The following is a 111,834-nucleotide window of genomic DNA, read 5'->3' on the forward strand; positions in this document are numbered from 1 at the left end:
ACGGGCCGTGGGAGCTGTACAACCTGGAGGAGGATTTCAGCCAGTCCAGGAACGTGGCTGCGGAACATCCGGAAAGGCTGCAGGCGATGAAGCAGCGCTTTGATCTTGAAGCCCGTCGCAACAATGTCTACCCGTTGGCCAACTACGTGGAAGGGCGCGACTACGGCATGCCGACGGTGGCCGGGGACAGAAAGGTGTTCGAGTTCACGCCTGCCGTCGGACGCCTGCCTTCCAAGACCCTGCCGCGGCTTGCGCGCTCCAGCTTCTCGGTGGAGGCACGGGTGCAGGTGCCTGACGGCGGTGGCGAAGGCATGTTGATGGCCTATGGAAGCCGTCTCGGTGGATTCGCCTGGTACCTGCGTAATGGCCGCATGGTGTTCAGCAGCAACGTCAATGGCCGTACCCGTGTTGAACTCGTTTCGCCTGCGGCTGTCCCGGCCCGGGCGGCCTCGCTGCGCATGTCCTTCAAGCGTGATGCCGAAGGGCAGGCCGGCACCGTGGCGCTATATATGGATGAGCGGAAGGTGGCGGAGCGTCGCCTCGACCGGCTTGGTTCGCCCGTCCTTGGTTCGTTGGGCATCGGCCAGGCCTTTACCTCGCCGATAGATTCCAGTTATCAGCTGCCCAATGCGTTCAATGGCACGTTGGAACGGTTGCGTGTCGTGATGGAGTAAGTGTTGTTTGCGGTGATGCGGCCCGGTGGAGTTGTGCCGGGCCTGCGCTGCTCATGTGCAGGCGGTGCGACAGGTTCGCTCGCGAAGCGGGAGCTGGTCGCCGCATTACGACCGCACCCCGGCAGTCACAATCATCAGCACCAACGCCACCAGCATCAGCGCGCCGAACAGCAGGGGTTTTACGCGGAGCCCTGCCGCGGCTTCTTCATGTGCGGGTGGCATGCGCTGGATCAGGCCTTCGGGGAAGTGGTGGCTGGCCATGCTTTCGTCGCAGGCGTCCTCGCAGGCGCCGCATTCGATGCAGCTGCTGGAGTGTCCATTGCGGATATCCAGGCCTATTGGGCAGACGCTGAGGCAGGCGCCGCAGTCGGTGCAGTCGCCCAGGTGGGCGGGGTTGAACTTGGGCAGGGCGCCGGCGATGGCCGGGTGCGCCGCGCGGAAGACGTAATCACTTGCAGTAACCGGGTCCAGCAATCCGCGCGTGCGATGCAGCACGCTGATGCTGCCGCCGGGTTCGCGCGGGCCACGCGGTTCGCCGCGCCGGGCGTTGTACTGCACCGTCGGCGTGCGTGCGTCGGCAATGAGATGTTGCACGCGGCTGTACGGGCACAGGTGCGTGCAGACCTGCTCGTGCAGGTAGACCACGTTGGCCCAGGTGGCCAAGGCGTAGAAGGCGATCCAGAAGCATTCCCACGGGCCGAGCGACAGTTGCAGCAGGTCGCGGAGGATGTCGCCGATGGGGCTGAAATAGCCAATGAAGCTGATGCCGGTCCATAGCGCGATGGCGGCCCACAGCGCGTGTCGCAGCGGTGGGCCGCAGCGTACGGCAGGGCCGTCGAAGGTGGTCAGCCGATCAAGCCCGCGAAAGACGCGGGTCAACACGGTCTGCGGACAGACATGACTGCACCACAGTCGCCCGAACAGCACCGTCACCAGGCACAGCGCGGCGACACCTGCCGCGACCAGCCACAACAGCGGCAATACGTTCTCCGGTTGCAGGGTGAGGCCGAGCAGGTGGAACTGGCGGGCGGAAAGGTCCAGCAGCAATGCCGGTTGCCCGTTCACCCGCAGCCACGGCAGCAGATAGAACGCGCACAGCAGTGCCAGCGCCATAGCGGTCCGCAGCGCGGTGCGCGCCCGTTTGCCTTGGGAGGCGCTCATTCGAAGTCGCTTCCAGCGCGGTCATCCTTGCGTGGACGCAGCAGCAGGGCGGTGAAGGCGCTGGCCGACGCGGTGGCCAGCCACAGCAGCAGGAAGCCGAGCGTGTAGCCGAATTCGCGGCTGATGGCGTGGCCGGGCAGGCTGATGGCGGCCAGCTTCAGTGGGTCGACCAGCGAGAAGAACAGCGCGGCAGCGACGGCGGCGGCAAAGAAACTGGGCCAAAGCACGGTGCCCAATTGCTGAATGGTGGAGCGGGGCGGTGACGTAACCGGGTCGAGTTCGTTCATGGGTCCGGGTGTGCGCAAGCGGGCCGGGGGACGGAAAGCGCTGGCCGAAGCAGCAGCAAGGTCCACGGGCGGAATGGTGAGAACCTCAGCCTAGGGAGCTGTGTGCTGAATGGCTTTGATCTGAATCAAGCTAGCCGGTCTTCCGATTGATCTTGCTCAAGGCATGGCAAGCCCGGCTGTCAGATGCTGTGCGCCATGGACACGAAACCCACACTGCTGAACCCCTTGGGCTGGACCTTCGACCCGGAGCTGCTGCGTCGGCACGACCGGCCGGGCCCCCGCTACACCTCCTATCCCACCGCGCCTCACTTCCATGACGGTTACGGAGAGGCGCAGTTCAAGGCGGCCATCGCTCGCAGCAATGACGCGGGCCGGCCGGTGTCGCTGTATGTGCATGTGCCGTACTGCACCAGCCCGTGCTTCTACTGCGGCTGCAACCGCATCATCAGCCGCGACCGCAGCAAGGGTGAGCATTATGTGGATCAGGTGCTGTTGGAGGCCGACCGCGCGGCGCCGTTGTTTGGCGCTGACCGCGAGGTGATCCAGCTGCACTTTGGTGGCGGTACGCCAAACTTTCTGGAGCCGGAGCAGCTGCGGCGCTTGGTGGAAGGGCTGGGGCAGCGCTTCAACTTCAGTGAAAGCGGCGCACGCGATTTCTCCATCGAGCTGGATCCACGCTTCGTGAGCGTGGACGACATCGCGGTGCTGGCCGAACTGGGCTTCAACCGCGCCAGCCTCGGCGTGCAGGATTTCGACCCGGTGGTGCAGCAGGCGATCAACCGCATCCAGGGCGTTGATGAAACGATGGCCATCATCCAGGCCTGTCGCGACAACGGCATGCGCTCGGTCAACGTTGACTTGATCTACGGCCTGCCGCTGCAGACGCTGGAAGGCTTCGGCCGGACCTTGGACACGGTGATGGCTGCGCGCCCGGATCGCTTGGCGATCTACGGTTACGCGCACCTGCCGCATATGTTCAAGGCGCAGCGGCAGATTGCCGATGCCGATCTGCCCAGCCCGGAACAGAAACTGGCGCTGCTGGGTCTGGCGGTGGAGCGTTTGTCGGCGGCCGGTTACCAGTACATCGGCATGGACCACTTCGCGCTGCCGGAAGAAGACCTGTCGTGCGCGCAGCGCGCCGGCAGCCTGCACCGCAACTTCATGGGCTACACCACCCACGCCGATACCGATCTGCTGGGCTTGGGCGTCAGCGCCATCAGCCGTATCGACAACAGCTACAGCCAGAATCCGCGTGAGCTCAACGATTGGGCGGCGCGGCTGGACGAAGGCGGTCTGCCGGTGTGGCGCGGGTTGGAGTTGGACAAGGACGACGAGCTGCGCGCTGAACTGATCCAGGAGTTGATGTGCCACGGCAAGGTGGACGGCTACGCGCTCGGCAAGCGTCACGGGGTCGATTTCGACAGCTATTTTGCCGACGAACTGGATGCTTTCCAGCAGTTGCAGCAGGACGGCCTGGCCACCTGCAGCGACGGACGTATTGCCGCAACCCGCCAAGGGCGCCCGCTGTTGCGGCTGATCGCGATGTGTTTTGACCGCTATTTGAAGGCCCCGCAGCAACCTGCGCGCTACTCCCGGGCCATCTGACGCCGGTTTCCGATAAAGAAATGCAGTCCGCGATTCACAATCGCGGCCCGATCAGGCACGCTATCGCGGTGCCCGGATGGCGAAATTGGTAGACGCATCGGACTTAAAATCCGCCGGCCGCGAGGCCATGCCGGTTCGATTCCGGCTCCGGGCACCAGACTGCAAACTTGAGGAACGGCATGAGCGCCCAGATCACTGCCGCGGCCACGCCGCGGATCGCCATCATTGGTCTGGGCTATGTCGGCCTGCCGCTGGCCGTCGAATTCGGCAAAACGCTGGACACGCTGGGCTACGACATCAATGCCGCCCGCGTCGCCGAGCTGCAGCGCGGCCACGATCACACGCTGGAACTGGACGACGCCGAGCTGGCCAGTGGTGTCCACGTGCGCTACACCGACAATCCGGACGCACTTGCCGCGTGCAACGTCTTCATCGTCACCGTGCCCACGCCCATCGATGCTTACGAGCAGCCGGATCTGGAGCCGCTGCGACAGGCGAGCCTGTTGATCGCCGGCGTGCTCAAGCGCGGCGACTTGGTGATCTACGAATCCACCGTGTATCCCGGCACCACCGAAGAAGTCTGCGTGCCGTTGCTGGAGCAGGGATCAGGGCTGCGCTTCAACGCGGATTTCCATTGCGGTTACAGCCCGGAGCGGATCAATCCGGGCGATCGGCAGCGGCGTCTACCCGACATCCGAAAAATCACTTCCGGCTCCACACCGGAAGCGGCGAGGGTGGTGGACGCGCTGTACGCGCGCATCATCACTGCCGGCACCTGGCCGGCTTCGTCCATTCGTGTGGCGGAAGCGGCCAAAGTGGTGGAAAACATCCAACGCGACGTCAACATCGCCTTGGTCAACGAGCTGGCCTTGATCTTCGACCGGCTCGATATCGACACGCTGGATGTGCTTGAAGCGGCCGGCACCAAATGGAATTTCCTGCCGTTCCGGCCGGGCATGGTTGGCGGTCATTGCATCGGCGTTGATCCGTATTACCTGCTGCACAAATCCGAGAGCGTGGGCTACCACCCGGACTTGATTCACACCGCACGTCAGGTCAACAACCGCATGGTCGCGCATGTGGTGTCGCGCGTGCGGGTGTTGCTGGAAGGAAAGCACAAGCCATTGCAGGGCGCGCGCGTGCTGGTGCTGGGCGTCACCTTCAAGGAAGACTGCCCGGATTTGCGCAATAGTCGCGCGCTGGACCTGGTACAGATGCTTTCCGCGGCTGGCGCGAAAGTGGACGCATTCGACCCCTGGGCCGACCCAAACGGCGCCCATGACATGGGTGGTGTAGAACTGGTGAAAGCCCCGGCACAGGGTGCTTACGACGCCGTGGTGCTGGCCGTGGCGCATCAGCAATTCCGTGATTTCGATGCGGCCCAGATCCGCGCGCTGGGTGTGCCGAACATGGTGGTCTACGACGTCAAATCGGCATGGCCCCGGCAGGTAGTGGACGACCGGTTGTAGAATCCGCCAACCCTGAAGTCGAGGAAGGCAATGCACCGCTACCTGGTTTATGTGTTGGCACTGATTCTGTTGCCGGTATCGCTCGCGTTGGCGAGCCAATGGCCCGCCTGGTATTGGGGCGTTGCCCTGTTCGGCATCATGTCGTTGGTGGGCACCTGGGATGTGTTGCAGCGGCGCAGCGTGCTGCGTCGCAACTACCCGGTGCTGGCGCACTTCCGCTATGGCTTTGAATCCATTGGCCCGGAAATCCGCCAGTACTTCGTGCAGAGCGATCTGGACGACGTGCCGTTCTCGCGCCAGCAGCGGCAGCTGATCTACCAGCGTTCGCGCAATGAAATGGATGTGGTGCCGTTCGGCACGCTGCGCAGCGCCTATGCAGTGGATTACGAATGGCTCAACCATTCCATGGCGCCGACCAGCATTCCGCACCATGATTTCCGCGTGGTGATTGGCAGCGAGTGCGCCAAGCCGTACTCGGCCAGCGTGTTCAACATCTCGGCGATGAGTTTTGGTTCGTTGTCGGCCAATGCCATTCGCGCGTTGAACAAGGGCGCCAAGCTCGGCAATTTCTGTCACGACACCGGCGAAGGTTCGATCTCGCCGTACCACCGCGAAAACGGCGGTGATCTGGTCTGGGAGATCGGCTCGGGCTACTTCGGTTGCCGCGATGACAACGGCCGTTTCAACGACGAACGTTTCGCCGAGAACGCCAGTAGCGATCAGGTCAAGATGATCGAGATCAAGCTGTCGCAGGGTGCCAAGCCCGGCCACGGCGGCGTGCTGCCAGCGGCCAAGGTCAGCGCGGAAATCTCCATTACCCGTGGTGTGCCGATGGGCGTGGATTGCGTGTCGCCGTCCAAGCATTCGGCGTTCTCCACACCGGTGGAACTGCTGCGGTTTGTCGCGCGCCTGCGTGAGTTGTCTGGCGGCAAGCCGGTTGGTTTCAAGCTGGCCATCGGCCATCCGTGGGAATGGTTCGGCATTGCCAAGGCGATGCAGGAAACCGGATTGTTGCCGGATTACATCGTGGTTGACGGCGCCGAAGGCGGCACCGGCGCGTCACCGTCGGAATTCATCGACCACGTTGGCGTGCCGATGAATGAAGCGCTGATTCTGGTGCACAACACCCTGGTCGGCTTGAACCTGCGCGATCGCATTCGCCTGGGTGCGGCGGGCAAGATCACCAGTGCGTTCGACATCGCGCGCACCATCGCGCTCGGCGCGGACTGGTGCAACGCCGGCCGCGGTTTCATGTTCGCGTTGGGCTGCATCCAGGCGCTGAGCTGCCACAACGACAAGTGCCCGACCGGCATTGCCACGCAGGACCCGAGCCGCTGGCGGCACCTGGAGCCGGTGGACAAGGCGCAGCGCGTGTTCAATTACCACGAAAACACGATGCGCGCGCTGCGCGACCTGTTGGGTGCTGCAGGTTTGAATGATCCTTCCGAGCTGGGCCCGGAGCACATTCTGCGCCGCGTCTCGCCGGTGGAAATCCGCTCGCTGGCGGCGCTGTATCGCTATCTCGCACCGGGCGAATTGCTCGACAAGGTGCCCGAACATGTAGTGTTCCGCGAATATTGGGCCGATGCGCGCAGTGATTCGTTCACCCCGCCGGCGCGGATAGCCGCATTGCGTTCGAGCAAGGTGCGCTGATCGAAGCGTCGTAGGCTGGGATTTGCATCCCAGCCTGCGATTCGCGCGAGGTAACGGCGACGTCGTGTAGCGCGGAACTATGTTCCGCTGAGACTTTACCGGCAATGCGTCTGCCGAGCATGGCTCGGCATTACGCTCAGGCGTTGCTTTCCAGCCAGCCAATCACGCCGTCTGCTGCACGCAGCCCACTGGCGTAGCACGCGGTCAATAGATAACCGCCGGTTGGTGCTTCCCAATCCAGCATCTCGCCGGCGCAGAACACGCCGGGCAGGGCGCTCAACATCAGTGCGTCATTCATCGCTTCCAGTCGCACGCCACCGGCGGTGCTGATGGTTTCAGCCATCGGGCGCGGCCGCAGCAACTGCAGTGGCAGGCGCTTGAGTGTGCGCACGACGGCGGCGATATCGTTGCCTGCCTCCTTGCCCAACACTTCAAACAGCAAGCCGGCTTTGACTGCATCCAGCCCCGCTGCACGACGAAGGTGCTCGCCAAAACTGCGGCCCTTGCGTGGGCGGCCCAGATCGGCGAGCAGGCGTTCGTCATCGCGACCGGGAACAAGGTCCAGTTCAAGGCGCACCTGGCCGTCACGATTGAGCGTCTCACGCAGGTCGGCTGAAAGTGCATAAATCAGGCTGCCTTCGATGCCGTACTCGCTGACCACGCATTCGCCCTGTAACTGCTGCGGTTGCCCGTGTAGATCGAACCAGTGAGCGACGACCGGCTTCAGTGGTGCGCCAGCGTTGCGTTGGCTGAAGTGCGGCGTCCAATCAATGTCGAAACCACAGTTGGCCGATTGCAGTGGCGCGGTATCTACGCCGCGTTGCTGCAGCACGGGCATCCAGCTGCCGTCCGAACCCAGCTGCGGCCAGCTGCCGCCGCCGAGTGCGAGCACGGTGGCGTCGGACTGCACGGCGATCTCGCCGTTTTCGGTGGCCAAGCGCAGGCTGCCATCCGCATTCCAGCCCAACCAGCGATGCTGGACGTGGAAGCGCACGCCGCGTTCTTTCAGCCGGCGTACCCAGCCGCGCAGCAGCGGTGCTGCTTTGCGGTCCACCGGGAACACGCGACCTGAACTTCCGACATAGGTTTCCACGCCAAAGCTGGCCGCCCAGTCGCGCAATGCCTGCGCGTCAAAGCCGTCCAGCCAGCGGCCGACATCGGCCTGTCGTTCGCGGTAGCGCGAATCAAACAAGGGGCGCGGATCGGAATGGGTGAGGTTGAGTCCGCCTTTGCCGGCGATCAAAAACTTGCGCCCGGGCGAACCCTTGGCCTCGTACAGATCCACCTGCAAACCGGCCGCGCACAGGCGTTCGGCGGCGAACAGCCCGGCCGGGCCGCCGCCGATCACGGCAACGCGCTTGCCGGCGAGGGCGGTATCAGCGGGGCTGGACATCGAGCAGTTCAACGTCGAAAACAAGCGAGGAGCCCGCCGGAATCGGACCGGTGCGGCGATTGCCGTAGCCGTACTCGGGCGGAATCATCAGCGTGCGCTTGCCGCCGACCTTCATGCCGGCAAAGCCTTCGTCCCAGCCGCGGATGACCTGCTTCCCGCCCAGGTTGAAGGTGAACGGTTCGCCGCGATCCACCGAGCTGTCGAACTTCTCGCCGTGCTTGTCGGCGGTGCGTTCGTCGTACAGCCAGCCGGTGTAATGCACGGTGATCTTGCTGCCCGCGACGGCTTCGGCGCCGGTGCCCGGCTGGGTGTCGATCTGCTCGAACGCGGCGATGCTGCCACCCGGCGGCGGGCCTGGCGGCGTGCAGCCAACGGCAAGCAGGGACAGCAGAAGTGGGATGAACAGACGGCGCATGAACGGCTCCGGCGGGAAGGGCGTGCAAGGGTAGCGCATCGCTGCCGGGTATCATTGCGCGATGGCCAAACTGCTCCTCAATCTGCGCAATGTCGGTGACGACGAAAGTCACGAAGTCGGTGAACTGCTCGACCTCAACGACATCCCTTGGTATCGCACCGAGCCGAGTCCGTGGGGTATTTCCAACGGCGGCATCTGGCTGCGTGACAACGAGGACCAGCCACGCGCCAAAGCGCTGATGGCGACCTACCAGGCCGAGCGCTCGCAGCGGGTGCGCGCCGAGCGTGAAGCCGGCTTGCGTGACGGCACGGCGGAGACGTTCAGCGGTTTGTTCAGGCAGCGGCCGCTGTATGTGGTCGCGGTGCTGCTGGGCATGGTCGCAGCGGCGGCGCTGGTGCTGCTGCCGTTCGTGCTGCTGCGCGGCTGAGCCGGCCAATAATGCGGCTGGCCGGTACAATACGGCCCATGATCGTCAATACCGCCGCCTACCATTTCGTCCCCCTTTCCGACGCCGACGCGCTCAATGCAGTGCTGCTGGAGCGTGCCAAGACGCAGGAACTGCGCGGCACAATCCTGGTGGCGGGCGAGGGCATCAACCTGTTCCTGGCCGGTAGCCGTGAAGGCATCGATGCCTTTTACGCGGCGCTGAAAGCCGACCCGCGCTTTGCCGACATGCGCGTGAAATACAGCTACAGCCAAATGCAGCCGTTCGCGCGGCTCAAGGCCAAGCTCAAGACGGAGATCATCAGCTTCCGCCGCGATGACGGCCAGCCGTTGGACTTCCCGCGTGCACCCAGCGTCGCCCCGGCCACCGTGCAGCGTTGGTTGCAGCAGGGCCATGACGACGAAGGCAAGCGCGTGGTGATGCTCGACACGCGCAACGAGCAGGAGTTCGCACACGGCACGTTTGAAGGTGCGCTTACCTTGCCGATCGGCAAATTCACCGATCTGCCGGCCGCGCTGGAGCCGCATCGTGAAGGCCTGGCCGACGCCACCGTGGTCAGCTTCTGCACCGGCGGTATCCGCTGCGAAAAGGCCGCGCTGTGGATGCAGAACGACGGCATGCACAACGTGCTGCAGCTGGAAGGCGGCATCCTGGGTTACTTCGAGGAAGTGGGCGGGCAGGGCTACGACGGCCGCTGTTTCGTGTTCGACGAGCGCGTGGCGCTGGACGCCGAGCTGAAGCCGCTGGTGGATCGGGACGAGAGTCAGGTGGCCTGAAGCCTCGGCCCGGTCAGGGGGCTGATTGCAGTCACCTGTAGCTCGGATAGTTGAGTTGGCCCGATTTACCGATCAAAGCCCCCCTCCCCAACCCTCTCCTTTGCGTTGCAAAAGGGAGGGGCCAAAGCGGGGCCTTTGCTGCGATCTGACAGACGATGCATCACCACCCCGCCCTTTGCGCAGCGAAGGGGAGGGCTGGGGAGGGGGAGCTTTTCGGTGGACACCTTCAGCCCCCAAGGCACCCAATAGCCGCTTTACGGAAAACAGCGTTCAGGCAGCGGTGGTTCCTTTACGCTCCTGCAGCCCCATGTCGTTTCCATCGTCTCTGGAAGCCGCCACATGATTCCTCTTTCCGTCCTTGATCTCGCGCCCGTCTGCGAAGGCTCCACGCCGCAGCAGGCATTCGGCAACATGCTTGATCTGGCCCAGCACGCTGAGCGCTGGGGCTACCGCCGCTATTGGCTGGCCGAGCACCACAACATGCCCGGCATCGCCAGCGCCGCCACGTCGGTGCTGATCGGCCATGTCGCCGGCGGTACGTCGACCATCCGCGTCGGCGCCGGCGGCATCATGTTGCCCAACCATTCGCCGCTGCAGGTGGCCGAGCAGTTCGGCACGCTGGCGTCGCTGTATCCGGGCCGCATCGACTTGGGGCTTGGCCGCGCGCCGGGCACCGATCACGCGACCGCGCGTGCATTGCGCCGCTATTTCGACAGCGCTGACCAGTTCCCGCAGGACGTGACCGAGCTGCTGCATTACTTCGCGCCGGCACAGCCGGGGCAGAGCGTGCAGGCCGTGCCGGGCGCGGGCGTGGATGTGCCGGTGTGGTTGCTGGGCTCCAGCTTGTTCAGTGCGCGGCTATCGGCGGCGATGGGCTTGCCGTTCGCATTCGCTTCGCACTTCGCGCCGGATTCGATGGATGAAGCGCTGGCCTTGTATCGCCGCGATTTCAGACCGTCCGAGCATCTGCGCGCGCCGTACGCGATCCTGGCGTTGAACGTGGTGGCCAGCGAATCGGAAGTCGAATCGCGGCGCTTGTTCACCACCCAGCAGCAGAGTTTCGTGAACCTGCGGCGCGGTCGCCCTGGGCAGATTCCGCCGCCGGTGGAAGACATCGAGTCGTTCTGGGAACCGCATGAAAAGAGCGGCGTGGAGCGCGCGTTGGCCTGCACGGTGCTGGGCGATCCTGCACAGGTTGCCGAAGGGCTGCACGACTTTGCGCAGCGTCATCGTCCGGATGAAATGCTGCTGACGGCCAACATCTTTGACCACGCCGCGCGGCTGCGTTCGTTCGAGTTGGCGATGCAGGCGTGGCGGGCATCACACGCATAAGCACTCAACGTCAGCCGCCAGGCTGCCGATGTTCGCGATGTAAGAAGGCCTGCAATCAACTGATTGCAGGCCTTCTTGTCTAAAGCGTAATGGTCGGCTTCGAGGCATGTGCCGCGCTCGCCGCAGTGGCAATGTCAGCCACCCGTCCAGCGCTGTACCAGCTCGATCACACCGGTCACCAACTGCCCGGAACTCAGGCCGAAAAACAGCACTGCGGCAATCGCCGCGATCCAATTGGCCAACATCAGCGCGCCATCGCGTTCGATCAACGCCAGTGCGAACAACAGCAGTTGGAAGCCGAAAAGGTAATTGGTGAACGGGATCGGCAATGACAGCAGCACGCCGACCAGCAACAACAGCACGCCGGTGAACATCCGTGCCGGCAGCGGGCTGATAAGCAGCGGCATGCGCGGCTTGAGCATGCGGTCCAGTCGTCGCAGGGGGCGGCTGATCTTGCCCAGAAACGTGTGCATGGTGCCGCGCTTGGGCCCGCGTTTGGCGATGAAGCCCGGTAGCCACGGCCGAGACAAACCACACAGCAATTGCAGGCCGATCAGCAGCACCAGCGGCCCGCTGACCGCACCGCCAATGCCCGGGATCGGAATGAAGGCTGGCAGGATCGCAATGAACAGGAACATGCCAAACGCGCTCTGTTCCAGTCCCTGCAGAATCTGCCCCAGGCTCAGCTGCTCAGCCGGGTCGCCATGCTCGAACATCCCCAGCAGCGTGCGAATGCCTTCGTTCTGATAGGCATCGCGCTGCGTGGCATCGTCAGGCCGATCAGCCGGTGGTGTCATCAGCGTCCTCTTCCGGCAGCTTGCACAGCAGCAGCTTGTCGATGCGCGCACCGTCCAGATCGACGATCTCGATACGCCAGCCGGCCCAGTCGAAATACTCACCCGCGTGCGGAATGCGTCCGAACTGGTGCATACACATGCCAGCCAGCGTGTAGTAGTCGCCTTCTTCTGCGTCCGGCAGCTCAGCGCCTTCCATCAGTTCGCGCAGGTCGTCCACCGGCAGCGAGCCGTCGACCAGCAGCGAGCCATCGGCGCGGGTCACCACCAGTGCGTCATCATCGGAATTCTCGGTGGCCTGCAGGCGGCCAACCACCGCTCCCATCAGGTCGGAGATGGTGACCAGTCCCTGGATCTCACCGTACTCGTCCACCACCAAGGCCATCGACTGGTGTTCTTCGCGGAAGATCTCCAGCAGCTTCATCGCGTGGGTGGATTCGGAGACGTACAGGGTTTCGCGCAGGTTCTCGAACAGCGAACCGTGGGCGCCTTCCAGGCGTGTCACCAGCGTTTTCACTTCGAGGATGCCGGCGATGTCCTGATCGTTGCCGCGATAGACCGGATAGCGCGAGAACGCATGCTCGCGCATGGTGTGCAGGTTCTTGGCCGGGTCGGCGTTGGTGTCCAGCCAGGCAATGCGGTTGCGCGGCGTCATCAGGCTGTCGGCAGTGCGGTCGCCCAGGCGCATGACACGATTCATCATGTCGCGCTCGTGCGAGTCGATGACGCCGGCCTCGTGGCTCTCGGCCACCAGCATGCGGATTTCTTCTTCCGTGACCGAGGCGGATTCTGTTTTGCCCAGGCCGACAATGCGCAGTACCAGCTGGGTCGAGCGCGATAGCAGCCACACGCCGGGCGCAGCAATGCGGGCCAGCCAGCTCATCGGCACCGAGACGATACCGGCGATATCTTCAGAACGGGTCAGTGCAAGGCGTTTCGGCACCAATTCGCCGAAGATCAGCGTCAGATAGGTGATCAGTGCAACGGCCAGTACCTTGCCGATAAAGCTTGAGTACGGCTGCGGCTCGCCGATCAGGGAGAAGGTGGCTGACAGCGACGGGAAGGCCGCCTGCAGGTGCTCGGCAATCGCGCCGCCGATGGCGTCACCGCCGTACACACCGGTCAGGATGCCGATCAAGGTGATGCCGATCTGCACCGTGGACAGGAAATTCTCTGGTTTTTCAGAGAGTTCCAGTGCGCGTGCGGCGCGTTTGCTGGAACCTGCCATCTGCTTGAGGCGGCTTTTGCGCGAGGTCATGACCGACATTTCGGACATGGCAAAAAAGCCGTTCAGCAGAATCAGCGCGAGTACGATAAAAAATTCAAACACGGGTCTCTCCCCGGGTTGGTGGCGGGGAGGGCGGGTGTTTGCAATGGCCACGGGTACTCAGGAACAAAGTCCGGGGCGGTGGCGGAGGGTAAGGGTCGTCTTCCATAGGGTGCGCCACGAGGGCGCTGGCGGATATTAGCAAACCCGGGGCGTTCGGCGTCAGTTGCGCGTTCAGATTGGCGTTCAGTGAAGAGCGGGGGAATACCCTCAATGCCATCTAACCGTCATAATCCGCCCCCGGTGCCGTCCTTCCCGCGACGGCTGATAGGTTCCCCATGTTTTCGTTGCAGACCATCTTTGGCTCCGGCAAGCAGTTCTATACCTACCTTGATGAGGCCGCGCAGGCTGCCTCCGATGCCTCGAAGGCGTTGCACGAGATGATGCGCGAGGCTGATCGTGAGCCGGCGCTGGATGCTTTCAAGCTCGCCCGTCTGCGCGAACGCGCGGCGTCGGACAAGATCAGCCAGGCGCTGGTGGACAGCTTCATGACCCCCATCGAGCGCGAAGACATCGAAGCGCTGGGTTCGGCGCTGTACAAGATTCCCAAGCAGATCGAGAAGTTCGCCGACCGCTATTCGCTGGCTGTGCAGCACCTGGAGCAGATCGACTTTGCCCCGCGCGCCGCCATGCTTGAGCAGGCCGCCGGCGTTGTGGTGGAAATGGTCAACGACTTGCGCCACATGAACCTGGATCGCATGACCGCGCTCAACGAGAAGCTGCGTTCGTTGGAGAACGAAGCTGACCGCCTGATGTTGGAGCTGTACCGCGACATCTATTCCGGTCGCCTGGACAACCTGCAGATGTTCCTGCTGAAGGAATTCTTCGAGATCCTGGAAAAAGCCATCGACCGTTGCCGCGAGGCCGGTGTGGTGGTTTACCAGATCGTCCTGAAAAACAGCTGACGGGGGCGTTCGATGCTCACCCTCGTATTGGTGGTGATTCTGGCTGCGCTCGTCTTCGAGTTCATCAACGGATTCCACGACACCGCCAACTCCATCGCCACCGTGGTGGCGACCAAAGTGTTGTCGCCCGGCTGGGCGGTGATGATGGCGGCCTTCATGAATCTGATCGGCGCGCTGACCGGCACCGCGGTGGCGCTGACCATCGCCAACGGTCTGCTCAACACCGATGTGATCGACGTGACGCCACAGGTCATCCTGTGCGCCTTGCTCGGCGGCATCGTGTGGAACCTGATCACCTGGTGGAAAGGCCTGCCGTCTTCCTCATCGCACGCATTGATTGGCGGCCTGTGCGGCGCCGGTCTGGCTGCGGCGCACGGCAACTGGGATGCGTTGATCTGGTCGCAGAACGTCGGCAACTGGGCGCAGAACAAGGGCCTGTTGTGGAAGGTGTTCGTGCCAATGATCACCTCGCCGATTGCCGGTTTCCTGCTTGGCATCGTGATGATGTGCCTGTTGTGGGCAATCATCGGGCTGATGGCGCGTGCCGGTGGCGTGCTGCAGCGGATGGCGCGCCCGCGTTGGGTCAACGCGTTCTTCGGCAAGGCGCAGATCGTGTCGGCGGCGTACATGGGCTTTGCCCACGGCCACAACGACGCGCAGAAGACCATGGGCATCATCGCCATGACCTTGATCGGTGCCGAGGCGAGCGGTGCGCTGGACAACCTGCCTTCGTGGCTGGCGTTCATGCATCCGAACGCACAGGCCGGTGACGGTATCGCGATGTGGATCGTGCTGACCTGTGCCGTGGTGATGGCTGCCGGCACCGCGTCGGGCGGCTGGAAGATCATCAAGACCCTGGGCCACAAGATGGTCAAGCTGCATCCGATTCACGGCTTTGCGGCGGAAACCAGCTCGGCAACGGTCCTGACCCTGGCCGCGCACTTCGGTATGCCGGTGTCGACCACGCACAGCATTTCTACCGCGATCATGGGAGTTGGCTTTGCCAAGAACCCCAAGTCGCTGCGTCTGGGTGTGATCGAACGCATCATCTGGGCATGGATTCTGACCATCCCGGCTGCAGGTGGTTGTGCGTACCTGATCCTGAAGTTCTTCCAGATGATCGGCTGGAGCTGATCAGTTCTCGATTGTCTGGATAACAAAAAGCCCGCCAGTGATGGCGGGTTTTTTGTTGGCTGGAATGCGGCGTGGCGGGCGCGGGAGTGAAGTGCGCGGCCGCATCGAAAGCCCGGTGCTGCGTAGGCTGGGATTAAATCCCGGCATCTGCCACTAATTGCTGGGATTGCGCATCCGCTCCATCCCAGCCTGCGGCTGCTTAAGTGAGCCTCAATCAAAAAGCCCGCCGGTAAGGGCGGGCTCGTAGACCGGGATGAAATCCCAGCGTCGCAATGGTTGGCTGCAGGTAAATGAAGCGCCGGTGTCAGGCTTCCAGCGAAGCCAGATCGCCCTTGCTCTCCAACCATCCCTTGCGATCCGCCGCCCGCTTTTTGGCCAGCAGCATGTCCATCAGCGAATGGGTCATTTCGCCATCGTCAACGGTCAGCTGCACCAAGCGGCGCGTATCCGGGTGAATGGTGGATTCGCGCAGCTGCGGCGGGTTCATCTCGCCCAAGCCCTTGAAGCGGGTCACGCTGACCTGGCCGCGGATCTTCTCGCGCTCGATCTTGTCCAGCATCGTGCGCTTCTCTTCTTCGTCCAGTGCGTAGAACACTTGCTTGCCCACGTCGATACGGAACAGCGGCGGCATTGCCACGAACACGTGGCCAGCATCCACCAGGGAGGGGAAGTGGCGCAGGAACAGGGCGGCCAGCAGCGTGGCGATATGCAGGCCGTCGGAGTCGGCGTCGGCCAGAATCACCACCTTGCCGTAGCGCAGGCCGGACAGATCGTCCTTGCCCGGGTCGCAGCCGATGGCGATGGCCAGGTTGTGCACTTCCTCGGAGGCCAGCACGCTGCCCGAAGCCACTTCCCAGGTGTTCAGGATCTTGCCGCGCAGCGGCAGGATGGCCTGGAAATCCTTGTCGCGGGCCTGTTTGGCACTGCCGCCTGCCGAGTCACCTTCCACCAGGAACAGCTCGGTGCGCGAGAGGTCCTGGCTGATGCAGTCGGCCAGCTTGCCGGGCAGGGCCGGGCCTTGCGTGACCTTCTTGCGGGTGACCAGCTTTTCGGTCTTCAGGCGGGCGCTGGCGCGCTCGATGGCGATCTGCGCGATCTTCTCGCCCAGTTCCACGTTCTGGTTCAGCAGCAGGCTGAAGGCGTCGTGCGCGGCGCCTTCAACGAAGCCAGCCGCCTGACGCGAAGACAGGCGTTCCTTGGTCTGGCCGCTGAACTGTGGGTCGGTCATCTTCAGCGACAACACGAACGACACGCGGTCCCACACGTCTTCCGGCGCCAGCTTGACGCCGCGCGGCAGCAGATTGCGGAAGTCGCAGAACTCGCGCAGCGCCTCGGTCAGGCCGGTACGCAGGCCGTTGGCGTGGGTGCCGTGCTGCGCGGTCGGGATCAGGTTGACGTAGCTTTCCTGCACCAGCTCGCCTTCCGGCAGCCAGGCCACGGCCCAGTCAACAATCTCGGTTTCCTTCTTCAGGCTGCCGGCGAACAGATCGGCCGGGAGCATTTCGCGCTCGCCCAGCTCGGCTTTCAAGTAGTCGCGCAGGCCGTCTTCGTAATACCAGGTGTCGACTTCGCCAGTGGCTTCTTCAGTCAGCTTGACGGTCAGGCCCGGGCACAGCACGGCCTTGGCGCGCAGCAGGTGGCGCAGCGCACGGACGTTGAATTTGTTGGTGTCGAAGTACTTCGGGTCGGGCCAGAAGCGCAGGCGGGTGCCGGTGTTCTTCTTGCCGACGCTGCCCACCACTTCCAGCGGACTGGCGCGGTCGCCGTCGCGGAAGGTGATGCGGTGCTCGCTGCCATCGCGGCGGATGTGGATTTCCACCAGATTGGAGAGCGCGTTGACCACCGACACGCCCACGCCGTGCAGGCCGCCGGAGAAGGTGTAGTTGCGGTTGTTGAACTTGCCGCCCGCATGCAGGCGGGTAAGGATCAGCTCAACGCCGGGGATTTTCTCTTCCGGGTGGATGTCCACGGGCATGCCGCGGCCGTCATCGCTGACTTCGCAGCTGCCATCCTTGAACAGGACAACTTCCACGGTGCGGGCATGGCCGGCCAGCGCTTCATCGACCGAGTTGTCGATGACTTCCTGCGCCAGATGGTTCGGGCGCGCGGTGTCGGTATACATGCCGGGGCGGCGTTTAACCGGGTCCAGGCCGGAGAGGACTTCGATGTCGGCGGCGTTGTAACGGGCGTTCATGTATCTCTGATAAGGCGCAAAGCGACGGGGGAGTTTGCGGTCTGTCGACGTTTTTTGCACGCGGGGCATTCAGGGCGCGGCGAGGCGCGGCAAGGTATCCTGTACGCGGTTTGAAATGAGCCGCGCCGTTCCTGGCGGGCATAGTGAGGAGCAAACGGATGAAATCGTCGAAATTGCTGGCTCTGGCTGCTGTTGCCGCCGCGGTAGTGGCGGTTCCCTTCGTGATGGCGCAGACCGCCGACAAGGCCAGGACGGGCGAAACCGCCCAGGCCGCTCCGGTGGACAAGGCCCAGAGCGAGGCTGAGCAGAAGGCCAAGCGCCGTGCCGCAGCCGCCGCGCAGGACAAGGCGCAGGCCGGCCAGCAGGCTGAGCCGCGCGAAGAAGAGGAAGAGGAAGCCCGTCGCCGTCGCTGACGCGGTTTCTCATGCATGACAGACGCCCCGGCTCAGGCTGGGGCGTCTTTTTTTTGAGGTCGCCTCATCCTTTGCTTGGGTGTTTGGGCGACTACCTTTAAACTAGGGCTTTCCGGGAGGCAGTGAGCCATGACCCCCCTTATTTTTGTAACCGGCGGTGTGGTGTCCTCGCTTGGCAAGGGCATTGCGGCCGCGTCTCTGGCCTCCATTCTCGAGGCGCGTGGCCTGAAGGTCACGATGATGAAGCTGGATCCGTACATCAACGTTGATCCAGGCACGATGAGTCCTTTCCAGCATGGCGAGGTCTATGTCACCGACGACGGTGCCGAGACCGATCTGGACCTGGGCCATTACGAGCGTTTCGTAAATACCCGGTTGAGCCGCAAGAATTCGGTGACCACTGGGCGTATCTACGAAAACGTGATCCGCAAGGAGCGCCGGGGTGATTACCTGGGCGCGACCGTGCAGGTCATCCCGCATATCACCGACGAAATCCGCCGTTGCATCGACGAGGCCACTGAAGGCTTCGACGTTGCGCTGGTGGAAATTGGCGGCACCGTGGGCGACATCGAGTCGCTGCCGTTCCTGGAGGCGATCCGCCAGGTGCGCACCGAGCGCGGCCCGGAGAAGGCGCTGTTCATGCACCTCACGCTGGTGCCGTTCATTGCGGCGGCGGGTGAGTTGAAGACCAAGCCGACCCAGCATTCGGTCAAGGAACTGCGTTCGATCGGCATCCAGCCGGATGTGTTGCTGTGCCGTTCCGAGCAGGCGATTCCGGATTCGGAGCGTCGTAAGATTTCGCTGTTCACCAACGTTTCCGAGCGCGCCGTGATCAGCGTGCCGGACGTGGAAGTGCTGTACCGCGTACCGATGGGCCTGCATGCGCAGGGCCTGGACGAGATCGTGGTCAACCAGCTCAAGCTCGCCGACAAGGCCGGCCCGGCTGACCTGTCCGAGTGGGAGGCGGTGCTGGATGCCGCGTTGCATCCGCTGGATGAAGTGACCATTGCGGTCGTCGGCAAGTACGTCGATCACCAGGATGCGTACAAGTCGGTGGGCGAGGCGCTCAAGCACGGCGGCCTGCGTCAGCGCACCAGGGTCAATCTGAAGTGGCTGGAGGCGCAGGAGCTGGAAGAATCCGGCTTGGCGGGGCTGGAAGGCGTGGACGGCATTCTGGTGCCGGGCGGCTTCGGCGACCGTGGCTTTGAAGGCAAGGTGCTGACCTCGCAATACGCCCGTGAGCACGCTGTGCCGTACTTCGGCATCTGCTATGGCATGCAGGCGGCGGTGGTTGATTTCGCCCGCCATGTGGCTGGCCTGGAAGACGCCAACAGCACCGAAAACGACCGCCAGACGCCGAACCCGGTGATTGGCTTGATCACCGAGTGGCGCACCGCCAGTGGTGAGGTCGAGAAGCGTGACGAGAAGTCCGACCTGGGCGGCACCATGCGTCTGGGCCTGCAGGAGCAGCGTCTGAAGCCGGGTACGTTGGCGCATGAGCTGTACGGCAAGGACGTGGTGGCCGAGCGTCATCGTCACCGTTACGAGTTCAACAACCGCTACCGCACCCAGCTGAAAGAAGCGGGTCTGGTAATCGCCGGCAAGTCGATGGATGACACGCTGGTGGAAGTGGTTGAGCTGCCGCGTGACAAGCACCCGTGGTTCCTGGCTTGCCAGGCGCACCCGGAGTTCCTGTCCACGCCGCGTGGCGGGCATCCGCTGTTCATCGGCTTCATTCGCGCTGCGCGCGAGAAGAAGGCCGGTGGCAAGTTGCTGAAGGAAGCGCGCGCCTAAGCGTGCTGTTGCAAGGCAGTGCCGGGTCATGCTCGGTGCTGGCTTTGCCGGAAAGAGGTGAACAGGGGGCTTTGGCTTTCCTGGCCCTTGTCGGCGTTTGGTGGTTTCCCCCGAGCGGGGAAGGGTGCCGGTAAATCCGATCCAAACAAGGCCCGCCATGTGCGGGCCTTGTTCATTTCAGGGCCGAGCGCGGACTCTGGCCGCTTTCAGGCGAAAGCAACGCGCCGCGTCGGCCTGCGCTTCGTTTAAACTTCCCGACGGTTTTTGTGTTTCCCGTCGATTGCAGACTCACCCAAACGAGCCTATTCCCCAGACCATGACCAACATCGCCAAGATCCACGCCCGCGAAATCCTCGACAGCCGTGGCAACCCCACGCTGGAAGCCGAAGTCACCCTGGCCGACGGCTCCTTCGGCCGCGCCGCAGTGCCCTCGGGTGCCTCCACCGGCACCAAGGAAGCGGTGGAACTGCGCGATGGCGACAAGACCCGCTACCTGGGCAAGGGCGTTCGCAATGCAGTGGCCAGCATCAACGGCACCATTGCCACTGCGCTGGCCGGCTTTGACGCGCTGGATCAGGCTGGGCTGGACCGCCGACTGATTGATCTGGACGGCACCGAGAACAAGGGCCGCCTGGGCGCCAATGCGCTGTTGGGTGTTTCGATGGCCGCCGCGCATGCCGCTGCCGCTTCCAAGAAGCAGGCGCTGTGGCAGTACCTGGCCAGCAAGACCGGCGCCACGCCGTCGCTGCCGGTGCCGATGATGAACATCATCAACGGCGGCGCCCACGCCGATAACAACGTGGACTTCCAGGAGTTCATGGTGCTGCCGGTCGGCTTCACCTCGTTCAGCGAATCGCTGCGCGCCGGTACCGAAATCTTCCACGCGCTGAAGTCGGTGTTGAAGGGCCACGGCCTGAGCACGGCCGTAGGTGACGAGGGCGGCTTCGCGCCGGACTTCCGCAGCAACGTGGAAGCCTTGGACACCATTCTGGAAGCCATCGGCAAGGCCGGTTACACCGCCGGCGAAGACATCCTGCTGGGCCTGGACGTCGCTTCCAGCGAGTTTTACGAAAACGGCAAGTACAACCTGGTCGGCGAGAACAAGCGCCTGACCTCGGAACAGTTTGTCGAGTTCCTGGCCGACTGGTCCACCCAGTACCCGATCATCACCATCGAAGACGGGCTGGCCGAAAACGACTGGGCCGGCTGGAAGCTGCTCACCGACCGCATCGGCAAGAAGGTGCAGCTGGTGGGCGACGACCTGTTCGTCACCAACCCGAAGATCTTCGCCGAGGGCATCGAGTCGGGCACGGCCAACGCCATCCTGATCAAGGTCAACCAGATCGGCACCCTGACCGAGACCCTGGAAGCCATCGCGATGGCCGACAAGGCCGGCTACGCAGCGGTTGTCTCGCACCGTTCGGGCGAAACCGAAGACACCACCATCGCCGATATCGCCGTGGCCACCACTGCCACCCAGATCAAGACCGGCTCGCTGTGCCGCAGCGATCGTGTGGCCAAGTACAACCAGTTGCTGCGCATCGAGGAAGCCCTCGGCAGCGGCGCGCGTTACGCCGGCCGTGACGCCTTCGTGTCGCTGAAGCGCTGAAGCTGATGCGCAACTGGCGCTGGCTGCTGCTGGTGCTCGCGGTACTGCTGGCTTGGCTGCAGTACCGCTTTTGGTTTGGCCCGGGCAATTCGGGAGAAGTGATGATGCTCGAAGCCCAGGTCGCCAACCAGAAGCGGGACAACGACGGCCTGCAGCAGCGTAACGACGCGCTGGCTGCTGAAGTCAAAGACCTGAAAGAGGGCGAGGCCGCCATTGAAGAGCGCGCGCGTAGCGAGCTGGGCATGATCAAGCCCGGCGAAAAGTTCTACCGCGTGGTCGAAGATGCACCGGTGTCCGCACCGCGTGCGCCGGCGGCTGCACCTGCCGAGCACAGCGATCAAGCCCAATTGGAGACCGTGCCGTGATGACCCAGGTGTGGGCGGTGGTTCCCGCCGCCGGCCGAGGTGCCCGTTTTGGCAGCCCGGTGCCCAAGCAATATCTGCTCGCCGATGGTGAGCCGCTGCTGGCGCATGCACTGCAGTCCTTGCTGTCGCATCCCGGCGTGGCCGGGGTGATGGTCGCCATTGCCGAGAACGACACCGATTGGCCGGGTTGGAGTTCATTCGCCGACAAGCCGGTGCTGACCTGTGTGGGTGGCGACACCCGCGCTGCGTCGGTGCTGGCCGGTTTGCAGGCGTTGCCGGACAGCGTGCGCGCCGATGACTTCGTGCTGGTGCATGACGCGGCACGTCCCAATCTGGCTGCGGCCGATCTGGGGCGGTTGCTTGAAGTGGGGCGTGCCGATCCGGTGGGTGCCATTCTGGCTGCGCCGGTGCGCGACACGCTCAAGCGTGCGGGCGACGATGGCGGCATTGACCGCACCGAGCCGCGCGACCGCCTGTGGCGCGCATTGACTCCGCAATTGTTCCGCCGTCACCAGTTGACCCGCGCCTTGCTCGACGCCAACGGCGCCGGCGTGGACGTGACCGACGAGTCGATGGCGATGGAACGCCTGGGTGTACGACCGCTGCTGGTGGAAGGTGCCGAGAGCAACTTCAAGGTCACCACGCCGGCCGATCTGGCCCGCTTCGAATTCGAGCTGTCGCGACGCGGCAGCTGACCCCTGTCGGCGCTTGTCGCCGACGCAGCCAAGAAACTGTATTGCCATGAATTCTCCTGCTTCTTTTCCGCCCATCCGCATTGGCCAGGGCTACGACGTGCATGCCTTCGGCGAAGGCGACCACATCATGCTCGGTGGGGTGCGTGTGCCGCACCGTTGCGGCGTGCTGGCGCACAGCGATGGTGACGTGGTGCTGCATGCGTTGTGCGACGCCATGCTCGGCGCGCTGGCGCTGGGAGATATCGGCGTGCATTTCCCGCCGTCGGATGACCGCTGGAAAGGTGCGGATAGCAGTCGCTTTGTCAGTCATTGCAATGAACTGCTGCGTGAGCGCGGTTGGCAGGTCGGCAATGCCGACATCACCGTGATCTGCGAGCGGCCGAAGGTCGGTCCGCATGCCTTGGCCATGCGCGAAACGGTGGCGCAGCTGCTGGGCATCGCGTTGGATCGGGTGAGCATCAAGGCCACCACCAGCGAAAAACTGGGCTTCACCGGTCGCGAAGAAGGCATTGCCGCGCAGGCCGTCGTGCTGCTGGTGGCCGCATGAACGCACTGCCGTTGGCGTTCGGCGCGCCGCTGCTGACCGCTGCTATCCGCAGCGTGCCCGAGGATTTCCAGGTGGATGAGTTGCCCGCCTTCGAGGCAACCGGCGAAGGCGAACACCTGCTGCTGGACATCCGCAAGCGTGGCGCCAACACCGTGGCCATCGCCAAGCGGTTGGCGCAGTGGGCCGGTGTGCCGGAAATGGGCGTGAGCTACGCCGGGCAGAAAGACCGTCACGCTGTCACCACGCAGCGCTTCAGCGTGCACCTGCCCAAGCGCGTTGCGCCGGATCTGGCGACGCTGGAGTCGGACGAAATGCAGGTAATCGCATCGACCTGGCACAACCGCAAACTGCAGCGCGGCGCCTTGGCCGGCAATCGCTTCAAGCTGGTGTTGCGCGACGTGCAGGGTGATCACGACGCCATCGCCGAGCGCCTGCAAACCATCGCCACGCGTGGCTTGCCCAACTGGTTTGGTGAGCAGCGCTTTGGTCGCGATGGTGGCAATGTGCCGGCCGCGTTGCAGATGTTTGCCGGCCGTCGCGTGCGCAAGGATCAGCGCTCGATGCTGTTGTCGGCGGCCCGTTCGGCATTGTTCAACCGGGTGCTGGCTGCGCGCGTGGAGCAGGGCAATTGGGATACGCCGCTGGATGGCGAAGTGTGGATGCTGGACGGCAGCCGTTCGGTGTTCGGCCCGGAGCCGATGAGCGAGGTGCTGGCCGAGCGTCTGGCGCGCTTCGACATTCATCCCAGTGCGCCGCTGTGGGGCGTGGGCGAACTGCGTTCAACCGGCGACGCGCGCGCGTTGGAAGATCAGGCCCTGTCCGACGAACAAGCCATCGCCCTGCGCACCGGCTTGGAACAGGCCGAACTCAAGCAGGAACGCCGCTCGCTGCGCCTGCGCCCGGCGCTGATGCAGCACGCCTGGCTGGACGCGCAGACGCTGGAAATCTCATTCGCGCTACCGCCGGGCTGCTACGCCACCGCGGTGCTGCATGAATTGGGCGACGTGGTGGACGCCAGCCGCAGTGAGTTCGATACCAACCGCAGCGAGCCGGCAGCGTCGGAGTAAATCGTCGCATCAGCGATTGGCCAGCAGCACCAGCAGCGCGCCGGTGCCGCCTTGGCTCAGCGGTGCGGAGTGGAACGCCAGCACATCGTTGCGCTGGCGCAACATCCGGTCCACCAGGTTCTTCAATACCGGCGCGCCGCCATCGGACTGCAGGCCCTTGCCGTGAATGATGCGCACGCAACCATGCTCATGCGCGCGGGCTTCCAGCAGGAACTCGCGCAGCATCAGTTCGGCGCGGGCGGCGGTGGCGCCGTGCAAGTCCAATTCATCCTGTACGGAATACTGGCCGCGCTTGAGCCGCTGGAACATTCGCGCGGGCAGGTTCTCGCGCCGGTAGCTGGCGACGTCTCCGGCTTCCAAGGGCGTGCTGGAGTGCAGCAGCCGGGCGAACTCGCCCAAAGCCTCGGATTCATCACGTTCGGCCATGCGTGCGCGCGGCTTGGGGCGGGGCTTGCCCGTGGCCGCAGCCTCCACTTGGCGCATCGGCGTCACTTCGCCAATGGCTGAGCGGAACAGGGCGGCGTCATCTTCATCTTCGGGGTACGACATGCGCACAGCGTAACGTGCACCCGGTCGCAGGCAAGTCCCGTTTGAGGGGGAAGTGGCTCGACGCATTCCGGTATCATGCCCCTTCATGTCGGCTCGACCGGTGGTCACCCAACCGGAAGGGCTGATGCTTGCGGCGGCGGTACAGGGGCGCCGCGTGTTGATCCAGTGATTCAGGCCTTAAATGCGCGTACTTGTATCAAACGACGATGGTGTGGACGCTCCGGGCATCAAGGTGCTCGCCGAGGAGCTCCGCAATGCCGGACATGAAGTCACCGTGGTGGCACCGGATCGCGACCGCTCTGGCGCGTCCAACTCGCTCACGCTCGATCAGCCGGTGCGTTTGCGCCGCATCGACCACTACACCTTCGCGGTGTCCGGCACACCGACCGACTGCGTGCACCTGGCGCTGACCGGCATGCTGGATTACGAGCCGGACATCGTGGTGTCGGGCATCAACAACGCCGCCAATCTTGGCGATGACGTGATCTATTCGGGCACGGTGTCCGCTGCGATGGAAGGCCGTTTCCTCGGCTTGCCCTCGGTGGCGGTGTCGCTGGTGACGCACAAGCACGAGGCCAAGCATTTCCGCACTGCGGCCAAGGCGGCGGTGGAAATCGTGGCGCGGCTGATTGCCGATCCATTGCCCGCCGACACCATTCTCAACGTCAACGTGCCGGATCTGGCGTGGGAAGACGTCCGCGGTTTTGAAGTCACCCGGCTCGGTAACCGGCATCGCGCCGAAGCCTGCATTCCGGCGGCCGACCCGCGCGGCAACACCGTTTATTGGATCGGCCCGGCCGGCAGTGAGCAGGACGCCGGCCCGGGCACCGATTTCCACGCCGTACGCACCGGCCATATCTCCATCACTCCGATCCAGGTGGACCTGACCCGCTACGAGGCGCTTGAGAAAGTCGCCGGTTGGGTAGGCGGTCTGACCGACTCGCTGGGGAAGACCGAATGACGCCGCGCCTGCGCCTGCAACCCGAAGCGGTAGGCATTGGCATGACCTCGCAGCGCGTGCGTGACCGCTTGGTCGACCGCCTGCGCGAAGCCGGCATTGCCAACGAAGCCACGCTCAATGCGGTGCGCGTCGTGCCCCGGCACCTTTTCATCGACGAAGCGCTCGCCTCGCGCGCTTACGAAGACACCGCGCTGCCGATTGGCCACGGCCAGACCATCTCGCAGCCGTGGGTCGTGGCGCGCATGACCGAAGCCGTGTTGTCGGTCGAGCCGAAGACCGTGCTGGAAGTGGGTACAGGCTCCGGCTATCAAGCCGCGATCCTCGCCGCGCTCGGCCTGGAAGTGTTCACCGTTGAACGCATCGGCGACCTGCTGCGGCAGGCGCGCAAGCGTTTTCGGCACCTGGGCATGAACATCCGCAGCAAGCATGACGATGGCCGTATCGGCTGGCCCGAACATGGCCCGTATGACGCGATCGTGGTGACCGCCGCTGCACCTGCGTTGGTGGATGCATTGATCGAGCAGCTCGCCATCGGCGGGCGTTTGGTGGCGCCGGTTGGCGGGCCGGGCGGACAGGTGCTGTTGCAGCTGACGCGGCAAGCCGATGGCAGCATTGCCAAGGAAGAACTGGCGCCGGTGAGCTTCGTGCCCCTGCTGTCGGGCATGTTGGACTGAGACAGGGACACCAATCGCGATGAAGATTTTCGGGCCGTTGTACGACAGCGCCATGCGCTGGGCCAGCCACGAACGTGCACCTACATATTTGACGGTGCTGAGCTTCATCGAAGCCATCATCTTCCCGGTCATGCCGGAAGTGATGTTGATGCCGATGTGCGTTGCGCAACCGCGCAAGGGCTGGCGCTTTGCCACCCTGAGCCTGGCTGGCTCGATGGTCGGTGCACTGGTCGGCTACGCGCTTGGCCACTACGCCTTCGAGATGCTGAAGCCGGTGTTCGCGGCGATGGGCATGTTGCCCGCCATCGAGGCAGGCATCGCCACCTTGCAGCAGAAGATGGCCGAATCGCCATGGGCAGTGGTCACGTTCCTGGTCTTGGGCGGTTTCATGCCGATCCCGATGAAGGTTTTCACCTGGGCCTCGGGTATCGTCGGCGTACCGCTGCCGCAGTACATGCTGAGCATGCTGGTCGGGCGCGGTAAGCGAGTGTATGTATTGGCGGCGGTGATCCGCTTCGGTGGCGCACGCGCGGCCGAAGCGCTACGCCGCTGGATTGAACCGCTGGGCTGGATTGCCACGGTAATCGTGGTCGGCTTGGTTGGTTGGTTGGTCTGGAGGGCGAAATTCGCATGAATGCAAAATTGTTGGGCAAAAGAATCCGCACCGCGGTGGCACTGTTGGCGATCGCTGCGTTGGCGGGTTGCGGCACGGCCACGGTGGTGAAACCGTCTGGTAGTGGCGCATCGTCGACCACGCCGCGCACGTCCGTGGCCAAGCCGGGGCAGAGCGTGGTGGTGCGTCGGGGGGACACGCTGTACGGGCTGGCCCGCATCCACAACATCACCCCGCGTGATCTCGGTACCTGGAACGGGCTGGCCGAGCCGTACACGATTTATCCGGGGCAAACGTTGAAGCTTTATCCGGGTGGCAGCACGACAGCGGCAACGCGTCCTGCAACGGGCGGCGGTGCGACGGCGGCGACACGTCCGGCGACGCCCCCAGCAGCTGCGACTCCGGCACCGGTCGCCAGTGGTATCGGCTGGCGCTGGCCGGCCGAGGGCGCGTTGGTCGGTCGCTTTGTCGCCGGTGAAGCCACCAAGCAGGGCGTGGATATCGCTGGCAGCAGCGGTCAGGCCGTGCGTGCGGCAGGTCCGGGCGTGGTGGTCTACTCGGGCGCCGGCTTGGTGGGTTACGGCGAGCTGATCATCATCAAGCACAACGACCAGTGGCTGTCGGCCTACGGCCATAACCGCAAGCGTCTGGTCAACGAAGGTCAGAGCGTCAAGGCCGGCGACCAGATTGCCGAAATGGGCCGCACCGGCACTTCGCGCGACATGCTGCACTTCGAGATCCGCTACAACGGCAAGCCGGTCGATCCGCTGATCTATCTGCCGAAGAAGTAAGTTGCTGCGCCCCGAGTGGGCGCGGTTTGAGTCCCGCGAGGCCTGCCGGCTTTGTGGGGCTGGAGAAGCGGAGGGCGCGACGTCACGCGTGCGCTGCCGATCACCGCCGCTGATTTAGTTGGGGAGCGACAGGGGGTTCTTCATGCAGAAGTCGGCTTATTGGTTTCCGGCCAAGGAACAGGGATGGGGCTGGGGATTGCCGATCACCTGGCAGGGCTGGCTGGTCTATGCGATGGCCGCTGTGTTGCTTGTTGCTGGCTTCTTCATCTTCCCGCTGGCCACCAGCTACGTGGGCTTCCTGATCTACAACTGGAGCGTTGTGTTGCTGGTGCTGGTGGTTTGCTGGCTCAAGGGAGAACCGTTGCGCCTGCGCTAGTACGTTGTTGATGCGGACAAACAAAAAGCCCGGCTTCAGACCGGGCTTTTGCTGTCTGGCAGTACGGGCTGCGGATCAGTCCGCGCTTTCGACGATGAAAGCCGCCACGACGTGTCGATCTTCGCCGGCCAACACATTGAAGGTGCGGGCGGCCGAGGCGTTGTTCATCACTTCAATGCCGATGCCCCGAGTCAGGCAGGCGGCCATGACCGCTGCTGACGGAAACACCTGCTTCTCACCGGTGCCAAGAATCACCACCGCCGGGTTCTGTTCCAGCGCCGGAGCCAAGTGCTCGATAGTGAGATCGGCCACTGCATGCACTGGCCAATCTTCCAGCAACGTGTTCGGCGCCAGCACGAAGCTGCGGGTCAGGATGCGGTCATTGACCTTGGCCTGATGGCCGTCGGCCGAGCGCAGAGAATAGCTGTAATCAGGAAGTTCGCGGCTCAGCAGCATGGCGGTTCCTCGGCGCTTAGCCGCGGGGCAGCACGATCTGGCGCTGTTCCTTGGCCGGGCGGTAAAACACAGCGACGTGGCCGATACGCTGAACCAGTGCGCTGCCGCTGGCCTTGGCCAGTTCGGCGATGATGGCGTCACGGGCTTCGCGGTCTTCCGCGCCGACCTTTACCTTGATCAGTTCGTGGCGTTCCAGCACTTCGTCCATTTCAGCCAGGAAGGCAGGTGTGACCCCCTTGCCGCCGATCTGCAGCAGTGCTTTCAGATCGTGCGCGATACCGCGCAGGAATCGATTCTGGGAGGAGGTCAAGACGATGGACATGCAGGAATACGGGTTATCAAGGGGGTTCAGGGTATCATGACCACCCCTGTGAGCCCTATTCCCAATGCCTTCCCGTAGCAAGAGCAGCCAGCGCTGGTTGAAAGAACACTTCTCCGATCCTTTTGTGAAAAAGGCCCAGAAGGAGGGCATGCGCTCGCGCGCGGCCTACAAGCTGGAGGAGCTGCTGGAGCGTGACCGGTTGCTGAAGCCGCACATGGTGGTGGTCGACCTGGGCGCCGCGCCCGGTGGCTGGTCGCAGCAGGTACGCCGGCAGATGGGCGACACCGGCCGCGTGCTGGCGTTGGACATCCTGGAAATGCCGCCGCTGGCTGGTGTGGAGTTCCTTCACGGAGACTTCAGGGAGCAGGACGTTCTATCGCAGTTTGAAGCGATGGTCGGCGATCAACCGGTGGACCTTGTGCTGTCGGATATGGCCCCCAATAAGAGTGGTATGGATGCGGTCGACCAGCCGCGGATGATGCACCTGGCGGAGTTGGCGTTGGATTTTGCCGACAACCATCTCAAGCCAGGCGGCGCGTTCCTGATCAAGTTGTTCCAGGGCGTGGGCTTTGATGATTACGTGCGTGAGATGCGCCGTCGTTATGAAAAGGTCGCCATTCGCAAGCCGGACGCTTCACGCAAGCGTTCATCTGAGGTTTATGCCTTGGGTCAAGGCAAGCGCGCGCAGATCAAGTAATCTCAACCATACGAATTGCGTAAAAAAATAGAGGAACGCCGGAGCCGATGAGGATGAACGACTTGACCAAGAACCTCCTGCTATGGGTGGTTGTCGCCGTCGTGCTGATGGTGGTGTTCCAGAGCTTCGCCCCGCGTGGCGCGGCTGTGACTGCCGGTGATGCACGCAACTACACCCAGTTCCTGCAGGAAGTGGACTCGGGCCGGATCAAATCGGTCGAGTACACCGACAAGACCACGCTGACCACCAACCACCTGCGCTTCAAGCGTTCGGACGGTTCGGATGGCGCGTTGTTTGCTCCGGCTGACCCCAAGTTGCTGGATCAGCTGTATTCCAAGAATGTTGAAGTCGCGCGTCAGGAGCCGGCAACGGGCCCGGGTTTCTGGGGCCTTGTGCTGCAGTTCCTGCCGGTACTGCTGCTGATCGGCTTCTGGATTTTCATGATGCGCCAGATGCAGGGCGGTGGCGGCGGTGCCAAGGGCGCGATGTCCTTCGGCAAGTCACGCGCCAAGCTGCAGGGCGAAGATCAGATCAAGGTTACCTTCGCTGACGTCGCCGGTTGCGACGAGGCCAAGGAAGAAGTGGGCGAGCTGGTTGAGTTCCTGCGGGATCCGACCAAGTTCACCAAGCTCGGCGGCAAGATTCCGCGCGGCGTGTTGATGGTGGGCCCGCCGGGTACTGGTAAGACGTTGCTGGCTCGCGCCATTGCAGGCGAGGCCAAGGTGCCGTTCTTCGCGATCTCCGGTTCGGACTTCGTCGAAATGTTTGTCGGCGTCGGTGCAAGCCGTGTGCGTGACATGTTCGAGCAGGCCAAGAAGCACGCGCCGTGCATCATCTTCATCGACGAAATCGATGCCGTGGGCCGTCATCGCGGCTCGGGCATGGGCGGTGGTCATGACGAGCGCGAGCAGACGCTGAACCAGATGCTGGTTGAGATGGACGGTTTTGAAGGCGGCGAAGGCGTGATCGTGATCGCGGCCACCAATCGCCCCGACGTGCTCGACAAGGCGTTGCTGCGTCCGGGTCGTTTTGACCGCCAGGTCATGGTCGGCCTGCCGGACATCAAGGGCCGCGAGCAGATCTTGCGCGTGCACCTGCGCAAGGTGCCGGCCGCCGATGACGTGCGTCCGGAAGTGCTGGCGCGCGGTACACCGGGTTTCTCCGGTGCCGACCTGGCCAACCTGATCAATGAAGGTGCCTTGTTCGCGGCGCGTCGCAACAAGCAGGAAGTCGACATGAAGGACTTCGAGGACGCCAAGGACAAGATTTACATGGGTCCGGAGCGTCGCTCGATGGTCATGCGCGAGGACGAGCGTCGCAACACCGCGTACCACGAGTCTGGTCATGCGGTGGTGGCGATGTCGCTGCCCAAGGCTGACCCGGTGCATAAGGTGACGATCATGCCGCGCGGCTGGGCGCTGGGCGTGACCTGGCAGCTGCCGGAGCATGACCACATCAGCAAGTACAAGGACCGCATGTTGGAAGAGTTGGCGATCCTGTTCGGTGGCCGCATCGCCGAAGAGATTTTCGTCGGCCAGATGTCTACCGGCGCGTCCAACGACTTCGAGCGCGCGACCAAGCTGGCACGCGGCATGGTGACCAAGTACGGCATGTCCGATGTGATGGGCACGATGGTGTATGCCGACGAGGAAGCCAGCTATGGCATGCATAGCAAGACCATTTCCGAGGCCACGCAGCAGAAAGTGGACGCGGAGATCCGTCGCATCCTGGACGAGCAGTACGACGTCGCCTACAAAATCCTGGAAGAGAAGCGTGCCGTGGTGGAAGCCATGACGGCCGCCTTGCTGGAGTGGGAAACCATCGACGCTGACCAGGTCAAGGCAATCATGGAAGGCCGCGAGCCGTCGCCGCCAGCAGGTTGGGTGGCGAAGGTCGTCAACAACGACCGAGCCGATGACGGCAAGGGTGGCGATGACCAGCGCCCGGTGACGCCGATCACCGATCCGGCTGGCCAGCACTGATCCTGCTGCGACAGGTGTAAAAGAACGGGCCGGTTTACCGGCCCGTTTTCGTATGCGCTTACCGCAGCGGTGGGCGAGAATAGTCCCGTCTTTCGTTTTCCAGGTATCGCCATGAACGACCCCAAGCCGCCGCAGCCACCGCCGCTCTACATGCCGGAAATGATCATCGCCACGGTCGTTGGCGTGGCCTTTGGAATAAAGACAAACAACTTCCTGGCCGGCATCTTCGTCGGTGTGGTGCTGGGCGTGGTGTTGAGCCTGATTGGTCACCGTGTTCGTTCAAGGAATAGACGCTGATGTTCGATATCGCGCCGACGTTGGATTGCGCCGGTCGCCTGTTGCGCCTGGATCGGCCGCAGGTGATGGGCATCGTCAACGTCACTCCGGATTCGTTCTCTGACGGCGGCCAGCATTTCAGTATCGAAGCGGCCATCGCGCATGCGTTGCTGCTGGTGGAGCAGGGTGCTGACTTGCTGGACGTGGGTGGCGAATCCACGCGGCCCGGCGCGACGCCGGTGTCGGTGCAGGAGGAAATTGATCGCGTGGTGCCGGTGATCGAGGCGCTCGTCGCACAGACGGCCGTGCCGGTGAGCGTGGATACGTTCAAGCCCGAAGTGATGCGCGCGGCGTTGGCGGCTGGTGCCGGCATGGTCAACGACGTGCAGGCGCTGCGGCAGCCGGGTGCGCTGGAAGTCGTCGCCGGTTCGGACGCAGCGGTGGTGCTGATGCACGCGGTGGGCGGCCCCTACGATGCTGGCGTTGCGCAGACGTACGGCGATGTTGCCGATGAAGTGCAGCGTTTTCTGATTGACCGGGTGTTCGCTGCCGAGATGGCGGGCATTGGTCGCAAGCGCTTGGTGATCGATCCCGGTTACGGCTTCAACAAGGATGTCGCGCAGAATTTCGCGCTGCTTGCCGGGCAGGAGCGACTGTTGACGCTCGGTGTGCCGGTCTTGGCTGGGCTGTCGCGCAAGCGCTGCATCGGCGATGTTACTGGCCGTGCGGACGCCGCTGATCGTGTCGCCGGTTCGGTGGCGGCGCATCTGTTGGCCGTACAACGCGGCGCGATGATCGTGCGCGTGCACGATGTCGCTGCGACGGTTGATGCACTCAAGGTTTGGGCCGCGTTGGATGCCGTGCCGGTTCCGCGCAACGACAAGCCGGCGATGCCGCGTTGGCCGGACGAGGAGTGATGTCTGCCGATCAACGGCCGCTGGCCATCGCGTTGATGGGCCCGACGGCGTCGGGCAAAACCGCCGCCGCCATCGCTCTGGCAAAGGCCTATGACGGTGAGATTGTCAGCGTCGATTCGGCGCTGGTGTATCGCGGCCTGAACATCGGCGCGGCCAAACCCGATGCTGAAGAACAAGCGGGCATCCGGCATCACCTGCTGGACCTGCGTGATCCGTGGCAGACCTATTCGGCTGCTGAATTTGCCAACGCCGCGGCGGCGGCCGTGCGCGATATCGTGGCGCGCGGCAAGTTGCCAATTCTTGCGGGCGGCACCGGGCTGTATTTTCGCGCTTTGCTGCAGGGGCTATCGCCGATGCCGGAGGCGGATCCCGTATTGCGTGCGCAGATCACCGCCGAGGCTGAAGTGCTGGGTTGGCCAGCGTTACACGCGCAGTTGGCAGAGGTGGATTCCGTCGCTGCCAAGCGTATCCACACCACCGACCCGCAGCGCATCCAGCGGGCGCTGGAGGTCCACCGCCTCACTGGCAAGCCGATCAGCTATTGGCAGGCGCAGCCCGGCATTGCTCGTTTGCCGGCACGGGTGCTCAAGCTGGTGCTGGCGCCGGCGGACCGTGCGGTGCTGCATCAGCGCATCGAAAAGCGCTTCGACCTGATGCTGGTCAATGGCTTTCTGGACGAGGTGCGACAGCTGCGGGCGATGCCGCAGATGGCCGCGGTGGAGAACCCGTTGGACCTGCCAGCGGTGCGGGCGGTGGGCTACCGCCAGGCGTGGCAATTCCTGGACGGGCAGGGCGACGCGGCTGAATTCCGTGACAAGGGAATATTCGCGACCCGCCAGCTGGCCAAACGTCAGCTGACCTGGCTGAGGGGCGAGCTGGATGCGCGCTGGTTGGATCCAGCCACCGACATGCCGCGCCTGCAGAACGCCGTTTCGCTGTTTTTGGGAAGGTGAGAGGCCGCCCGGCGGTGTAACATCGCCGTTCCGGATCGGCGCATGGGGAGTCGCTGAATCCGGCCCATAAGAACAATAACGAGGAGTAGGCGATGTCCAAGGGACAGTCTTTGCAGGATCCGTTTCTGAATGCGCTGCGTCGCGAGCGCGTGCCGGTGTCGGTGTACCTGGTCAATGGCATCAAATTGCAGGGCACGATTGAGTCGTTTGACCAGTTCGTGGTGCTCCTGCGCAATACCGTCAGCCAGATGGTTTACAAGCACGCCATTTCCACCGTGGTGCCTGCGCGTAACGTCAAGGTTGGCCCGGGCGGCGGCTACGTGCAGTCGTCCGATTCCGATAGCAATCAGGCAGGCGATGAAGACAACGACAACGAATAAGCAGGTAGCGGCGCATGTTTGACCGCTCAAAAAAGGGCGAACACGCGCTGTTGATCCAGCCGCATTCGGGGCGGCTGGAAGAGGATGTGCTGGAAGAGTTCACCGATCTGGCCCGCTCTGCCGGCGCCAGCATCGCAGCGACGCTTACCGCGCGCATGGAACGCCCGAATCCATCCACGCTGATCGGCAGCGGCAAGCTGGAAGAAGTGAAGGCGGCCGCTGACGCCACCGGTGCCGATCTGGTGCTGGTCAATCACCAACTCTCGCCGGTGCAGGAGCGCAACCTGGAGCGCTACCTGGAGCGCCGCGTAATCGATCGCACCGGTCTGATCCTCGACATCTTCGCCCAACGTGCGCATAGCCACGAAGGCAAGTTGCAGGTTGAGCTGGCGCAGCTGCGGCATATGTCCACGCGATTGGTGCGAGGCTGGACTCACCTTGAGCGGCAACGTGGTGGTTCCATCGGCCTGCGCGGCCCGGGTGAAACCCAGCTCGAAACCGATCGCCGCTTGCTGCAGAAGCGAGTGGAACAGCTGCAGAAGCGGCTCGAAAAAGTGGAAGTGCAGCGCAACCAGATGCGCCGCGCACGCGTACGCAGTGAAATGCCGCGTGTCGCCTTGGTGGGCTATACCAACGCTGGCAAATCCACCTTGTTCAACGCCTTGACGGGTGCGGAGGCTTACGCCGCCGACCAGTTGTTTGCCACGCTGGATCCGACCGTGCGGCGCATCGCGCTTCCCGGTGGCAGTGCGATGTTGGCCGACACGGTGGGCTTCGTTCGCGACCTTCCGCACGACTTGGTGGCGGCATTCCGTTCAACGCTTTCCGAAGCGCGCGAGGCGGATTTCCTGCTGCATCTGGTGGATGCGGCCGATCCGCTGCGTGAAGAGCGCATCGCCCAGGTTGATGAAGTGTTGGAAGCAGTCGGCGCGGGCGGTTTGCCGCAACTGCTGGTGTTCAACAAGATCGACCGCATCGAAGGCGCCGAGGTTCGGCATGACGCGCAGGATGGCGTCCCGGATGAGTCGCGGCGTGAGCGCGTTTGGATTTCCGCGCGCGATGGCCGTGGCCTGGAGTTGCTGCAATCGGTGCTTGGCAAACGGCTGGGGCTGCAGCACGTCACCGGCACGGTGCGTTTGCCGCCGAGCGCCGGTCGCCTGCGTTCGCGCCTGCATGAACTGGAAGTCATTCGCAGCGAGCAGGCTGATGAAGAAGGTTGGTTGATCGAAGTGGACCTTCCCATCGCCGAGGCCGAAAAATTGGCCGCCAGCGCGGATGGTGCGGTCATTCGTGCCTTGCTGCCGGTGCCCGAGCCGGAATGGTGAGGCGTCGCCTTCGTTGAAGAAACACCACAAGGGGCCGCAATGCGGCCCTTTGTGCGATTGCAGCTCGGCGTAAGGTGCGAAGCCGGTAATAGATGGTTGGCGCGCCAAACTCCGTCGCCCCGCGTCGCATAGTGAAAGCGCGGCGCTACAGAGGCGTCGTCTTGAGAACCCGTTTGCCAGTGAGGCCCTGCGCTATCGGCAGCCCGTTCACGGTTTGGTCGTCGCCTGCAGGTCGGCTGCGTCACGCAGCGGGCTACGCATGCGTAGGCGAAGTGCGATACAACGCTGGCGATTCCCATGGAAACCGTCATGACTTCCCCCACTGACACTGAACTAGACCAATTGGCTTCCCGCCTCGGCGAACGACTGCGTGCGGCGCGCGACAGCGTGGTCACGGCCGAGAGCTGCACCGGCGGTTGGATCGCCAAGGCAATGACCGGTGTCGCCGGTTCGTCCGATTGGTTCGACAGCGGCATGGTCGCTTACAGCTACGAGGCCAAGCAGGCGCTGCTCGGTGTTCGTCCACAGACGCTGGAAAGCCAGGGCGCGGTCAGTCGCGAAACCGTGATTGAAATGGTGTCTGGCGCGCTGGTGCATTCCGGCGCGAGCGTTTCGGTGGCGGTCACCGGCATCGCCGGGCCCGGTGGCGGCAGCGAAGACAAGCCGGTCGGCACCGTCTGGATCGGCTGGAAACGTCGCGGTGGCTACACCCGCGCGGAGCTGTTCCATTTCGACGGCGACCGCGATGCGGTGCGTAGGCAGACTGTCGCAGCCGCCTTGCAGGGTCTGGAAACGGTGTAGCTCGAATGAGTTGACGAAGGGTTTGTTAGTAGTAATACTACTAACCATGAATCTGACCGACACTCAGCAGGCCATCCTCGATCTGATCGCCGAGCGCATCGATGCCGAGGGAGTGCCGCCATCGCAGACCGAGATCGCACGCGCCTTCGGATTCAAAGGCGTGCGTTCGGCCCAATATCACCTGGACGCATTGGAGGCGGCCGGCGCCATTGAGCGCGTGCCCGGACGAGCGCGCGGCATTCGGCTGGTGCGTCCGCCGGTGGACGTGGACGTTACTGCGGCGGAGGTGGCTGCGGTCAACGATCAGGTGCTGCGCCTGCCGATCCTTGGGCGGGTCGCTGCCGGCCTGCCAATCGGGGCCGACATTGGCTCGGACGATTACGTGGTGCTGGACAAGGTGTTCTTCTCGCCCGCACCGGATTACCTGCTGAAAGTGCAGGGTGATTCGATGATCGACGAGGGCATCTTCAACGGCGACCTGATTGGCGTGCACCGCACCCGTGACGCGCATTCGGGGCAGATTGTGGTGGCGCGCATTGACGACGAAATCACCGTCAAGTTGCTCAAGATCGCAAAGGACCGCATCCGGCTGCTGCCACGTAATCCGGACTACGCCCCTATCGAAGTGCTGCCCGATCAGGATTTCTCCATCGAAGGGCTGTACTGCGGCCTGCTTCGACCAAACCGGTGAAATCCGCGCAATCCGTAGCTGCAACACCTTGTTTTTCCTATGTCGGGCAGGTGGGTGTGCTGCTGCCGGTATCCTTGCAGCCCCAATTATTTTGTCGTCTCGCCGCCAGTCTCAGTCTTTGCGATACGACACCCCTACAGTGGACCCCATGACGAAATCAACGAAATCAACCCCGAGGACCAACCCGATGGACGAGAACAAGAAGCGCGCGCTTGCTGCCGCACTGGGTCAGATCGAAAAGCAGTTCGGCAAGGGCTCGGTGATGCGCATGGGCGACCGTGTTGTTGAGCCCGTCGAGGTCATTCCGACCGGGTCGTTGATGCTGGATATCGCGCTGGGCATCGGTGGCCTGCCGAAGGGCCGCGTGGTTGAAATTTACGGCCCGGAATCGTCGGGCAAGACCACGCTGACGCTGCAGGCGATTGCTGAATGCCAGAAGCTCGGCGGCACCGCTGCCTTTATCGACGCCGAGCACGCGCTGGATCCGATCTACGCCGCCAAGCTGGGCGTGAATGTGGACGATCTGCTGCTGTCGCAGCCGGATACCGGTGAACAGGCGCTGGAAATTGCCGACATGCTGGTGCGTTCGGGTTCGGTGGATATCGTGGTGGTCGACTCGGTCGCCGCGCTGACTCCCAGGGCCGAAATCGAAGGCGAAATGGGCGACCAGTTGCCAGGTCTGCAGGCCCGCCTGATGAGCCAGGCGCTGCGCAAGCTGACCGGCAACATCAAGCGCTCCAATACGCTTGTGGTGTTCATCAACCAGCTGCGTATGAAGATCGGCGTGATGATGCCGGGCCAGAGCCCGGAAGTGACCACTGGCGGCAACGCGCTGAAGTTCTACGCTTCGGTGCGCCTGGATATCCGCCGTATCGGTGCGATCAAGAAGGGCGACGAGATCATCGGCAACCAGACCAAGATCAAAGTGGTCAAGAACAAGCTGGCGCCGCCCTTCAAGCAGGTCATCACTGAGATCCTCTACGGCGAAGGCATTTCCCGCGAGGGCGAGCTGATCGACATGGGCGTTGAGGCCAAGCTCGTTGAGAAGGCAGGCGCTTGGTACAGCTACGGCGAAGAGCGCATCGGCCAGGGCAAGGACAATTCCCGCGGCTACCTGCGTGATAACCCGCAAGTGGCGGCTCGGCTTGAGGCTGAGCTGCGCGAGCGCTTCCAGCCGGCCGAGGCGCCGCGCGAGGCTGGCGACGAAGAGTCGGGCGAAGAGTGAGTTTTCCGTGGGGGCGGGCGGCGCATCGTCAGTGACGCTGTCCCGCCCCCGCGGCATTGAATCCAGGAGGGCAGGTGCCAGGGATGGCGCAATCCTGATTGGGCGATAGATGCAATGAATGAGTTTGACGAAACATCGCCCGGCAAGGGCAAGCGCCGCCGTGAGCAGACGCCATTGCAGCGTGCGCTGGGTTTGCTGGTCCGGCGTGAGCATTCGCGCAAAGAGTTGGGACGCAAGTTGAAAGCGCGCGGTGTTGAGGCTGAGGCCGTGGATGCCGCAGTGGCGCGACTGGCAGACGAGGGCTGGCAGAACGACACCCGGTTTGCAGAAATGCTGGTGCGCAATCGCGCAAATGGTGGCTACGGACCGCTGCACATACGCGCCGAGTTGGGCACCCACGGCTTGGACAATGGGCAGATCGAAGCGGCGATGGCTAGCTTTGAGGGCGATTGGGTTGAGAATGCGCGCGATCTGGTGCGTCGTCGCTTTGGTGAAAGTGGCCCCCAGGAGCTGGCGCAGCAGCGCAAGGCAGCGGACCTGTTGGCGCGGCGTGGGTTTGACGGCAGCTGTATCCGCCGCGCGACCCGATACGATCCTGAGGACTGAGTGGGCTGGGCCTGATACCCTTTCAGGGTTTCGGTTGTCCCGAATTCCCGCGCCCTCCGGGCGGTCGGGACCCGTTTGCCAGCTTATAGCCAGTCCCCATGAATACACCTGCCAAATTCACTACCTCCCAGATCCGCAGCGATTTCCTCGAGTTCTTCAAGAGCAAGGGCCACACCATCGTGCCGTCGGCGCCGTTGGTGCCGGGCAACGACCCGACCTTGTTGTTCACCAATTCCGGCATGGTGCAGTTCAAGGACGTGTTCCTGGGCGCGGAAAAGCGCAGCTATGTGCGCGCAGTCGACGTCCAGCGCTGCCTGCGCGCCGGTGGCAAGCACAACGATCTTGACCAGGTTGGTTACACCGCCCGCCACCACACCTTCTTCGAAATGCTGGGCAACTGGTCGTTCGGCGATTACTTCAAGAAAGACGCCATTGCCTGGGCCTGGGAACTGCTGACCCAAGTGTGGAAGCTGCCGGCCGAGCGCCTGCTGGTCACCGTGTACCACAACGATGACGAAGCCTTCGCGCTGTGGCGCGACATGGTCGGCATTCCGGAAAGCCGCATCGTGCGCATCGGCGACAACAAGGGTGCGCCGTACGCCTCGGACAACTTCTGGCAGATGGCCGATACCGGCCCGTGCGGCCCGTGCACCGAGATCTTCTTCGACCACGGCGATCACATTGCCGGTGGTCCCCCGGGTTCGCCGGATGAAGATGGCGACCGCTTCATCGAAATCTGGAACCTGGTGTTCATGCAGTTCGACCGCCAGCCGGATGGCACGCTGGTGCCGCTGCCGGCGCCGTGCGTGGATACCGGCATGGGCTTGGAGCGCTTGGCCGCGATCCTGCAGCACGTGCATACCAATTACGAAATCGACCTGTTCCAGGCGCTTATCCGCAAGGCCTCCGAGCTGACCGGCACCGCTGACCTGGAGAACAAGTCGCTGCGCGTGATCGCCGATCACATCCGCGCCTGCTCGTTCCTGATCGTCGATGGCGTGCTGCCGTCGAACGAAGGCCGCGGTTATGTGCTGCGCCGGATCATCCGTCGCGCCCTGCGCCACGGCTGGATGCTGGGCGTGCGCCAGCCGTTCTTCAACAAGCTGGTGCCGATTCTGGTCGAGCAGATGGGCGAGGCCTATCCGGAGCTGCCGGCGCAGGCTGACACCGTGGTGCGCGCATTGCAGGCCGAAGAAGAGCGTTTTGCTGAGACGCTGGATGCCGGCATGAAGATTTTCGACGACGTCGCGAGCAAGGTCAGCGATGGCGTGATTCCGGGCGCAGATGCGTTCCGTCTGTATGACACCTACGGCTTCCCGGTCGATCTGACTGCCGACATCGCGCGCGAACGCGGCATGACGGTGGACATGGCCGCCTTTGAAGCATCGATGGAGCAGCAGCGCGAAATGGCGCGTGCGGCCGGCAAGTTCGGCGGCGGCGTGCAGTTGCCGGCGGATCTGGTGGCAACGCTGTCGCCGACCGTGTTCCAGGGCTACGACAAGCTGCAGGGCGATGGCCTGAAAGTGGTCGCGCTGATCAAGGACGGTCGTCCGGTCGATGCAGTGCAGGCCGGCGACGAGGTCATTGTGTTCACGGCGCAGACGCCGTTCTACGCCGAGTCCGGTGGCCAGGTGGGCGATACCGGCGTGCTGTCGGGCGCAGGTGTGAATGTTGAAGTGACCGATACCCAGAAGTTCGCGGGTCAGTTCCACGGTCATGTTGGTCGCGTGGGCCAAGGCAACCTCAAGATTGGCGACGTGCTGTCCGGCAGCGTCGATGCGGCACGCCGCAGCGCCACCATTCTCAATCACTCGGCCACGCACCTGCTGCATGCCGCGCTGCGCGAAGTGCTGGGCACGCATGTGCAGCAGAAGGGCTCGCTGGTGGCGCCGGATCGCCTGCGCTTCGACTTCGCCCACTTCCAGCCGATCAGTGTCGAAGAGTTGGCGCTGGTCGAACGCAAGGTCAACGAACAGGTGCGTGCCAACAACGCGGCCGAAGTGCACAACATGGGCATGCAGGAGGCGCTGGACTTCGGCGCCATGGCGCTGTTCGGTGAGAAGTACGGCGAAAACGTTCGCGTGCTGAAGATGGGTGAGTACTCCACGGAATTGTGTGGTGGCACCCACGTTTCACGCACCGGTGATATCGGTTTGTTCAAGATCACCTCCGAAGGTGGCGTTTCCTCCGGTGTCCGTCGTATCGAGGCGGTGACGGGGCAGGGCGCGCTGGACTACGTTGCCGATGAAGAGCATCGCCTGCATGAGGCTGCGCAGTTGCTGGGCGGCAGCGCGGGCGATGTGGTGGACAAGATCCGCCAGCTGGGCGACCGACAGAAGAAGCTGGAGCGCGAGCTGGAGGCCCTCAAGGCCAAGGTGGCGTCCGGTGCAACGGCTGACTTGGCAGGTTCGGCAGTGGATGTGGCTGGCGTGAAGGTGCTCGCAGTGCGTCTGGAGGGCTTCGACGCCAAGGCGCTGCGTGAGGCGGTGGACCGCCTGCGTCAGCAGCTGGGCGACGCGGTGATCCTGCTGGCGGGCGTGCAGGACGGCAAGGCGGCGCTGGTGGCGGGCGTGAATGGCTCGGCAATGGGTAAGGTCAAGGCCGGGGAACTGCTCGCACATGTCGCCGGTCAAATTGGCGGTAAGGGCGGTGGTCGTCCAGATATGGCGCAGGGCGGCGGCGAGGATGGTCCGAAGCTGGTGGCCGCGCTTGAAGGCGTGGTCACGTGGGTTCAGCCACATCTCGCCTGAATATGAAAATTCTGGTGCCTTGAAGGTGCTTGCGCCCTACCGGTAACATTGGGAGTCTTTTCCCTTTGTCGTGGGGCGCAGTCCTAAGGGCGCGCGTCAATGCCGGTGGGGAATCCAACCGGTTCCATGGAGATTTGCAAAAATGTTGATCCTGACTCGCCGAGTAGGCGAAACCTTGATGATCGGAGACTCGGTCAGCGTGACCGTGCTCGGCGTCAAGGGCAACCAGGTGCGTATTGGTATCACCGCTCCGAAGGATGTGGCGGTGCATCGCGAGGAGATTTTCCAGCGTATCCAGCGCGGTGATGAGCCTGTTGCACCCGGAAGTGAAGAAACTTCCGAATAAGGGTTTACCTTTCACCCCGTTAAACGTTATTCTTCGCGCCCCGCTACGGAATACGCAGCGGGCAAGAGAAACGGAGTGATGCCCGAGTGGCTGAAGGGGCTCCCCTGCTAAGGGAGTATAGGGTTTATAGCTCTATCGAGGGTTCGAATCCCTCTCACTCCGCCAGTTCAAAAAAGCCCCTTTCAGGGGCTTTTTTGTTGCCTGTAGTTTTTGTCGCGCGAGTGCGCTCTTTGTGTTTTGCGTGGGTGGCGATAGTGGGTGTTTTGTCGTGCAGTCGTGCGTCGCGGTGCATCGGCTGGACGACGGATGCGGCGGAGTTGCACCTCTGCCGGCTTGCGGTGCAGTGCTGGATGGCCATTGCTGCTCGATGCGGCATGTTTGTCGCGGGCACCGTCGCCTGTATCTCTGTCCAGCTCGTCGTGTGCGGTGATTGCGGCTTGCTGGGTTCTGTGCGGCTGCCGGAGTGCTTGTGCGCGCGTGAAGCGCCGCAGTGGCTGGGCGGGTGCCGTAAGTGCGGGTGCGGAGATGTTGCTGCAAAGGTCCGGGTGTGGAGCCGTGGGGATGTAGAGGTGCGGGGGTGCTGTTGCGCTTCCCTGAATAACGCACATAAAAAAACAGCAGGCGATGGCCTGCTGTTTCTTTGAAATGTGGTGCGCCCGGAGAGATTCGAACTCCCGACCGCCTGGTTCGTAGCCAGGTACTCTATCCAACTGAGCTACGGGCGCGCATTTCATTCTTTTTTTTTGAAGCTTCGCAGAATTGAATTCTGCTTTCTGACGTGGTGCGCCCGGAGAGATTCGAACTCCCGACCGCCTGGTTCGTAGCCAGGTACTCTATCCAACTGAGCTACGGGCGCGTCGTCAGGAGCGAGATTATGCGGATATGCTGCGTTTGCGTCAACGTTTTTGTGAAATTTTCTTAATCTTCGTGACGAAGCAATGCGCTGACTATCACTTGCGGTGTTTTCATCCAGTGGAAATGGTCTGCGACCGTGCCCAGGTCGCTGGAATTCATCACGCGCAGCGTATGCGGGGCGTTGGGTAGCTTCTGCAGCAAGGATTGCATTGAGCTGGCCGGGGCCAGCCAGTCCTCGTCGAACACCAATGCTGAAACCGGTGCGTGGACGCTGCGCATGCCAGCTTCCAGATCTGCGGGCAGCCCGTGGGCGGCGTAGTGATTGCTCAGGCCCACGCGCGCCCAGTCGCGGATCAGGCCGCGCGCTTCGGTGCCGCCAAAACCGACACGTCGGCCGGGCAGGGCACCGCGCTTGCGGGCCAGCCAAGGCAGGAAGCGGTACGCCAGCGGCAGCAGGTAGCGACGTGGTGCAGGAAAGCTGCGCCACCATGGCGTACCACTGGCCACCAGCCACAGCGTTTGCAGATCACCATTGCGTTGGCCGGCATAGCAGCAACTCAGTTGGCCGCCCAGGCTGTGACCGCCGAGCCGCAGCGGCAAGCCGGGCAGCGTGCGTTGCACGACGGCTTCGGCGGCAGGCAGATCGTAGTCCAGCACTTCGCGGTAACCCCAATCGTGTTGGCGATCCGGACGCAGGCTGCTGCTGCCATTGCCGCGCCATTCGTGCAGGAACACGGCGATGCCCTTGGCGGCCAGTGCTTCAGCGAACGCTTGGTAATTGCGCGCCGATACGCCCAACGCCGGTAGCCAAAGCAGGCTGGCGATCGGTTGCTCGGGAATGCAGGCGAGCAGCTCGAAATGATGATCGTCAGCGCTGACGACGGGCAGCCGGGTCAGCGTCTTCATGCGGACGGCGCGGCGCCGAAGTGATCTAGCACCATCACCTCGCTGTGGCCGGGTTGATAGCCGCCCTGCAAGCCGCGCGCGATGTAGTCGATGGCTGCTTCGCAGGCGTTGGCTAGCGACAATCCGCGGCATAGTTGTGCGGCGATGGCCGAGGCGAGCGTGCAGCCGGTGCCGTGTGCATCGACGGGCAGGCGGGCGTGGCGGAATTCCTCGCGAGTGACGCCGTCGAAATAACGGTCAACCACCCGATTGCCTTCGTGTAGGTGGCCGCCTTTGAGCAGCACCGCGCCTGCGCCCATGTCGATCAACGCAGCGGCCGCACTTTCGGCTTCGGCGGCGTTGGTGATGCGGCGACCGAGCAGCAGCTCGGCTTCTGGCGTGTTGGGGGTGAGCAGGGTGGCCAATGGCAGCAGGCGCTCGCGCATGGCGCGCAGCGCACTGTCTTCCAGTAATTTGGCGCCGCTGGTGGCGACCATTACCGGGTCAAGTACGACATGCGTCGGTTGGCGCCGCTCAAGTGCGTCGGCGACGAGATGGATCACCTCGGCGTTGGCCAGCATGCCCAGCTTCACCGCGTGGATGTCGAAATCGTCGAAGCACGCATCAATCTGCGCTTGTAGAAAGGACATTGGCGGCACGTGCACGGCGGAGACGCCGCGCGTGTTCTGTGCGGTGAGCGCGGCGATGGCAGATAGGCCATGCACGCGATGTGCGGCGAATGCTTTGAGGTCCGCCTGGATGCCAGCGCCGCCGCCGGAGTCGGAGCCGGCGATGGTGAGTGCGGAAACGGGGGTAGAAGGCGTCATGCGGCGATTGTGCAATGTTTGCCTGCAACCTGCCTTACCGAGCCCGCAGCAGTGCCCACTGTCGATAGATCACATAGCCCAGCCCGGTCAGACCGGTGAGTAGCGCTGGCGCCAACAGCGCGTCGTACTGCCAGTGCATGAACAACCATGCTCCCAGCATGCTGCCGGCAAGAAAGCCGCCGATGATCAGCCCGCTCAGTGTCAGCCTGCGCATCGGCAGGGGAAGGCCCCGCAGCAGGTGACCGAGGCCGATGCCAAGGTCGGTGAACATGCCGCTGAGATGCGTGGTGCGCACCACGGCACCGCTGAACGTGGTGGCCATGGCGTTCTGTAGTCCGCAGGCCATCGCCGCAAGCATCGCCCCCCATATCTGTTGCTGCTTGAACAACGGGATGGCCAGGAGCAGTAGCGCCGATTCCAGCGCCAGTGCGATGCCGTAGCGACGGCCGAGCTGCAGTACGCCGTCCTGGATGATCAAGCCGCTGAGCATCGCACCGAGCGAAAATGCAATCAGCAGCCCCCACAGATGTCCGATGGAGCGTAGGTCACCTTGAATCAGGGCCATGCCAAGCTGGCTGGTGCTGCCGGTGAGGTGGCTGACCGCCTGGTGCTCGAAACCAAGAAAGCCGACCACGTTGACCATGCCGGCCACGCAGGACAACGCAATCGCTCCGATCCAAACCCAGGTGGGCAGCCGTATCCCCATGTCGACGCTCCCGTCAGAGCGCCGACGGTGGGCCGTTGAACTGCACGTCGGTAAAAGTGCTTGTCTGCGGGTCGTACACCGCGCCCCAGAACTGCTTGCCGCCATCGCAGACGCGAATGGCCTCGCGCGCCGGGTTGATGTCGCTGTGGTCCGGCAGCGGGAAGGCGTTGATGTAGATCAGGCGCTTGCCACTGGACTCAAAGCCGACGTACTGGCGGTTGCTCAGGCTGGCCTCGGCAACGTGGGGAGCCAGCTGCGAGAGTTGGCTTTCCAGTGCGTCAATGTCGGCGCGGCTGGGCGCCCAGTAGCCGGTCACGGTGCCGGCGTGGCGGGCGGGGCTGTCGCGTGAGCAGGTGTCGAGCACCTGCGCAGCGACTACCGGCCGGGTGACCACCCACGACTGACCGGCCTTGATGGCGGTCGGCACGGTGGCGCCGGGTTTGACGTTGGAAGGGGTGCAGGCGGCCAGCGCGAGCGACGCGCTGGCCAACAGCAGGACGTGCAGGTGTTTCACAGAACCTCCGAGGCGTAATCGGCCAGGCGCGAACGCTCGCCCCGGCGCAACGTGATGTGCGCACTGTGCGGCCAATTCTTGAAGCGGTCCACCGCGTAGGTGAGGCCGGAGGTGGTTTCGGTCAGATACGGCGTGTCGATCTGCTCGACGTTGCCCAGGCAGACGATCTTGGTGCCGGGGCCGGCGCGGGTGATCAGGGTCTTCATCTGCTTCGGGGTGAGGTTCTGTGCCTCGTCCAGAATCAGGTAGCGCGACAGGAAGGTGCGGCCGCGCATGAAGTTGAGCGAGCGGATCTTGATGCGGCTGGCGAGCAGGTCATTGGTGGCCGCGCGGCCCCAGGTGCCGCCGTCCTGGTTGTGGGTGAGCACTTCCAGGTTGTCGGTGAGTGCCCCCATCCACGGCGTCATCTTTTCTTCCTCGGTGCCGGGCAGGAAGCCGATGTCTTCGCCGACGCTGACCGTGGCGCGGGTCATGATGATTTCGCGATAGCGCTGGGTGTCCATCGTCTGCGCCAGGCCAGCCGCAAGGGCCAGCAGCGTCTTGCCGGTGCCGGCAGTGCCGAGCAGGGTGACGAAATCGATCTCCGGGTCCATCAACGCGTTGAGTGCGAAGTTCTGCTCGCGGTTGCGCGCGGCGATGCCCCACACCGCATGCGAGCTGTGGCGGAAGTCGTTGACCAGCGCCAAGGTGACGCGGCCATCGCCCTCGACCTTGGAGACCTTCAGTTCGACTTCGTCCTCGCCGGGCAGATAGGCGTACTGGTTCGGGTGCCACTCTTCGTCGTCGGCCGCGAGAATTTCATAGCTGGTGCGGCCCTTGTCACTCCAGCTGCGCAGGTTGTCGGTGTGCTTCTTCCAGAAGTCCTCCGGCAACTGCGTGGCGCCGGTGTAGAGCAGGCTGAAATCGTCCAGCGCGCGGTCGTTTTCGTAGTCCTCCGAATCAATGCCGGCGATCGCCGCCTTGATGCGCAGGTTGATGTCCTTGGAGATGAACACCACCGGTATGTCAGGCTGTTGTTCCTTCAGCACCAGAATGGCGCCGAGGATGGCGTTGTCGGGGATGACCTTGCCGAAGCTCTTGCCAGCGTCGAAATGGCTGGTCTGGAAGTACAGCCGGCCCGCGCTCTGTGCGCCGCGCAGCTGCAGGCCATGCGGACGCGCCAAAGGGGCGCCCTGCTGCACGCTGCTGATGCCTGCCGCTTCGATCAACTCATCCAGAAAGCGGCTTACCTGACGGGCGTTGCGGCTTGCTTCCGTGGTGCCCTTCTTGCTGTTGTCCAGTTCCTCGATCACCTGCATCGGCAGGTAGACATCGTGCTCCTCGAACTTGAACAGCGCGGTCGGATCGTGCATCAGCACGTTGGTATCCAGTACGTAGATGCGCTTGCCTCGGGTCATCGTCGATTCCTGGTGGCGGGACAGGGTCACGCCATCGCGCCTGCGGAGCAGGGCAATGGCGAGGGTGGGGACGGGAGTTGGGTCACTTGGTTTGAGCGGCCTTCAAGGCGTCGAGTACGGCGTCGGCATGGCCGGCGACTTTTACTTTGCGCCATTCCTGCACGAGCGTGCCATCGGGCGAAATCAAAAAGGTGCTGCGTTCGATGCCACGCACCTGTTTGCCGTACATGTTCTTCATCTTGATCACGTCGAAGGCGTTGCACAGTGCCTCGTCGGTGTCGCTGATCAGGGGGAATTTGAACCCCTGTTTGCCGCAGAAATTGTCATGCGACTTCACCGAATCTCGCGAGACGCCAAACACCTGCGCACCGGCGCGCTTGAACTTGGGGAGCAGGGCGTTGAAGTCCAGCCCCTCTGTGGTACAGCCGGGCGTGCTGTCCTTCGGGTAGAAGTAGAGCACCAACCAGTGACCGGCCTGTTCGGCGAGGGTGGTGGTGGCGCCGCCGGACAGGGCCAGCGGGAGGTCGAGAGTGGTGCGGTCCAGGGTATCGCCGATGTTCATCAGATCCTTTCCGGAGCCTGGGGTAGTTCGATTGCAATTACATGAAACGCCGCGCGCCTGTGACGGGCGCGCGAATGTTCAGAACTTCATCGGGTCCATGATCGCGTCCAGGTTGAGGTGGTCGCAGAATTCGAGGAAGTCGTCGCGCAATGCGGCGATATGCATGTTGGAGGGTACGCCGATGGTGATCTGCGCCGAAAACATTTCCGCACCGGTCTGCATGGCCTGGTAACGCGTGCTCTGCAGGTTCTCGATGGTGATGCCCTGGCGGTCGAAGAAATCGGCCAGCTGGAACAGGATGCCCGGCTTGTCGGCGGCAACCACTTCCACGATGTAGGGCAGCAGGTTGGACTGCACCTGCTTGGCGGCAGTGCGGTACCACACCAGCTTCAGGTTCTCCTCGCGTTCCAGGCGGGTGAGCATGGCTTCGAGCTTGGCCACAGCGTCCCACGAGCCCGTGGCCAGGGTGGTGACCGAGACATCGCGGCCCACCGTGGAAAGGCGGGCGTCAACCAGATTGCAGCCGCTGTCAGCGATACGACGGGTGACGGACAGCAGGGGGGACTCCGGATGCGTCGTATAGGCGTTGATCAGGAGGTGGTTTTCTGTCGGCAGCTGCCGCGGCGTGGTGTCGGTCAAGATGGTTCCGGAAATGCTTGAGAGTCTGAACGGCGCCGGGGACGGGCCGAACACTGGTGCCCAGCATACTTGCCCGTGCTTTCGACCGGCAAGTAACATGCCTTCGGTTACGAACCTGCCCGCTGGTAGGCTTCTTCACCCCCACGAAGAGCGACGATCCCATTGTCCATTTCCGGCCTTATCACCGCGTTGGCGACCCCGTTCCACGCTGACGGCGCACTCGATTCCGCTGCCTGGCAGCATTTGCTGGCCCTGCAGCTCAAAGCCGGCGTCCAAGGCGTTGTCGTGGCGGGCTCGACCGGCGAAGCGTCCACCCTGTCCGATGATGAATATGACGGTCTGCTGCGCAGCGCCGTGACGGCACTCGGCGGGAAGATGCCGATACTTGCGGGTACCGGTCTGTCGGGCACCGCCCGGACCATCGCACTGACCCAGCGCGCAGCGGCCAATGGCGCTACCCATGCGCTGGTCGTGGCACCGCCCTACGTGCGTCCCACCCAGGAAGGCCTACGCCTGCATTATCTGGCGGTGGCCGAGCAGGGTGGTTTGCCGGTGGTGCTGTACAACGTGCCCGGCCGTACCGGTTGCGACTTGTTGCCGGAGACCGTGGCCGAGCTGGCCTCGCACCCGAACATCGTCGGCATCAAGGAAGCGGTGGGCGATGCCTCCCGGGTCAAAGCGCTGTTGGCCCTGCGCAGCGGCAGCTTCACCCTGCTCAGCGGCGACGACGGCACCGCCGCGCGTTCCATGCTGGCCGGGGCCGATGGCCTGATCTCAGTCGGTTCCAACGTGTTGCCGGGCGCATACCGCACCATGTGCGATCTGGCCCGTGCCGGCGAGCACGAGGCGGCCGAAGCCTGGGATGCCCGTCTGCAGCCGTACCACGATTTCTGTGGCGTCGAGTCCAACCCCATTCCGGTCAAGGCGCTGTTGCAGCGTCTGGGTATCGGCCACGGGTTGCGCCTGCCGCTGCTCCCGCTTTCTGCGCAGCACCATGCTGCCGCCGACCACCTGGCGGCGGACGTGGGCGCGTTGGAAGAACTATCCAGCCACTGATCACAGTGGCCTGAACCCTGGAGATTCACCCATGCGTCAAACCTCTACCGTTCGCGTGCTGTCGCTGGCGCTGCTGGCCGTTGCAACCGTTGCCGCCACCGGCTGCCACCGGGGTGCGCGTGGCGATTACGCGCTCGCGCCGGAAGTGCGTCCGCTGGAAGTGCCGCCGGATCTGAATGTGCCCAACACCGCGGGTGCCACGGCGATTCCCGCGCTGGCCTCGGCTGCCAAGCCGGCCGCTGGCGCGCAGGCCGCGCCTGCGGCTTCGCAGAGTGGCTTCACCATTGCCGGCAGCCGTGAAGACGTGTTCGCCAAGGTCGGCGACGCGCTGGCCACCATTGAAGGTGTGAACATCGCCAGCCGCGCGCAGCTGCTGGGCTCCTACGATGTGGGCTACGAAGGCAGCAACTTCCTGGTGCGCGTGGTGGCGGTGGATTCCGGCGTGTATGTGTCGGCGGTAGATCCGCGTGGCCTGCCGGCAACCGATGCGGCTGCCGTGAAGCTGGTGTCGGCGCTGAAGGCCAAGTTGGCCGGCTGAGGCGGGTTGCTTCAACCGGGTAAAACAAAACGGGCGCCATCGGCGCCCGTTTTTCGTTTCAGCGTATGTGCGCTGCTCAGCGCTCAAGCAGCTTGAGCTTGTCCGGCTTGCCATCCCATTCGGCGGCATCGGCCGGGGGATCTTTGCGCACGGTGAGCACCGGCCACTCTTTTGCCAGCTCGGCATTGAGGCCGACGAACTTCTCCTGGCCGGCAGGTACATCGTCCTCCGGGAAAATGGCGTTGACCGGGCATTCCGGCTCGCACAGCGTGCAATCAATGCATTCGTCCGGGTCGATCACCAGGAAGTTGGGGCCTTCGTGGAAGCAATCCACGGGGCAGACTTCAACGCAATCGGTGTGTTTGCACTTGATGCAGTTTTCGGTAACGACGAAGGGCATGACAGGGTCCGGCTTTGATCCCGGCAATTCTAGTGCACGATGCCGGGGGTGTGCGGTTGGGGTCTCAATCCGGTGGCTGGCGGCCTATGCGGGCGGGGCGGCTGAGGTGTAAAGCAAAAAACCCCGCAGGGCGGGGCTTTTTGGTTTCGCAGACTTGAGTTGGTGCTCCCTAGGGGACTCGAACCCCTGTTTTAGCCTTGAGAGGGCCACGTCCTAACCTCTAGACGAAGGGAGCGTTTGGTCGCGTCTGGCGAGCGCGCTAGTATATGCATCTGGTTGCCACTCGGCAATCCCGCAACCCCAATTGGAATCGCCACCATCAATTCCACAGTTACAACACCGTTCACCCTGCACGTCATCCCGCGTGACCAGCACACCATTTCGCGCAAGGACATCAGTCCCAATGCGCTTCGCGTGCTGTATCGCCTGCGTGAGTCCGGATTTGGTGCCTACCTGGTAGGGGGCGCCGTGCGCGACCTTCTCGTCGGTGGTCGCCCCAAAGATTTCGATGTGGCCACTGATGCCACGCCCGAACAGGTCAAGCAGTTGTTCCGCAATTGCCGCCTCATCGGCAGGCGCTTCCGCCTGGCACATGTGGTGTTCGGCCGCGAGATCATCGAGGTGGCCACGTTCCGCGCCAACGTCGATGACGGCAGCGGCGACCGAGAGGTCGAGAACGGCATGCTGGTGCGTGACAACGTCTACGGCAGCATCGAGGACGACGCGGTCCGTCGCGACTTCACCTGCAATGCCTTGTATTACGCCATCGAGGATTTCTCGGTGCGTGACTACACCGGCGGCTTCGAGGACGTACTGGCGCGGCGCATGCGTTTGATCGGCGACCCCGAGCAGCGTTACCGCGAAGACCCGGTGCGCATGCTGCGTGCGGTGCGGCTGGCAGCCAAGCTCAATTTCCAGATCGACGCCCCCACTGCAGAGCCGCTGCCGCGTCTTGCCAACCTGTTGAGCGAGGCCGCCCCGGCGCGTCTGTTTGAAGAAGTGCTCAAGCTGTTCCTGTCCGGGCACGCCGTTGCCAGCTTTGAAGGCTTGGAACGTTTCGGCCTGCTGGCGGTGATGTTCCCGGAAAGCGCGGCCGCATTGAAGAGCAACCGTTCCGGTGCCCTGCGTCGCATCCTGATTGAAGGGCTGCGCAACACCGACGAGCGCGTGGCCAATGAAGAACCGGTGTCGCCTGCATTCCTGTTCGCGCTGCTGCTGTGGCCGGCATTCTGTCGGGCCCTGATCGGCCTGCAGAAGCAGGGCATGGCGCCGGAAGAAGCGCAGCGCCGCGCCGCCGACCGGGTGACACTGCACCAGCTGACCACGATTGCACTGCCGCGCCGCTTCTCGCTGCCGATGCAGGAAATCTGGTTGATGCAGTCGCGCTTCAGCTCGCGTCAGCGCAAGCGTGTGTTCCGCACGCTGAGCCATCCGCGTTTCCGCGCGGCATTCGATTTCCTGCTGCTGCGTCAGGCCGCTTCGTCGGAGCATCAGGACGACATCGCGTTCTGGCGCGAGGCGCAGCTGCAGAACGGGCACGAAATCGAGTCCGCGCCGGATTCGGTGCTGGCCGAGGACGGGCAGGAAGGTGATGTGCCACGTCGTCGGCGTCGCCGCCGTCGTAGCGGTGGCGGTAGTTCCAGCCCCAGCCCCGCGACGGGCGAGTAATCGCCTGATGGTGGTTGCCTGCATCGGGTTGGGAGCCAACCTGGGAGACGCACAGGCCACGGTACGCGCAGCGATCCAGGCATTGGATCGCTTGCCGCAGACGCGCCTGCTGTCGGCCTCGCGGCTGTACCGGACCCCCGCCTGGGGCAACGAGGCCCAGCCGGATTTCGTCAACGCGGCTGCGGCAGTGGCGACGGAATTGTCCGCGCCGGCCTTGCTGGAACACCTGCTCGCCACCGAGCAGGCGTTCGGCCGAGTGCGTGAACCCGGCCAGCAGTGGGGGCCGCGCACGCTGGACCTGGACCTTCTTCTTTACGGCGAGCAGACCATCGCGTTGCCGCAGTTGGTGGTGCCGCACCCGTTCCTGCACGAGCGCGCGTTCGCCCTGTTGCCCTTGGCTGACGTGGCGCCGAGCGCCTTGATTCCCGGCCATGGAACAGTGCATGACGTGTTGGCTGACATGAAAATCGCCGATATCGAGCCGATAGGCGGATAATGGTCGGCTCATCGCCAATCGTTATTCCCACATGAGCACCCACGCAGACAGCAAGCCCTGGACGGTTCCGGCCCTGGCCGAAGCCAAGCGCAATGGTCAGAAGCTGGTGATGTTGACCGCTTACGACGCAGGTTTCGCACGTGCATTCGACGCCAATGGCGTCGACCTGATCCTCATCGGCGATTCGCTGGGCATGGTGGTGCAGGGGCACGATTCCACGCTGCCGGTCAGCGTGGCCGACATCGTTTATCACACCACTGCAGTGGCCCGCGTGCTGGAACGCGCGCTGCTGGTGGCCGACCTGCCGTTCGGCGCCGACGCCACGCCCGAGCGCGCGCTTGATGCGTCGCTGAAGCTGCTGCAGGCCGGCGCGGAGATGGTCAAGCTCGAAGGCGCCGGCTTCAAGCTGGACATCATCCGTCACTTGGTCGAACGCGAGATTCCGGTGTGTTCGCACTTGGGCCTGACACCGCAATCGGTGTTGCGTCTGGGTGGTTACCGGGTGCAGGGCCGTGGCGACGCCGCCCAGCAATTGGTGGACGACGCCAAGGCCGTGGCCGACGCCGGCGCCAGCCTGCTGGTGCTGGAATGCGTGCCGACCCCGTTGGCTGGGCGCGTCACCGCTGCGATCTCCATTCCCACCATTGGTATCGGTGCTGGCCCGGAGTGCGATGGGCAGGTGCTGGTGCTGCATGACTTCCTCGGCTTGGACAGCGGTCACCGCAGGCCCAAGTTCGTCAAGGATTTCCTTGCCGAAGGCGGTTCCGTGGCTGGCGCCGTCCGTGCTTACGCCGACGCCGTGCGCGATGGCACCTTCCCCGACGCGGAGCATGCGTACGCATCATGATCGAGACTGTCACCGAACTCAGCCGACTGCGTGCCATCGTCGCCGGCTGGAAGCGCGACGGGCTGCGCGTGGGTTTCGTACCCACCATGGGCAACCTGCATGCGGGCCACTATTCGCTGGTGAAGCTGGTGCGCGAGCATACCGATCGCGTGGTTTCCAGCGTGTTCGTCAACCCGACCCAGTTCGGCCCGAACGAGGATTTCACCCGCTACCCGCGCACGCCTGAAGAAGACACCAGCGGCTTGGAAAAGGCCGGTTGTGACGTGCTTTGGCTGCCGACGGTGGAATCCATGTACCCGTTTGGCGTGGAGTTGGCTGCCAAGGTGCATGTGCCGGGGGTGAGCAGCCTGTTGGAAGGCGCACACCGTCCGGGTCACTTTGATGGCGTGTGTACGGTGGTCAGCCGGTTGTTCAATCAAGTGACACCCGATGTGGCCGCCTTTGGCCGCAAGGATTACCAGCAGTTGGCGGTGATCCGGCAGATGGTGACCGACCTGGCGATGCCGGTCGAAGTCATTGGCGGTGAGATCGTCCGCGAAGACGACGGCCTGGCAATGAGTTCCCGCAATCAGTACCTGACTGATGAGGTGCGCCCGCATGCAACGGTCATCCGCAGCGTGTTGCTGGCGATGCGCGATGCAAGCCTGGCCGGTGTCGCGCGCGACAAGGTGGAAGCTGACGGCGTTGCGCAGTTGCAGGCCGCTGGCTTCCAGGTGGATTACGCGGTAGTGCGTCTGCCGAGCCTGAGTGAGCCAGTTGAAGATCAGCCGGGCGAGCGCGTTGCGCTGGTCGCAGCCAAGCTGGGCAATACCCGGTTGATCGACAATATCGAGTTCTGAATAGGGCTTGGACGGGACTTTCCCTGTCCATTGCAGGCCCGAAGTTTGACCGACGATGGCGCCCTTGTGGCGCCATCGTCGTGTCTGCGACACCGCCAGCGCAAAGGTATGTTGCAGTGCGAGCGGGCGGTCGTGCCGGTGCTAGACTGCGCTCTTTCTCACGCAGTTTCGGCATTGCCATGCAACTCTCCCTGCTCAAGACCAAGATCCATCGCGCCACCGTCACCCATTCGGAGCTGAACTACGAAGGCTCCATCGCGATCGACGACAACCTGCTCCAGGCCACCGGCATCCGCGAATTTGAACAGGTACACATCTGGGATGTGACCAACGGTGCGCGCTTCTCCACCTACGCACTTCGCGCCGAAGCCGGCAGCGGCATCATCTCGCTCAACGGCGGCGCGGCGCGCCATGTGCAGGTGGGCGACATCATCATCATTGCTGCGTTCGCCGGCATGAGCGAAGCGGAAGCCGACGCATTCCAGCCCACGCTGGTTTACGTGGACGGCGACAACCGCATCACCCACACCAACACTTCAATTCCCACACAGGCCGCATGACCAAGTACAACGGATTCGACGTATTGCACGCTCACGCCCAGCGACTGCAGGGCACGAGTATCCCCACGCTGATGGCCGCTGAGCCGGACCGGGTAAAAGACCTGGCACTCACCGTCGGTCCGTTGTATGTCAATTTCGCGCGGCAGAAGTACGACCGCGCGGCATTGCAGTCATTGCTGGAGCTGGCCACCGCGCACGATGTCGCCGGTGGTTTTCAGCGCCTGTTCGGTGGCGACAAAATCAACATCACCGAAGACCGTGCGGTGCTGCACAGCGCGCTGCGCGGCAATGCCAGCAGCACGCCCGAAGCGGTCGCCGCGCATGCGGAAGCTGCCGCCGTGCAGCAGCGCATGGGCGCGCTGATCCAGCAGTTGGAAGCCAGCAATGTCACTGACATCGTCAGTGTCGGTATTGGTGGTTCGGACCTCGGTCCGCGGCTGGTGGCCGATGCGTTGCGCCCGGCGAGCGGCGCGCGTTTTCGCGTGCACTTTGTCTCCAATGTTGACGGCGCTGCAATGCAGCGCACCTTGGCGACGCTCGATCCGGCCACGACCGCCGGCATCCTGATTTCCAAAACCTTTGGCACCCAGGAAACGCTGCTCAATGGCGGCATCCTGCGCGATTGGCTGGGTGGCAGTGAGCGCCTGTATGCAGTCAGCGCCAATCCGGAACGTGCGGCCAAGGCATTCGACATCGCAGGCGAGCGCGTGCTGCCGATGTGGGATTGGGTGGGCGGTCGCTATTCGCTGTGGTCGGCGGTGGGCTTCCCGATTGCGTTGGCGATTGGCTTTGAGGGTTTCGGCCAATTGCTGGCCGGTGCTGCGCAGATGGATGCGCATGCCGCGAGTGCGCCGTTCGAGCGCAACCTGCCGGTGCTGCACGCACTGACCGATATCTGGAACCGCAACGTGCTGGGTCATGCCACGCACGCGGTGATGACCTACGACCAGCGTTTGGCATTGCTGCCGGCCTACCTGCAGCAGCTGGTGATGGAAAGCCTGGGCAAGCGCGTGAAGCTTGACGGTAGCCCGGTCGATGCCGATACCGTGCCGGTGTGGTGGGGCGGGGCGGGCACTGATGTGCAGCACAGCTTCTTCCAGGCGCTGCATCAGGGCACCAGCATCGTGCCGGCCGATTTCATCGGCTGTGTGCAGGCCGACAACCCGTACACGGTCAATCACCAGGCGCTGTTGGCCAACCTGCTGGCACAGACCGAGGCATTGGCAAACGGTCAGGACAGTGAAGACCCGCATCGCCAGTATCCGGGCGGTCGTCCAAGCACCTTGATCCTGTTCGACGCGTTGACGCCGCAGGCCTTGGGTGCGTTGATCGCCATGTACGAACACGCGGTGTATGTGCAGTCGCTGGTGTGGGGCATCAACGCGTTTGACCAGTTCGGCGTTGAACTGGGCAAGCAATTGGCTAGCCAGTTGCTGCCGGCGCTGCAGGGTGAAGCAGTCGAAATCGCCGATCCGATGACACGGGAAATCCTGGCGCGCTTGCGCTGAATCGAGCGGGTTATCGATAGATGAAGCAACAACGCCGCGCAGAAATGCGCGGCGTTGTTGTTTGTGGAAACAGGTTGGCTTGAGATATCCCTTCTCCCGCTTGCGGGGTGAAGGCATGCGGCTTACGAGCCACCGGCTCGTGCATGACTGAACGCCTCGCACGCTGTGCGAGGCCGGGGCGCGGAGCGAGGTGCCCCGAAGGGGCGGATGAGGGGGCTCTTAAGCCGCTGGCTTTGGTCAGGACTGCAGGGTATTCACCGGGACTCTGTGATCTGCCCTCACCCCAACCCCCGCTCCGCGCCCCGGCCCTTGCACTGGCGCAAGGGCGTTCGATGGGCAACGAACCAATGGTTCGTAAGCTGCCCCTCTCACCCCGTATGCGGGAGAGGGGCTCAATCAGCTCACAGCTCGCGCGTCACCGATTCGGATCCCGCTCCGGGCTGGGTCGTTTGGTCAGCTTCCGCTGCAACGAACGCCGATGCATGCCCAGCAAGCGCGCCGCCGCCGAGACATTGCCGCCGGTTTCGTGCATCGCTTGTTGAATGTGTTCCCACTGCAACCGGCTGATCGGCGTCATCGAATCCGGTGGTTCGATTTCTTCCGGCTCATCGCCCGCTTCATCCTCTTCGCCCAACGCACGCAGAATCATCTGCACCGTCGCCGGCTTGGGCAGGTAGTCGTCCGCGCCCAGCTTGATGGCTTCCACCGCCGTGGCGATGGAGGCATAACCGGTGACCAGCAGGATGCGCATGTCCTGGCGCAACTCGCGCAACGGCTGGATCAGATTGAGGCCGGACTCGCTGCCCAGCTTCAGGTCGATCAACGCAAATGCCGGCGGCGATTGCATGGCCAGCTGCAGTGCGCCGGCGATATCGGCAGCAGTGAGCGCTTCAATGCCGCGCCGCGCGAGCGTGCGTTGCAGTGTGCGCAGGTACAAAGGGTCGTCGTCGACCAGCAGCCCGTGTGTGGCGGGAGCATTCATGCGTTTACCTCGGTGTTGTCCAACGGCAGGCGAAAGCCGACGCGGGCACCCAGGCCTTCGGCCGGGCGCATCCACAACTCGCCGTGCAAGCGTTCAATGGTGGCATGGGACAGGGCCAGGCCAACACCCATGCCATCGGTTTTGCCGCTGTTGAACAGCGTGCCGGGCAGGGCGGCATCGTGGGCGTTGAAGCCCGGCCCGTAGTCGCGCACCTCGCCGTACAACTGTCCGTCGCGCACGCGGATGTCCAGGTCGATTTGTGGTCGTCCGCTGAACTCGCCGGCATCGGCGGCATTGTTGAGCAGCACCTGCAGCAGATGACCAACGCCCGGGTCCAACTTCAGCTGCAGTGGCGCATTGGCGTTGCGGCGCAGTTGGATGGTCGGGCGGACCAGGCGCCATTGTTCCAGCACGCTGCCGATGGAAACCGGCGTGCGGCTCGCGCCTTCGGCCGGGGCGGCCAAGGCCAGTACGCGCTCACGGCATTGCACCAGCAGCTCGCGCAGGGTTTCCAGGTCGTCGCGCATTTCCGGGTTGTCGGCGCATTGCTCGGCAATGTCGTCGGTGAGCAGGGTCATCGTTGCCAATGGCGTGTTGAGTTCGTGCGCCACCGAGGCGGCATGTGTGGCCAGGGCGACGATGCCTTCATTGCGTACAAAGCGTTCGCGCAACAACGCCAGCTGATTCTCTCGCTCGCGCAATGCCGCCGCCAGCCGCGTGGAGAACACCAATACCACCACGCTGGACAGCAGGAAGTTGGCCGCCGCGCCCCACAGGTGCAGATTCAGTGAATCGAAGTAGCCGCCCTGCAGCGGCAGCCCGAACACGGCGCTCAAGGCATAACCGGCAACGCAGGCTGCCGCCACCGCATGCGTCCAGCGCAGCGGCAGCGCTAGCGCCGCCAGTGCGATCAGGATCAGGAACAGCGAACCAAACGGATTGGAGATGCCGCCGCTCCAGCCCACCATCCAGGTCAGGACCGTGACATCCACCAAGATGTGGCCAAACGCGGTCACCGGTGCCGGGTTGCTGTCGTGCACCCGCAGCTGGGCGTACAGGTTGAACAGCGCCAGCACCAGGACGCCGCTCCATAGCGGAATCTGCGGCAATTCCAGTCCCAGCAGCCAGGTGGCGACAAGAATGGTGGCGGCCTGGCCGGCAGTGGCCAGCCAGCGCAGGCTGCACAGGGTGCGGAGAAACGAGGTGTCAGGGGAATCCATGGGCGCAATCGTATTCTGTCAGGCCCGCTGACACACAACGGAAGGTTCATCCCGATGTGGCGACGGTCGCGGTAAAATGCGCCCCATGCACGACGCCGTTACCCGCCCAACACCGCCCACCGACGCCACCTCCTGGCCTCGCCGTATCACCCAAGCCGTGAACATCGGTGGCATAAAGGTGGGCGGAGGCCATCCTGTGGTCGTCCAGTCGATGACCAATACCGACACCGCCGACATCGCCGGCAGCGTGAAGCAGGTGGCACAACTGTGGCGCGCGGGTTCGGAAATGGTGCGGCTGACCGTCAACAATCCTGAGTCGGCAGCGGCCATTCCGCGCATTGTCGAGAAGCTGCAGATGATGGGCATCGACGTGCCCCTGATCGGCGACTTCCATTACAACGGCCACCAGTTGTTGACCCAAGAGCCGGCCTGCGCCGAAGCATTGGCCAAGTACCGGATCAACCCGGGCAACGTCGGCTTCGGCAAGAAGAAAGACACGCAGTTCGCGCAGCTGATCGAATTCGCCATCAAGTACGACAAGCCCGTGCGCATCGGCGCCAACTGGGGCTCGTTGGATCAGGCGCTTGCCGCCAAGCTGATGGACGAGAACAGCCAGCGTGCGCAGCCATGGGATGCTGGTCGCGTGCTGCGCGAAGCCCTGATCCGCTCGGCGCTCGATTCGGCGCAGACCGCTGTTGAGCTGGGTCTGCCGCACGACCGTATCGTGTTGTCGGCCAAGGTCAGCGGCGTGCAGGAGCTGATTGCGGTGTACCGCGATCTCGCCACGCGTTCTGATTTCGCACTGCACCTGGGCCTGACTGAGGCGGGTATCGGCAGCAAGGGCATCGTCGCCTCGTCGGCGGCGCTGGCTGTGCTGTTGCAGGAAGGCATCGGCGACACCATTCGCATTTCGCTGACGCCCGAGCCGGGCCAGTCGCGCACGCAGGAAGTCATCGTGGCGCAGGAGTTGCTGCAGACCACCGGCCAGCGCGCTTTCACGCCAATGGTCACCGCGTGCCCCGGTTGCGGCCGCACCACCTCCGAGTTCTTCCAGGAGCTGGCCAAAGTGGTGCAGAACCATGTGCGCGAGAAAATGCCGGTCTGGCGTATCAGCCATCCCGGCGCGGAAAACATGACGCTCGCGGTGATGGGCTGCATCGTCAACGGCCCCGGCGAATCGCGTCACGCCAACATCGGCATCTCACTGCCGGGCACGGGTGAAACGCCGGCCGCGCCGGTGTTTGTCGATGGCGAAAAGAAGATCACGCTGCGCGGTGAAAACATCGCCCAGGAATTCGTGGCCCTGATCGACGACTACGTTGAGAACCGTTATGCCCGAAGCTCCGGTTGATTCCCGGAGCGAGGCCGCGGGCCTACGGCGCTGGCTGGCCCACAATGCGTGGCGGCTGGTGCTGTTGTTCGTCGGTGTGCTGCTGCCGCTGGCAGGCTTTGTTTCGCTGGCCGATGAGATCCACGAAGCCGAAGCCTTCCATTTCGACGATGCGCTGCTCTGGAAAATGCATGGTTTGGCATCGCCGGCTCTGAACAGCTTCTTCGTGCTGATGTCCAAGCTGGGGTACCAATGGGGTGTAATCCCCGCCGACATACTTATCGTTGGCGCGTTGCTGCTGATGCGGCGTTGGCGCAAAGCGGCATTTGCCGCTGCGGCGTTCATCGGCTCGGCGCTGCTGAATCTTGGCAGCAAGCAGATTTTCCAGCGCGAACGCCCAAGTCTTTGGGAGTCGGTTGCGCCGGAAAGCACGTTTAGTTTCCCCAGCGGCCACGCAATGGGCTCAATGACCTTGGCGCTGACCGTGGTGTTGTTGCTTTGGAATACCCGTTGGCGTTGGCCCGCACTGTGCGCGGCGGCGGTCTTTGTCGCGCTGGTGGGTTCGGCCCGGGTGTACCTGGGCGTGCATTACCCGTCGGACATTCTCGGTGGCTGGTGTGCTGCCTTGGTATGGGTACTGGGCGTATACATGGTGATGTTCCGGCGCCGTTGGTCGCTACCCGCACCCTGATTTTCGTCTGCGGATTGTCAGCAATTTTGGCTCAGAAATATCTTATTTGTATCGAAGAAATGACCTGATAGCCGCGTCTTTGCTCCTGCCACATAGTGGCTACGGCAACGACGGAACAAGTTTCGCCGTTGCCCTGACGCCACGGGGATGACCAATCTGATGTTTTTCAGCCGATAGGAATGCAGGGGTTGGTCACTTCTGGTCGATAATACGCGTGCTCTGTGCCAAAGGATGACGAGGGAGGCCGTCATTCTGGATTTCCGGCTTCTGGGGAATGGCCAAGGCTTCAACTGTCACCTCGCCGAGAGGAATGCGTCATGACCATCAAGGTTTTTCTCATCGATGACCACGCGCTTGTGCGCACTGGCATTCGGATGATTCTTTCTGGACAAACCGAAATCGACGTTGTGGGAGAAGCGGACAGTGGCGAAGTGGCGCTGCCGCAGATTCGTCGCCTCAAGCCGGATGTGGTGCTCTGTGATCTGCACCTGCCGGGATTGAGTGGGTTGGAGATCACCGAGCGGATCGTTAAAGGCGATCACGGCACGCGGGTCATCATTGTCTCCGTGCTTGAAGACGGGCCGATGCCCAAGCGCCTGCTGGAAGCTGGCGCATCGGGTTATGTAGGCAAGGCCGGGGATTCGCGTGAATTGATCCGAGCCATCCACGATGTGGCGCTGGGCAAGCGGTATCTGGCCAACAGCATTGCGCAGAACCTGGCCTTGTCGAATCTTGAGGGCGATGACTCACCGTTTGATGCGTTGTCGCCACGCGAACTGGAAGTGGCTTTGCTGCTGATCCAGGGGCATCGCCAAGAGGAGATTGCGCGGCGCTTGTGCCTCAGCGCAAAGACGGTGAACACACACAAGGCGCGCTTGTTCCTGAAGGCGGGTGTGCAGGACAACATCGCGCTCGCCCGCTTGGCCGGTCAGTATGGAATCGGTGATCCGTCGCGGGCCATCTGATATTCGCAGGTCTCGCTGATTGGTAGCGGAAATGCTGGAACAGGAAGAATGAGCGGCCAATGGCCGCTCATTTTTTATGCGTCCTGGCCAGAGCTATAGGGTCACCGGCAGGAGTTGGAGCCCCCGGGCCCGGGTAAGTGCAGGGCGCCCGGGGCTTTCGCATTCCGCTCCCAGTGATCTGTCGACAAATGCAGCGGTGAAATTTGGCCGCGCAAAGGGCGGCCTTAGGACTGATTGGCACAACCGAATGGAGCGAACTGAGCACAAGCGCGGCATCCGACAGATAGCTTCTGTTGCGGGCGATTGAATAAGTTGATGGGGCGGTATTTTTCCGCACCACCAAAGCATCTCCAGAGCCACTGCAATTCCAGATAGTTGCGGGCTGGGGGCGAAGCAACAAAAAAGCGGCCGTTGCCGGCCGCTTTTTCGATTACTGCAGTGGTGGTTGATCAGGCGTTACGCGGCTGATCTTCTTCCACTTCTTTCTCGGCTACTTCCGCGACTTTGGCCGGTTCAGCAGCAGGCGCGACGTCTTCCTGCGGCTTGCTGCTTTCAGTGGCGGCCGCCTGGGCGAACAGTTGGCCGTTCTCCGGTGCAGCCGGTGCCGGCGTTTCCTGCTGGGTCGCCGCGGGGGCAACTGCTTCCGGGGTCACTTCAGCAACGACCGGAGCGGCAGCTTCAACTGCAACCAGCGCTGGAGTCGGCGCGATCTCGACAACGGCGGGTGCCGGCTTCGGGGCTTCGGCCACCACCGGCGCTACAGCGACCGGTGCTGCGATGACCGCGGGCGTGGCTTCAACGATCGGTGCTTCTACGACGACCGGCGTTTCGACCACGACCGGCGCTGCTTGAACGACGACCGGTGCAGGCGTTGCAGGCAGTTCCTGTACGGGCGCTGCTGCTACCGGAACCGGCGAAGCTTCGACGACTGGAGTCGGCGCGGCAACGAAGTCAGGCTTGGTCGCCGCCTGAACAACCGGCGCTTGTACAGCGACAGGTGCCTGAGCAGCCGGTGCGACGCTGGCAGCGACAGGCGCAGCCTTCACCGGTGCCGGGGTACTGGCTGGTTCGTCATCAAAGTCGAACTCGGGCTGGCTGCTGGCTGGGGTCGATGCCGATGCTTCGGCGACTTCGCCATCATCGAACTCGTCGCCGCCATCTTCGTCACCGCTCAGGATCTCGCCTGCTGCAGCGCCTTCGGCATTGCCGCGACGACGACGACGGCCGCCGCGACGACCGCGACGACGACGGCTACCGGCTTCACCGTTGCCTTCCTCGCCTGCGACGGCGGGGGAGGTTTCGTCGGTGACGGCGAGCGTTGCAACCTGCTCATCGGACTCGACAACCGGCTTGGTGGCTTCTGTTGCCGGCGACGTAGCGTTGACCGGCGTTACCGGCAGATTGATCGCTTCCGCTGCAACCACGGCACCGGCGGTGACTGCATTGCTGGCAACCTGAGCGCCGGCCTGCGGCTGACGGGCGGGCTTTTCGCTCGCCTGCTGCGGCTGTGCAGCCTTCTCGGCATCCTGCGGCTTGGGCTGCTTCTGCGGCTTTGGCTGCTTGGGTTGCTGCTGCTCGTTGCGCGGCTTGCCTTGCTGGCCCTGCTCATTGCGCGGCTGCTTGCCCTGCTGGGCCTGCTCGTTGCGCTGCTTCTGCGGCTGACCGTTGTTCTGGTCCTTCTGTTCCTGAGCCTGCGGCTGGGCGTTGTTGGCACCCTGGCGACGGTCTTCACGGCGCTCATCGCGACGGTTGCCGTTCGCGTTGGCATTGCCGCCATTGCGAGCCTGCGGGCCGTTGTTGCCACTGCGGCCGTCGCGACGCGGGTTGCGGTCATTGCGGTTGTTGCGGCCGCCTTCCTGGCGCTGCGGCTGGGCGGGAGCGGCTGCCGGGGCGGTTTCGCCGCCGAACACGCGCTTGAGCCAGCCCATCACGCCACCTGCCGCCGGAGCAGCGGGTGCAGTAGCAACCGGTGCTGCCGGTGCGGCTTCTTCGGCGATCTCACGCAGCGGCGCCGGCTGGCTGTGCTTGACGTGGGTCACGGCCGGTGCCGGCGGGATGTTCAGCTGTGCCTTGGTCAGGGCGTGAACAGGCAGCTTGCGCGGGGTGCCGCGCTGGTAGCTCGGCTTGCCGGACTCGTCGCCCATTTCGTTGTCGCGCAGGCGCGTGACTTCGTAATGCGGGGTGTGCAGCTGCTCGTCGGCGACGATGATGATCGGCGCGTCGTGACGGGTTTCGATCTCGCGCAGGGCACTGCGCTTCTCGTTGAGCAGGTAGTTGGCGATCTCCACCGGGGCCTGTACCAGCACCTGCCCGGTGTTTTCCTTCATGGCGTGCTCTTCGGCGACGCGGATGATCGACAGCGACAGCGACTCGATGCTGCGCATGCGGCCTTGGCCGTCACAACGCGGGCAGACGATCTGGCTGGATTCGCCCAAGCTCGGGCGCAGACGCTGGCGGCTCATTTCCATCAAGCCGAAGCGCGAGATGCGGCCCAACTGGACGCGGGCGCGGTCGTACTTCAGCGCGTTCTGCAGACGGTTCTCGACTTCGCGCTGGTGCTTGCTCGAGGACATGTCGATGAAGTCGATGACCACCAGGCCGCCGAGGTCGCGCAGGCGCAGCTGGCGAGCCACTTCTTCAGCGGCCTCCAGGTTGGTCTGGAACGCGGTGTCCTCGATGTCGGTGCCCTTGGTGGCACGGGCCGAGTTCACGTCGACGGCGGTCAGCGCTTCGGTCTGGTCGACCACGATCGAGCCGCCCGAGGGCAGACGCACGTTGCGCTCGTAGATCGCCTCGATCTGCGATTCGATCTGGAAGCGGTTGAACAGCGGGATGTCGTCTTTGTAATGCTTGAGCTTGCGCAGGGTCTGCGGCATCACCTGCTGCATGAACTCGCGGGCGGTCTCATACAGCTCTTCGGTGTCGACCAGGATTTCGCCGATGTCCGAACGCAGGTAATCGCGCAGGGCGCGCACGATCAGACGCGACTCCTGGTAGATCAGGAACGGCGCAGGCTTGGTCAGTGCGGCTTCGGCAATCGAGCGCCAGACCTGGAGCAGGTAGTCCAGATCCCACTGCAGCTCTTCGGCATCGCGGCCGACGCCGGCGGTGCGGATGATCACGCCCATGTCGTCAGGGATGTCGAGCTTGTCCAGCGCTTCCTTCAGTGCTGCGCGGTCTTCGCCCTCGATGCGACGCGAAACGCCGCCAGCGGACGGCGAATTGGGCATCAGCACCATGTAGCGGCCGGCCAGCGAGATGAAGGTGGTCAGGGCGGCGCCCTTGTTGCCACGCTCATCCTTGTCCACCTGGACAACGATTTCCTGGCCTTCGCGCAGGAGTTCCTTGATGCCGGCCTTGTTGTGGTCGACGCCAGCCTGGAAGTAATCGCGGGAGATTTCCTTCAGCGGCAGGAAGCCGTGGCGTTCGCCGCCGTACTCGACAAAGGCGGCCTCGAGCGACGGCTCCAGGCGGGTGATGCGGCCCTTGTAGATGTTGGACTTCTTTTGTTCCTTCGACGGCTGTTCGATGTCGATGTCGTACAGGTTCTGCCCGTCGACGATGGCCACGCGCAGCTCTTCAGCCTGCGTGGCATTGATCAGCATTCGCTTCATTGTGCGTTCCTCGCGCGCTGCTACCGCGCGGAACGCCATGGGGTTTCGCCTCTGGACACGGGTCGCCGTCCAATCGCGCAGGCGCGGGTAGGGCAGCTTGGGTTTCCAGCGCTACGACACCACGGCAGGCCGCGGGAGCGCTTCTATTCTTGTTTTATAGGTGTTTCAGGGCCGGCGGCTGCCTCCGGCCAAGGCCGGGGGCGTCGCGCGGGACATTGGTTTCGTCCAGCACGGATGCCTTTTGGCAACCGGCGATGGCCGGGAACGCCGACGAGCCGCTAACATGGCCGCCCCGGGGGCGGTGGCCGCGCACTGTGCCGGATTCGTAGGGAGCGGGGCTTCTGGCCCTGACCAACTTCCAACGAAATCAAACCCTTATATCGCGGCCCGAGTGTAGCAGAATAAATAGGCTGATGACTGACTCCGACCACCGCAGTACCCCGCCCGCCGCCAAGACCAGCGTGCGCATGATCAAGGTTTCCGAAGACCGTGCTGGACAGCGCCTGGACAACTTCCTGCTCGGCCAGCTCAAGGGCGCGCCACGCAGTTTGGTGTACAAGCTGGTGCGCAGCGGCCAGGTCCGGATCAACGGCGGCCGTGCCAAGGCCGAGCGCAAGCTGGAGGTGGGCGACGAGGTGCGCGTGCCGCCGGTCAATCTCATTGAGGTGGGAGAAAAGACGCCGCCGCCGAGCAGCTTCCTGCAGCGTATGGAGGAAGCCATCGTCTTTGAAGACGCCAAGCTGCTGGTGATCAACAAACCGTCCGGCGTGGCCAGCCATGGCGGCAGCGGCATCAGTCATGGCGCCATCGAAACCATGCGGGTGTTGCGCCCGACCCAGAACCTGGAACTGGTGCATCGGTTGGACCGGGATACCTCGGGCTTGCTGATCATGGCCAAGAAGCGTTCGGCGCTGACCGAGCTGCAGGCGCTGATGCGTGAGGACCGTGGCGGCATCCAGAAACGCTACCTGACCCTGCTGGTCGGCCGGATGCCGGACGGGGTGATGAGCGTGGATGCGCCGTTGCACGTTGGTTTGAGACAGGGCGGTGAGCGCCATGTCCAGGTCAATCCGGCCGGCAAGGCGTCGCTGAGCCATTTCCGCGTGCTGGAACGGCGCGGTGGACATTCTTACTGTGAGGTTCGGATCGAAACCGGCCGTACCCACCAAATCCGCGTGCATGCCCAACATATCGGGCATGCGGTGGCTGCGGATGACAAATACGGCGATCCTGCAGTCAACAAGCGGCTTCGTGAGCAGATCGGCTTGAAACGCCTGTTCCTGCATGCAGCTTCGTTGGAGTTTGCGCTGGACGCTGGCAAGACACCTTACGTGCTCAACGCACCGCTGGCGCCGGAACTGGTCGAGGCGCTGGATCGCCTGGCCTGAGCAAGGCCGCAGGTCCGGTAGAAGAAGGGCGGGGATGCAAATCCTCGCCCTTTACTAATGAATCAACCAGATCAGAGCAAAAACTGAATGGGGCAGGGCTCCTGGCTCCAACTTCATCAAGGAACGAGAGGCAGCAAGCCTTCTCTCATTCCCCGCTCCCAGCTCCCCGATCCCTGCTTCAGCATCACCACTTGAACAGCACCAGGCTGATCGCGATGGTCGCCATGCCGATGACCAGTCCGTAGACGGTCTCGTGGCCCTTGGCGTAACGCTTGGCCGCGGGCAGCAGTTCGTCCAGGGCCAGGAACACCATGATGCCGGCGATCAGGCCGAACACGGCGCCGAAGGTGGCATGCGACAGCGAGCCGGCCAGGGCGAAGTAGCCGATGGCCGCACCGACGGGTTCGGCGAGGCCTGACAACAGGCTGGCGCCAAAGGCATACGACTTGCGTCCGGTGGCGAAATACACCGGCACCGCGATGGCGATGCCTTCCGGGATGTTGTGAATGGCGATGGCGAACGCCAATGGCAAGCCGACCGACGGGCTTTCCAGAGTCGCGAAGAAGGTCGCCAGGCCTTCCGGGAAGTTGTGCGCGGTGATCGCAACGGCGCTGAGCAGGCCGACCCGGCGAATGCTGCTGCGGTTCTTTTCCTTGAACGCCGGGTCCTGCTTGTCCAGGGTTTCGTGCGGATTCGGCACCAGGTGGTCGATCAGCACCACCAGCAGCACGCCGCCGAGGAACCACAGCGTGCCGTAGGTGAAGCCGAGCCGTTCGCCGTAGCTCAGGGCGAACGAAGCGATGGACTTGTTCAGGATTTCCGACAGCGACACGTAAACCATCGCGCCGCCGGCGAACGCCAACCCGAAAGCCAGCAGGCGCGGGTTCGGGCGCTTGGAGAACAGCACCATCAGGCTGCCGATGGCCGTGGCAAGGCCAGCGGCGAAGGTCAGCCCGAACGCCATCCATAGATTGTCAGTGGAGATTCCGTGCATGTAGAGGCCGGGCGATCAGCCGCCGCGGCGTGCCTGCTCTTCAATGGCAAAGCATTCGTTGGGTTTGGGGTCCGGCGGATTGAAGCTCACCGGCACCTGGATGGTGGTCGGCACCGGCTGGCCGTTGCGGGTGGCGGCATTGAACTTCCACTCGCGCACGCGGGCGACGGCCGAGTCATCCAGCCGGCTGTTGCCGCTGCTGGTGAGCAGGGCCACTTCGGTCGGCGTGCCCTGCGGGCCGACCACGACCTTGAGCACGCTCTTGCCGCCTACGCCGGTGCAGGCCAGGTCGGCCGGGTAGTCCGGTGGCGGAGTCTGTACGGCGGCAACTTCGGTTGGGGCGATGACCGGCGCGGCCGGTTGATCGGAGGAATTGCAGGCGCTCAGCGACACGGCAGCAGCGAGGGACGCCAACAGCAAACGCAGTTTCATGTCATTGCTCCGTTAATGCGGATGCCTTGGCGGCACAGATGAAGTCGTTCTCGCTCAGGCCGCCCACATCGTGGGTGGAGAAGCGCACCACGGCGCGGTCGTAATGCACGCCCAGATCCGGGTGGTGGTCTTCGGCATGCGCGATCCAGGCCAGCGCGTTCACGAAGGCCATCGTGCCGTAGTAGTTGTCGAAGCGGAATGTGCGCACCAGCGCCAGGCCGTTTTCGGCCAGCTCCCAGCCCGGAAGCTGCGGCAGCAGTTCTGCCAGGCGGGCCTGGCCGAGCCGGTGCTCGCTGCCTTTGCGCGGGATGCAGTGGGCTTGCGCCAAGGGAATCAGGTCAGGGGCCATGCGAACCTCCATCAAACAGGTGACTGAACAGTGTCGCCGGTGGAATCAGTGTCCCATCAGCGTCAACCAAGACACGGCTAGAATACGCGCATGATCCAGATCTCAGATACCGCTCAAAGCTATTTCCGCAAGTTGATCGAACGCGAGGCCGTGCCCGGCATGGGCGTGCGCCTGAGCGCCGTGGAGCCCGGTACGCCGCGTGCCGACGCGCGCCTGGAGTTTGCCGACCCCAGCGAACTGCTCGGTGATGAGTGGGCGATCGATTGCGATGGCTTCACCTTATATGTCGCGTCCACCAGCGTGGGTTGGCTGGACGGCGCCGAGATCGACTTCGTCACCCAGGCCGCTGGCACCCAGCAACTCACCATCAAGGCGCCGAAGATCAAGGGCGAAGCGCCCGGCGATGCCGCCTCGATGGTCGAGCGTGTGCATTGGGTGGTGGAAAACGAAATCAATCCGCAGCTGGCCTCCCACGGTGGTCGGGTGGCGGTGCAGGAAGTGTCCGCCGACGGCGTGGTGTTGCTGCGCTTCGGCGGCGGTTGCCACGGTTGCGGCATGGCCGATGTGACCTTGAAGCAGGGGATCGAGAAGACCTTGATGGGACGGGTGCCCGGCGTGACCGCCGTGCGCGATGCCACTGACCATGACACCGGTCAGGCCCCGTATATCCCGCGCGCGGTCTGAGGCGGTAGCCGCCGCATGCCGGTGACGTCAGTTACCGACTTTATTGACCTGCTGGCCACGCGCCGGCAGGCCAGCATCTTGCACGACCGTCGCACCGGCATGCCGTACAGCTGGAGCCACTGGGTGCGCACGCGCGCGTCCAAGGCGATGTCGGCCTTTGCCGATGCCGATGTGGCCGGCGTTATCGCCGCCAAACCGGAGCGACCGCGTGAGCGCGCTCCGAAGCCGCGTCCGTTCTTGCTGACGATGCTGTTGCTGCTTTGGCAAGGTGGTGATCCACCGCCGCGCGACCAGCGCGTGATGCGCGGGTTTGCGGCCTTCTTCAGTGCTGCGCTGCATTTGTTGTTCGCCCTGCTGCTGGTGTGGGTGGCGTTGATCCGCAGCCCGGCGCCGGAGCAGAGCGCTGAAGAAGGCGAGCGCGTACAGATCGAATACATCGGTAAAGGCACGCCGGACGAAGAAGGCGGTGGCGCTCCACAGGCGCAGGGACAGGAGCAGGCGGATGCGTCGGCTGCGGCATCAGCGTCAGCTTCATCGGCGGCTGCAAGTGCGAATGCCAGTGCCTCGGCAGCTGCGGCGCCTGCGGCGGCCCCCGCCGAACCGACTGCGACGGCTGCCGCCACTCCTGCCGAAGTAACGGATGACGAACAGCCGTTGGTGCCGATTGATGCATCAAAGCCGTCGCCGGAAATGCCGATCGCGCAGCCACTGCAGGTAACCGAGGCGCAACAGCCGACGACTGATTTCGTGCTGCCGCCACCTACGTTGCGGCCGCCCGCGTTGAGCACGCCGAGTGTCAGTGCGCCGCAGGTGCAGGTGCGCGAACGTGTGGTGGAAACGGCGGCGGAGCGTCCGCAGGTCACGCAATCCGCACGCGCGCCGCCCAGCGTGCAGCCGCAGCTGAAAACGTCGGACGTGCAGGTGCGTGAGCGACAGATCGAAACCATGCCGCAACAGCAGGTCGCGATGGCGCAGGTGCGTCAGCGCGTGGCCGATGTGCAGATGACCGGCCCGGAGATGGCGGTGCGCGAGCGTCAGGTGGAAGCGGCTTCGACGCAGCCGGTGGCGATGGCGCAGCTTCGGTCCAACGAAACCAGCAGCGTGCAACTCAAGACGCCGACGGTCGCAGTGCGTGAGCGGCAGCTTCCGGGTGCACCCGATGCTGCGACGTCTTCCGCTGCACCTGCGGGCGCTGCGGCAAAACCCGCCAGTGCGACCGGCGCCGGCGCGGCAACGTCTGCGCAATCCAGCAATGCCGCGCAGGGCAGTACCGCCGCTGCCAATCCGTCGCCACGACCGGGTACGAGTGCCGGTGCGGGACCGAAGCCGCAGGATCGTAGCGGCGGTTGGGATTCGCCGGTGCGTTCGGACGATTGGGGTGCATCGCAACGGCAGGTGGACGGCAGTGCCGGTGGGCAGTCGGACAAGGGCCGTGGTTTATTCAATGCCGATGGTGGTGTGCGACTGGCCGACGAGGGCGCAGGCAAGGACAACGCACGCGGCGCGCCGGGCGGTGATGCGGATACATGGACGCGCGACCGCATTTCCGATTCGGGAACCTGGCTCAAGCGGCCGCCGTACGATTACACGCCGACCTCGTTCGAGAAATATTGGGTGCCCAACGAGTCGCTGCTGGCCGAGTGGGTGCGCAAGGGCATCAAGAGTGTGGAGATTCCGATCCCCGGCACGAGCAACAAGATTTCGTGCGTGGTGTCGATGCTGCAGTTTGGCGGTGGGTGCGGGTTGACCAACCCCAATATGCAGGAGCAGCCGGCCGAGGCGCGGCCGCCACCAGATATCCCGTTCAAGAAGGAATTGCAGGAAGACAACGGCAGCCGTTGATTGTCTTTTTTTCGCACCTTTCCCCTCTCCCCAACCCCCCGCTTCGCGCCCCGGCCTTCGCTAGGCGCGAAGGCGCTAGTGGAGTAGCGAATCAATGATTCGCAAGCTACTCCTCGTCCCCCCGCAGGGGGAGAGGGGCTTTAATGCAGCAGTTCACGGCCGGCAAGCCAAAAAAGGAAGCCGCCCAACAGGCGGCTTCTTTTCGTTCGGACTGCAGCGCTTGCTCAGTTCACGCCATGCAGATCGCGTAGCTGGCTGGGGCGTGAGCCGAAGTAGGCGGCCAGGTCGGCGATGTCCTGGTCGCTGAGGTTGGCGGCTTGCGGCGTCATCAACATGTGGTCGCGGTTGCCGCTGCGGTACGCCTGCAGGGCGTGGGCCAGGTAATCGCCGTATTGCCCGCCCAATCGCGGGTACGTCGGGTCGATGGGCTGGTTGCCGTCGGCGCCGTGGCAGTCGATGCAGCTTTGGCCGGTCGCTTTGCCCTTGGCGTTGGCCAGGTGCTCGCCGGCGGCGGTGCGCCCCTGCGGTAGTCCGGCCGACGAACTGGCGCCGTGTTCGCCGCTGGCATGGCCAGGATCGGCGGCGGATGTATCCGCGGATTCCACCTGTGACTGCGAACAGGCCGCCAGTGCAAAGGCGGCCAGCAGGACGACGGACAAGCGCGTTGCGTGCGTTGCTTTCGACATGGGCGATGCCTATTTGACGGTGGACAGGTAGGCGGCGAGATCAGCGATTTCCTGCGGGCTGAAGCTCATGGATTGCGCCTGCATCGTCGGATGCTTGCGCTTGCCTTCGCGATACTCGGTGAGTGCCTGGGTCAGGTACTCGGCCGACTGGCCACCAATCTTGGGGACGCGGTAACTGGGATAGGCATTCTTGTAGCCGGTGATGCCGTGGCAACCCTGGCAGGTATAGGCCAGGGTTCGTCCGGTGTCGGGCTGGCCGACCAGTGGAGTGGCCGGCGCGGGTGATGCGGCGGAATCAGACTGCTGAACAGCGTTGGCGGCCCCGATGGGCAGGGCGAGAGCCAGAGCGAAACAAGCGGCGAGCGGCTGCGAGCGCATGGTTTCCTTGTCCGGTAAGCGGGTCTGGGGTTCCGCCGTGGGGACACGGAACGGGCCGAGTATAGCCCGCGTATTTAGCTGTTCGGAACCGGTTGGAGATGCTGCGGTGCGTCACCGGATTTGCAAGGCGGATCGCCAAGCTGGGTACACCCATGACCTTTGGCGCATGGTGGTCATGTGGGGTGGTGCAATACTTTGCTACAACACCCAGCCAATGCATCCCCAGGGACCTGACGATGTCGCGATTCTTTTCTCAGCACGGCCGCACCGGAAGCTGCGCTGCTGCACTCCTGATCACCACTTCCTTGCTGTTGGGCGGCTGCAAGCCCGGCGGCGAAGAGGCCCAGGCCAAGACGCCGGATGAGCAGAAGGCCAGTGATGCGGTGCCGGTTGAAGTGGCCAAGGCCGAGCGCCGCGCGATTGCCGCCAGCTATGCGGGCACCGCGACGCTGGAGCCGCGCGCGGAGTCGCAGGTGGTCGCAAAGACCTCCGGTGTGGCGCTGGCGGTACTGGTTGAAGAAGGGCAGCTGGTACGCGCCGGGCAGCCGCTGGTTCGGCTGGACCCGGACCGCGCCCGCCTGAGCGTCGCGCAGAGCGAAGCGCAGATGCGCAAGCTGGAAAACAGTTACCACCGCGCCGAGAAACTGGTGCAGCAGCAGTTGGTCAGTGCGGCGGATGTGGACCAGTTGCGTTATGACTTGGAGAACGCGCGCGCCATGTACCGCATGGCGACCTTGGAGCTGTCCTACACCACGGTGGTGGCGCCGATTTCCGGTGTGGTTGCTTCGCGCGACATCAAGCCGGGCAACTTCGTGCAGATCAACTCGCCGATCATTCGTATCGTCGACAGCGCCCGCCTGGAGGCAACGCTCAATGTGCCCGAGCGTGAGATCGCCAAGCTCAAGCCCGGACAAGTGGTGTCGCTGCAGGTTGATGCGCTGCCGGGCAAGAGTTTCAGCGGCGAGGTGAATCGCGTGGCGCCGGTCGTGGACACGGGCTCGGGTACGTTCCGCGTGGTGACCAGTTTTTCTGGTGACCAGGAACTGCAGGCCGGCATGTTCAGCCGCCTGAGCATCAACTACGACCAGCGTGCCGATGCGCTGGTGGTGCCGCGTGCCGCCTTGCTGGAAGACGGCGGCAAGCCGGCGGTGTATGTGGTGCGCGACGGCAAGGCCGTGCGTACCGAACTGGCGCTGGGCTATGACGATGCGGGCTTCGTTGAAGTGCGCAACGGCCTGCAGCAGGGCGATGAAGTGGTCATCGCCGGCAAGGCTGCATTGCGTGAGGGCAGTGCGGTGCAGGTGATCGGCAAGGAGAAGGAAGTGGCAGCGGCGGCCAAGGCGCCGGCAGCTGCACAGGCGTCCAAGCAATGAGTGCGCACCAACCGTCGAGTTCTGGCGGTGGCTTCGACCTGATCGAATTCGCCACGCGCCGCCGCGTCACCATCGCGATGATGACGCTGACCCTGGTGTTGTTCGGCCTGATTTCGCTGTCCAGCCTGAAGGTCGAGCTGCTGCCGGACCTGAGTTATCCCACCTTGACCGTGCGCACCGACTACGAAGGTGCCGCGCCAGCAGAAGTGGAAACGCTGATCTCGCAGCCGGCCGAAGAAGCGCTGGGCATCGTCAAGGGCCTGCGCAAACTCAAGTCGATCTCGCGCACCGGTCAAAGCGACGTGGTGCTGGAGTTCGCTTGGGGCACGGACATGCAGCAGGCAGGGCTGGACGTGCGCGACAAGATGGAGACGCTGCAGTTGCCGCTGGAGGCCAAGCCCCCGGTATTGCTGCGCTTCAATCCGTCGACCCAGCCGATCATGCGACTGGCGCTGTCGTCCAAGCAGGAGGCAGGCAACGAGGCCGACGCGGTGCGTCGCCTGATGGAACTGCGCCGTTACGCCGACGAAGACCTCAAGCGCAAGCTCGAGCCGGTCAGCGGCGTGGCTGCGGTCAAGGTCGGCGGTGGTCTGGAAGATGAGATTCAAGTCGATATCGACCAGCGCAAGCTGGCCGCGCTGGGGCTGTCGCTGGACACGGTGATCCAGCGTTTGCAGCAGGAGAACGTGAACCTGTCTGGCGGCCGTCTGGAAGAAGGTTCGCAGCGTTACCTGGTGCGTACGGTCAACCAGTTCACCACGGTCGAGCAGATGCGTGAAATGCTGCTGACCACGGCCAGCGGTTCCGGTGCCGCCAGCACCACGGGCGAGAACCGTCAGCTGATGTCGGCCATCCTCGGCAGCAGCGACCCCAACGTGATCGCCGCGATGCGCAGCGATGGCAGCAGCAGTGCGCCCAGTGTGCGGCTGAAAGACGTGGCTCAGGTGCGTCAGGGTTACAAGGAACGCGAGGCAGTGATCCGCGCGGCCGGACATGAAGCCGTGGAGCTGGCGGTCTACAAGGAAGGCGATGCCAATACCGTTTCCACCGCAGACGCGCTGGAAGCCAAGCTCGAACAGATCCGCAAGGAAATGCCCAAGGACATCGAGATGACGACGGTGGAGGACCAGTCGGTCTTCATTCGCCACGCCATCAAGGACGTCAAGATCGATGCGGTGATCGGCGGCCTGCTGTCGGTGCTGATCATCTTCCTGTTCCTGCGTGATGGCTGGAGCACGTTCGTGATCTCGCTGTCGCTGCCGATCTCGATCATTGCCACGTTCTTCTTCATGGGCCAATTGGGCCTGAGCTTGAACGTGATGTCGCTGGGCGGTTTGGCGCTTGCCACCGGCCTGGTGGTGGATGACTCGATCGTGGTGCTGGAATCGATTGCCAAGGCGCGTGAGCGCGGCATGGGTATTCTGGAAGCGGCGATCAAGGGCACCCGCGAAGTGTTCATGGCCGTGGTTGCCTCGACCCTGACCACCATCGCGGTGTTCCTGCCGCTGGTATTCGTTGAAGGTATCGCTGGCCAGCTGTTCCGCGACCAGGCGTTGACGGTGTCGATTGCCATTGCCGTGTCGCTGGTGGTGTCGATGACCTTGATCCCGATGCTGAGCGCGTTGAAGGGCCGTCCGCCGTTGGAATTCCCGGCGGAGGATCCGCGCGAGCCGTGGCGCCCGGAAAGCCGTTGGAAGAAGCCGGCCGCCTACGCGGGCCGTGGCATCGGCGCGATGTTCCGCTATGGCTTCTACGCTGCGGCGTGGGCGGTGGTGCGCGTGTTCCGTGGCCTCGCTGCAGTGGTCGGCCCGGTGATGCGCAAGGCCAGCGATCTGGCGATGGCGCCGTACGGCCGTGCGGAAGCAAGCTACCTGCGCGCGCTGCCGGCGGCATTGAAGCGTCCGTGGCCGGTGCTGGGTTTTGCCACGCTGGCGTTCGCCTTGACCTTGGCCGCACTGCCGTTGCTGGGCGTGGACTTACTGCCGCAGCTGGCCCAGGACCGCTTCGAGATGACCGCCAAGTTGCCGCCGGGAACGCCACTGGCGCAGACCGACGCACTGGTGCGCGAAGTGCAGCGCAAGCATGCCAACGAAGACGGCGTGCGCCTGCTGTACGGCGTGTCCGGTACTGGTACGCGATTGGATGCCAGCCCGACCGAGAGCGGCGAGAACATCGGCAAGCTGTCGGTGGTGATGAATGACACCAAGCGTGAGCCGGAACTGACCGAGAAGCTGCGCGAAACCATGAAGGCCTGGCCGTCGGCGCAGGTGGATTTCGCTCGTCCGGAACTGTTCGCGCTGTCGCCGCCGCTGGAAATCGAAATCGAGGGCAACAATCTCGAAGACATCCGCGTCGCCGGCAATCGTCTGGCCGGCATGCTGCGCGAAAGCCCGCACTATGCCGACGTCAAATCGACCGTGGAGCAGGGTTTCCCGGAGATCCAGGTGGTGTTCGACCAAGATCGCGCTGCGGCGCTTGGCCTGACCACGCGCCAGATCGCCGATGCGGTGGTCAACAAGGTCAAGGGTAATGTCGCCACGCGTTACAGCTTCCGTGATCGCAAGATCGACGTGCTGGTGCGCGTGCAGGAATCCGAGCGTGCATCGGTCAACGACATCCGCCGTCTGATCGTCAACCCGACTGGCGCCAAGCCAATCGAGCTGGGATCGGTGGCCGATGTGGTCGCCACCACCGGCCCCAGCGAGATCCACCGCGCCGACCAGCGTCGCGTGGCGATTGTCTCGGCCAACCTGCGCGACATCGACCTGGGCAAGGCCATTACCGAAGTGCAGAGCATGGTCGCCAAGAACCCGCTGGGTACGGACGTGGGCATGCATATCGGCGGTCAGGGCCAGGAGTTGGGCGAGTCCATCCGCTCGCTGTTGTTCGCGTTTGCGCTGGCCGTATTCCTGGTCTACCTGGTGATGGCATCGCAGTTTGAATCGCTGCTGCATCCCTTCGTCATCCTGTTCACCATTCCGCTGGCCCTCGTCGGCGCGGTGGCCGCACTGTTGTTGGCGCGCTCTCCGGTATCGGTGGTGGTGTTCATTGGTTTGATTCTATTGGTCGGCCTGGTGGTGAAAAACGCCATTATCCTGATCGACAAGGTCAACCAGCTGCGCGAAGAGGGTGTTGCCAAGCGCGAGGCATTGGTGGAAGGCGCACGCTCACGTCTGCGCCCGATCATGATGACCACGCTGTGCGCGGTGTTCGGCTTCCTGCCGCTGGCCCTGGCCTTCGGTGAAGGTGCCGAGGTGCGCTCGCCGATGGCGATCACGGTGATCGGCGGCTTGCTGGTTTCGACCATGCTGACCCTGCTGGTCATCCCGGTGGTGTACGACCTGTTGGACCGCAAGCCGGACGAGTATTACGCCGAGCGTGGCCGTCGGGCACGTCAGGCGATGGCCCAGGCTGAGCAGGTGTTGAGCCACGAACAGGACGCCATCGGCGGCATCAAGGACTGACCGGATGAACATCACCGAGCTGTCCATCCGCCGCCCCGTCACCACCATCATGTTGTTCGTGTCGATGGTGGTGATCGGCCTGATCGCTGCGCTCAAGCTGCCATTGGAAGCCGAGCCGGAAGCGTCCATTCCGTTCTTCTTCATTGCCTTGCCGTATCCGGGTTCGACCCCGGAAGAAGTGGAGCGCAACCTGCTGCGGCCGGTGGAAGAGGCCATCGCCACGATGCCGGGCATCAAGACGATGAACTCGCGGGCCAACGCAGAGGGCGGCCAGATCCAGGTCGAATTCAGCGACTGGAACCGCGACATCGCCATGGCCGCATCCGAGGCACGCGAGCGTATCGACGCGGTGCGCGACGAGCTGCCGGATGACTTCCGCCGTTATTACGTGCAGCGCTGGAGCACCAGCGACCAGGAAGCGATCAGCCTGCGTCTGAACAGTGCGGAGGACCTGACCGCGCGCGCCGACATGATCGAACGCGCCATCAAGCAGCGCCTGGAGCGCCTGCCCGGCGTGGCCCGCGTCGAAGTGGAAGGCGTGGCCAAGCAGGAAGTGCTGATTGCCCTGGACAAGGACCGCATCAGCGCGCACGGCGTGGCGCTCAATGAGTTGGTGCAGAAACTGCAGGCGGCTAATTTCGCCGTTTCGGCCGGGCAGATCACCGAGGACGGGCGGCGCCTGCGCGTACAGCCCAAGGGTGAACTGCTGGAAGTGCAGGAGCTGCGCGACCTGCCGGTCAACAACCGTGGCACGCGTCTGTCCGACATCGCCGAGGTCAGCCTGCAGCCGCAGCGCATGAGCTATGTGCGCCGGATGGAAGGCAAGCCCAGTGTCGGCGTGGACATCTACAAGGAACGTTCGGCCAACCTGGTGGATCTGTCGCGGGCGGTGAACAAGGAAGTCGAGCGGCTGGGTGAAGACCCTGCGTTGCGCGGCGTCGATATCGAAGTGGCCTGGGACTCCGGCAAGGCGGTCACCAGCTCGCTGCTGGCACTGGCCGAAGCTGGCGCCATCGGCCTGTTGCTGTCGGTGATCGTGTTGTACGCGTTCCTGCGGCATTGGCCGTCAACGCTGATGGTGTCGATGGCGATTCCCATCTGTTTCATCATGACGCTGGGCTTCATGTACTTCACCGGCATCAGCCTGAACATCATTTCGATGATGGGGTTGTTGCTGGCGGTCGGCATGCTGGTGGACAACGCCGTGGTGGTGGTGGAGAGCATCTACCAGGAGCGCGAGAAGTACCCCGGGAAACCGGAGATGGCTTCGATCATCGGTACCCGCCACGTGGCCATCGCGTTGTCTGCCGGCACGTTGTGTCACTGCGTGGTGTTCCTGCCGATGATGTTCGGTGAAAAGAACATCATCACCATCTACCTGACCCAGCTGGCGTTGACCATTTCGTTCTCGCTGCTGGCTTCGTGGCTGGTGGCGGTGAGCCTGATCCCGATGCTGTCGGCGCGGATGAAGACCCCGCCTGCGTTGAAGTCGCCGTTCATCAGCCGCCTGCAGGAACGCTATGCGCGGATACTGCGCTGGACCCTGCAGAATCGTGGCTGGAGTGTGGCCGGCATCGTGCTGGTCTCCGTGCTCAGCGTGTGGCCGATGACCCATACCACCGGCGGCGGCGATGACAATGATCCGGACGAGATCAACATCTTCTACCAGTGGAAGGGCTCCTATTCCAAGGAAGAGATGGGCAAGGAAGTGGAGCGGGTGGAGGACTTCGTCAATGCGCACCGCGACGAGTTCAAGATCAAACGCGTGTACAGCCGGTTTGCCGAGCAGGGCTGGGCGCAGACCCGCTTGTACCTGAGCATCGACGACCGCGAGCAGAGCAAGAAGATCGAGGAAGAAGTGCGCAAGGGTCTGCCGCAGTCGGCGCGCGCCAAGATCGGCATCGGTTGGCCGGGTGGCATGGGCAGCGATGGGCAGGGCCTGCGTTTCAGCCTGGTGGGTGATTCCAGCCAGACCCTGCGCGAGCTGGCCGATGACATCGTGCCGATCCTGGCGCGTGATCCAAAGCTGCGCGATGTGCGTGTGGACGTGGGCGATGCCAACTCTGAGCTGGCGGTGCGGGTGAACCGCGAGCGTGCCGCGTCGTACGGGTTCAGCGCGCAGCAGGTGGCGCAGTTCGTCGGCATGGCGCTGCGTGGCTCGTCACTGCGTGATTTCCATCGTGATGACGTGGAAATTCCGGTCAATGTGCGTTTTTCAGGTTCTGAGAAGTACAGCATCGAGGACCTGTCCTCGTTCATGGTGCGCAGTTCCAGCGGCAAGGAAATCCCCTTGCTGGCGATGGTGGATGTCAACGTCAACCCGGCGGCGAACTCGATCCAACGCCTGAACCGGCAGACCATGCTGCGCATCGAAGCCGGCCTGGCCAAGGACGTGCCGATGGACCAGGCACGCAAATCGGTGGAAGAAACGCTGGACCGCGTGCAGTTCCCGCCAGGCTATGGCTATACGTTCAGCGGTGCGGGTTTCAACATCAACTTCGACGGCATGGATCAGATGAAGAACGCGATTTTGATCGCGCTGATTTTGATGATCGTGATCATGGCTGCCGTATTCGAATCGTTGCTGTTCCCAGCGGCGATCATGTCCTGCGTGCTGTTCTCGATCTACGGCGTGTATTGGTTGTTCTGGCTGACCGGCACCGAGATGAACATCATGGCGGTGATCGGCATCCTGGTATTGATGGGCGTGGTGGTGAACAACGGCATCGTGATGATCGAGCACATCAACAATCTGAGGCGACGCGGCGTATCGCGTACCGAGGCATTGATTGAAGGCAGTCGTGAGCGACTGCGGCCGATCATGATGACGATGGGCACGGCGATCCTGGCGATGGTGCCGATTGCGTTGAACACGACCACGGCTGATGGCATGCCGCCGTATTACCCAATGGCGCGCGCGATTGCTGGTGGTTTGGCGTTCTCGACCGTGGTCAGCCTGCTGTTCCTGCCGACCATCTATGCATTGCTGGATGATCTTCGTACCGGCACGGCGCGATTGGTGCGACGCGCGCGTGGGCTGCCTGCACTGGAGCAGGGGGCTGTTGCTGAGAGCTGATTGCTTGGAGGACAGGGCGGCAATGGTTGCTGCGATTGCGAACAGCAAAGACAGTAGCAACAGCTGAAGCAAGCGCTCCCCTCACCCCTACCCCTCTCCCGCAAGCGGGAGAGGGGGCAGCCAAAGCGAAAGCCAAAGCGAAAGCCAAGGCAAAAGCCAAGGCAAAAGCCAAGGCAGAAGCCAAGGCAGAAGCCAAGGCAGAAGCCAAGGCAGAAGCCAAGGCAGAAGCCAAGGCAGAAGCCAAGGCAGAAGCCAAGGCAAAAGTCTGCGATCAGGTTTGCGCAGCCGGAAGCCGGGGAGGCGGCAGTGCAAGAAAATACATGAGAACCAATCCCCTCTCCCGCGTGCGGGAGAGGGGTAGGGGTGAGGGCGCTTTTGAGCTTCTAACGCTTCAAGCGCTCCTAGCGCTCCTAAAGCTCTAGATTCGAAGGCCTCAAGGCCTTACCCAGCCAACTTCCCATAAACAATGAACCCCGTCAGCCACAAGCCCAGCATGCTGCCCAGGTTGGTCAGCACGAAGGTCAGCACGATGCGGGTGACGCGATTGCGGTACCAGCCCTTCACTGTCTGCGCATCGTCACGCAGCTGCAGGAAGTCCTGATAGGTCGGCTTGCGCAGGCGCGTTTCCACCAGCGCCGAGAACGCACCAGTGGGAATGCTCAAACGGAATGGCTTGAACGGCGCCACCACAATCGCGGTGAGGATGCTCAGCGGATGGCTCGCGGCCAGCAACGCGCCCAGTCCGGCCAAACCGCCGGTGTACATCGCCCAGGTCGCGAGCATCTGTGTGCCCATGTCCAGGCCGCCGCGCCAGAAGCCAATCCCGATGCCCGTCAGCACCACTGCAAGAATGCCCAGCGTGATCCACGGAATATTGCGCTTCTTCGGCACCAACTCCAGCTGCTCACGCAGCGCATCGGGCGCCTCGTTATCGCTTTCAAGATAGCGTGCCAGCCCGGCCAGATGACCGGCGCCAACCACCGCCAGCACGTTGCGCTGTTCGCTGTTGTGTTCCTGACGCAGGCGCGTGGCCATGTAGCGGTCGCGCTCGCCAATGATGGCTTCGTACAGCGCCGGGCTTTCATTGGCGAATTCACCAAAGCTCGACTCCAGCATGTCGCCTTGCTTCAGCTTTTCGATCTCGTCTTCGCCCACATCCTCCGAGGAGAACAGGCCGGCGCCGAGCCCGGCAACCAGTTTCAACTTGCCAAAGAAGCCCAGCTGTTGTGACGCACGGCGGAAGGTCAAGCCGACATCGCGGTCGATCAGATGCACCGGCAGATTCTTTTCATTGGCCAGCGTTACCGCGCGCTTGAGTTCGGCGCCCGGCTCGATGCCCAACTGCTCGGCAAGCCGGCGCTGGTAAGCGGCCAACGCAAGGTTGGCGGCAAACAAGGCGACGCGGCCCTTGCGGATCACTTCGACCAGATCCAGCTGCGCAAGCGCGTTGGGATTGGTCAGTGCCTGCAGGCGCTGCGGGTCCAGTTCGACTGCGACCGCATCGAACTGGCCGCTGCCAATGGCGTGCTCCACCGCCTGCACACTTGCCTGCGACACATGCGCAGTGCCGAGCAGGGTGTAGCGCACGCCATCGCGTTCGACGATGCGCACCGGCTGGCCGGCCAGCACATCGCCGCCTGCATCAATAGGGGTTTCATTCATGGGGTCATTCATTCGTGGGGGCGCTGTCGGCACCGTCGCCGAGCGCGCGTTGCATCTGCACCGTATCCAGCCAGCGCCCGTGCTTGCGGCCAAGGCCGCGGAAGATGCCGACCAACTGGAAGCCGAAGCGTTCGTGCAGCTTGATCGATGCCGTATTGGTGGGTTCGCCGATCACCGCGATCATCTGCCGGAAGCCGCGTGCGGTGCAGTCGTCGATCAACGCCTGCATCAGCGCGCTGCCAACGCCGTGGCCCTGGAAGCGCGCATCGACATAGACCGAGTTCTCCACCGTCCATTGGTAGGCGATGCGGCCGCGATACGTGTTGGCGTAGGCGTAGCCGGCCAGCGCACCGTCGAGCGTGGCGACCAGGTACGGAAAGCCGCGCGCGAGGATGTCGCTCATGCGCTGCGCCATTTCGCTCTCGGCTGGCACCTCGTATTCGTAGGTGTTGACCAGTTCACGCACCTCCACCGCGTAAATCGCGGTGATGGCGGGAATGTCGGCCGCGGTGGCCGGGCGCAGCTGCAGGTTCACGGCAAGCCTTGTATCAGTCGATGTAGCGCTTGAGCAGGTCGCCGTAAGCATCAATGCGACGGTCGCGCAGGAACGGCCAGATGCGGCGCACATGTTCACTGCGCTGCAGATCCACGTCGCAGATCAGCAGGGTGGCGTCGGTGCCGGCTTCGGCCAGGAACTCGCCCTGCGGACCAAGCACATGGCTGTTGCCCCAGAAGTCGATGCCCGAAGCGCCCATCGGCGATGCTTCGTGACCCACGCGGTTGCAGCTCAGCACCGGCACGCCATTGGCGACAGCGTGGCCGCGATGACTCAGCACCCAGGCGTCGCGCTGACGGTTCTTTTCGTCCTGCACGTCGTCCGGATCCCAACCGATGGCAGTCGGGTAGAGCAGCAGTTCGGCGCCGGCCAACGCCATCAGGCGAGCGGCTTCCGGGTACCACTGGTCCCAGCACACCAGCACGCCAAGACGGCCCACCGAGGTGTCGATCGGCTTGAAGCCGATGTCGCCCGGGGTGAAGTAGAACTTCTCGTAGAAGCCCGGGTCGTCGGGGATGTGCATCTTGCGGTACTTGCCCAGCAAGGTGCCGTCCTTCTCGAAGACGACCGCGGTGTTGTGATACAGGCCCGCGGCGCGGCGCTCGAACAGCGAACCGACAATCACCACGCCGTGCTTCTTGGCCAATGCGCCCAGGCGTTCGGTGCTGGGGCCGGGGATCGGCTCGGCCAGGTCGAACTCGTCCACCGATTCGTGCTGGCAGAAATACGCACCGTTGTGCAGCTCCTGCAACAGCACCAGTTTCGCGCCTTGCGCGGCCGCCTCGGCCACACGGGCTTCGATGACGTCCAGATTGGCAGCGGCGTCGCCGTGGTTGCGTTCCTGGACAAGGGCGACGGTCAGGGTGTGACGGGAGCTCATTCGGTTACGGATCCTGCGTGCGAAAGGCGCATGGTAGCGCGGAAGCCGCAGCGGAATGTCCGCTGCGGCTGAACGTAAGCGCCCGCTGGCAGCGTCGCCAGCGGGGCGTGGTTACGGTGTGATCAGGGCGTGATCTGAGCGGCCAGCAAGCCGGCCGGCAGCTGCATGGTGATGCAGTGCAGGCTGCCGTTCTGCCAGATCAGCGAGCGGCAGGGAACCTGCACGATTTCGCGGTCCGGGAATGCCTGTGCGAGCACGTCGCGGGCCGCATCGTCGGCAACGTCGCCATAGGCTGGCATCAGCACCGCGCCGTTGACGATCAGAAAGTTGGCATACGAGGCGGCCAGGCGGCGGCCGTCGTCGATCACCGGCTGCGGCCACGGCAACGGGAACAGGCGGTAAGGCTTGCCGTCGGTGGTGCGCATGGCCGCCAGTTCCGCACCCATCGCGCGCAGTTCGGCGTGGTGGGAATCCTGCGCGTCATCGCAGTCCTGGTAGACGATGCTGTCGGCCGATGCAAAGCGGGCGAGGGTGTCGACATGAGCGTCGGTGTCGTCGCCCTCCAGATAGCCGTGATCCAGCCACAACACGCGGTCCTGCTGCATCCACTGCGCCATGTCGGCGCTGAGCGATTCGCGGTCACGATCGGGATGACGTTCGTGCAGGCACTGCCAGGTGGTCAGCAGGGTGCCGGCGCCATCGGTGTCGACCGCGCCGCCTTCCAGTGCGAACGGAATGCTGCGCACCTCGGCATTGGCGTTGAACACGCCCGCGCCGTGCAGCACGCCCACCAATTGGTCGTCGAGGCTGGCTTCAAACTTGCCGCCCCAGCCGGTGAAGCGGAAGTCCAGCAACTGGAAGCTTCCATCGGCACGTTTGAGCGTGATCGGGCCGGAATCGCGCAACCAGGTGTCGTCGTACTGCGCGGTGACGAAATGCACGCGCTCCATGTCGATGCGGTTGGAGCGCAGGCGCATCTCGGCGTAGGTTTCGATGTCGTCATCGCCCACGCAGATCAGCACCGGCTGGAAGCGGGTGATGGCGGCGACCAGCGCGATGTAGGTCTCTTCAACCTCGGCCAGGCGGTCAGCCCAATCGGTATCGGCGTGCGGCCAGGCGATCAATACGCCGGACTGGGATTCCCATTCGGCTGGAAAACGGAGCGTGTCGTTCATTTCTTCTTGCTGGTAGAGCCCGGCGCGATGGCGCTGGGACGGAAGTGATGGCCAGTGTTGGTGCTGGCCATCACGGGCCAAGTCAGCGGATCGGCGGTTTCGGGCCGATTTCGTTGGGAGCTGCCTGGTTGGCAACCACATCGATCACGCGCTGCTTCTCGAAATAGACAGTGAATGCCGGGTAGACCCAGCGGTTGATGGTCGGCCACTGTTGCTTCTGGCCGCCGCGCGGCTCCAATCGCTCCTGCGGTGCGCCGAAGCGGGCTTCGACCTGGCTGGCGGTTTCGCCGCGCGCCGGCAATGCGCCGGCAGGCTTTTCCTGCGCACGTTCGATCAACAGCGTGTCGGCCATTGCCGAAGGTGCTGCGATCAGCGCGGTGATCAGGCTCAGTGTTTTCAACATTTGCTTCATGGTCGCTTCTCCCCAGAGGACAGGTGACGATTACAGCAAAAAAACGGCAACAAAAAACCGCCCGGAGGCGGCTTTTTGTGAAAAGCCGAAACCCTTTCGGATTCCGGTGTCGGCTTGCGCCGACCGGCTCAGCGCTGGCGAGCCTTGAAGCGCGGGTTCGACTTGCAGATCACGAAGATCTTGCCGCGACGGCGAACAACTTTGCAATCACGGTGACGGGTCTTCGCCGACTTCAGGGAGGACAGGACTTTCATTGCATACCTCGGCGGATAACTGTTGGAATTTTCAAGAGCGCGGCCGCGGCTATGCAGGATGACGCTCGTTCAAGCCCGCCATTCTACCGGGTAATTCCATGCGCGTTCAAGTGGTTGCATTGAACGACGTGCCAGGACGGCTGCGCAGGGCGCTAGAATAACCTGATTCGTGTCCAGATCAGGCAGCCAGATGAGCCAGCTTTCCCCCGTTCTCACCATTGATGGCCCGTCCGGGGCAGGCAAAGGCACCGTCAGCCGTATCGTCGCCCGGCAGCTGGGTTGGCACTACTTGGATTCAGGTGCGCTTTATCGTGCGGTGGGTGTGGCGGCCAGCTGGGCGGACATCGACACCTCCGATGCTTCGGCGCTGGTGCGCTGTACTTTCGACACCAAGGTTCAGTTCGCTGAACAAGGTGAGAGCCTGCGTGTGCTGGTCAACGGTACCGACGCCACCGACGAGCTGCGCCTAGAAACGACGGGGGCTTTGGCCTCTGCCATCGCCGCCATTCCCGAAGTGCGGGCCGCGCTGAAAGAGCGCCAGCGCGCGTTCAGGGTTTCGCCGGGGCTGGTGGCCGATGGTCGTGACATGGGGACGGTCATCTTCCCGGATGCCCCATTCAAGGTATTCCTGACTGCGAGCGCCGAGGAGCGCGCGCAGCGACGGCATAAGCAGTTGAAAGAAAAAGGGGTTTCGGTTAACTTTGACGACCTCCTGCGCGAGATCATGGCCCGCGACGCCCGTGATGCACAGCGCGCAGTGGCGCCCCTGAGGCCGGCCGAAGACGCCGTTCTCATCGACACCAGCGGTATTGGCATCGACGACGTCGTTGCCAAGGTGCTGGGTCTGGTTTCCCTCAAGGAAGCTTGATCCAATGCAGCGTTGAGTGTGGCCAGTGCATCGGCTGCAGTCGCAGATGAAGTTGCAACAACCCCGCTGCGCAATGGTGCGTGGTGGGCTTTTTTCATTCACATGCGGCCGCTTTCATGGGGTCGTCCAACAGGCTGGACAGTCCGGGTTTCCGCAACAGATCCGCTGTCCGTGTGTCCAACTGAGTAAATCTAATGACCGAATCATTTGCCGAACTGTTTGAAGCCAGTCAAGCCAACCTGGCCAAGCTGAAGCCCGGTTCCATCGTTGTCGGTACCGTCGTTGAGGTCCGTGGCGATGTGGTGGTGATCAACGCCGGGCTGAAGTCCGAAGGCATCGTGCCGATCGAACAGTTCCGTAACGACGCTGGTGAGATCGACGTGGGTGTGGGCGACCAGGTAAAGGTTGCCCTCGACTCGATCGAAAACGGCTTCGGCGAGACCGTTCTGTCGCGTGAGAAAGCCAAGCGCGCGATGGTGTGGGACGAGCTGGAAGAAGCGTTGGAAAAGAACGAAACCATCACCGGTCGCATCAGCGGCAAGGTCAAGGGTGGTTTCACCGTGGACATCAAGGATGTCCGCGCATTCCTGCCCGGTTCGCTGGTCGATGTGCGCCCCGTGCGCGACCCGGCCTACCTGGAAGGCAAGGAGCTGGAATTCAAGCTCATCAAGCTGGACCGCAAGCGTAACAACGTGGTCGTTTCGCGTCGTGCAGTTGTCGAGAGCGAGCACTCGGAAGAGCGCGAGCAGCTGATGGACAAGCTGCAGGAAGGCGCGATTCTGAAGGGTGTCGTCAAGAACCTGACCGACTACGGCGCATTCGTGGACCTGGGCGGTATCGACGGCCTGCTGCACATCACCGACATGGCATGGAAGCGCGTGCGCCATCCGTCCGAAGTCGTGAACGTCGGCGACGAGCTGGACGTGCGCGTGCTGAAGTTCGACCGCGAGCGCAACCGCGTTTCGCTGGGTCTGAAGCAGCTGGGCGAAGATCCGTGGGACAACATCTCGCGTCGTTACCCGGCTAACAGCCGCGTGTTCGGCAAGGTCTCCAACGTCACCGATTACGGCGCATTCGTTGAGATCGAGCCGGGCGTCGAAGGCCTGGTGCACGTGTCCGAGATGGATTGGACCAACAAGAACGTCAACCCGTCGAAGGTTGTGCAGGTCGGTGACGAAGTCGAAGTCATGGTCCTGGACGTCGACGAGGAGCGTCGCCGCATCTCGCTGGGCATGAAGCAGGTTGCTGCCAATCCGTGGGAAACCTTTGCCGCCATCTTCAAGAAGGGCGACAAGGTTGCCGGCCAGATCAAGTCGATCACCGACTTCGGCATCTTCATCGGCCTGGACGGCGGTATCGATGGCCTGGTGCACCTGTCGGATATCAGCTGGAACACCACCGGCGAAGACGTGGTCCGCAACTACAAGAAGGGCGACACCCTGGAAGCCGTTGTTCTGGCGGTCGATCCGGAGCGTGAGCGCATCTCGCTGGGCGTCAAGCAGCTTGAGCAGGATCCGTTCGGCCAGTTCATGGCGATCAATCCGAAGGGCTCGAAGGTCGAGGGCGTGGTCAAGGAAGTGGACGCCAAGGGCGCGACCATTGAACTGGCTGACGGCATCGAAGGTTACGTGGCTGCACGCGACATCAGTGTCGACCGTGTGGACGACGCGACCCAGCACCTGAAGGTCGGCGACAAGGTCGAAGCCAAGTTCGTGGGCATGGACCGCAAGGGCCGTACCCTGCAGCTGTCGATCAAGGCCAAGGACGATGCTGAAATGCGCGAAACGCTGGAGGACTACCAGTCCGCTTCCGGCGGCACCACCCAGCTGGGTGCGCTGCTTCGTGCACAGTTGAACAGCAACAAGTCCGAGTAATCGGGCATCCTGTTGCAGATGTGACCTGGGCGGCCCGGATAACAATCCGGGCCGCTTCAGGGTTGAGACCCTGCCATTGGCGAGTACGCAATGACCAAATCCGAATTGATCGAAATCCTCGCGCGCCATCAGGCGCACCTGAAGGCTGATGATGTCGATCTGGCGGTGAAGTCGTTGTTGGAAATGATGGGGGGGGCGTTGTCCTCTGGGGATCGCATCGAGATCCGCGGTTTTGGTAGTTTTTCGCTGCATTACCGCCCGCCGCGTCTGGGCCGCAACCCGAAAACGGGGGAGTCGGTCGCGTTGCCGGGCAAGCATGTGCCGCATTTCAAGCCGGGCAAGGAGCTGCGCGAACGCGTCAGTTCGGTGGTGCCGCTGGAAAGCGATCCGGCCTGAAACGGGCCGCCGTGCTTCGCTGCGCATTCATGCGCTGATTCGGTAAGCTACGGCCTCTAGTTATAGGAGTAGCTGCGGCATGAAGGTCGTCCGTTTGTTGATCCTGCTGGCAGTGCTTGTCGGCGGCCTGGTGATTGGCTCGCTAAATTCGCAGCCCATTGAAATCAGCCTGGCGTTTTGGATGCTCAAGACCACCTCTGGCATCGCGATCATCGCATCACTGTTGATCGGTGCATTGGTCGGTGGCGGCATGGTGCTGGCCGGCCTGGTCGTGCCGATGTATGCCAAGTTGCGGCGTGCCAACAAGGCCGCTTCCGCAGCAGTTCCCGAGCCGGCGGCTACCGTGCAATCTCCTTCTCCTTTCGACGGGCGCTGATCGAAGATGGCCTTTATCAGTGAGTGGTTCTGGTTTTTTCTGTGCGTGCCGATTGCGGCAGTCGCCGGTTGGGTGGTGGGGCGTCGCGGCGGTCAGCGCCATAGCGAGAATCAGGTCAGCCGCCTGTCCAGCACCTATTTTCGTGGCTTGAATTACCTGCTCAACGAGCAGCCGGACAAGGCCATTGAGCTGTTCCTGCATATCGCCGAGCTGGACAAGGAAACGTTTGAAACGCAGGTCGCGCTGGGGCATTTGTTCCGACGTCGCGGCGAAGTGGATCGCGCCATTCGACTGCATCAGGGCTTGGTCAATCGTAGTGATCTGAATGATGCGCAGCGCGTGCAGGCACTGCTGGCGCTGGGCGAGGACTACATGAAGTCCGGGCTGCTGGATCGCGCCGAGACGGTGTTCACCGAGTTGGCGCAGCTGGATCAGCGTGCGCCGCAGGCACTCAAGCATCTGATCAGCATCTATCAGGCCGAGCGCGACTGGGAAAAGGCGATCGAAAACGCTACCCGTTACGAGCAGGTCACCGACGAGCCGATGGGCAAGTTGATTGGTCAGTTCGAGTGTGAGTTGGCTGAGCGTTATCGCGCTGCCGGTCGTCTGGATGACGCGCGCGCGGCGATCATTCGCGCCAACGCTGCCGACGCCATGAGCGTGCGTGCGGGCATCATCGAGGGCCGTCTGGAAAGCGATTTCGGCAATGACGAGGCTGCGGTGCGTGCGTTTGAGCGTGCGGCACGCAACGACCCGGATTACCTGCCCGAAATCCTGCCGCAGCTGGTCAAGAACTATCGCAACGTTGGCGATATCGCTGGCGCGCGCGCCTTCCTCGCGGAGATGACCGAGCACTATCGCGGTATCGCACCGGTGCTGGCGTTGACGCGCTTGATGGAAGAGCAGGAAGGCCTCGCGCCTGCGCGTGCTTATCTTGGCCGCCAGTTGAAGGATCGCCCGTCGGTGCGTGGCGAGTCGGCGTTGATCGACCTGACCTTGGCCGAGGGTGCCGACCCGGTCGCCACCTTGCAGGATCTGAAGCACATCACCGACCAGTTGCTGGTGCGCAACCCTGCGTATCGCTGTACCCGTTGCGGCTTTGGTGCGCGGACCCACCATTGGCAATGCCCGAGCTGCAAGGAGTGGGGCACGGTCAAGCCACTGCTGAACTACGCGGTGCTCTGAGCTGTGCCATCGCCTTATTTGTGGCTCCCGTTGGCCGCCTTCTGTGTAGCTGTCGGGGTGACCTGGCTGGCGATTCGTTATGCAGTCAAACGCCAGCTGATGGATATGCCGGGCGAACGACGCAGTCATACCGTCTCTACCCCGCGTGGCGGCGGGATCGGCATTGTGATTTCGGTGCTGTTAGCGTGCCTGGTAGCGGCGCTGCTGTATCCAGCGGCAGCTGTCGCGATCAGTGGGTTCGCCATTGGCCTGGTCATGGTGGCGGGAATCGGTTGGTGGGATGACCACCGTTCTCTGCCGGCGCTTCCACGGCTGGGTGTCCATCTGCTGGCAGCGATCCTGCTGGGCGGATTGGTGTGGTTTGGCAGCGGTAGCCTGGTCAAAGCGCTGTTCTGTACCTTGCTTGCTGTCTCATTGATCAACATCTGGAACTTCATGGATGGGATCAACGGTTTGGCCGTTACTCAAGCAATTCTGGTTGGCGTTGGTGCTGTCGTTCTATTGCCGGCCCCGTATGCGCTGGCCGGCTTGGTGGTGGCTGCGGCGTGTCTGGGCTTTCTCCCCTTCAACTTCCCCAAGGCCCGCGTATTCATGGGAGATGTAGGGAGCGGGGCGCTGGGCTACGTGATGGCGGGCTTGTTGGCGCTGGGCTTGACGGTGACCGACGTGGCCGCCCCGCTGTGGTTGATGCTGCCAACGGCTTTCTTCGTTGATGCCGGCTTCACATTGCTGACGCGGATGCTCAAGGGTGAGCGCTGGATGCAACCGCATACCCAGCATCTGTATCAAAAATTGGTAAAGCGTGAATGGAGTCACCCCTTCGTGACGGGGGGCTATTCGCTCTTTACCTTGTGCGGAACTACACTTGCGGCGTTGTTTTCAAGGCTTTCCCTAGGTTGGGGGTGGGCAGGGGGCGTTATCTGGGTGGCTGCGACCGCAGTGGCCTGGTTTTTCCTGCGCAGGCGATATTTCATTAAGGACGAGAGCTGATGGCATCCTGGCAAAAGCGTTTTTTTGCGGATAGTGGGTTGCGGTACGCGGTGATGCTGCATGACCTGGCGATGGTCTGGCTGTGTTGGCAGCTGCTGTTTGCCGCCCGTTACGCCATGCTGGAAAACGCACCGCCGTTGCCCCTGTTCTCGTTGGACGTGCTGGTGGTTGTTGCCCTGCAGGCCGTGGCCTTCTGGAAAGTGGGGCTCTATCGCGGGCTCTGGCGCTTTGCCAGCGTTGCCGACCTGATCAATATCTTCAAGGCGAGCTTTGTTGGATTGCTGGCCATTGTGGTGGTGTTTTCGTACCGCCGCCTGCACGGGATACCGATCTCGGTACTCGTGGTGTACCCGTTCGCTCTGGCTGCGCTGTTGGGCACGCCTCGCTTGCTCTACCGGGCGTGGAAGGACTATCAGAACGTTCAATCCGATGCGCGTGCGCGTCGTGTGCTGGTGCTGGGGGCGGGGCAGGCCGCCGAATCGTTGATCAAGGACCTCCGCCGCTCTGGTGACTATGAGCCGGTTGGCGTGCTGGATGATTCGACCCATCTGCGCGGTGCGAAGTTGCACGGTATTCCGATTCTCGGCGGATTGGACGATGTGGCCTTGGTCGCCAAGGAAGCCGATGCCAAATTGCTGGTGATCGCTATTCCCACGCTGGATGCAGCGGGGATGCAGCGTGTCGTGGGCCTGTGTGAAAGCACCGGTCTGCCGTTCCGGACCGTGCCGAAACTGGCAGATATCCTCGAGGGTAGCTCGCTTCCCGGCCAGCTCAAGGAAGTGGCAATTGAGGACCTGCTGGGGCGCAAGCCCATTCTTCCAGACTGGGAATTGATCCGCGGCTGGCTGCGTGGTCGTACCGTGCTGGTCACAGGGGGCGGCGGGTCGATCGGTTCCGAACTTTGCCGGCAGGTCGCGCGCCATGGCGCCACACGGATTGTCGTGCTGGAAATCAGCGAGCTGCTGATGATCAACATCCAGGCTGAGTTGCGCCGCAGCTTCCCTGGGTTGCAGGTGCACGGGGTGCTGGGCGATTGCGGCGACCCGGCGGTGGTCCGGCATGCCTTGAAGAGCTACAAGCCAGATACCGTATTCCATGCAGCCGCGTACAAGCAGGTTCCTTTGTTGGAGGAGCAGCTGCGCGAAGCGGTGCGCAACAACACACTGGCGACCGAATGCGTGGCAACGGCCTGCGTCGAAGACGGCGTGGAGAACTTCGTTTTCATCTCGACCGACAAGGCGGTGGATCCGGCCAACGCGCTGGGCGCGAGCAAGCGCTACGCCGAAATGATCTGCCAGAGCTTGAACAAGCGCTCGCCAGCGACCCGGTTTGTCACGGTGCGGTTCGGCAACGTGCTGGGCTCGGTGGGCAGCGTGGTTCCGATGTTCCGTGAGCAGATCCGCACCGGCGGGCCGATCACCGTGACCCACCCGGATGTCAGTCGCTACTTCATGACGATTCCCGAAGCATGTCTGCTTATTCTGCAGGCCGCTGCGTCTTCGTCGCGCGGCGCCATCTACATGCTGGACATGGGCGAGCCGGTCCTTATCCGGCACCTGGCCGAGCAGATGATCCGGCTGGCAGGGAAAGTTCCGGGAGTGGATGTTCCCATCGTCTACACCGGCCTGCGTGCTGGCGAGAAGCTGCACGAAAGCCTGTTCTACGATGACGAAAATTGCCAGCCAACTGCGCACCCAAAAGTGCTGGAGGCTGGTGTGCGTGAGTTCTCGCCGGAGTTGGTGCTGAGCAACGTCGCGGTGCTGCGGCGAGCGATTGCTGCGTACGATATTGATGTGATGCGCGACGTTCTGTCGACCACGATCCCCGAGTTTCAGCCAGTTGAAGAACATGCCGTGCGCGGTGCGACGGCAAAGATTGTGCAGTTCCCCACCAAGGAAGCAGGAAGGAATCACTGATGAGCGGTCGTATTAGAAAGGCGGTATTTCCAGTCGCAGGTCTCGGAACGCGGTTTTTGCCCGCGACCAAGACCGTCCCCAAGGAGATGCTGCCGATCATTGACCGGCCGCTGATTCAGTACGCAGTGGATGAAGCCATCGAAGCCGGTTGCGACACGCTGGTGTTCGTGACCAACCGCTACAAGCATGCGGTGGCTGACTACTTCGACAAGGCCTACGAGCTGGAGCAGAAGCTTGAGCGCGCGGGAAAAGTTGAACAGTTGGAACTGATCCGACATGTGCTGCCCAAGGGCGTGCGCGCGGTGTTTGTTACCCAGACTGAAGCATTGGGCTTGGGTCATGCGGTGCTGTGTGCCAAGGCGATCATCGGCGATGAGCCGTTTGCGGTGCTGCTGCCGGACGACCTGATCTGGAACCGTGGTGAAGGTGCGCTCAAGCAGATGGCCGACCTCAACCAGGCGACCGGCGCCAGTGTGATTGCGGTTGAAGACGTGCCGCACGACAAGACCGGCAGCTACGGCATCGTGGCGACGGATGCGTTTGATGGACGTCAGGGGCGGATTTCGCAGATCGTTGAGAAGCCCAAGCCCGAAGACGCGCCGAGTGACTTGGCCGTGGTTGGGCGTTACGTGCTCAGCCCGAAGATTTTCGAGCTGCTGGAGAACACCGCAACCGGTGCCGGTGGCGAGATCCAGCTGACCGATGCCATTGCCCAGTTGCTCAAGAGTGAGCCGGTGAACGCTTACCGTTTTGAAGGCACGCGCTTTGACTGTGGCACCCACCTGGGGCTGGTTGAAGCGACCATTCGTTTCGCGCTGGAAAACGAGAAGCTCGCCCAGCCGGCGCGCGAACTGATGCAGCGGATGCTGGCCGAGTGAGCTGATCGGGGCGCGCGAAAGCGTGACTTGTTCAAGATTGGATTCAAGATTTCATGAAAGCCCAGAAGTCCTGAGTGCAGGATTTCCGGGCTTTTTCTTTGGGGCTTTACCGGCCGGCTGGAAAGGCTTTTGTCGAGCATGGCTCGGCACTGCCGGCAGTTCCGTTCCAGGATTTCGGCCTTGCCTACCAAAATAAAAGGGCACCGCCAGGTGCCCTTTTTGCTCTTCACGTAGCGCGTAGCCGCGGCTCGCAAAGCAGTACCGGTGAAGCCTTTGCCGAGCATGGCTCGGCACTACCGTCGGCGATCAATACAGCAAATGGCGGTGATCGGTTGCTGCCGATCAGGCTTGCGGCAATAGCGGGCGCAGGATCGGTTCCAGTTGTTGCTGGCGCCAGCCGCCCAGTGCGTTCGGCCATTGGCCGCTTTCGAGCAGCGACTCCAGGTGCTTGCGCGAGGCGAGCAGACCATCGGGAAGACCGAGTTCGGCAGTGACCTTGGCGACGGCATCCTGCAGGCGCTTGAGCGCGGCTTTGTTGCCCTCGGTGGCTTGCAACGCCATCGGTGCGTCGGCTTCGTCCGGCAGCGGCGTGTTCAGTGCTTCCCACAGCGACTGCGCCAGTTTGCGCGGGGCTTTGGGGAAGCGGCCAAATACGTTGAGCATCGCTTCGTAGTCGGCGGGCGGGGTGCGGGCGAGCAGGGCGGCCAGTTCGTTGTCCAGGATCCAACTGCGCGGCTTGTCGCTCGCCCGGGCCTGCTGTTCGCGCCAGCGCAACAGGCGCAACAGGCGCAGTTGAGATTCCGGATCGAGGAATTGCGATGAACGCATCGACAGGTGCGGCCAATGTTCGCTTTCGTCACGCTCGACGCTGGCAATCATGCGTTCGCCGTCGTCCAGCAGCCATTGCATGCGGTCTTTTGCCTGAAGCCGCTCGCTGATGGTGTCGTGCAGTGCGAACAGATATTCGACATCGTCAGCGGCGTATTCGAGCTGGGCATCGGTCAGCGGGCGCTTGAGCCAGTCCGAGCGCGTCTCGCCCTTGGGCAGGGTGACGCCGGTGATCTCGGCCACCAGCTTCTGGTAGCCCATGCCGCCGCCGATGCCGGCCAGCGCCGCGCCGATCTGGGTGTCGAACAGGGGGCGTGGCAGCGCGTCGCAGGCGGACTTGAAGGCGACCAGATCTTCGCTGGCGCTGTGCATGACCTTGATGATCGAGGTATCGGTCAGCCAAGGCTTCAAGGCCTCGCACATGCCGGGTATCAGCGGGTCGATCAGCAGGATTTCAGTGCCGACCGCCATCTGCACCAAGGCCAGTTGTGGCCAGTAGGTGCGTTCACGGATGAATTCGGTGTCCAATCCAATGCGGTCGGGGCGCTGTTGATAGCGCGCTTCCAGTTCCGATGGGTGTTTGATCCAGTAAGCCACGTGGGTTCCGTCGAAGGCAGGGTTTGCTCAGGCAGGCGAGAATAGCCTAACGTCGGGCCGCTCCCGTCGGAGTGGGCAGGTAAGTGGAGGATTTTTTGCGTAGAACCGGCCAATTGAAGGGTGTGGCGCTGCTGTTGTCGCTGCTGCTTGCCGGTTGTGGACAGCCGCCGGGCGACGCGCCGCAGGTACAGCCGCGCAAGGAAGCGGCGGCAACGGGCAAGCAGGCGCCACAGCCGGAGCCCATTGCAATCCCCAAAGCGGCGGCGGTTGCGCCCGATCCTGTGGCACAGGTGGAGCAGACCGCATTGCCGGTCTGGGATGCGCCCGAAGCAAGCCTGCGGCCGGAACAACTGCCTGAAGCGCGCAAGGCGGCCGACAAGGCGCTGGCCGAAGGGCGTCTTTATCAGGAGGCTGATGACGCGATTCCGCTGTATCTGGCGATCCTGGCCCAGCAGCCGCAGGACCGCACGGCCAAGCGCGGGCTGGACAAGGCCCGCCAGCAGTTGCGGAGTCAGGCCACGGCGCTGATGGCACAGCCTGAAAACCAGCGGCAAGCCTTGGCGCAAGCGGCTGAGTTGGTCGGCGTGGCCGTGGCGTTGGCACCAGAAGGCAAAGCCGAGCGCGAATTGGAGCAGCGCATCGCCACTGCGCGGCGCCTGCTCGCCTTGAATCGTGCGGGTGAACAGGCGCTGCGAGACCGCCAGTTTGGTGAGGACGGCGGCGGCGCGCAGGCAGCGTTCCGCGAGGTGCTGGCGATTGATCCAACCAATAGTCGTGCCCGGCAAGGGTTGGCGGCGGTTGAGAGCGGTTTGATCCGGCGCGCCGAACACGCGGCAGCGGTTGAATCCGATTTCCAGGCGGCTGCGGCGTGGCTGGGCAAGGCCAGCACCATTCGCGGAGCGAGTTCGACGTTGGCCGACGCACGTCTGCGGATTGAACGCATCCGCACCGCCCAGTTGGATGCCTTGCGCGAAGGAGGGCTGCGCGATCTCACCTCGTCCAAAGGGTTGAAGGATGCGCGGCAGAAGCTCGAGCAAGCCCAGCGCATCGCCTTGGCGGGAGATCACACGGTCTCGCTGCTGGCCGAACGCATTGAGCTGGTGACCCGCTACGGCAGTTTCCGGCCCCGGCAGGTGTTCTCCGATGCGCTGCAGGACGGTAGCCGGGGGCCGCGCATGGTGGTGGTGCCGTATGGCGCGTTCCAGATGGGCGCTGAGCTGGAGGAGATTGGCGCCAGCGACGCCGAGCGGCCGCAGCATCCGGTGCGGTTTGATCGCGGTTTCGCCATGACCATCACCGAAGTGACCGTGGCCGATTTCCGTCGTTTCGTGGAGACCGCCAAGGCGCGCCCGCGTGCGACCCGGCGCGGCCATTCCATCGTCTATGACGAACGCAGTGGCAATTTCATCCGCCGCAGCGGCGTGGATTGGCAGTCCGACTACAACGGCCTCAAGGCGGCGCCCAACAGCCCGGTGATGCATGTCAGTGTGCGGGATGCCGAGGCGTACGCGGCGTGGTTGTCCGAGCAGACCGGGCGACATTATCGGCTGCCCAGTGAGTCTGAGTTCGAGTACGCCCTGCGCGCGGGCAGCCAGGGGCGCTATCCCTGGGGCCGCGCATCGGTGCCGCCGGAGAACACCGGCAACTTCACCGGCAGCCTGGATGTCTCGCCCAGTGGCCGCCACTGGAACAACGCGTTCATTGGCTACGGCGACGGCTTCTGGGGCACGGCGCCGGCGGGCATCTTCAACGCCAACCCCTGGGGCCTGCACGACATGGCCGGCAATCTCAGCGAATGGGTGGCCGACTGCTGGCACGCCAGTTACCGACGCGCGCCGGCCGACGGTGCGCCCTGGTACAACCCGGGCTGCCGGCAGCGGGTGATCCGTGGCGGCAACTGGGCCAACGCGCCCGAACAGACCCGGGCGGCCTGGCGGCAGTCACAGGATTCGGATGTGACCTCGGCCCGCATCGGCTTCCGTCTGGTGCGCGGTATTTGACATTGCCATCGGGGCAGGGCGCGTTAACATCGCCAACGTCCCACCCCGACCCACCTCAAACCCGGCGGAGCCAGCATGCGACAAGATCCTTTCGGCAACCAACGCGCTGGCGGACAGCGTCGTGGCGGCGGTCTGTTCGGCAATGTGCGTTGGATCATCCTGCTCGGCTTCGCCGCTTACGGCGGCTGCTATTACTTCGGCAATCGCACGGTGGATCCGTACACCGGTGAGAAGGTGCTGATCGACAGCGCGCTGGACGCCAACGAGGAAAAGGCGCTCGGCCTGCAGGCCTACCAGGAGATCCTGTCGCAGGAACGGCCGGTGGATCCCAATAGTGAGATCGCCCGTCAGGTGCGCGAAATCGCCAGTCGCCTGATTGCCAAGGTCGACGTGGTGGAAAGCGCGCTGGCACAGGAACACGGCATGCAGGCGCAGAATTTCTCGCGCGAGTTCGATTGGGAAGTAAACGTGCTGCAGTCCGATCAGGCCAATGCGTTCTGCCTGCCCGGCGGCAAGATGGCGGTGTACACCGGTTTGATTCCGGTGGCGAAAAACGCTGATGCGGTGGCGGTGGTGATGGGTCACGAAATCGCCCACGCCTTGTTGCGTCATGGCGCGCAGCGCATGGCGCAGCAGAAGCTGACCCAGATCGGGCAGATGGCCGGCGCCGCCAGCGGCATGGATGCACAGCAACAGCAGATGATGATGTCGGCGATGGGTTACGGCTACCTGCTGCCCTACGCGCGCTCGCATGAAACCCAGGCCGATGAGGTTGGCTTGATGTTGGCCGCAGCGGCCTGTTTCAACCCGGAAGAAGCGGTGCCGCTGTGGCAACGCATGAGCGAAGCGAGTGGCGGTCAGGCGCCGCCGGAGTTCTCTTCCACGCATCCCAATCCCGGCACCCGCATCCAGAACCTGCAGGCCTTGATGCCCAAGGCGATGCAATACCGACAGAAGTTCTGCACAGGTGGTACGGCAGCGTTGTGAACTGTCAGCTGCTTTCCCAGGGCCGGCATGCGAAGCAAAAGCAAGCGGCGACGCGTCGGGTTAAAGCGGCGCTGCAACGCTAATCAGTCGCTGAGCGCGATCAACCTTGGTCAATACGTTCTTCCACCCTGAGCATCAGGCTTCCATCTGCCAGGCGTGCCTGCAGGCGCTCTCCGGCTTTTGTCTGCGTACTTGAGCGGACCAGTGTTCCGTCTTCCACGCGGGTCAGGATGGAATAACCACGCGCCACGGTTGCCAATGGGCTCACCGCTTCCAGCGAACGTGCGATGCCGCGCAGGTGCAAGGCGTCACGTTGCAGGTGCCGCGCCATTGCCGCCTGCGCGCGCGGAGCAAGCGCTGCCAGCCGTTCGCGTAGCGCGCCGAGTTGACGTTGTGGCTGTGCACCGCGCAGCACCGCAGCGCCATGTGCAAGGCGAGCGCTGCGACGCTGTTGCTGTTGCCGCCAGTTCGCCTGCAAGCGTGCGAACGCCGCTTCCTGGCGATGCCGCAGCAGGGCGAGTCGTGACTGCGGACTGTGCGCCTGCAGCCGCAACGCGGCGCGGTCTGCACGCTGCATGGCTTGGTTCAAGGTGTGCGCCTGCAACTGCGTCAGCCGTTGTTGCAGGCGACGCACGCGCAGCGCCAGGTCGCGTTGATCGGGAACCAGCAGTTCCGCTGCCACCGATGGCGTCGGTGCACGCAGGTCGGCGGCGAAATCGGAAAGGCTGAAGTCGGTTTCATGGCCGACCGCCGAAACCACCGGCGTATTGCTCGCAGCGATGGCGCGTGCCAGCTGTTCGTCATTGAACGCCCACAGATCTTCCAGCGAACCGCCGCCGCGCGTCAGCAGGATCACGTCGTAACGGCCGCTGGCATCGGCTTGACGCAGCAACGAGGTGATCTGCGGCGCGGCGGTTTCGCCTTGAACCAGCGATGGCAACAGCTCCACTTCCAACAAGGGATAGCGCCGCGCCAATACGCTCAGCACGTCGCGCACTGCCGCGCCGCTGGGCGAGGTGATCACCGCCAGGCGACGCACATGCGCCGGCATCGGCCGCTTGCGTGCGGGGTCAAACAAGCCTTCGGCTTCCAGTCGCGCCTTCAGTTCGTCGTAGGCGCGGCGCAAGGCACCTTCGCCGGCCTCTTCCATGTGGTCGAGGATCAACTGGTAATCGCCGCGTGCTTCATACAGCGTGAGCCGGCCGCGCACGAGCACGCGCAGGCCTTCGCGCGGCACGAATTTCAACCACTGGCTCTTGGGCTTGAACATCGCCGCACGTACCTGGGCGCGTGCGTCTTTCAGCGTGAAGTACAGGTGCCCGGAAGCAGGACGGCTGACATTGCCCAGTTCACCTTCCACCCATATCAGCGGAAACGCGCTTTCCAGCAGATCGCGCGCCAGCGTGTTGAGCTGGCCGGGAGTAAGGATGTCGGGACTGCGTTCCATGGTTCGGGCAATGCGGCAGTGAAGCGGGCCGCCATGGTCGCATGGAATGGCGTGAACGCTTATTGCTCGTGGGGTTCGCGCGCGGTGGAGTGGCCTTGCAGCGCCCATTGCACATGCTCGCGGACGACTTCGGAAGGATGTTCAAGGCGCTGCACAAGTGCGTCGCGGGCACTGTCCGAAGGTGCGGCGTTGCCCAGCGCAACGGCGATGTTGCGCAGCCAGCGTTCGTGGCCGCTGCGGCGGATCGCGCTGCCTTCGGTACGGCGCAGGAAGTCGTCTTCGTCCCATGCGAACAAGTCCGGCAGGGTGGCGGTATCGAGGTTGTTGCGCACGCGGAAATCCGGCTCGTCGGTGCGATGGGCGAACTTGTTCCACGGGCACACCAATTGGCAGTCATCGCAGCCGTAGATGCGGTTGCCCATCAATGGGCGCATTTCCAGCGGAATGGCGCCTTCGTGTTCGATGGTCAGATAGGAAATGCAGCGGCGCGCGTCCAGCCGGTACGGGGCAATGATGGCGGCGGTCGGACAGACATCAATGCAGCGCGTGCAGGTGCCGCAATGCGCGGTGGCCGGGGTGTCCACCGGCAGCGGCAGGTCGAGGTAGATCTCGCCGAGGAAAAACCACGAGCCGCCGTTGCGGTCGATCAGGCAGGTGTGTTTGCCGATCCAGCCCAAGCCCGCGTTGCGTGCCAAGGCGCGTTCCAGCACCGGTGCCGAATCGACGAATACCCGGTAACCGAATGGGCCGATTTCCGCAGCGATGCGTTCGGCCAGTTTCTGCAGGCGGTTGCGCATGAGCTTGTGGTAATCGCGGCCCAGCGCGTAACGCGCCACATACGCGCGCTCGGCATCGTTCAGCGTGGCCCAGGCTTCGGTCTCGTCCTTGTGGCCGTAATCCATCCCCACCGACAACACCCGCACCGTGCCCGGCAGCAATTCCTGCGGCCGCGCACGCAGGCTGCCGTGGCGCGCCATCCATTCCATGGTTCCGTACAGGCCCTTGCCCAGCCAATCGGCAAGATGCGCTTCGTCCTCGGCCAGTTCAATGCCGCTGATGCCGCACCGCTGGAAGCCAGCCTCGCGCGCAAGCTGACGGATGCGCAGCGACAGCTGCGCCGGATTGGCGTTGGTAACGGCTTCAGACATGGCGCAAGTATAGAATTGCCAGCATGTCTGAGCCCGTTGCCCTGTTCACGACCGAAGCCGCCCGCCGTATCGACGCGCAGGCTGGCGCTGCATTGGACGGCGATGGCTATGTGCTGATGCAGCGTGCCGGGCAGGCTGCATGGCAGAGCGTGCTGCAGTATTGGCCGCAGGCGCGCCGGATCGTGGTGGTGTGCGGGCCGGGTAACAACGGCGGCGATGGCTATGTGCTGGCCCGCTACGCGCGGCAGTCCGGCCGTGACGTCTATGTGCTGCATTTGCCCACCGCCGCACCGCGTTCGCCATTGGCGCAGCGCGCATGTACCGACTACCTCGCCATCGGCGGGCGGGTCGAAATAGCACTGGATTGCCTGCGACAGGCCGATCTCATCATCGACGCGCTGTACGGCATTGGTTTGACGCGTGCGCCGGAAGCGGCGGACGTTGCATTGATCAATGCGGTGAACGCCGCCGCAGCGCCGGTGTTCGCGCTGGATGTGCCCAGCGGCGTGGATGCTTTCAGCGGCAATGTGCCCGGAGCGGCGATCCGCGCTGAACGCGTGCTGCAGTTCATCGTGCCGCATCAAGGCCTGCATACCGGAGCAGCGCTGGAATACGCAGGGCAGCGGTTGTTGGCTGAACTGGATGTGCCAGCGGCGGCCTTCGATGGCGTCACTGCCAGCGGCCTGCGCTGGGCCAAACCGGCGCTGGCACGGCAACTGCCGCGTCGCCGGCTCAATATGCATAAGGGTGAGTCCGGCCATGTGTTGTGCGTGGGCGGTAACCACGGCCGTGGCGGGGCAGTGATGCTCAGTGCTGAAGCCGCATTGCGCAGCGGCGCGGGGCTGGTCAGCGTGGCGACGCGTGCCCTGCACGTAGCGCCGCTGCTGGCGCGTTGCCCGGAAGCGATGGCGCACGCAGTAGAGCAAACAAGTGCGTTGGCGCCGCTGTTGGAGCGCGCCAGCGTGGTGGCACTCGGTCCCGGCTTGGGTCAGGACGAATGGGCGCAAACACTGTGGTCGTCGGTATTGAACAGCGGCAAGCCGCTGGTGATCGACGCTGATGCACTGAACCTGCTGGCCGCCGCGCCGCAACCGCTGCAGCAGGCCATCCTCACCCCACATCCGGGCGAAGCCGGGCGTTTGCTGGGAACCGATACCGCCAGCATCCAGCGCGATCGCTTTGCCGCCGCGCAGGCATTGGCCGAACGCTATGCGTCGGTTGTGGTGCTGAAGGGCGCCGGCACGCTGATCGCGGCGCCGGGCCAGATGACGCGCGTGATCGCCGCGGGGAATCCCGGTATGGCGGTCGGCGGTATGGGCGATCTGCTTACCGGTGCCATCGCTGCCTTGTGCGCGCAAGGTCTGGCGTTGTTCGACGCGGCCAGCAGCGGCGCCTTGCTGCACAGTCTGGCCGGCGATGCGGCGGCCGGCGAAGGTGAGCGCGGGCTGTTGCCGCGCGATCTGTTGCCGCACCTGCGGGCGCTGGCCAATCCATAATGGCGGCCATGATCGAATTGTTTCTTCCCGAGTCCGAAAGCACCGACCAACTGGGTCAGGCGCTCGCCCAAACCCGTCCTGCGCAGGCCGTTGTGCACCTGCAGGGCGATCTGGGGGCCGGCAAATCCACCTTGGCCCGCGCCTTGTTGCGCGCGCTGGGCGTGCAGGGCTCCATCCGCAGCCCCACCTACACCTTGATCGAGCGCTACCCGCTGGAAACCGGCGAGGCGTGGCATCTGGATCTCTATCGCATCGGCAATGCTGGTGAGTTGGATTTCCTTGGTCTGGACGAGGGTGCGGCCGATCTGTGGCTGGTTGAGTGGCCGGAACGCGGCGCGGGCGGCCTGCCGCCGGTGGACCTGACCGTGGCGCTGGAAATCGACGGACACGGCCGCCGCTGCCGCCTGCAAGCGCACAGCGACACCGGTCGCGCCTGGCTGGAACGACTGCGCCAATCCCCTCACTTGCAAGGGGTTTTTACCCCCTGACAGCAGGAAGGTGCGGCAGGTTGCGGATTATTAAGGGAAAAGATGTTGCAATTGCCGGATTCCGGTGATTGAATCCGCCCATGACTACGGGAAACCGCCTGTTCGCATTGTCAGTTGCCGCCGCCGGACTCTGTCTGGTCGCCAGCGCATCCGCGTGGGCGGGCGAGGTTCGCGGGGTCAACCTGCATACCGGCAGCACTGGCACCCGCGCCGAAATCCAGCTGGCCGGCGGTGGCAGTTACAAGACCCTGAGCTTGGCTGGCCCGAACCGGCTGGTCGTCGATTTCCCCGATTCCACTGCGTTGCGCGGCCTCAAGCTGCCGGCGGCGATCGGTGTGGTGACCGCAGTACGCACCGGCAACCCAACCCCCGGAACCTTCCGTGTGGTGTTTGACCTTGCGGAATCGGTGGCAGCGTTCAAGCCGCAGATTCAAGGCCAGGGCGCCGAGACCAAACTGGTGATCGAATGGCCGGGCGAAAGCGCTGGCCGCGCACCGGTTGCGGTAGCTGCTCAGGTACCGGCATCCACGCCGGCCGCGGCACCGACTCCCGTTCAAACCCCGGCCCAGTCCAGCGAGCAGGCCCGTTCCGAAGCCGCGCGCGCCACGGCAGCGTTGACTGCTGCGGTGAGCCGTCAGGCCGCAACGCCGCCGCCCGCTCCCGCGCCTGTCGCGGCTTCCGTGCCCGCGCCGACCAATGTTGTTGCAACCGGTAGCGCTGCGGGACAGCCGTCGCCTGCGGCAATCCTGAGCGGCCAGATGACTGGTGGCGCCACACAGATTGCAGGCAGCCGGCCGGCGACCACCGTGGCGCAGGCCACCGTCGTCCCCGCCGCGGTTGTCCCGACCCCGGCTGCAGCCGTGCCGGAAGCGCCACGTCCGGCGATGCCCAGCGATGCTTCACGCATTCGCATGCAGGCCGGGATGCGCACCTTGGTGGTGGCCATTGATCCCGGCCACGGCGGTCAGGATCCCGGTGCCATCGGCCCTACCGGCAAGCGCGAGAAAGACGTGACCTTGGCGGTTGCGCGCGAGCTGGCGCGGCAGGTCAACGCCACGCCGGGCCTGCGCGCTTACCTGACCCGCGACACTGACGTGTTCATCCCGTTGCCGATGCGTGCACAACGTGCGCGTGCGGCCAAGGCGGACATCTTCATCTCGATCCACGCTGACGCAGCTGAAAACCGTTCGGCGACCGGTTCTTCGGTCTACGTGCTGTCCACCAAGGGTGCATCCTCGCAGCGTGCGCGCTGGCTGGCTGACAAGGAAAACGCGGCCGATCTGATCGGTGGCGTCAGCCTCAGCCGCACCGAGGGCACCTTGGCCAACGTGCTGCTGGATCTGGCCCAGAGCGGCAACATGAAGGCCTCCGAAGATGCGGCCGGGCATGTGCTGGGCGGGCTCAAGCGTATCGGCAACAACCACAAGCCGAACCTGGAACGCGCCAACTTCGCCGTGCTGCGCACCTCGGATATGCCGGCGATGCTGGTGGAAACCGCATTCATTTCCAATGCCGATGAAGAGCGCCGTCTCGTCGATCCGGCCTACCAGCGTCGCATTGCCGGTGCCGTGCTTGATGGCGTGCACACTTTCTTCAGTCGCCAACCGCCGCCCGGTACGCTGTTTGCTGCCCGCGCCCAGGCGGAAATGGACGCCTCTGCCGGCACGGTTGCCGGCGGTAGCAAGTAAGGCTGCACCTGCTTTGAGCCCCTCTCCCAGCGGGAGAGGGATTGGGGTGAGGGTGGGGCGAAGCAGGATCGATGAACTGCCAGTTCTTGTCCGGTTTTTCGGCTGAAGCCTGACTTCGTCTGGGGGCCTACCCTCATCCGCTCTTCGGGGCACCTTCTCCCGAAGGGAGAAGGGATTGGCGCCTTGGTCGCGGTGTTGGGACCGTGCTCGGCTATCATCGTCGGCATGCATGAAGTCAGCCAGATCCCCCGCCAAACCTCGTTCCCGTATCGCGACAAAGCCCCGCTGTTGACTGGCGGTGCGGCATGAGTGCGATCCGTCCGTTGCCGGAAATCCTGATCAACCAGATCGCCGCTGGCGAAGTGGTTGAACGCCCCGCATCCGTGGTTAAAGAGCTGGTCGAGAACGCACTCGATGCCGGCGCCACGCGCGTGGATATCGACCTGGAAGAAGGCGGCGTGCGCCTGATCCGCATCCGCGACAACGGCGGTGGCATCGCGCCGGAACAGTTGCCGTTGGCGGTATCGCGTCACGCCACCAGCAAGATCGCCAGCCTGGATGATCTGGAATCGGTGGCGACACTCGGCTTCCGCGGTGAAGCGTTGCCGTCGATTGCCTCGGTCAGCCGCTTCACGTTGGCCTCGCGCCGCGCCGATGACGAGCACGGTGCCGCGTTGCAGATCGAAGGCGGCAAGTTGGGTGAAGTTGCGCCGCGTGCGCATGCGCCCGGCACCACGGTGGAAGTGCGTGAGCTGTTCTACAACGTGCCGGCGCGGCGTAAGTTCCTGCGTGCTGAACGTACCGAGCTGGGCCATATCGAAGAGTGGCTGCGTTCGTTGGCGCTGGCGCGTCCGGATGTGGAATTGCGCGTGTCGCACAACGGCAAGCCGTCGCGTCGTTACAAGCCCGGTGACCTGTACTCGGATACGCGCCTTGGCGAAACCCTGGGCGAGGATTTCGCGCGACAGGCATTGCGTGTGGATCACAGCGCTGCTGGTTTGCGTCTGCATGGTTGGATCGCCCAGCCGCAGTATTCGCGCGCCAGTTCCGATCAGCAGTATCTGTACGTCAATGGTCGCTCGGTGCGTGATCGCAGCGTCAGCCACGCGGTGAAGATGGCGTACGGCGACGTGCTGTATCACGGTCGCCAGCCGGCGTATGTGTTGTTCCTGGAGCTGGATCCGACCCGGGTCGACGTGAACGTGCATCCGGCCAAGCATGAAGTGCGTTTTCGCGACTCGCGGCTGATCCACGATTTTGTCTATCGCACGCTGAAGGATGCGCTCGCCGAAACGCGCGCGGGTCTGGATCCTTCAGCGATGGGCCAGCTGCCGCATCCGGCCGATGCCGCGCCGCAATCGTCGCCGTCGATAAGTTATGGCGGCGGCTATCTGCTCGCACGTCCGGGCGGCAGTGCAGGCGGTGGCAACGGCGACTGGCAGGCGCGGCAATCGCCGCTGGGTTTGCAGGTTGCCGAGGCGCCGTCCGCGTACGCGGCGTTGTATTCGGCGCCGGCCGCAGGCTCGGTGCAATCGTTCGAGGATGGCAGCCCTGCGTTGCCGCCGACCTCCGGCGACAGCGGCGTGCCGCCGCTGGGTTATGCGGTTGCGCAGCTGCACGGCATCTACATCCTGGCCGAGAACGCGGAAGGCCTGATCGTGGTGGACATGCACGCCGCGCACGAGCGTATCGGCTACGAGCGGCTGAAGAATGCACATGACGGCATCGGCCTGCATGCGCAGCCGTTGCTGGTGCCGATGACGCTTGCAGTGGGCGAGCGCGATGCCGATACCGCTGAGCGCGAAGCGGAAACACTGGCCGCGTTGGGGTTCGAGATCACCCGTTCCGGCCCGGGCTCGCTGCATGTGCGCAGCATTCCTGCATTGTTGGCTAATGCGGAGCCGGAAGGCTTGCTGCGCGACGTGCTCACCGACCTGCGCGAGCACGGCCAGAGCCGCCGCATTGCAACCGCGCGCGACGAATTGCTGTCGACGATGGCCTGCCACGGTGCGGTGCGCGCCAACCGGCGCCTGACTATTCCAGAAATGAATGCCCTGCTGCGCGACATGGAAATCACCGAGCGCTCAGGGCAGTGCAACCACGGCCGCCCGACCTGGGCGCGTTTTTCGCTGGCGGAAATTGACCGCTGGTTCCTGCGGGGGCGTTGATGAAGAAACGATGGGGAGGCGCGGCCTTGCTGGTCGCGATGCTGCTGGGTGGTTGCGGCGACAAAAACGCCGAGGTTGGCAAGCCGGCGCCGGTTGATCCGGCGTTCGCACATGACAATGCGTTATGGCGCGAGCAGCGCTTGACCGAGCTGACCAAGCCCGACGGCTGGGCCAGTCTGGTCGGCCTGCATTGGCTGGAACTCAAGGCGCATTACATCGGCAGCGGCAGCACCAGTGGTATCCGCTTGGCGATGGGCCCGCCGCGCATGGGCATGGTGTCGCGCGATGGCGACAAGCTGTGGTTCACGCCCGAACCGGGCGTGGTGCTGCAGGCCGACGGCCAGACAGTGAAAGGGCGCATTCCGTTCCGCAGCGATGACGATGCGTCGCCGACGGTGATCTCCTTCGACGACGGCAAGGGCTTGCTGACGTTGATCCATCGTGGCCCGCGTTACGCGTTGCGTTTGAAACACGCCGACGCACCGGCGCGGCTCACCTTCGGTCACTTGGCGTATTGGCCGGCCGATCCGTCCTGGCGGGTGACCGCGCGTTTCGTGCCGCATGACGTGAACAAAACCATTCCCATCGTTGACATCACCGGCCTCGCCACCGACCTGCCCAACGCGGGCGCGGTGGAGTTCGAGCGTGACGGCCGCACTTGGCGATTGGAAGCGCTGGGTGAGCCGGGTCGGCCGCTGCAGTTGATCTTCGCCGACCGCACCAATGGCCGTGAAAGTTATTCGGCGGGTCGTTATATCGATCTGGATGTGCCGGATGCCAAGAGTGAAGTGGTGGTCGATTTCAATCGTGCCTACAACCCGCCGTGTGCGTTCACGCCGTTTGCGACCTGTCCGTTGCCGCCGCCGGAGAACCGCATGGACATGAAGGTTGAAGCCGGTGAAAAGGCGTACGTGAAACCCAAGCCGGAGGCATCCGCATGACGTGGACGATGCGCGCGACAAGCCTTGTGTTGGGTGCGGTGATGTTGCTGGGAACCTCGGCCGCAGCGCTTGCACGCCAGGCGGAGCCGGTGGCCAAAACCACGCCGCCGGTGCCGCTGTTGTGGAAGGTCAGCGGTCCGCAGGGAGCGCAGCTTTACCTGCTGGGTTCGTTCCATCTACTCAAGCCGGACGACTATCCGTTGTCGGCCGATGTGGACAAAGCGTTTGAGGCGTCGAGCCGGTTGTTGTTCGAGTTGCCGCCAGAAGACATGAACTCGCCAGCGCTCGCCACGCAGATGATGCAGGCGGCGGTGCGTCGCGACGGCGGGCAGCTCAAGGACGAACTGGATGCAGCCACCTGGAAGCGGCTGCAGGACTACGCAACTGCCAACAGCATTCCGCTCGAACGACTGGTGGGGCTGAAGCCGTGGTTCATTGGCCTGACCATCAGCATCAGTCAGATGACGCGGCAGGGGCTGGATCCGGAAGCGGGATTGGACCGTCATCTGATGGCGCGGGCCGCCCAGGCGGGCAAGCCGGCGGGAGGGTTGGAAACGGCGGCGTCGCAGATCAGCTTGCTTGATGGCATGAGCGCAGACGAACAACGCCAGTTGCTGCGCGAAGCGCTGGAGCAGGTGGAGAAGGGCGACGAACAAAGCCGGCAGCTGCATGCGGCTTGGCGGCGCGGTGACGACGTGGTGTTGTGGCGGGACATGGCCACGCAGATGAAGCGCGATTACCCGGGGCTCTATCAGCGGATCAACGTGGAGCGCAACGATGCGTGGCTGGCGCCGCTGCAGCAACGCCTGCAGGCCGGGCAGGGCAGCACACTGGTCGTCGTCGGCGCGTTGCACCTGCTGGGCAGCGATGGCGTGGTCGAGAAGCTGCGCGCACGGGGATACACGGTCGAGCGTATCTGCTCAGCCTGTAAGACCGGGCGACGCTAGCGGCTTGTCGGTAGCGTGGGCTGGGATTGCATTCCAGCCTAGGGTGCTGGACATCAGATGCCAGGATGGCCGTCTACCAAACGCTGCAGCCAGTGCCAGACCCGCGGCGTGTGCCGTTCCCAGGGAAAGCAAAAGGCCGACTTTCGTCGGCCTTTTCGTTCAGCGCGTGCTGCGCGTCTTGCCTGCTGGCGCAGTCGGCGGCGGGTCTGCCGGCCGGGCGCCGCTGGCCGGCGGGCGGCCGAAGCCGGTGCCCATGTTGCGCTGGAATTCCTGCCACAGCTCCATGTTGCGCTCGGTGAGCTGGTTCATCATCGCCCAAGGCGTCTGTCCGAGCAGGTTGCCCATCTGCTGGCGGAACTGCTGCTGCTGGTCGAGGAACACCTGCATGCTCTGTTCCAGGTAATTGCCCATGAAGCCCTGCAGTGAATCGCCATAGAAACGGATCAGCTGACTCAGCAACTGGGTGGAGAGCATCGGCTCACCGTCCTGTTCCTTGTCGGCGATGATCTGCAGCAGAACCGAGCGGGTCAGGTCTTCACCGCTCTTGGCGTCGCGCACTTCAAACGTTTCCCCGTCGAGGATCAGCTGGCGGACATCTTCAATGGTGATGTAACTGGAAATCTCGGTGTCGTAGAGCCGGCGATTGGGATACTTCTTGATGATGCGGGTCGCAGCCATTAAGCCATCACTCGTCACGGTAGGTGCCAAGCATGGCGCAGTGCAACAGGCCTTGCAACCGCCAAAAGTACAGGTTGCAAGGCGCGCAAACGCATTTTTCTGTTGCGCAGCATGAATTGCCATGCTGCGCAACATGACTGCGCTGCGTGTCACCAACCCATGTGGTGGCCGCCGTTGATGTCCAGGTTGGAGCCGGTGATCCAGGACGCCTCTTCGGCAACCAGGAAGGCCACCGCATAGGCGATTTCCTCTGGCTTGCCCAGGCGCCCGGTAGGGATGTCGGCGATGATTTTGGCCCGCACTTCCTCGGGTACAGCCATCACCATGTCGGTGGCCACGTAGCCCGGCGAAATGGTGTTGACGGTAATGCCGAAGCCGGCATTTTCGCGCGCCAGTGAAATGGTGAAGCCGTGCATGCCTGCCTTGGCCGCTGCGTAGTTGGCCTGGCCGTACTGGCCCTTCAAGCCATTGATCGAACTGATCTGGATGACCCGGCCCCAACCGCGTTTGCGCATGCCCTCGATCACCGGGCGGGTGACGTTGAACACCGAATTGAGGTTGGTATTGATCACCTCATGCCACTGCTCGGCGCTCATGCGGTGGAAGGTGGTGTCGCGGGTGATACCGGCGTTGTTGACCAGGATTTCGACCGGGCCCAACTCGGCTTCAACCGACTGGATCAGGGCGCGGCCGCTGACTGGGTCAGCAACATCGCCGGGAAACATTGCGATGTCGTAGCCCTTCGCCTGCATCTTCTGCTGCCAATCCTGAGCTTTCTCGGGATTGCGGAAGTTGGTGGCGACACGATGGCCCTGGTCGGCCAAGCGTTGGCAGATGGCGGTACCAATGCCGCCGGTACCACCGGTGACCAGTGCGACGCGGGGTGTCATGGCTGATGCTCCGGGGCGTTTGCGCAGGGAAGCCACCGATTCTAAAGAAACTGCAGTCAGGCCGGGGGCGATCCCGCGACGATCCGTGATTCTTTTTGCAACCGGCTCGGCTCGAACCCGGCGGCGGCGTGTTGCAGCAGGTCGGCGACGGAGGTTGCCGAATGCAGGGTTGCCGGGTTCTGCCCCAATGCGGCCCACAGCCAGCGCAACACGGGCAACGGCGCATTTGTATCTACCGGCATGGCGGCTAGGGACTTGGACAGCTTGTGGCCATCAGTACCCAGCAACAGGGGCAGATGCAGATATGCCGGTGTCGGTACACCCAGTGCCTGTTGCAGCAAAATTTGGCGCGGTGTGGAGTCGACCAGATCAGCGCCGCGTACGACATGACTGATCTGCTGCTCGGCATCGTCCACCACGACGGCCAGCTGATATGCCCAGTAACCGTCGGCGCGTAGCAGGACAAAGTCGCCCACTTCGCGGTCCACGTCCTGCGTAATCGAGCCCTGCAGCGCATCGTCGAAACGGATGCGGCTGCCATCGTTCACGCGCAGGCGGATGGCCGGCTGCGGGCGCTGCTGGCTGGCCACGCACTGCCGATGGATGCCGTGTTGGCCGGCCAGATCGGCGCGGCTGCAGTGGCAATGGAAGGCCTTGCCCTGCACCAGCAACTGCGCGCTGGCCGCCTGATAAAGCGCATGTCGGCGGCTTTGGTACTGCACCGGCTCGTCGGCCTGTAAGCCGAACGCGGCCAGCGTGGCCAGCTGCAGATCGGCCGCGCCGGGGACCTCGCGGGGAGGGTCTATATCTTCAATTCGCACCAGCCATTGGCCGTGCGCATGACGGGCCAATAGCCAGCTGCCAAAGGCGGCCAGCATCGAACCCAGGTGCAAGGGACCGGTCGGGGAAGGCGCGAAACGGCCGCGGTAAGGAAGAGAAGGCATTGAAGCTGAATCGTCGGTCAGTTTTATGCTTGAATTCAAGCTGTACGAGCCGCAGATTTACCGGACTTTTCCACCTTCATGGAACTCTTTCCCATGTTTACCCGTATCGGGCTGTTTCTTCTGACCAACGTCGCGGTGCTTGTTCTGGCAAGCGTCGTCATGTCCGTCTTGGGTGTGAACTCCTCGCAGATGAGTGGTTTGCTGGTCATGGCAGCCATCTTCGGCTTCGGTGGTTCCATCATTTCGCTGCTGCTCTCCAAGTTCATGGCCAAGCGCGGTACTGGCGCGGTGGTCATCACCGAGCCGCGCAACCAGACCGAGCGCTGGTTGCTGGACACGGTGGCGCGCCAGGCCAAGGCTGCCGGCATCGGCATGCCGGAAGTGGCGGTGTATGACGCACCGGAGATCAATGCATTCGCGACCGGCGCCAACCGCAACAATGCGTTGGTGGCGGTATCTACCGGCTTGTTGCACAACATGAGCGAGGACGAGGCCGAAGCAGTGCTGGGCCACGAGATCGCGCACGTTGCCAATGGCGACATGATCACCATGGCGTTGCTGCAGGGCGTGTTGAACACCTTCGTGATCGTGCTGGCCCGCGTGGTCGGTGGTGTGATCGACAGTGCGCTGTCGGGTAACCGCGAAGGTGGCGGCCGTGGCTTTGCGTACTACATCATCGTGTTCGTGCTGGAGATGGTGTTTGGCCTGGGCGCGACGATGATCGCGATGTGGTTCTCGCGTCGCCGCGAGTTCCGCGCTGACCACGGCGGTGCGACGCTGGCTGGCCGTCAGAAGATGATCGCCGCGCTGGAGCGCCTGAAGCTCAATCACGGCCAGAGCACGTTGCCGACGCAGATCGCCGCGTTCGGTATCGCCGGTTCGACCGCCAAGAAGCTGTTCCTCAGCCACCCGCCGCTGGAAGAGCGCATCGCTGCGCTGCGTTCGTCGACGGTGGTGTGATGGGTTTGGTGTGATGGGTTTCAGATAGTTGTTGCATTCAAAACGCCCGGCCAAGTGCCGGGCGTTTTGTTTTTGGATTGGAGGTTGAGGTTCCAGCAGGTGTTGACGCAGGTGCTGTTGCTGCTTCAGCTGTGGCTATGGCTTTCCCCTCTCCCGTAAACGGGAGAGGGGTAGGGGTGAGGGTGCTCTTGGCTGCTTTCATTTCAGCCGTTTTCATCGCTGTCGCTCTGGAAGGGCATTCGATGCATCAAAGGTAAAAGCCACTGCCAAGGCTCAGAGCAAGTGCTGCCCTCACCCCTGCCCCTCTCCCGCAGGCGGGAGAGGGGAAAGCCACAGCAACAACAGCAGTTGAAACCGCGCACGCCCAAACAAAAGCGGCACCCTTTCGGGTGCCGTTTTCTTTGCCGCAATGCAGTCGATCAATCAGAACTTCGGATCGAACTCAGCGGCATAACCGGTGTTGACGAGTACCTTCTGCAGGGCCTCGCAGACCTTGATGTTGCCGGCGACAATCTGCTGCGTCTCCGGGCCACGGTCGTCCATGCGGGCCGGGGTGGCGCCACGGAAGTTGCAGACCTTGCCGCCCGCCTCCCGGACCAGCAATACGCCGGCTGCGATGTCCCATGCTTTCACGCCAGCCTCGAAGTAGGCATCAGCGCGGCCGCAGGCCACGTAGGCCAGGTCGAGCGCGGCCG

The 111,834-nt window shown here is 63.5% G+C and carries 107 protein-coding genes and 5 tRNA genes (2 of these 112 running past the window's edge); 70 read left to right on the forward strand and 42 right to left on the reverse strand.

Annotated features, from left to right (window positions below):
* Window positions 1-674: the 3' portion of an arylsulfatase gene (locus ACREP4_RS09555; protein ID WP_431595949.1), read on the forward strand. The gene continues 1,555 nt to the left of window position 1, outside the view; only the last 674 of its 2,229 coding nucleotides appear in the window; the start codon falls outside the window, past its left edge; it ends in the stop codon at window positions 672-674.
* Between the two features lie 105 nt (window positions 675-779).
* On the opposite strand, the gene ACREP4_RS09560 is transcribed toward ACREP4_RS09555, so the two are convergent.
* Together ACREP4_RS09560 and ACREP4_RS09565 are read right to left on the reverse strand one after the other, a co-directional pair.
* Window positions 780-1,835, reverse strand: a complete 1,056-nt coding sequence (locus tag ACREP4_RS09560; protein WP_431595950.1) for a 4Fe-4S dicluster domain-containing protein — start codon at window positions 1,833-1,835, stop codon at window positions 780-782.
* The gene (locus ACREP4_RS09565; RefSeq protein WP_431595951.1) at window positions 1,832-2,122 is read right to left on the reverse strand and encodes a hypothetical protein; all 291 of its coding nucleotides are present in this window, start codon (window positions 2,120-2,122) and stop codon (window positions 1,832-1,834) included. The genes ACREP4_RS09560 and ACREP4_RS09565 overlap by 4 nt, the downstream gene beginning before the upstream one ends.
* A 195-nt stretch (window positions 2,123-2,317) precedes the next feature.
* On the opposite strand from ACREP4_RS09565, the gene hemN reads away from it, so the two are divergent.
* The 4 genes from hemN to ACREP4_RS09585 all read left to right on the forward strand — a co-directional run bounded on the left by hemN (window position 2,318) and on the right by ACREP4_RS09585 (window position 6,849).
* Window positions 2,318-3,727, forward strand: a complete 1,410-nt coding sequence (gene hemN / locus ACREP4_RS09570) for an oxygen-independent coproporphyrinogen III oxidase (RefSeq protein ID WP_431595952.1) — start codon at window positions 2,318-2,320, stop codon at window positions 3,725-3,727.
* Between the two features lie 70 nt (window positions 3,728-3,797).
* Window positions 3,798-3,884 (forward strand) — tRNA-Leu (locus tag ACREP4_RS09575).
* A gap of 22 nt (window positions 3,885-3,906) precedes the next feature.
* The gene (locus ACREP4_RS09580) at window positions 3,907-5,196 is read left to right on the forward strand and encodes a nucleotide sugar dehydrogenase (RefSeq protein WP_431595953.1); all 1,290 of its coding nucleotides are present in this window, start codon (window positions 3,907-3,909) and stop codon (window positions 5,194-5,196) included.
* A gap of 30 nt (window positions 5,197-5,226) precedes the next feature.
* Window positions 5,227-6,849, forward strand: coding sequence for an FMN-binding glutamate synthase family protein (locus ACREP4_RS09585; RefSeq protein WP_431595954.1), 1,623 nt, complete (start codon window positions 5,227-5,229; stop codon window positions 6,847-6,849).
* Between the two features lie 136 nt (window positions 6,850-6,985).
* Here the strand turns inward: ACREP4_RS09585 and ACREP4_RS09590 are convergent, their stop codons facing one another.
* Window positions 6,986-8,242, reverse strand: a complete 1,257-nt coding sequence (locus ACREP4_RS09590; protein ID WP_431595955.1) for a TIGR03862 family flavoprotein — start codon at window positions 8,240-8,242, stop codon at window positions 6,986-6,988.
* Window positions 8,226-8,657, reverse strand: a complete 432-nt coding sequence (locus ACREP4_RS09595; RefSeq protein ID WP_431595956.1) for an FKBP-type peptidyl-prolyl cis-trans isomerase — start codon at window positions 8,655-8,657, stop codon at window positions 8,226-8,228. Before ACREP4_RS09595 ends, ACREP4_RS09590 begins: the two co-directional genes overlap by 17 nt.
* Before the next feature lie 61 nt (window positions 8,658-8,718).
* On the opposite strand from ACREP4_RS09595, the gene ACREP4_RS09600 reads away from it, so the two are divergent.
* From ACREP4_RS09600 to ACREP4_RS09610, 3 genes are all read left to right on the forward strand, one after another.
* The gene (locus tag ACREP4_RS09600) at window positions 8,719-9,084 is read left to right on the forward strand and encodes a DUF6164 family protein (RefSeq protein WP_431595957.1); all 366 of its coding nucleotides are present in this window, start codon (window positions 8,719-8,721) and stop codon (window positions 9,082-9,084) included.
* A 38-nt stretch (window positions 9,085-9,122) separates the two neighbouring features.
* Window positions 9,123-9,878, forward strand: coding sequence for a sulfurtransferase (locus tag ACREP4_RS09605; protein ID WP_431595958.1), 756 nt, complete (start codon window positions 9,123-9,125; stop codon window positions 9,876-9,878).
* Window positions 9,879-10,217: 339 nt separating this feature from the next.
* Complete coding sequence (locus tag ACREP4_RS09610; protein ID WP_431595959.1) at window positions 10,218-11,210, forward strand: LLM class flavin-dependent oxidoreductase; 993 nt, start codon at window positions 10,218-10,220, stop codon at window positions 11,208-11,210.
* A gap of 134 nt (window positions 11,211-11,344) precedes the next feature.
* Here ACREP4_RS09610 and ACREP4_RS09615 read toward each other — a convergent pair whose 3' ends face one another.
* Window positions 11,345-12,010: an exopolysaccharide biosynthesis protein gene (locus tag ACREP4_RS09615; RefSeq protein WP_431596156.1), complete on the reverse strand. Its 666-nt coding sequence runs from the start codon at window positions 12,008-12,010 to the stop codon at window positions 11,345-11,347.
* Window positions 11,991-13,334 carry a hemolysin family protein gene (locus ACREP4_RS09620; RefSeq protein ID WP_431595960.1) on the reverse strand — a complete coding sequence of 448 codons (1,344 nt, stop codon included), beginning with the start codon at window positions 13,332-13,334 and terminating at the stop codon, window positions 11,991-11,993. The genes ACREP4_RS09615 and ACREP4_RS09620 overlap by 20 nt, the downstream gene beginning before the upstream one ends.
* A 275-nt stretch (window positions 13,335-13,609) precedes the next feature.
* Here ACREP4_RS09620 and ACREP4_RS09625 point away from each other — a divergent pair, with 275 nt between their 5' ends.
* Window positions 13,610-14,236: a DUF47 domain-containing protein gene (locus ACREP4_RS09625; RefSeq protein WP_431595961.1), complete on the forward strand. Its 627-nt coding sequence runs from the start codon at window positions 13,610-13,612 to the stop codon at window positions 14,234-14,236.
* Window positions 14,237-14,248: 12 nt separating this feature from the next.
* Window positions 14,249-15,370, forward strand: coding sequence for an inorganic phosphate transporter (locus tag ACREP4_RS09630; protein WP_431595962.1), 1,122 nt, complete (start codon window positions 14,249-14,251; stop codon window positions 15,368-15,370).
* A gap of 304 nt (window positions 15,371-15,674) precedes the next feature.
* Here the strand turns inward: ACREP4_RS09630 and parE are convergent, their stop codons facing one another.
* The gene (gene parE, locus ACREP4_RS09635) at window positions 15,675-17,564 is read right to left on the reverse strand and encodes a DNA topoisomerase IV subunit B (protein ID WP_431595963.1); all 1,890 of its coding nucleotides are present in this window, start codon (window positions 17,562-17,564) and stop codon (window positions 15,675-15,677) included.
* A gap of 158 nt (window positions 17,565-17,722) precedes the next feature.
* On the opposite strand from parE, the gene ACREP4_RS09640 reads away from it, so the two are divergent.
* The 7 genes from ACREP4_RS09640 to truD all read left to right on the forward strand — a co-directional run bounded on the left by ACREP4_RS09640 (window position 17,723) and on the right by truD (window position 24,054).
* Window positions 17,723-17,977, forward strand: coding sequence for a hypothetical protein (locus ACREP4_RS09640; protein ID WP_431595964.1), 255 nt, complete (start codon window positions 17,723-17,725; stop codon window positions 17,975-17,977).
* Window positions 17,978-18,106: 129 nt separating this feature from the next.
* Window positions 18,107-19,771, forward strand: coding sequence for a CTP synthase (locus ACREP4_RS09645; protein WP_431595965.1), 1,665 nt, complete (start codon window positions 18,107-18,109; stop codon window positions 19,769-19,771).
* A gap of 316 nt (window positions 19,772-20,087) precedes the next feature.
* Complete coding sequence (gene eno, locus ACREP4_RS09650; protein ID WP_431595966.1) at window positions 20,088-21,380, forward strand: phosphopyruvate hydratase; 1,293 nt, start codon at window positions 20,088-20,090, stop codon at window positions 21,378-21,380.
* Window positions 21,381-21,385: 5 nt separating this feature from the next.
* Window positions 21,386-21,745, forward strand: coding sequence for a cell division protein FtsB (gene ftsB, locus ACREP4_RS09655; RefSeq protein WP_431595967.1), 360 nt, complete (start codon window positions 21,386-21,388; stop codon window positions 21,743-21,745).
* The gene (gene ispD, locus ACREP4_RS09660) at window positions 21,745-22,440 is read left to right on the forward strand and encodes a 2-C-methyl-D-erythritol 4-phosphate cytidylyltransferase (protein ID WP_431595968.1); all 696 of its coding nucleotides are present in this window, start codon (window positions 21,745-21,747) and stop codon (window positions 22,438-22,440) included. Before ftsB ends, ispD begins: the two co-directional genes overlap by 1 nt.
* Window positions 22,441-22,486: 46 nt before the next feature.
* On the forward strand, window positions 22,487-22,987 hold the full coding sequence (gene ispF, locus ACREP4_RS09665; RefSeq protein ID WP_431595969.1) for a 2-C-methyl-D-erythritol 2,4-cyclodiphosphate synthase: 501 nt from the start codon (window positions 22,487-22,489) through the stop codon (window positions 22,985-22,987).
* Entirely contained in the window at window positions 22,984-24,054 is a 1,071-nt protein-coding gene (gene truD / locus ACREP4_RS09670; protein WP_431595970.1) for a tRNA pseudouridine(13) synthase TruD, read from the forward strand. Before ispF ends, truD begins: the two co-directional genes overlap by 4 nt.
* A 9-nt stretch (window positions 24,055-24,063) precedes the next feature.
* Here the strand turns inward: truD and ACREP4_RS09675 are convergent, their stop codons facing one another.
* The gene (locus ACREP4_RS09675) at window positions 24,064-24,603 is read right to left on the reverse strand and encodes a Smr/MutS family protein (protein WP_431595971.1); all 540 of its coding nucleotides are present in this window, start codon (window positions 24,601-24,603) and stop codon (window positions 24,064-24,066) included.
* Window positions 24,604-24,784: 181 nt separating this feature from the next.
* Here ACREP4_RS09675 and surE point away from each other — a divergent pair, with 181 nt between their 5' ends.
* The 5 genes from surE to ACREP4_RS09700 all read left to right on the forward strand — a co-directional run bounded on the left by surE (window position 24,785) and on the right by ACREP4_RS09700 (window position 28,018).
* The gene (surE, locus tag ACREP4_RS09680; RefSeq protein ID WP_431595972.1) at window positions 24,785-25,564 is read left to right on the forward strand and encodes a 5'/3'-nucleotidase SurE; all 780 of its coding nucleotides are present in this window, start codon (window positions 24,785-24,787) and stop codon (window positions 25,562-25,564) included.
* Window positions 25,561-26,238, forward strand: a complete 678-nt coding sequence (locus ACREP4_RS09685) for a protein-L-isoaspartate(D-aspartate) O-methyltransferase (protein WP_431595973.1) — start codon at window positions 25,561-25,563, stop codon at window positions 26,236-26,238. The genes surE and ACREP4_RS09685 overlap by 4 nt, the downstream gene beginning before the upstream one ends.
* A 19-nt stretch (window positions 26,239-26,257) precedes the next feature.
* Window positions 26,258-26,872, forward strand: a complete 615-nt coding sequence (locus tag ACREP4_RS09690) for a YqaA family protein (protein ID WP_431595974.1) — start codon at window positions 26,258-26,260, stop codon at window positions 26,870-26,872.
* Window positions 26,869-27,642 carry a peptidoglycan DD-metalloendopeptidase family protein gene (locus ACREP4_RS09695; protein WP_431595975.1) on the forward strand — a complete coding sequence of 258 codons (774 nt, stop codon included), beginning with the start codon at window positions 26,869-26,871 and terminating at the stop codon, window positions 27,640-27,642. Before ACREP4_RS09690 ends, ACREP4_RS09695 begins: the two co-directional genes overlap by 4 nt.
* Window positions 27,643-27,784: 142 nt before the next feature.
* Window positions 27,785-28,018, forward strand: coding sequence for a hypothetical protein (locus ACREP4_RS09700; RefSeq protein ID WP_431595976.1), 234 nt, complete (start codon window positions 27,785-27,787; stop codon window positions 28,016-28,018).
* A 75-nt stretch (window positions 28,019-28,093) separates the two neighbouring features.
* Here the strand turns inward: ACREP4_RS09700 and ACREP4_RS09705 are convergent, their stop codons facing one another.
* Window positions 28,094-28,474, reverse strand: a complete 381-nt coding sequence (locus ACREP4_RS09705) for an Mth938-like domain-containing protein (protein WP_431595977.1) — start codon at window positions 28,472-28,474, stop codon at window positions 28,094-28,096.
* 16 nt (window positions 28,475-28,490) lie between these two features.
* Window positions 28,491-28,796, reverse strand: a complete 306-nt coding sequence (yhbY, locus tag ACREP4_RS09710) for a ribosome assembly RNA-binding protein YhbY (RefSeq protein WP_431595978.1) — start codon at window positions 28,794-28,796, stop codon at window positions 28,491-28,493.
* A gap of 64 nt (window positions 28,797-28,860) precedes the next feature.
* Between yhbY and rlmE the strand changes: the two genes are divergently transcribed.
* The 14 genes from rlmE (at window position 28,861) to ACREP4_RS09780 (ending at window position 41,910) form a co-directional block, all read left to right on the forward strand.
* Complete coding sequence (rlmE, locus tag ACREP4_RS09715; RefSeq protein ID WP_269791196.1) at window positions 28,861-29,493, forward strand: 23S rRNA (uridine(2552)-2'-O)-methyltransferase RlmE; 633 nt, start codon at window positions 28,861-28,863, stop codon at window positions 29,491-29,493.
* 53 nt (window positions 29,494-29,546) lie between these two features.
* Complete coding sequence (ftsH, locus tag ACREP4_RS09720; RefSeq protein ID WP_431595979.1) at window positions 29,547-31,475, forward strand: ATP-dependent zinc metalloprotease FtsH; 1,929 nt, start codon at window positions 29,547-29,549, stop codon at window positions 31,473-31,475.
* A 111-nt stretch (window positions 31,476-31,586) separates the two neighbouring features.
* The gene (locus ACREP4_RS09725; RefSeq protein WP_431595980.1) at window positions 31,587-31,772 is read left to right on the forward strand and encodes a hypothetical protein; all 186 of its coding nucleotides are present in this window, start codon (window positions 31,587-31,589) and stop codon (window positions 31,770-31,772) included.
* Window positions 31,772-32,668, forward strand: coding sequence for a dihydropteroate synthase (gene folP / locus ACREP4_RS09730; protein WP_431595981.1), 897 nt, complete (start codon window positions 31,772-31,774; stop codon window positions 32,666-32,668). Before ACREP4_RS09725 ends, folP begins: the two co-directional genes overlap by 1 nt.
* Window positions 32,668-33,621 (forward strand): tRNA (adenosine(37)-N6)-dimethylallyltransferase MiaA, encoded by a 954-nt coding sequence (gene miaA / locus ACREP4_RS09735; RefSeq protein WP_431595982.1) that lies wholly within the window; start codon window positions 32,668-32,670, stop codon window positions 33,619-33,621. The genes folP and miaA overlap by 1 nt, the downstream gene beginning before the upstream one ends.
* Window positions 33,622-33,713: 92 nt before the next feature.
* Window positions 33,714-34,001 (forward strand): RNA chaperone Hfq, encoded by a 288-nt coding sequence (hfq, locus tag ACREP4_RS09740; protein WP_431595983.1) that lies wholly within the window; start codon window positions 33,714-33,716, stop codon window positions 33,999-34,001.
* Window positions 34,002-34,015: 14 nt separating this feature from the next.
* On the forward strand, window positions 34,016-35,326 hold the full coding sequence (gene hflX, locus ACREP4_RS09745; protein WP_431595984.1) for a ribosome rescue GTPase HflX: 1,311 nt from the start codon (window positions 34,016-34,018) through the stop codon (window positions 35,324-35,326).
* Window positions 35,327-35,635: 309 nt separating this feature from the next.
* Window positions 35,636-36,127, forward strand: coding sequence for a CinA family protein (locus ACREP4_RS09750; RefSeq protein WP_431595985.1), 492 nt, complete (start codon window positions 35,636-35,638; stop codon window positions 36,125-36,127).
* 46 nt (window positions 36,128-36,173) lie between these two features.
* Entirely contained in the window at window positions 36,174-36,818 is a 645-nt protein-coding gene (lexA, locus tag ACREP4_RS09755; protein ID WP_431595986.1) for a transcriptional repressor LexA, read from the forward strand.
* A gap of 187 nt (window positions 36,819-37,005) precedes the next feature.
* A complete protein-coding gene (gene recA / locus ACREP4_RS09760; RefSeq protein WP_431595987.1) occupies window positions 37,006-38,043 on the forward strand; it encodes a recombinase RecA in 1,038 nt (345 codons plus the stop codon).
* Window positions 38,044-38,157: 114 nt separating this feature from the next.
* A complete protein-coding gene (recX, locus tag ACREP4_RS09765; RefSeq protein ID WP_431595988.1) occupies window positions 38,158-38,649 on the forward strand; it encodes a recombination regulator RecX in 492 nt (163 codons plus the stop codon).
* A 98-nt stretch (window positions 38,650-38,747) separates the two neighbouring features.
* Entirely contained in the window at window positions 38,748-41,399 is a 2,652-nt protein-coding gene (gene alaS / locus ACREP4_RS09770; RefSeq protein WP_431595989.1) for an alanine--tRNA ligase, read from the forward strand.
* Window positions 41,400-41,541: 142 nt separating this feature from the next.
* Entirely contained in the window at window positions 41,542-41,745 is a 204-nt protein-coding gene (gene csrA / locus ACREP4_RS09775; protein ID WP_057632432.1) for a carbon storage regulator CsrA, read from the forward strand.
* Between the two features lie 72 nt (window positions 41,746-41,817).
* A tRNA-Ser gene (locus ACREP4_RS09780) sits at window positions 41,818-41,910 on the forward strand.
* Window positions 41,911-42,393: 483 nt separating this feature from the next.
* Here the strand turns inward: ACREP4_RS09780 and ACREP4_RS09785 are convergent.
* The 9 genes from ACREP4_RS09785 to ACREP4_RS09825 form a co-directional block, all read right to left on the reverse strand.
* Window positions 42,394-42,470 (reverse strand) — tRNA-Arg (locus tag ACREP4_RS09785).
* A gap of 54 nt (window positions 42,471-42,524) precedes the next feature.
* Window positions 42,525-42,601 (reverse strand) — tRNA-Arg (locus tag ACREP4_RS09790).
* A gap of 62 nt (window positions 42,602-42,663) precedes the next feature.
* Window positions 42,664-43,506, reverse strand: coding sequence for an alpha/beta hydrolase family protein (locus ACREP4_RS09795; protein WP_431595990.1), 843 nt, complete (start codon window positions 43,504-43,506; stop codon window positions 42,664-42,666).
* Window positions 43,503-44,312, reverse strand: a complete 810-nt coding sequence (gene thiD / locus ACREP4_RS09800) for a bifunctional hydroxymethylpyrimidine kinase/phosphomethylpyrimidine kinase (RefSeq protein WP_431595991.1) — start codon at window positions 44,310-44,312, stop codon at window positions 43,503-43,505. The genes ACREP4_RS09795 and thiD overlap by 4 nt, the downstream gene beginning before the upstream one ends.
* Window positions 44,313-44,346: 34 nt before the next feature.
* The gene (locus ACREP4_RS09805) at window positions 44,347-45,018 is read right to left on the reverse strand and encodes a YoaK family protein (protein WP_431595992.1); all 672 of its coding nucleotides are present in this window, start codon (window positions 45,016-45,018) and stop codon (window positions 44,347-44,349) included.
* 13 nt (window positions 45,019-45,031) lie between these two features.
* Window positions 45,032-45,523, reverse strand: coding sequence for a hypothetical protein (locus tag ACREP4_RS09810; RefSeq protein WP_431596157.1), 492 nt, complete (start codon window positions 45,521-45,523; stop codon window positions 45,032-45,034).
* 5 nt (window positions 45,524-45,528) lie between these two features.
* Window positions 45,529-46,929 carry a PhoH family protein gene (locus tag ACREP4_RS09815; RefSeq protein WP_431595993.1) on the reverse strand — a complete coding sequence of 467 codons (1,401 nt, stop codon included), beginning with the start codon at window positions 46,927-46,929 and terminating at the stop codon, window positions 45,529-45,531.
* 82 nt (window positions 46,930-47,011) lie between these two features.
* On the reverse strand, window positions 47,012-47,491 hold the full coding sequence (locus tag ACREP4_RS09820; RefSeq protein ID WP_431595994.1) for a peroxiredoxin: 480 nt from the start codon (window positions 47,489-47,491) through the stop codon (window positions 47,012-47,014).
* Between the two features lie 78 nt (window positions 47,492-47,569).
* Window positions 47,570-48,130, reverse strand: coding sequence for a glycine cleavage system protein R (locus ACREP4_RS09825; RefSeq protein WP_057632420.1), 561 nt, complete (start codon window positions 48,128-48,130; stop codon window positions 47,570-47,572).
* Between the two features lie 162 nt (window positions 48,131-48,292).
* On the opposite strand from ACREP4_RS09825, the gene dapA reads away from it, so the two are divergent.
* Together dapA and ACREP4_RS09835 are read left to right on the forward strand one after the other, a co-directional pair.
* Window positions 48,293-49,186 (forward strand): 4-hydroxy-tetrahydrodipicolinate synthase, encoded by an 894-nt coding sequence (dapA, locus tag ACREP4_RS09830; RefSeq protein WP_431595995.1) that lies wholly within the window; start codon window positions 48,293-48,295, stop codon window positions 49,184-49,186.
* Between the two features lie 31 nt (window positions 49,187-49,217).
* Window positions 49,218-49,724 (forward strand): hypothetical protein, encoded by a 507-nt coding sequence (locus ACREP4_RS09835; RefSeq protein WP_431595996.1) that lies wholly within the window; start codon window positions 49,218-49,220, stop codon window positions 49,722-49,724.
* A gap of 76 nt (window positions 49,725-49,800) precedes the next feature.
* Here the strand turns inward: ACREP4_RS09835 and fdxA are convergent, their stop codons facing one another.
* Together fdxA and ACREP4_RS09845 are read right to left on the reverse strand one after the other, a co-directional pair.
* Entirely contained in the window at window positions 49,801-50,124 is a 324-nt protein-coding gene (fdxA, locus tag ACREP4_RS09840; protein WP_431595997.1) for a ferredoxin FdxA, read from the reverse strand.
* A 160-nt stretch (window positions 50,125-50,284) separates the two neighbouring features.
* Window positions 50,285-50,359, reverse strand: a tRNA-Glu gene (locus ACREP4_RS09845).
* A 41-nt stretch (window positions 50,360-50,400) separates the two neighbouring features.
* Here ACREP4_RS09845 and pcnB point away from each other — a divergent pair.
* From pcnB to pgi, 6 genes are all read left to right on the forward strand, one after another.
* Window positions 50,401-51,792 carry a polynucleotide adenylyltransferase PcnB gene (gene pcnB / locus ACREP4_RS09850; RefSeq protein ID WP_431595998.1) on the forward strand — a complete coding sequence of 464 codons (1,392 nt, stop codon included), beginning with the start codon at window positions 50,401-50,403 and terminating at the stop codon, window positions 51,790-51,792.
* A 7-nt stretch (window positions 51,793-51,799) separates the two neighbouring features.
* Window positions 51,800-52,288 carry a 2-amino-4-hydroxy-6-hydroxymethyldihydropteridine diphosphokinase gene (folK, locus tag ACREP4_RS09855; protein ID WP_431595999.1) on the forward strand — a complete coding sequence of 163 codons (489 nt, stop codon included), beginning with the start codon at window positions 51,800-51,802 and terminating at the stop codon, window positions 52,286-52,288.
* Between the two features lie 31 nt (window positions 52,289-52,319).
* Window positions 52,320-53,135 (forward strand): 3-methyl-2-oxobutanoate hydroxymethyltransferase, encoded by an 816-nt coding sequence (gene panB, locus ACREP4_RS09860; RefSeq protein WP_431596000.1) that lies wholly within the window; start codon window positions 52,320-52,322, stop codon window positions 53,133-53,135.
* Window positions 53,132-53,974, forward strand: a complete 843-nt coding sequence (panC, locus tag ACREP4_RS09865; protein ID WP_431596001.1) for a pantoate--beta-alanine ligase — start codon at window positions 53,132-53,134, stop codon at window positions 53,972-53,974. Before panB ends, panC begins: the two co-directional genes overlap by 4 nt.
* Window positions 53,975-54,153: 179 nt before the next feature.
* The gene (panD, locus tag ACREP4_RS09870; RefSeq protein WP_431596002.1) at window positions 54,154-54,534 is read left to right on the forward strand and encodes an aspartate 1-decarboxylase; all 381 of its coding nucleotides are present in this window, start codon (window positions 54,154-54,156) and stop codon (window positions 54,532-54,534) included.
* A complete protein-coding gene (gene pgi, locus ACREP4_RS09875) occupies window positions 54,531-56,042 on the forward strand; it encodes a glucose-6-phosphate isomerase (RefSeq protein WP_431596003.1) in 1,512 nt (503 codons plus the stop codon). The genes panD and pgi overlap by 4 nt, the downstream gene beginning before the upstream one ends.
* 415 nt (window positions 56,043-56,457) lie before the next feature.
* On the opposite strand, the gene ACREP4_RS09880 is transcribed toward pgi, so the two are convergent.
* A complete protein-coding gene (locus ACREP4_RS09880) occupies window positions 56,458-57,024 on the reverse strand; it encodes a response regulator transcription factor (protein WP_431596004.1) in 567 nt (188 codons plus the stop codon).
* On the reverse strand, window positions 57,021-58,244 hold the full coding sequence (locus ACREP4_RS09885; protein ID WP_431596005.1) for an ATP-binding protein: 1,224 nt from the start codon (window positions 58,242-58,244) through the stop codon (window positions 57,021-57,023). The genes ACREP4_RS09880 and ACREP4_RS09885 overlap by 4 nt, the downstream gene beginning before the upstream one ends.
* 85 nt (window positions 58,245-58,329) lie before the next feature.
* Here ACREP4_RS09885 and ispG point away from each other — a divergent pair, with 85 nt between their 5' ends.
* The 3 genes from ispG to ACREP4_RS09900 all read left to right on the forward strand — a co-directional run bounded on the left by ispG (window position 58,330) and on the right by ACREP4_RS09900 (window position 61,230).
* Entirely contained in the window at window positions 58,330-59,595 is a 1,266-nt protein-coding gene (ispG, locus tag ACREP4_RS09890) for a flavodoxin-dependent (E)-4-hydroxy-3-methylbut-2-enyl-diphosphate synthase (RefSeq protein ID WP_431596006.1), read from the forward strand.
* Window positions 59,576-60,265 carry a phosphatase PAP2 family protein gene (locus tag ACREP4_RS09895; protein ID WP_431596007.1) on the forward strand — a complete coding sequence of 230 codons (690 nt, stop codon included), beginning with the start codon at window positions 59,576-59,578 and terminating at the stop codon, window positions 60,263-60,265. The genes ispG and ACREP4_RS09895 overlap by 20 nt, the downstream gene beginning before the upstream one ends.
* 317 nt (window positions 60,266-60,582) lie before the next feature.
* Window positions 60,583-61,230 carry a response regulator gene (locus ACREP4_RS09900; protein WP_431596008.1) on the forward strand — a complete coding sequence of 216 codons (648 nt, stop codon included), beginning with the start codon at window positions 60,583-60,585 and terminating at the stop codon, window positions 61,228-61,230.
* A 449-nt stretch (window positions 61,231-61,679) separates the two neighbouring features.
* On the opposite strand, the gene ACREP4_RS09905 is transcribed toward ACREP4_RS09900, so the two are convergent.
* Window positions 61,680-64,844, reverse strand: a complete 3,165-nt coding sequence (locus ACREP4_RS09905; RefSeq protein ID WP_431596009.1) for an Rne/Rng family ribonuclease — start codon at window positions 64,842-64,844, stop codon at window positions 61,680-61,682.
* Window positions 64,845-65,257: 413 nt separating this feature from the next.
* Between ACREP4_RS09905 and ACREP4_RS09910 the strand changes: the two genes are divergently transcribed.
* Entirely contained in the window at window positions 65,258-66,232 is a 975-nt protein-coding gene (locus tag ACREP4_RS09910) for an RluA family pseudouridine synthase (protein WP_431596010.1), read from the forward strand.
* A 184-nt stretch (window positions 66,233-66,416) separates the two neighbouring features.
* Here the strand turns inward: ACREP4_RS09910 and zupT are convergent, their stop codons facing one another.
* From zupT to ACREP4_RS09925, 3 genes are read right to left on the reverse strand one after another with little or no spacing between them, the layout of a single operon-like run.
* On the reverse strand, window positions 66,417-67,226 hold the full coding sequence (gene zupT, locus ACREP4_RS09915) for a zinc transporter ZupT (protein ID WP_431596011.1): 810 nt from the start codon (window positions 67,224-67,226) through the stop codon (window positions 66,417-66,419).
* Window positions 67,227-67,241: 15 nt separating this feature from the next.
* Window positions 67,242-67,658, reverse strand: a complete 417-nt coding sequence (locus ACREP4_RS09920; protein WP_431596012.1) for an energy transducer TonB — start codon at window positions 67,656-67,658, stop codon at window positions 67,242-67,244.
* 1 nt (window position 67,659) lies between these two features.
* A complete protein-coding gene (locus tag ACREP4_RS09925; protein ID WP_431596013.1) occupies window positions 67,660-68,007 on the reverse strand; it encodes a 4a-hydroxytetrahydrobiopterin dehydratase in 348 nt (115 codons plus the stop codon).
* Between the two features lie 90 nt (window positions 68,008-68,097).
* On the opposite strand from ACREP4_RS09925, the gene ACREP4_RS09930 reads away from it, so the two are divergent.
* Together ACREP4_RS09930 and ACREP4_RS09935 are read left to right on the forward strand one after the other, a co-directional pair.
* On the forward strand, window positions 68,098-68,691 hold the full coding sequence (locus ACREP4_RS09930) for an NfuA family Fe-S biogenesis protein (RefSeq protein WP_431596014.1): 594 nt from the start codon (window positions 68,098-68,100) through the stop codon (window positions 68,689-68,691).
* 15 nt (window positions 68,692-68,706) lie between these two features.
* Window positions 68,707-70,533 carry a hypothetical protein gene (locus tag ACREP4_RS09935; protein WP_431596015.1) on the forward strand — a complete coding sequence of 609 codons (1,827 nt, stop codon included), beginning with the start codon at window positions 68,707-68,709 and terminating at the stop codon, window positions 70,531-70,533.
* A gap of 224 nt (window positions 70,534-70,757) precedes the next feature.
* Here ACREP4_RS09935 and ACREP4_RS09940 read toward each other — a convergent pair whose 3' ends face one another.
* Together ACREP4_RS09940 and ACREP4_RS09945 are read right to left on the reverse strand one after the other, a co-directional pair.
* A complete protein-coding gene (locus ACREP4_RS09940; protein WP_431596016.1) occupies window positions 70,758-71,219 on the reverse strand; it encodes a c-type cytochrome in 462 nt (153 codons plus the stop codon).
* Between the two features lie 9 nt (window positions 71,220-71,228).
* Window positions 71,229-71,597, reverse strand: coding sequence for a c-type cytochrome (locus ACREP4_RS09945; protein WP_431596017.1), 369 nt, complete (start codon window positions 71,595-71,597; stop codon window positions 71,229-71,231).
* Between the two features lie 236 nt (window positions 71,598-71,833).
* Here ACREP4_RS09945 and ACREP4_RS09950 point away from each other — a divergent pair, with 236 nt between their 5' ends.
* The 3 genes from ACREP4_RS09950 to ACREP4_RS09960 are packed head-to-tail and all read left to right on the forward strand — an operon-like array spanning window position 71,834 to window position 79,510.
* A complete protein-coding gene (locus tag ACREP4_RS09950) occupies window positions 71,834-72,970 on the forward strand; it encodes an efflux RND transporter periplasmic adaptor subunit (protein WP_431596018.1) in 1,137 nt (378 codons plus the stop codon).
* Window positions 72,967-76,434: an efflux RND transporter permease subunit gene (locus ACREP4_RS09955; RefSeq protein ID WP_431596019.1), complete on the forward strand. Its 3,468-nt coding sequence runs from the start codon at window positions 72,967-72,969 to the stop codon at window positions 76,432-76,434. Before ACREP4_RS09950 ends, ACREP4_RS09955 begins: the two co-directional genes overlap by 4 nt.
* 4 nt (window positions 76,435-76,438) lie before the next feature.
* Complete coding sequence (locus tag ACREP4_RS09960) at window positions 76,439-79,510, forward strand: efflux RND transporter permease subunit (RefSeq protein ID WP_431596020.1); 3,072 nt, start codon at window positions 76,439-76,441, stop codon at window positions 79,508-79,510.
* 441 nt (window positions 79,511-79,951) lie between these two features.
* Here the strand turns inward: ACREP4_RS09960 and ACREP4_RS09965 are convergent, their stop codons facing one another.
* The 6 genes from ACREP4_RS09965 to ykgO form a co-directional block, all read right to left on the reverse strand.
* The gene (locus ACREP4_RS09965; RefSeq protein ID WP_431596021.1) at window positions 79,952-81,184 is read right to left on the reverse strand and encodes a TraB/GumN family protein; all 1,233 of its coding nucleotides are present in this window, start codon (window positions 81,182-81,184) and stop codon (window positions 79,952-79,954) included.
* Entirely contained in the window at window positions 81,177-81,707 is a 531-nt protein-coding gene (locus ACREP4_RS09970; protein ID WP_431596022.1) for an N-acetyltransferase family protein, read from the reverse strand. The genes ACREP4_RS09965 and ACREP4_RS09970 overlap by 8 nt, the downstream gene beginning before the upstream one ends.
* Before the next feature lie 13 nt (window positions 81,708-81,720).
* On the reverse strand, window positions 81,721-82,608 hold the full coding sequence (locus ACREP4_RS09975; protein ID WP_431596023.1) for a carbon-nitrogen hydrolase: 888 nt from the start codon (window positions 82,606-82,608) through the stop codon (window positions 81,721-81,723).
* A 122-nt stretch (window positions 82,609-82,730) separates the two neighbouring features.
* Window positions 82,731-83,783 (reverse strand): agmatine deiminase family protein, encoded by a 1,053-nt coding sequence (locus ACREP4_RS09980; RefSeq protein ID WP_431596024.1) that lies wholly within the window; start codon window positions 83,781-83,783, stop codon window positions 82,731-82,733.
* A gap of 82 nt (window positions 83,784-83,865) precedes the next feature.
* Window positions 83,866-84,195, reverse strand: coding sequence for a hypothetical protein (locus ACREP4_RS09985; RefSeq protein WP_431596025.1), 330 nt, complete (start codon window positions 84,193-84,195; stop codon window positions 83,866-83,868).
* Between the two features lie 128 nt (window positions 84,196-84,323).
* Window positions 84,324-84,449, reverse strand: a complete 126-nt coding sequence (gene ykgO, locus ACREP4_RS09990; RefSeq protein ID WP_057628212.1) for a type B 50S ribosomal protein L36 — start codon at window positions 84,447-84,449, stop codon at window positions 84,324-84,326.
* Window positions 84,450-84,639: 190 nt separating this feature from the next.
* Between ykgO and cmk the strand changes: the two genes are divergently transcribed.
* The 8 genes from cmk (at window position 84,640) to galU (ending at window position 92,932) form a co-directional block, all read left to right on the forward strand.
* Complete coding sequence (gene cmk / locus ACREP4_RS09995; protein ID WP_431596026.1) at window positions 84,640-85,317, forward strand: (d)CMP kinase; 678 nt, start codon at window positions 84,640-84,642, stop codon at window positions 85,315-85,317.
* Between the two features lie 194 nt (window positions 85,318-85,511).
* A complete protein-coding gene (rpsA, locus tag ACREP4_RS10000; RefSeq protein WP_431596027.1) occupies window positions 85,512-87,191 on the forward strand; it encodes a 30S ribosomal protein S1 in 1,680 nt (559 codons plus the stop codon).
* Between the two features lie 90 nt (window positions 87,192-87,281).
* Window positions 87,282-87,587 carry an integration host factor subunit beta gene (locus tag ACREP4_RS10005; protein WP_057628209.1) on the forward strand — a complete coding sequence of 102 codons (306 nt, stop codon included), beginning with the start codon at window positions 87,282-87,284 and terminating at the stop codon, window positions 87,585-87,587.
* A 79-nt stretch (window positions 87,588-87,666) separates the two neighbouring features.
* Window positions 87,667-87,963, forward strand: coding sequence for a lipopolysaccharide assembly protein LapA domain-containing protein (locus ACREP4_RS10010; protein WP_431596028.1), 297 nt, complete (start codon window positions 87,667-87,669; stop codon window positions 87,961-87,963).
* A 6-nt stretch (window positions 87,964-87,969) separates the two neighbouring features.
* A complete protein-coding gene (lapB, locus tag ACREP4_RS10015; RefSeq protein WP_431596029.1) occupies window positions 87,970-89,148 on the forward strand; it encodes a lipopolysaccharide assembly protein LapB in 1,179 nt (392 codons plus the stop codon).
* A 57-nt stretch (window positions 89,149-89,205) separates the two neighbouring features.
* Window positions 89,206-90,138 carry an MraY family glycosyltransferase gene (locus ACREP4_RS10020; RefSeq protein WP_431596030.1) on the forward strand — a complete coding sequence of 311 codons (933 nt, stop codon included), beginning with the start codon at window positions 89,206-89,208 and terminating at the stop codon, window positions 90,136-90,138.
* Window positions 90,138-92,054 (forward strand): polysaccharide biosynthesis protein, encoded by a 1,917-nt coding sequence (locus ACREP4_RS10025; RefSeq protein ID WP_431596031.1) that lies wholly within the window; start codon window positions 90,138-90,140, stop codon window positions 92,052-92,054. The genes ACREP4_RS10020 and ACREP4_RS10025 overlap by 1 nt, the downstream gene beginning before the upstream one ends.
* The gene (galU, locus tag ACREP4_RS10030) at window positions 92,054-92,932 is read left to right on the forward strand and encodes a UTP--glucose-1-phosphate uridylyltransferase GalU (RefSeq protein WP_431596032.1); all 879 of its coding nucleotides are present in this window, start codon (window positions 92,054-92,056) and stop codon (window positions 92,930-92,932) included. The genes ACREP4_RS10025 and galU overlap by 1 nt, the downstream gene beginning before the upstream one ends.
* Window positions 92,933-93,274: 342 nt before the next feature.
* Here galU and rnd read toward each other — a convergent pair whose 3' ends face one another.
* The gene (gene rnd, locus ACREP4_RS10035) at window positions 93,275-94,357 is read right to left on the reverse strand and encodes a ribonuclease D (protein ID WP_431596033.1); all 1,083 of its coding nucleotides are present in this window, start codon (window positions 94,355-94,357) and stop codon (window positions 93,275-93,277) included.
* Between the two features lie 95 nt (window positions 94,358-94,452).
* Between rnd and ACREP4_RS10040 the strand changes: the two genes are divergently transcribed.
* Both ACREP4_RS10040 and ACREP4_RS10045 read left to right on the forward strand, forming a co-directional pair.
* Entirely contained in the window at window positions 94,453-96,357 is a 1,905-nt protein-coding gene (locus tag ACREP4_RS10040; RefSeq protein ID WP_431596034.1) for a formylglycine-generating enzyme family protein, read from the forward strand.
* A 75-nt stretch (window positions 96,358-96,432) separates the two neighbouring features.
* Window positions 96,433-97,344, forward strand: a complete 912-nt coding sequence (locus tag ACREP4_RS10045) for a M48 family metallopeptidase (protein WP_431596035.1) — start codon at window positions 96,433-96,435, stop codon at window positions 97,342-97,344.
* A gap of 100 nt (window positions 97,345-97,444) precedes the next feature.
* Here ACREP4_RS10045 and xseA read toward each other — a convergent pair whose 3' ends face one another.
* The gene (gene xseA, locus ACREP4_RS10050; protein WP_431596036.1) at window positions 97,445-98,791 is read right to left on the reverse strand and encodes an exodeoxyribonuclease VII large subunit; all 1,347 of its coding nucleotides are present in this window, start codon (window positions 98,789-98,791) and stop codon (window positions 97,445-97,447) included.
* Between the two features lie 59 nt (window positions 98,792-98,850).
* Entirely contained in the window at window positions 98,851-99,939 is a 1,089-nt protein-coding gene (gene queG, locus ACREP4_RS10055; protein ID WP_431596037.1) for a tRNA epoxyqueuosine(34) reductase QueG, read from the reverse strand.
* Between the two features lie 23 nt (window positions 99,940-99,962).
* Between queG and ACREP4_RS10060 the strand changes: the two genes are divergently transcribed.
* The 6 genes from ACREP4_RS10060 (at window position 99,963) to ACREP4_RS10085 (ending at window position 107,667) form a co-directional block, all read left to right on the forward strand.
* Complete coding sequence (locus ACREP4_RS10060) at window positions 99,963-101,435, forward strand: NAD(P)H-hydrate dehydratase (RefSeq protein ID WP_431596038.1); 1,473 nt, start codon at window positions 99,963-99,965, stop codon at window positions 101,433-101,435.
* An 8-nt stretch (window positions 101,436-101,443) separates the two neighbouring features.
* Entirely contained in the window at window positions 101,444-101,923 is a 480-nt protein-coding gene (gene tsaE, locus ACREP4_RS10065) for a tRNA (adenosine(37)-N6)-threonylcarbamoyltransferase complex ATPase subunit type 1 TsaE (protein ID WP_431596039.1), read from the forward strand.
* A gap of 80 nt (window positions 101,924-102,003) precedes the next feature.
* Window positions 102,004-103,611: an N-acetylmuramoyl-L-alanine amidase gene (locus ACREP4_RS10070; protein WP_431596040.1), complete on the forward strand. Its 1,608-nt coding sequence runs from the start codon at window positions 102,004-102,006 to the stop codon at window positions 103,609-103,611.
* Between the two features lie 305 nt (window positions 103,612-103,916).
* A complete protein-coding gene (gene mutL / locus ACREP4_RS10075) occupies window positions 103,917-105,779 on the forward strand; it encodes a DNA mismatch repair endonuclease MutL (RefSeq protein WP_431596041.1) in 1,863 nt (620 codons plus the stop codon).
* Window positions 105,780-105,805: 26 nt separating this feature from the next.
* On the forward strand, window positions 105,806-106,720 hold the full coding sequence (locus tag ACREP4_RS10080; protein WP_431596158.1) for a DUF1684 domain-containing protein: 915 nt from the start codon (window positions 105,806-105,808) through the stop codon (window positions 106,718-106,720).
* Window positions 106,717-107,667, forward strand: a complete 951-nt coding sequence (locus tag ACREP4_RS10085; RefSeq protein ID WP_431596042.1) for a TraB/GumN family protein — start codon at window positions 106,717-106,719, stop codon at window positions 107,665-107,667. Before ACREP4_RS10080 ends, ACREP4_RS10085 begins: the two co-directional genes overlap by 4 nt.
* A 159-nt stretch (window positions 107,668-107,826) precedes the next feature.
* Here ACREP4_RS10085 and phaR read toward each other — a convergent pair whose 3' ends face one another.
* From phaR to gluQRS, 3 genes are all read right to left on the reverse strand, one after another.
* Complete coding sequence (gene phaR, locus ACREP4_RS10090) at window positions 107,827-108,345, reverse strand: polyhydroxyalkanoate synthesis repressor PhaR (RefSeq protein ID WP_431596043.1); 519 nt, start codon at window positions 108,343-108,345, stop codon at window positions 107,827-107,829.
* 149 nt (window positions 108,346-108,494) lie between these two features.
* A complete protein-coding gene (locus ACREP4_RS10095; RefSeq protein ID WP_431596044.1) occupies window positions 108,495-109,235 on the reverse strand; it encodes a beta-ketoacyl-ACP reductase in 741 nt (246 codons plus the stop codon).
* 56 nt (window positions 109,236-109,291) lie between these two features.
* Entirely contained in the window at window positions 109,292-110,179 is an 888-nt protein-coding gene (gene gluQRS / locus ACREP4_RS10100) for a tRNA glutamyl-Q(34) synthetase GluQRS (RefSeq protein ID WP_431596045.1), read from the reverse strand.
* A 93-nt stretch (window positions 110,180-110,272) separates the two neighbouring features.
* Between gluQRS and htpX the strand changes: the two genes are divergently transcribed.
* Window positions 110,273-111,139, forward strand: coding sequence for a protease HtpX (gene htpX / locus ACREP4_RS10105; RefSeq protein WP_431596046.1), 867 nt, complete (start codon window positions 110,273-110,275; stop codon window positions 111,137-111,139).
* Window positions 111,140-111,562: 423 nt separating this feature from the next.
* Here the strand turns inward: htpX and ACREP4_RS10110 are convergent, their stop codons facing one another.
* Window positions 111,563-111,834, reverse strand: the final stretch of a protein-coding gene (locus tag ACREP4_RS10110; protein ID WP_431596047.1) for an inositol monophosphatase family protein. Its footprint extends 556 nt past the window's final position; 272 of the gene's 828 nt are visible here — the last part of the coding sequence; the start codon falls outside the window, past its right edge; it ends in the stop codon at window positions 111,563-111,565.

Origin of the sequence: Stenotrophomonas sp., assembly GCF_050737575.1 — a bacterium.
In the GTDB taxonomy this organism is placed as follows: domain Bacteria; phylum Pseudomonadota; class Gammaproteobacteria; order Xanthomonadales; family Xanthomonadaceae; genus Stenotrophomonas.

Coding starts and splice junctions, on each gene's coding strand:
- ACREP4_RS09560 (WP_431595950.1), bottom strand. CDS start 1,835: ATGAGCGCCTCCCAAGGCAAACGGGCGCGCACCGCGCTGCGGACCGCT.
- ACREP4_RS09565 (WP_431595951.1), bottom strand. CDS start 2,122: ATGAACGAACTCGACCCGGTTACGTCACCGCCCCGCTCCACCATTCAG.
- hemN (WP_431595952.1), top strand. CDS start 2,318: ATGGACACGAAACCCACACTGCTGAACCCCTTGGGCTGGACCTTCGAC.
- ACREP4_RS09580 (WP_431595953.1), top strand. CDS start 3,907: ATGAGCGCCCAGATCACTGCCGCGGCCACGCCGCGGATCGCCATCATT.
- ACREP4_RS09585 (WP_431595954.1), top strand. CDS start 5,227: ATGCACCGCTACCTGGTTTATGTGTTGGCACTGATTCTGTTGCCGGTA.
- ACREP4_RS09590 (WP_431595955.1), bottom strand. CDS start 8,242: ATGTCCAGCCCCGCTGATACCGCCCTCGCCGGCAAGCGCGTTGCCGTG.
- ACREP4_RS09595 (WP_431595956.1), bottom strand. CDS start 8,657: ATGCGCCGTCTGTTCATCCCACTTCTGCTGTCCCTGCTTGCCGTTGGC.
- ACREP4_RS09600 (WP_431595957.1), top strand. CDS start 8,719: ATGGCCAAACTGCTCCTCAATCTGCGCAATGTCGGTGACGACGAAAGT.
- ACREP4_RS09605 (WP_431595958.1), top strand. CDS start 9,123: ATGATCGTCAATACCGCCGCCTACCATTTCGTCCCCCTTTCCGACGCC.
- ACREP4_RS09610 (WP_431595959.1), top strand. CDS start 10,218: ATGATTCCTCTTTCCGTCCTTGATCTCGCGCCCGTCTGCGAAGGCTCC.
- ACREP4_RS09625 (WP_431595961.1), top strand. CDS start 13,610: ATGTTTTCGTTGCAGACCATCTTTGGCTCCGGCAAGCAGTTCTATACC.
- ACREP4_RS09630 (WP_431595962.1), top strand. CDS start 14,249: ATGCTCACCCTCGTATTGGTGGTGATTCTGGCTGCGCTCGTCTTCGAG.
- parE (WP_431595963.1), bottom strand. CDS start 17,564: ATGAACGCCCGTTACAACGCCGCCGACATCGAAGTCCTCTCCGGCCTG.
- ACREP4_RS09640 (WP_431595964.1), top strand. CDS start 17,723: ATGAAATCGTCGAAATTGCTGGCTCTGGCTGCTGTTGCCGCCGCGGTA.
- ACREP4_RS09645 (WP_431595965.1), top strand. CDS start 18,107: ATGACCCCCCTTATTTTTGTAACCGGCGGTGTGGTGTCCTCGCTTGGC.
- eno (WP_431595966.1), top strand. CDS start 20,088: ATGACCAACATCGCCAAGATCCACGCCCGCGAAATCCTCGACAGCCGT.
- ftsB (WP_431595967.1), top strand. CDS start 21,386: ATGCGCAACTGGCGCTGGCTGCTGCTGGTGCTCGCGGTACTGCTGGCT.
- ispD (WP_431595968.1), top strand. CDS start 21,745: ATGACCCAGGTGTGGGCGGTGGTTCCCGCCGCCGGCCGAGGTGCCCGT.
- ispF (WP_431595969.1), top strand. CDS start 22,487: ATGAATTCTCCTGCTTCTTTTCCGCCCATCCGCATTGGCCAGGGCTAC.
- truD (WP_431595970.1), top strand. CDS start 22,984: ATGAACGCACTGCCGTTGGCGTTCGGCGCGCCGCTGCTGACCGCTGCT.
- ACREP4_RS09675 (WP_431595971.1), bottom strand. CDS start 24,603: ATGTCGTACCCCGAAGATGAAGATGACGCCGCCCTGTTCCGCTCAGCC.
- surE (WP_431595972.1), top strand. CDS start 24,785: ATGCGCGTACTTGTATCAAACGACGATGGTGTGGACGCTCCGGGCATC.
- ACREP4_RS09685 (WP_431595973.1), top strand. CDS start 25,561: ATGACGCCGCGCCTGCGCCTGCAACCCGAAGCGGTAGGCATTGGCATG.
- ACREP4_RS09690 (WP_431595974.1), top strand. CDS start 26,258: ATGAAGATTTTCGGGCCGTTGTACGACAGCGCCATGCGCTGGGCCAGC.
- ACREP4_RS09695 (WP_431595975.1), top strand. CDS start 26,869: ATGAATGCAAAATTGTTGGGCAAAAGAATCCGCACCGCGGTGGCACTG.
- ACREP4_RS09700 (WP_431595976.1), top strand. CDS start 27,785: ATGCAGAAGTCGGCTTATTGGTTTCCGGCCAAGGAACAGGGATGGGGC.
- ACREP4_RS09705 (WP_431595977.1), bottom strand. CDS start 28,474: ATGCTGCTGAGCCGCGAACTTCCTGATTACAGCTATTCTCTGCGCTCG.
- yhbY (WP_431595978.1), bottom strand. CDS start 28,796: ATGTCCATCGTCTTGACCTCCTCCCAGAATCGATTCCTGCGCGGTATC.
- rlmE (WP_269791196.1), top strand. CDS start 28,861: ATGCCTTCCCGTAGCAAGAGCAGCCAGCGCTGGTTGAAAGAACACTTC.
- ftsH (WP_431595979.1), top strand. CDS start 29,547: ATGAACGACTTGACCAAGAACCTCCTGCTATGGGTGGTTGTCGCCGTC.
- ACREP4_RS09725 (WP_431595980.1), top strand. CDS start 31,587: ATGAACGACCCCAAGCCGCCGCAGCCACCGCCGCTCTACATGCCGGAA.
- folP (WP_431595981.1), top strand. CDS start 31,772: ATGTTCGATATCGCGCCGACGTTGGATTGCGCCGGTCGCCTGTTGCGC.
- miaA (WP_431595982.1), top strand. CDS start 32,668: ATGTCTGCCGATCAACGGCCGCTGGCCATCGCGTTGATGGGCCCGACG.
- hfq (WP_431595983.1), top strand. CDS start 33,714: ATGTCCAAGGGACAGTCTTTGCAGGATCCGTTTCTGAATGCGCTGCGT.
- hflX (WP_431595984.1), top strand. CDS start 34,016: ATGTTTGACCGCTCAAAAAAGGGCGAACACGCGCTGTTGATCCAGCCG.
- ACREP4_RS09750 (WP_431595985.1), top strand. CDS start 35,636: ATGACTTCCCCCACTGACACTGAACTAGACCAATTGGCTTCCCGCCTC.
- lexA (WP_431595986.1), top strand. CDS start 36,174: ATGAATCTGACCGACACTCAGCAGGCCATCCTCGATCTGATCGCCGAG.
- recA (WP_431595987.1), top strand. CDS start 37,006: ATGGACGAGAACAAGAAGCGCGCGCTTGCTGCCGCACTGGGTCAGATC.
- recX (WP_431595988.1), top strand. CDS start 38,158: ATGAATGAGTTTGACGAAACATCGCCCGGCAAGGGCAAGCGCCGCCGT.
- alaS (WP_431595989.1), top strand. CDS start 38,748: ATGAATACACCTGCCAAATTCACTACCTCCCAGATCCGCAGCGATTTC.
- csrA (WP_057632432.1), top strand. CDS start 41,542: ATGTTGATCCTGACTCGCCGAGTAGGCGAAACCTTGATGATCGGAGAC.
- ACREP4_RS09795 (WP_431595990.1), bottom strand. CDS start 43,506: ATGAAGACGCTGACCCGGCTGCCCGTCGTCAGCGCTGACGATCATCAT.
- thiD (WP_431595991.1), bottom strand. CDS start 44,312: ATGACGCCTTCTACCCCCGTTTCCGCACTCACCATCGCCGGCTCCGAC.
- ACREP4_RS09805 (WP_431595992.1), bottom strand. CDS start 45,018: ATGGGGATACGGCTGCCCACCTGGGTTTGGATCGGAGCGATTGCGTTG.
- ACREP4_RS09815 (WP_431595993.1), bottom strand. CDS start 46,929: ATGACCCGAGGCAAGCGCATCTACGTACTGGATACCAACGTGCTGATG.
- ACREP4_RS09820 (WP_431595994.1), bottom strand. CDS start 47,491: ATGAACATCGGCGATACCCTGGACCGCACCACTCTCGACCTCCCGCTG.
- ACREP4_RS09835 (WP_431595996.1), top strand. CDS start 49,218: ATGCGTCAAACCTCTACCGTTCGCGTGCTGTCGCTGGCGCTGCTGGCC.
- fdxA (WP_431595997.1), bottom strand. CDS start 50,124: ATGCCCTTCGTCGTTACCGAAAACTGCATCAAGTGCAAACACACCGAT.
- folK (WP_431595999.1), top strand. CDS start 51,800: ATGGTGGTTGCCTGCATCGGGTTGGGAGCCAACCTGGGAGACGCACAG.
- panB (WP_431596000.1), top strand. CDS start 52,320: ATGAGCACCCACGCAGACAGCAAGCCCTGGACGGTTCCGGCCCTGGCC.
- panC (WP_431596001.1), top strand. CDS start 53,132: ATGATCGAGACTGTCACCGAACTCAGCCGACTGCGTGCCATCGTCGCC.
- panD (WP_431596002.1), top strand. CDS start 54,154: ATGCAACTCTCCCTGCTCAAGACCAAGATCCATCGCGCCACCGTCACC.
- pgi (WP_431596003.1), top strand. CDS start 54,531: ATGACCAAGTACAACGGATTCGACGTATTGCACGCTCACGCCCAGCGA.
- ACREP4_RS09880 (WP_431596004.1), bottom strand. CDS start 57,024: ATGAATGCTCCCGCCACACACGGGCTGCTGGTCGACGACGACCCTTTG.
- ACREP4_RS09885 (WP_431596005.1), bottom strand. CDS start 58,244: ATGGATTCCCCTGACACCTCGTTTCTCCGCACCCTGTGCAGCCTGCGC.
- ispG (WP_431596006.1), top strand. CDS start 58,330: ATGCACGACGCCGTTACCCGCCCAACACCGCCCACCGACGCCACCTCC.
- ACREP4_RS09895 (WP_431596007.1), top strand. CDS start 59,576: ATGCCCGAAGCTCCGGTTGATTCCCGGAGCGAGGCCGCGGGCCTACGG.
- ACREP4_RS09900 (WP_431596008.1), top strand. CDS start 60,583: ATGACCATCAAGGTTTTTCTCATCGATGACCACGCGCTTGTGCGCACT.
- ACREP4_RS09905 (WP_431596009.1), bottom strand. CDS start 64,844: ATGAAGCGAATGCTGATCAATGCCACGCAGGCTGAAGAGCTGCGCGTG.
- ACREP4_RS09910 (WP_431596010.1), top strand. CDS start 65,258: ATGACTGACTCCGACCACCGCAGTACCCCGCCCGCCGCCAAGACCAGC.
- zupT (WP_431596011.1), bottom strand. CDS start 67,226: ATGCACGGAATCTCCACTGACAATCTATGGATGGCGTTCGGGCTGACC.
- ACREP4_RS09920 (WP_431596012.1), bottom strand. CDS start 67,658: ATGAAACTGCGTTTGCTGTTGGCGTCCCTCGCTGCTGCCGTGTCGCTG.
- ACREP4_RS09925 (WP_431596013.1), bottom strand. CDS start 68,007: ATGGCCCCTGACCTGATTCCCTTGGCGCAAGCCCACTGCATCCCGCGC.
- ACREP4_RS09930 (WP_431596014.1), top strand. CDS start 68,098: ATGATCCAGATCTCAGATACCGCTCAAAGCTATTTCCGCAAGTTGATC.
- ACREP4_RS09935 (WP_431596015.1), top strand. CDS start 68,707: ATGCCGGTGACGTCAGTTACCGACTTTATTGACCTGCTGGCCACGCGC.
- ACREP4_RS09940 (WP_431596016.1), bottom strand. CDS start 71,219: ATGTCGAAAGCAACGCACGCAACGCGCTTGTCCGTCGTCCTGCTGGCC.
- ACREP4_RS09945 (WP_431596017.1), bottom strand. CDS start 71,597: ATGCGCTCGCAGCCGCTCGCCGCTTGTTTCGCTCTGGCTCTCGCCCTG.
- ACREP4_RS09950 (WP_431596018.1), top strand. CDS start 71,834: ATGTCGCGATTCTTTTCTCAGCACGGCCGCACCGGAAGCTGCGCTGCT.
- ACREP4_RS09955 (WP_431596019.1), top strand. CDS start 72,967: ATGAGTGCGCACCAACCGTCGAGTTCTGGCGGTGGCTTCGACCTGATC.
- ACREP4_RS09960 (WP_431596020.1), top strand. CDS start 76,439: ATGAACATCACCGAGCTGTCCATCCGCCGCCCCGTCACCACCATCATG.
- ACREP4_RS09965 (WP_431596021.1), bottom strand. CDS start 81,184: ATGAATGACCCCATGAATGAAACCCCTATTGATGCAGGCGGCGATGTG.
- ACREP4_RS09975 (WP_431596023.1), bottom strand. CDS start 82,608: ATGAGCTCCCGTCACACCCTGACCGTCGCCCTTGTCCAGGAACGCAAC.
- ACREP4_RS09980 (WP_431596024.1), bottom strand. CDS start 83,783: ATGAACGACACGCTCCGTTTTCCAGCCGAATGGGAATCCCAGTCCGGC.
- ACREP4_RS09985 (WP_431596025.1), bottom strand. CDS start 84,195: ATGAAGCAAATGTTGAAAACACTGAGCCTGATCACCGCGCTGATCGCA.
- ykgO (WP_057628212.1), bottom strand. CDS start 84,449: ATGAAAGTCCTGTCCTCCCTGAAGTCGGCGAAGACCCGTCACCGTGAT.
- cmk (WP_431596026.1), top strand. CDS start 84,640: ATGAGCCAGCTTTCCCCCGTTCTCACCATTGATGGCCCGTCCGGGGCA.
- rpsA (WP_431596027.1), top strand. CDS start 85,512: ATGACCGAATCATTTGCCGAACTGTTTGAAGCCAGTCAAGCCAACCTG.
- ACREP4_RS10005 (WP_057628209.1), top strand. CDS start 87,282: ATGACCAAATCCGAATTGATCGAAATCCTCGCGCGCCATCAGGCGCAC.
- ACREP4_RS10010 (WP_431596028.1), top strand. CDS start 87,667: ATGAAGGTCGTCCGTTTGTTGATCCTGCTGGCAGTGCTTGTCGGCGGC.
- lapB (WP_431596029.1), top strand. CDS start 87,970: ATGGCCTTTATCAGTGAGTGGTTCTGGTTTTTTCTGTGCGTGCCGATT.
- ACREP4_RS10025 (WP_431596031.1), top strand. CDS start 90,138: ATGGCATCCTGGCAAAAGCGTTTTTTTGCGGATAGTGGGTTGCGGTAC.
- galU (WP_431596032.1), top strand. CDS start 92,054: ATGAGCGGTCGTATTAGAAAGGCGGTATTTCCAGTCGCAGGTCTCGGA.
- ACREP4_RS10045 (WP_431596035.1), top strand. CDS start 96,433: ATGCGACAAGATCCTTTCGGCAACCAACGCGCTGGCGGACAGCGTCGT.
- xseA (WP_431596036.1), bottom strand. CDS start 98,791: ATGGAACGCAGTCCCGACATCCTTACTCCCGGCCAGCTCAACACGCTG.
- queG (WP_431596037.1), bottom strand. CDS start 99,939: ATGTCTGAAGCCGTTACCAACGCCAATCCGGCGCAGCTGTCGCTGCGC.
- ACREP4_RS10060 (WP_431596038.1), top strand. CDS start 99,963: ATGTCTGAGCCCGTTGCCCTGTTCACGACCGAAGCCGCCCGCCGTATC.
- tsaE (WP_431596039.1), top strand. CDS start 101,444: ATGATCGAATTGTTTCTTCCCGAGTCCGAAAGCACCGACCAACTGGGT.
- ACREP4_RS10070 (WP_431596040.1), top strand. CDS start 102,004: ATGACTACGGGAAACCGCCTGTTCGCATTGTCAGTTGCCGCCGCCGGA.
- mutL (WP_431596041.1), top strand. CDS start 103,917: ATGAGTGCGATCCGTCCGTTGCCGGAAATCCTGATCAACCAGATCGCC.
- ACREP4_RS10085 (WP_431596042.1), top strand. CDS start 106,717: ATGACGTGGACGATGCGCGCGACAAGCCTTGTGTTGGGTGCGGTGATG.
- phaR (WP_431596043.1), bottom strand. CDS start 108,345: ATGGCTGCGACCCGCATCATCAAGAAGTATCCCAATCGCCGGCTCTAC.
- ACREP4_RS10095 (WP_431596044.1), bottom strand. CDS start 109,235: ATGACACCCCGCGTCGCACTGGTCACCGGTGGTACCGGCGGCATTGGT.
- gluQRS (WP_431596045.1), bottom strand. CDS start 110,179: ATGCCTTCTCTTCCTTACCGCGGCCGTTTCGCGCCTTCCCCGACCGGT.
- htpX (WP_431596046.1), top strand. CDS start 110,273: ATGTTTACCCGTATCGGGCTGTTTCTTCTGACCAACGTCGCGGTGCTT.